This is a genomic window from Paenibacillus sp. FSL K6-0108, assembly GCF_045040695.1.
In the GTDB taxonomy this organism is placed as follows: domain Bacteria; phylum Bacillota; class Bacilli; order Paenibacillales; family Paenibacillaceae; genus Paenibacillus; species Paenibacillus pabuli_B.
This window is the reverse complement of the sequence record NZ_CP150288.1, coordinates 346,028-461,370: the sequence shown is the minus strand read 5'-3', so window position 1 is coordinate 461,370 and position 115,343 is coordinate 346,028. Positions and strand designations below refer to the sequence as shown.

The window sequence follows — 115,343 nt, the reverse complement described above, 5'->3', positions numbered from 1 at the left end:
AATATTGTAGGACCACTGATTAGCAGCCTTTGCAATGTAAACAAAAGCTGTCAAGATCTCTTTGGGATTAGCATCCAAAAAATTTAGATAAGCACCTAAAACTTCGATATTACCCAACATTAAATTATATAAGTAGCGGTTACCTTCAGCCCAGCCCTTGAATCGCTCTATCAATTCTTGTTCTTCTCGAGTTGGATTTTGAAATTCATTCATAATATTCTCATAAACATCTGTGTACTCTAAAGCTTCTCTATATTGCTTACGCTTTTCAGACACAGATGCTTTTAATAGATTTGCATAAGCCTCATAACTAAATATCGGATAAAGTGCTATCCTCATTTTATTTTTCCGCCTATTGGTTCGAAAATTAAGCTGAAAGTCTACTGTCTTTTCTAGTTCTTCAGCTAACTCCCAAACTTTATCCCACATATGTAATGTGCTGTACAAATTAGCTAAATCTTTAATGGCATCTATCTGTACTTCCTCATTCAATTTATCAATATAGGGTTCAAACTTTATTGCCGCTTTAAGATTATCAAATTTATTCAGCGTTTTATGAAGCAAAAAAATGCGATACTGACATAAGGCCAATCGCTCCGAGTGTTGATATTTCTCACTGTCTGCCACACATTCATACAAAATAAGAGCTGCTTCTTTTAGTCCTTTAGCAAAAAAGTCTTCAGCCACTTCAAATAACTGTTCTATATAGGATCGATCGTCCGTCACATGAGTGATAACTTGTTGTATACAATCCAATTTACCAAGTTCAGCACACTCGTATAGGTATGGTTCCAAACGTCTCCAGTGGGGCGCGGATTCAATGAAAGATTCCACCCCATAACTCTCATAAAAATACCCTTTTTCTAATCCCATTGCAGAAGTGATCTGATTCAGTTGGTTCATAGACATTGGTCTGCTACCCTTAAGAATAGCACTTAATGTCCCAACATTAATTCCTATAATATCGGAAAAATGCTGCAACTTGAGATTTTGTTCTCTCATATATTTCTCAATATGTGCTCTTATTTTAGGTACCATTTCCATTATCACACCTCCATCATCTAATCACTTATAATTCAATAACATATAATAAATGTTATTTTAATCCTGTATTTTACATCGGTCAATCTATGAAAACATAAAAAGGCTTACTTCCGCATTCGGAAATAAACCAATAAAGTATCCATAGATAATATCTCTTATACCTTATCTTACAATACTCCAGCACCATGTCCTGATGGTGTGTATATCTGATTTTGCACATCAGACTGACTTATAGGGTAATTACTAATAATCACAACACTAAACAAGAGTATAGCCATGATTTTTTTTATTTTCATAATAGCCGTAAACCTCCTCCATTAGTTTGCGATAGTTATTTTCCACTTCTTTAGATGCAAAAGACCTATACCTCTCAAAGAGAGCAACACATTGTATTATGTCATTAGAATTATTAATTCTAATAGCTGAACTCAGACAAGTGACAAGCTTTTTCATTCCTTCTGCGTACCGCCCTCTGTTAAAAAGATACATTGCCAGTTCAAATAAAAGTTTAGAGTATTGATCATTCTTCATTTGCTCATTGTACCCTTCAGTTAAGGTTTTATCACTCAGCATTAAATTAAAGGAATTATCAAATTTCAGTAAAATATAATCTATATCCATTTCAAAATTATTTGCTGCTTCAATTATTTTAACAAGAGCAGTAAGAGTTTCTCCTTCATTTTGTTCAACCCAAGCTAGATATACCGGAAGAACCTCTTTCTTCCCCATCATCAGATTATATAAGTAGGTGTTGGCCTCAGTCCATCTATTAAACATATCGATATAAACTTTATCTTCGTCGCTAGAATTCAAAACACTAGCTAATTCAGCATTTTTTCTTGTATATAACAGTGCCTCAGTGTACTCACCTTTCCACTCGCATGCAGTGGCTTTAAGCAAGTTTGAATATGCCTGGTACACAAATAAAGGGTAGGCTGTTACCCTATTCTCTTTGCTTATTTCTTTCTTAGTATAGGATTGGATAATTTCCGCTTTCCGTCCCAGATCATCAGCAAGTGAAAATGACTTGTCCCAATATCTCAAAGCCAAGTATGTATTCGCCAGATCCTTGATCGCATCCAGCTGCCGCTCTTCATCCAGCCTATTAATATATGGCTCAAAATGAACTGCCGCCCTGAGATTTTCATGCTGATCCTGACCTAGAGATAGTGTGAAAATACGATACTGGCACAACGCGAGACGTTCCGAGTGCTGGTACTTCTCACACTCCGCAACGCATTCATATAACATGCGGGCCGCTTTCTTTTGTCCTCGTTCAAGCATGCCCTCTGCCATCTCAAACAATTCGGAAATATAGGAGCGGTCATCCGTCACTTGCTGGACTATCCTCTGAATACATTCGAGCTTGTCCAACTCGGCGCAACGTTGCAGGAAAGGCTCCAGCCTTCTCCAATGTGGTGCAGACTCCACAAAACACTCAGCGCCGTAAATTTCGTAGAAATGCCCCTCTTCCAGCTTCATGCCTTCGGTAATCAGATCCAGTTGAGCCATGGCGATTGGCCGCGTCCCTTTGATGATCGCACTTAACGTTCCGGCGTTTACACCCGATATATCGGCAAAGTATTGCAGGGTATAGCCCTGTTTCCTGATGTAGTCCTCAATAAAGGAGCGTATCGTAGTTGTAGGTTCCATGTCTCCCACCTCCACAATGAAAATCCATAAATTTGAATTTCTATGATATGTACAATTTTAATCCTAAATTTTACAGCGGTCAATAAAAATCGTGGCAATTTCCTGCCCATATGTCAAGGGATGAGCCACTTTAACCCGCCTTATAGAAAAAATCCATTAGAAGAATACATGGCAACATGGTAAAGTTAGCTTTAGCTTGAATATCCTACTATTTCCATAGGATTAGACAACACAGGTGCTTTTCCAATCCAATCCGAGGGGATGGTTAGATGAAATTTGCCCTATTTAGTCTCATGATGAATCTTCCAAATGCCGTAACCGGTGAATCACTAACAACACAACAGAAGTTCCACAATATTCTGGAACAAGCCAAACTGGCTGAACGGCTGGGGTTCGATGCATATGGAATCGGTGAGCGGCATGGCGCTCCTTTTCTGTCTTCCTCACCTCCCGTCGTGCTGACCGCCGTCGCTGCTGCGACTTCACGTATCCGGTTGCTAACAACGGTTACTGTTCTCAGTATACTTGATCCGGTACGGGTTGCCGAGGATTATGCCACCTTGGATCAATTATCGGGTGGACGGCTGGAGATGATCATCGGGAAAGGCAATGATCCTCGGCACTATCCCCTGTTTGGCATTAGCGAAGAGGAACAATGGGATTCACTCGGTGAACGCTACGAACTGCTGAAACGGCTGTGGACTGAAGAGAATGTAACCTGGCAGGGAACGTATCGCCCTCCCCTTCATGAGGTTACCACTCAGCCGAGACCGCTCCAGCAATCCATTCCGATCTGGCATGGCAGCGCATCGAGCACCCGCTCTACCGAACTTGCAGCCAAGTATGGCGAACCGATATTTAGCTCGAACTCCTTCCACCCTCAGGCCAAATATAAAGCGTTAATTGACCATTACCGGGAGCGTCTCGATTATTATGGTCATGATGCGAATCGAGCGGTGGTTGGCTCCGGGGCAGGCAGTCTGTACCTCGCGAATACACGCGAAGAGGCAATTCGTCGTTATACGCCTTATTATGAAGCATTCCATGCTACGGCCGCTGCACAGCACAACCAATCGCCTTTTAAGGACCTGGAGGATAACATTGCGCACGGACCTGTACTGATTGGTAGTCCAGAGCAGGTCATTGAGAAGATCCTCAATTACCATGCCGCCTATGGACATCAGGTACTGAGCATCAGCGTGGATGGTCTCAGTCATGCGGAGCAGCTGGAGCAGGTAGAACGCTTTGCCCAGGATGTAGCACCCGTGTTACGACGCGAAATCCCCAGTTTCATATGGAACGAATCTCCGATCTTGAACCAGTCACTTCCCTCTTCCACTTCGCCTTCTCCCGATTCATGGCCCCCAGCCATCTCACCGATCTTCCAGGTATAGTGCTCAGTTCCTCACGCACTCCCCATTCATCCACAAACCTTTTGCATTCAGGGTGATTCTTGCGAATCGCCCTATCCCTCCCTCAAGATGTCTTTCTCTATGATCAAGATTTAATGCCTTCAAACAATGAAATCAACGAACGCTGCACGAATTCAGTATCTAACGGTTCGCCAGTCACCAACATGCGATAGAACATCGCTCCATAGACGAGGTCTATACACAGTCCGATGTCACAATCCTTTTTCAACTGTCCCCGTTCCACACCTTTTTCAAAAATTCCCCACGCTTCGCGCCGACGAGGCTGAATGTATCTGGTTCGGTATTCTTTTGCAAGTTCTGGATCAGACTGTCCCTCTCCGACAATCTGTGTAATCACTTTTCCTTCCCTGCTAATCAAAAAATCGACCAGATTGCTCGCATGAATGCGCACATCTTCAAATACCGATCCTGTATCCGGTACGGGCAATCGTGCCGTTGCCGCAGACATGTACCCATCCATAATGACAGCACCTTTACTAGGCCACCATTTATATATCGTTGCTTTGCTCACCTTAGCACGTTCAGCAATTTTTTCGATCGTAACGGCTCCGAAGCCGTGTTCCAGTAATAAATCATAGGAAGCTGCAAGAATCGCATTCTGGGTTTCCACATTGCGGGGACGCCCTCTTTTGGCAGTCATCATAAGCCCTCCTTGTATAACTAACAAAACCATCTGTAATTCATAAAAACGATACGTTCATTATACTAAATCACCGATACATTAAACAATTTCAAGCTCACTTTACTTCGATAATAGAAAAATTACCCACGCCTATTTACAATACTAAACGTTTAGTTTATTATATGTCTATAATTAGTAAACGCATCGTTTAGTAATTAACATCTCAATATACGAGTACATTAATGAAAATGAATTTGAGAACATGTGGAGGATGATGATTATGCATATGCAAAACGTAGTAAAGGCTAACCCGGTTCCAAGCTGGTTGATTTTACTTTTGGCTGCGGCGTGTGGGCTGATTGCGGCAAACCTGTATTATGCCCAGACGGTTATTGGACCGATCAGCGCTACAACAGGGCTTTCCTCTGCTGCTGCTGGACTGATTGTGACGTTAACACAGATTGGTTATGTTATTGGCCTGCTGTTTATTGTTCCGCTCAGTGACATTGTGGAGAATAAAAGGCTGGTCACTTTTTTCCTTGTCATTCTGGTCGTTGCACTGATTGCCGCCGCCTTTTCTTCCCATGCTGTATTATTTCTGACGGCTTCCCTCGTTATCGGGATCGGTTCCGTCGTTGCGCAAATTCTGGTCCCTTATGCCACCTACCTCACTTCGGAGGAGCAGCGCGGACGGGTCGTTGGGAATGTGATGAGTGGTCTGCTGCTGGGCATCATGCTGGCTCGGCCTGTCGCAAGTTTTATTACGAGTATGCTCAGCTGGCAAGCGGTCTTTGTCTTCTCTGCAATCATGACCGTACTGCTAGCACTGCTTCTGTTACGCGCACTTCCTGCACGTCAGCCACAACCTGCAATGAATTACGGACAATTGATCCTCTCATTGGGTTCCCTGCTCAAAACATTTCCAATGCTCCGCCGCCGAGCCCTCTATCAAGCCAGTCTGTTTGGCGCGTTCAGCTTGTTCTGGACTACAGTTCCCTTGCAGCTCGCCAATGAATATGGCATGTCCCAGCAGGGAATTGCCTGGTTTGCACTGGCTGGTGTCGGAGGTGCTATCGCAGCACCTATTGCCGGAAGATGGGCGGATAAAGGGTTTACCCGCATATTAACCGGACTCGCCATGGTCATTGCGGCTGCATCTTTTGGGCTTGCCTATGTGTTTCAGGGCCACTCTACCGCTACCCTTATTCTGCTTGTGGTCGTTGCTATCACGCTGGATATGGCAGTCTCGGGCAATCTGGTGCTGGGACAGCGCATCATCTATTCGCTGAGTGAAGCAAGAGGACGGGTAAATGGAATCTTCATGTCGATCTTTTTTGTAGGAGGGGCGATTGGATCATCTCTTGGCAGCTGGTCCTATGCACACGGGGGTTGGAGTCTCACCACATTGATTGGTCTGGTCATGCCTCTGCTGGCACTCGTATACTACTTAACGGAGAAGAAAGTTACCGTCGTAAGTAACCCATAACCATCCTTCCATACGCAAATAAAGGGCAGAGTGATCTTTAGGATCAGCTCCTGCCCTTTTCTTTCTACATTTACACCAAAACAGAAAGATGTTTGTTCGCATCGTATTCGACCAACTGCTGCCCCGTACGCCATTTATGCACCAGATCGGGATTAGCGATAAATGGTCTGCCGAACGCTGCCAGATCAATGCTCCCATTTTGTACAGCCTGCTCTGCGATTTCTGCCTCAAGATCCCCTACGCCAATGATGATTCCATCCCACTGCTCGCGAATCACTTCATGGAAATTTTGCTCCCCATCCCACACTCTGGTGTACCGATCTGTTGAAGGATGCAGGATTGTAATGCCTGTCTCGCGGAACAGATTCAGATAGGCGTTCAGCACGCCAGCCTTGTCTGACCAGACATAGGAAGGGTCATCATCTTTTTTCTCGGAAAATCGTACCGATATGCGATCCACGCTGATTTCTTTTTGGACTGCAATAATGATCTCCTTCAGAAAACGCAATCGTCCCTGGATGTCGCCTCCGTATTCATCCGTTCTGTGGTTCGTCTTCTCATTAATAAACTGATCGATCAGATAACCATGGGCTGCATGCAGCTCAATTCCGTCGAATCCAGCCCGTACCGCGTTGCGGGCGGCCGTTTGAAATTGTTGAATGGTATCGTGGATATCCTGCACATTCATAGCTTGAGGTATTTGATATGGTTTATGCAATTTATGAACTCTTCCTTGAGCAGGAATCTCCGAAGGTGCCAGCGGCAGGGTACCGATTAGATCGGAGTGAGACAGTCTGCCCACATGCCACAGCTGAGCGATAATGGTCCCGCCGTGTTTATGGACGGCATTCGTCACTCTCTTCCATGAGTTGGTCTGTTCAGCCGTATATAATCCGGGGATGCCATAGGTTCCTTTGCCTGCCAGCGAGGGGTTAATGCCCTCTGTAATGATTAGCCCCACACCATCCCGGGCACGTCGCTCATAATAAGCCACCATCTCTTCCGTCGCAGTCCCATCCTGATCATTGGCAAACCCTCGGGTAAGAGGTGCCATCACCAATCTGTTTCTCAAATGCCATTCGTTAATCTTCACCGGGCTCAGTAATGTAGACATATTCAGCACAACTCCTTCTCCATTGTCAGCATTTGGCATGATTCCATTGCTCTGTAAAAGCTGTTGATAACGATATTGTAAGCCGGCATATATATATCGTAAAATGATTGAAATATATAGATGTATCTCTCATAGAGATACCTAACATCCCATTTCATTACAACTCAGGAGGCCAGAGTCATGGAACTCTCGGATATCGATATTATTCTCGCGGTGGCACGGTCCGGCAAAATCTCACAGGCCGCCAAAGAATTGAATTACGCTCAATCCAACGTCACCACACGCATCAAAAAGCTGGAGCAGGAATATCAGGTGCAGCTGTTCAACCGTTTCCCCAAAGGGGTAGTACTGACTTCCAAAGGAGAACAGTTTGTCCAATATGCGACACGCATTCGTGACCTGTTAAACGATCTGGAGCAGGATATGACTGATCCCGGTGAGCCTTCAGGCACATTAAAAATCGGGATTGTGGAGACGGCAGCATCCAGCCGGTTCATGGAAATTCTCAATGAATACCAGGTGACCTATCCCGAGGTTTCCATCTCACTTGTTAATGCTACTTCACCCAAAGTGCTGCGCAAGAAAATACAGGAGTATGAGATTGATGGTGCCTTTATTAGTGGAGCGTGTGTAAAAGAGGGGCTGAAAGTGGAATATGAAATGCAGGACACGGTGCATATCATCTCCAAACGGATGGACGTTCCACCCGAAAGCCTGTGTCAGGTTTCGTGGGTCGTTTTCCCAAAAGGCTGCCCATACCGTGAAATGACGGAGGAATATTTGCAGGAAGAAGGTTTGTCTGCTCGCAATATGATTGAGGTCAGCACGATGGATAACCTGCTTAGCTGTGTGGAGTCGGGGATTGCTTTTACCATTATGCCTTGCAGCGTTATTCACAAGAAACCGGATGAGTTCTCGGTATACGATCTGGCTGAACGATTCACACATACCACAACGACCTTTGTCCGTGGCGAAGATCGATACGTCAGCAGCGCGCTGGATCGATTTGTGAAGCTGCTGAACCAGAAGTGTATTACATTTTGAAATAAAAAAAGAGAGATGCGATCTTTAACATCTCTCTTTTTGTTTGATAATGCCTCCGGCTCTCAGAATGTTACAGCGCTAACCGCGTTTACTCATACACCAAATTCTGAAGCTCCTTGATGTTGTAGGTGTCATCCTGTATGAGCCACTGATTATTTTCCTGAAGGAACGTAATGTCCCCTTCGAGCGGAATGTTACGAGTTTCCTTGCCGTTCTTATCGGTGAGGATTAGATTTAACGTATAGGTAATCAGGAGCGAATCTCCTCTATTTTCCTTCACACTGAAATTCATATCTTCCGGGTGCAGTGTAACGCTCTCCTTGTTCGCAACCTGAAGCGGCAGTGCAATATTGCGATCAGCCATCTTCGCAACAAAATATTTGGAAGTCAGGAACGGCTTCAGAATCTCTCCTTTGGCCTCCAATGCCTCTCGAGTCATTGTGTGCTCTTCATCATATTTGTCCACTGTGAATTCAGCCTTTTTGTATAGATCAGCGGTTGTAAGCATTGCTTTCTCATCACTCTCCGAAGCAGGTGGGACCTCCGTTGTTCCCTCAGTCGTGCTTCCTCCTCCATTGCCGGATGAATCTTCCTGCCCGGATGGTATATTCACGCCCGGTTCAGTCGTCCCTTCATCCGCAGTAGAATTACTACAGCCTGTAATCAATATAAATGCGAGTACCATCGCACCTGCTAACCATGAATATCTGCGCATCATACTCCTCCTTTTAGTTAAGTTAAATCAAAATTTCATATATTCACCTTACCACTTATGGTTTAATAATCCAATTAATGAAATGGTAATATTTTTAAGTACGTTATTATCTATAGAAGCTTTTTCCCACTTTTCACTAAGATGAACAGCAGAGATAGAAAAAATAAAAACTCTGACATGTTAACCAACAATCTCATGCCTTCCCCTAAATCCTTTAATCCAAACAAAATATGGATCAGCGAAATCATTCCCGTAATTACAGTCACCACTACAGCCAAAACCAGCATGTATGTATTCCCCTCAAAATATATTTTAAATTTCATTAATACCATACTATTCCTTTTAATTACAAATAATGATAGATTAAGAGGGTGAAATATGGATATACATTCCAAAGGAGGGTATTAATGTTGAGGAAATCTATTGTTCTACGTTGCGTCTTAACCTGTCTGTTCTTCCTTAGTTCGTTATCTTTGATGTCCATCCCTGCCGGTGCGGAGCAATCAGCGGCTGCCAATGGGCGCAATCCCATTGTACTTGTACACGGTATTGGAGGCGCAGGATTTAACTTTGCCAGTATCGAAAGAGCGCTAATAAACGAAGGTTATTCCCGAAGTGACCTGTACGCCATCGATTTCCTGGACAAGTCGGGAAACAATATCACCAATTCACGTCAGTTATCCACCTATATTGATGATGTCCTGCGGAAGACCGGCGCCAGCCAGGTCGATATCATTGCTCATAGCATGGGCGGAGCCAACACCCTGTATTATATCAACAACCTCGGTGGTGGGAAAAATATAGGCAAAGTGATCACACTTGGCTCTCCCAACCGGCTTGTGGCCCGATCGGCACCAAACGGCATTGCATATACTTCCATCTACAGTACGTCGGACTTAATTGTGAACAATACGTTATCCCCACTGAACGGGGCGAACAATATTCGCATTTTCGGGGTGACCCATATCGGCCTGTTAATTGATCGTGGTGTTCAAAGCCACATCATGAACGCCTTGAAGTAAAACAAATGATAAAGAAGGCGGGCATCCATACAGACGCCCGCCTTTTATCTGTACAATCGTTAGGAACAGCAGACGCTTTAATCCATGAATAACAAGTCTCAGGTTCATTATCGCTCCAGCCACGTTAAAGGCCCACTTCAGCTCTCAGACAGAGGTTTCATGACACACTCTAATCCATTTCAATGCATCCTTAAAATTTACCCGCGCAATCTGCGGGAACTCAGCGCGTGATGACCGTTTTGCAGGAACGTGCTGCGTGTATTCTTCATGCGTTCAATCCGGCGTTCAGCCAGACGATCCGCCGCAATATATGTTGCGATGCCTTCAGTCCGCGACGTGTCAAAGATTTTCTCCAGATTATTGTAGATCTCCCCAACCTTACTCCAGGCTCGATCCGCATTATAGCCGTTCAGCTCATCCGCAATATTAATTACGCCACCTGCATTGATTACATAATCTGGTGCGTATACGATTCCCATCTCATGCAGCTTGTCACCATGACGCGGCTCCAACAGCTGGTTGTTGGCGCAGCCTGCCACAACCTTGGCCTTGAGCTGTTTCAACGTATCGTCATTAATTGTACCCCCCAATGCACATGGAGCATAAATATCACAATCCACTCCGGTAATGTCGGCAGGGTCTACCGCTTTTGCACCGAATTGATCCACAGCCTGTTTCACGGAATCCTTATGGATATCGGTAACGATAAGATGCGCGCCTTCTTCGTACAAATATTTGCAAAGACGCATCGCCACATTGCCCACGCCCTGTACAGCCACGGTTTTGCCTTCCAGCAGATCCGTGCCGAATGCTTGCTTCGCCGCGGCCTTCATGCCTCGATATACTCCCCAGGCTGTTGCCGGGGATGGATTACCGGAGGAGCCGTAGCTTGGCGATATACCTGTGACATAGTCGGTTTCCTGATAGATCAGATTCATATCTTCTTCTGTGGTTCCCACGTCCTCTGCGGTGACATATCGTCCGTTCAGTCCCTGAATGTAACGGCCAAAGGCCCGGAACATCGCTTCATTTTTGTCACGGCGCGGATCCCCGATAATTACGGCTTTGCCTCCGCCCAGATTCAATCCGGATACAGCATGTTTATATGTCATTCCCCGCGCAAGGCGTAAGGCATCTTCAATGGCCGCTTCCTCAGAAGCATAAGTCCACATCCGTGTGCCTCCCAGCGCAGGACCGAGTGTTGTATCGTGAATAGCAATAATTGCTTTTAAACCAGAGGCTCTATCCTGGCACAGTACCAGTTCCTCATAATCGTGATGTTCCATTGCTTCAAACCAGCTCATGTGTAACCGTCTCCTCCAACCATTTTTGCGATCCAAATCGCCTTCATCCGTTTCGTCTTCCACCCTCTATTGTACCCATGATGATCTAGTTTGTGCAAAATCACATTACGATGTAACAAAAAGACCTTTCTCTCTTCACAGGGAAAAAGGTTCGTTATTCCAGCATGGAATCGGTAAAAAATTATAGCGACGAGTGATCATGGCAAGGTTTCAACCACGTTGATGGGATGCAGATCCCCACCCACGGCGAATGAAGCTTGACCAGTCTCCTCCGAGACCACAAGCACAACCGCATCCGTCAGTTCACTCAATCCGAGAGCAGCCCTATGCCGTGTGCCAATCTTCCGTTCACGCGTAATGGCCTGTGACAGAGGCAGGACATTACCCGCAGATACAATCTGATTGCCTCGAATCAGTACAGCCCCATCATGCAGAGGTGCACCCGGTATAAACAGCGATTCCAGCAATGCATGAGTGACTCTCGCATCGACTGCAACCCCTGAATGGATAATCGGTTCAAGCGGCACTTCCCGTTCAATTACAATGAGCGCACCATATCGGCGATCCGACAAATGCTGTACACTGGCAGTCAATTCTGCAAATTTCTCCGTGAAGGGAGACAGATAACAATCCAGATAAAAGGAAGAGGCCAGCACCTCAATATGCTTGATCTCGGCCCGAATCTCCGCAAATTGGCCCAGCAGACACACACTGTCATGATCAAAGGTGGATAACGTCTGGTTCATTCGATCTGCCACACGATGAAGGTCTGCTTTGAGTTTCTGCCTCATTGTTGAACTGTCGCAGTCTGCTTGCCGATTCATCATTGTCCTCCTCCTCCTCCTCACCTTGGCATCTCGCTCATCATTCATAATTACCCATACGTTTCCCTCTACTCCGGGCATTTATGCACAATAAAGCCTGTCCGCAATCACTGCGGACAGGCCGATTCTCCATACATCTACCTTCCTGCTTGTCTTACTGCGCTTTGCCGTACGAACCAGCTTTAAACGTTGTAGGATCGTACCATTTATAGCCTGCAGCCGGTACTGCCCATGGCTCGGTTTGCGGCTCAGTCGATGAAGCCGGAGCTTCAATCGCAAGCAGACTTGTCGGCGTATCCAATGTCAGTCCAGACACCTGAGACAGACTGGTATAGCTTTCTTTCACTGCAAGCCATTTCACGGTATTCACAAGGAATACACCGTCGTTTACTTCTTTGAAGCCATCATACGTTGTTTTGGCAGCGCCTGTTTCTTCACGTAGATATTTTGGAGTGGCATCCTCTACAGGTGAGGAGTCACCGATAAATGCTGCTTTACCTGCACCGACCTTGGCAATTGCTGCGTACGCGCCTTCAGCCCGTCCGCCGCCATTGTATACGCCCTGATCTACCGCGTTGCCCCATTTAGATACACCGCTCGGAACATACACCAGACCTTTGGCTTTGTTCGGATCAATAATGGCAAGTGTGGAACCTGCATGCATGGCTACTGCGCTCACACCGGTTGTAATGCCGAACGACTGGGAAGGTGCGACAATATCTGTTGCATTAACATCACCCAGTGCGTTGTAGCGGAAACGAATACCGAAGTTGGATGCCAACCAGTCGGAACTGGTCACGCCTTGCATGGCTGGAGATTCAGCTTCTGCTGACGACATGCCTTTGGCTGGATTCAAGAATGCACCCCGCCGATAGCCATTGAATACCTCAGAGGAATCCCAGCGGTTTTTGTTCCTGTCTGCGTTATAGTGGTCAGCAATGAAGAAGACACTGCCACCATTCTGTACATATTGCAGCAGCGCAGCCTGCTCAGTCGCTTTGAAAGGCACGTTCGCTTCGCCGATAACGAAGACATCATAGTCTTTCAATTTATTAAAGGTGATGGCTTGCTCGCCGAAGGTATACGGGATGCTGCGTTCAAGCTGATCCACGGTAAAGCCTGCGTTTCGCAAACCATTCGCAAAGTCCGAAAATGCACCATCAATAACCCAGTCCGCGGCCCCGGCTGTCTGAGCGTGCGTGTTGTCGAACAATACTTTTTTCCCTGTACCATCCGGCAGCGTTGTGACCGGATCAGGATCAGGATTGGTTGTTCCAGAGGAGAGTGCGATGGAGGTAGGATTCTTGACCCCTGCATAGCTGTTGTAGGCACCAAGTGTTCCAGTCACAATAACTTTCTGACCCACAAGATTCGGGTTGGAAGCTAGTCCATATTGTGAGCGGTACGACGCTGGAATCTGCACGTCGAGCAGTTTCGCGTTGGTCTTCTCTGTCGCTGAATCTGCAATCAGGAAGTTAAAATCATTGGCATAAGGAGATGTAAATTTGGCTGTCAGCGATCCGGTAGCATGTCCAACAATATATCCTTCTACCGTTGCCGTTCCTCCGCCACTCTGGGCAGCGATGGCCTGCGATACCGTAAGTGGTGCTGCAGCGGCCTGCACCGGACTTTGTGAACCAGGTTGAAGCAATGCCGTTGCCATCATGATGAAGACCAGGAACGCCCCGATCCAATGCTGCCATATCGCCTTCTTCATACTTGCCTTCTCCTCCTCGTCATTACCTGATAATGGGTTATCCTCCTTTAATTTAATTGTTCATATGATGAATTCCTCTTTCTTTTTGTAAAATGTTTGAAAAAACTTTTGGAACTTACATCAGTTGCCCATACTGGTTAACAAAAGTATCCCAAAGGAGACCTGTACGATGAAGTTTCTATTTCTTCTGCTCCTGCTGATTGTTCCACTTATTATGGTTTTTGTTGCGTTTCGCTCCCAGATGGTGACCCGTGTTTTCCATGTACTTGCCCTGCTCTGCTTCTATAGTGCGGCCACTGTCATTGCAGGCGATGTGTATGCTACGAATGCCCATATGACGACGTTCACCACCGAAATTCACCATTTCCTGTTGAATGGATGGTTCCTGTATCCGTCTGCATATCTGGGTGTGTACATTCCCTATCTGCTGTGGATGAGCCTATTTTCGAAAAAAAGTTAAGATTATTCGAGCCTTGGCATTGCATTTTGCCATCGTTCATTGCATAATAAACATATAGCTGTGATAATGATTATCATTCTTGAGCTTGTCTCAAGTCTTCTGTCTACTTTACATGACTTAACGATTTTATAGATAAAGGGGAACGAACATCGAATGAATACAACTCTGCAAAAGGCTGATCTGCAGCTTGACGATTATTTGGATCTTCTGAACCTGGCAACCAACCTGGGTGACACCAAATGGCAAAAGGAAATTATCCGCAAGCTGGCTTATACTTATCCCGCAGTTGAATATAAACAACCACAATAGCATGCCTATATGTAGATAGTCCAATAACCCATTCTTTACACGAATCGGTTAATGGGCTATTTTTGTTTTACTAGGAGGGGAATAGCGATGCAATTGGAGACCGAACGACTCATCATCCGGGATATTGTGGAGACAGACTGGAAAAGTATACATAGCTACACATCCATGACAGAAGTTACTCAACACACGGCATGGGGACCGAATACGGAAGAAGATACGCAGGCTTATGTGGAATTTGTGCTGAATTTACAGCAAACACAACCACGTGAGGGCTTCGAACTGGCGATATGCTTGAAAAATGAGGGCATCCTGATCGGCGGTGTTGGCCTTCACATCGAAAAGACGAACGCAGAGATCGGTTATGTGCTCAATCCCGTTTACCAGGGAAAAGGATATGCTGCTGAAGCAGCCCGAGCGATGCTTGGCTTTGGCTTCAATACACTTGGCGTACATCGTATCTATGCGAAATGCCGCCCAAACAACGTGGCCTCAGAGAAGGTTATGCTGAAGATTGGCATGCAGCGTGAAGGTCTGATGCGAGAACATTGGTTTTACAAAGGGAAATATCATGATTCGTGTCTATATTCGATTCTTGCAAAGGAATATGCAGGTGCAAACGTTGGACGCTAATCGTGCCTACAACAAAAAAACATATAACTACGCCAAAAAAGCTGACCCCGAGTAAATCGGACATCAGCTTTTTTCTCCGTAACGACCCCAATCGCCATCGAAGGTGTATCCCTGCTAAACTTGCTTACCCCGCTATAATCGGCACAGCTCTACCGGGCAGCTTGGAAATGTGGGACATCCGCACATGCAGCGCAAGGCTGACAGATCCCGAATCATCAGCTTTCCATCCACGGTGTCCAGCGTCCCCTGTTCTTTCCAGGCTCCCAGCATACGTGTTACACTCTCCCGCGTGGCACCAATCATCTCCGATAACTCGGTATGATTCAGCTTCATGTCCAGCACGATGCCATCCGGCGTAATTCTGCCATACGAATTGCTGGCGCGAATCAATGTCGATGCGAGCGCACCTGCCTTACCATAGAGCAACAGGTCACGGAAACGCGATTGGGTGATACGCTGGGCGAGCGCCATCCATTGCAGGAATTTCAAGGCAAGATCACCATGTTTGCTAAGCACGCTTTCCAAATCACTGAGCGATACAATTCCCAGTTCCCCTTTGCCAGTCATCTCTGCACTATAGCTATGAGTTAATCCGCCGATCCCGCCGAACTCCCCAATCAGATCACCAGTTTGCTGAATCGATAAAATGATTTCTTTCCCATCCTCAGTCGACTTGGTCAGCTTCACTCTTCCGGAACGAATGTAGTATAGATATCCGGCTTCATCGCCTTCCAGAAAGAGACTGTACCCCGACTTTACCCGTTTAGGCTGCATCTTCGCTTCGATCAAGCCCCATTGTTCAGCTGTCACGAACGAAAGGATTCCACCTGTCTCACGTGTCATCTTGCTCGCCTCCGTCTGTTCTTGTTGTGCCGCCTGGGTTGCTCTTTCTGTGAATACCGTACCCATTACCATCGTCCCCCTTGGTGTTTCCTTATGTATCCATCATACCGCGAATACAGCGCAAGGGTTATCGGGGGATTACCTGAACCTCTCCGGGAAACTCCCTGAATTTGCTGTGAGATAAGTCACACTTATAAGGCACCTTTACGACTATGCAAGTTAAAAAAACCTTGTCGTTACTGGCCTTGATGACTGTCCATATACAGGATCAGCAATTTGCAGAACGGAAATAGGGGTTTTCCCTGAATTACAATACGGAAGAAAGGGGCTACAATAGAAGCAGCAGCGAAATACCCTTATTTTAAGATGTCCCTGACCACAGGATAACGATATGAATAATGATTACACCGTAACGAACGGTATGATTCCAAAAAAGGAAGTGTCCTCTCATGCATGATGAACTGCCATCTGGCATTCAGGAGATGATCGACGGCCTGCGCCTGAATACCTCCAGCGATTTTTGCGGACTGGCCTGTCTGTCCGGGACGATGCTGCGCTGGAAGTATACCTCCGGCGCCAGCAACGAACGGGTGAAACGCATGGAGATGCGTCCCGGACAAGACCTGGTTGGCACAGCGCTTCGGACTGGACGCACTGCGCTATCTGATGCACAATCCACCGGGGAGCATTCACCCGGCCATTGCCCGTTAATGCTTGCAGAGCGATTGGTGTGTGCCATAGCAGTGCCTGTGTTCCAGAAAGGAAGTGTTCCTGGCGCCGTGCTGCTCCTTGGCAGCAGATTACCCTGCATGTTCTCACCGGAGATGGTCCGTCAGACCGAACAGGTCGCTATACAGCTGCAGCCCAAAGTGTATGGATAAAGAAATCCGTTTCGACTGCACAGGGTCATTTTGCAAATTCTCATTTTAAGACGTCACTCCGAAAGCCATTCAGAGATTAACCTCTGAATGGCTTTCTTTTTTGGTATGATAAAGACAGAACTGTGGAACCGGACAGGAGGAAAATGATGTGATTCAATTATTAGTGGTTGACGACCATGTTGTCGTACGCTCCGGGCTGATCGCCCTGCTCGACGGAAAGAATGACATACATATTGTTGGAGACGCGGCTGATGGCGACGAAGCTATTGCCAAGGCACAAAAGCTGAAGCCCGATGTCGTATTAATGGATTTTAGCATGCCGCCAGGTAAAGACGGTCTGACCGCTACCGCTGAATTGAAGAAATTAATGCCAGATGTCTCGATTCTGATACTGACCATGCATGACGATGAAGAATATCTGTTCCGCGCCATCCACGCGGGAGCATCCGGATATATTCTCAAAAGCGCGCCGCATGAAGAATTGCTCGCCGCTATTCGTTCCGTAGCTGAGGGTAGCGCCTATCTGTACCCAAGTGCGACCAAGCGGCTGATGAGCGAATATCTGGATAAAGCCAAGCAGGAGAACACCGGACCGTATGACACGTTATCGGAGCGGGAGAAGGAAATCTTGTCCTGGATTGCCAAAGGTTATGCCAACAAGGAAATTGCTGAACATCTGGTGATCAGTGTCAAAACGGTCGAATCTCACAAAAGCAATCTGATGGAGAAGCTTGGCCTTCGAACCAGACCGGAACTGGTGAAGTTTGCGATGAAAAAGGGGTTGCTGAACTTTGAGTAGCACACGTAAAAACAGACTTAGCGGATTTGCCGACCAACCTGTGCGTCAGTTATTAGAGGAAATCGACAGTCACATTACAGATAATGAATTCCGCAGCAGACTGAAAGGCTCCCTGCATCAGCTCAGTGATCTGAAGTTTGCCCTGGATGAGTCGTCCATTGTAGCCCTCACGGACCGCAAAGGAAAAATCCAGTATGTAAACGATAAGTTCTGCGAAATTTCACAATATAATCGGGAAGAATTGATCGGTCAGGATCATCGGATCATTAATTCGGGTTATCACGGCAAGAACTTTATGAAAAACCTGTGGGAAACGATCTCTTCCGGACGAGTGTGGAACGGAGAGATTCGTAACCGTGCCAGAGATGGCAGCCATTATTGGGTGAATACAACCATTGTGCCTTTTCTCGATAACGATGGTGAGCCCTATCAATATTTGGCTGTTCGTAGTGAGGTAACCAAGTTGAAGCGGGTCGAAGCCGAGTTACAGACAATGATGACTCAGGTCATGAATATTCAGGAAGAGGAACGGCGTCGGATCTCCCGTGAACTGCATGACGGCATTGGACAGAGTCTGTTCTCCCTTGTCATTCAGATGGATCGTCTGCTGGCAGACCAACCTCAATCTGGTGTTGAAGCACTCCGAAAACAGGTTACGGGTATTATGGAGGATGTACGCGGCATGGCGTGGGAGCTGAGACCCTCCGTACTGGATGATCTTGGTGTCGTTCCTGCCATTCGTACTTATATTGAGAACTATACCCGCCACTACGGGATTGAAGTGGAACTGGAATGCAATCTGCGAAGACGACTTGAGATGAACCGGGAGATTGCCATGTACCGCATTATTCAGGAGGCGTTAACCAATGTGGCGAAGTACGCCGATGTGTCAGAGGCACATGTGATGGTGGAAGATTTGGAAGAGGCAACCGTTGTGAAAATTGTGGACCGAGGCGCAGGGTTCAACGGCACAACAGCTGGTAACGGCGTTGGTCTGTTTAGCATGGAGGAGCGAGCCCGTGGAGCTGGAGGTACTTTATCGGTATCTTCCGAGCCTGGAGAAGGAACAATCGTCACCCTTTGCCTACCCAAAACTATTCAATAACTCAATCCAATCTATACTTTAGATAGAAGACTGTTTACGGATGAGTTCCGTGGACAGTCTTTTTTTCGATATAGGGCTGCATTCTGCTCTTTTCATCACCTACGATTGGTAAAAATGACAAAATGAAAGCTCTGAATCGTATACATTCAACATTTACAATAAATATATTGACTCCCATTACGATTCGTCATTAGAATATGAATGCTACATACAAATTGTACGTATCTCTACTCGTAATACTTCATTCCATATAGTGAAAGAAAAGGATGGTTAACCATGTCAGAGAAACGCTCCTCCAAGGGAGGAGAAATCCCGCAAATGCACAATCTGGATGCAATGGATCGTAAAATCATTGCCGCTCTTCACCAAAATAGTCGGATATCCTACACCGATCTGGGTGCACAGATCGGTTTGTCCCGCGTGGCCGTTCAGGCCCGCATTAATGCTTTATCCGAAAAGGGAATCATCGAACGCTTTACCGTGGTCATCAATCCGGGCAAAGTCGGACTTCAGGTATCTGCCTTTTTCAATGTCGATGTAGAACCGTTATTTCTGGATGAAGTGGCTGCGAAACTGGACGAAGAACCCGCAGTAACCAGCCTCTATCATATGACAGGCCCGAGTACCCTGCACATGCATGGTATTTTTGCAGATATGGAAGAGATGGAGCAGTTCCTGCTGGAGAAGCTCTACAAGATGCCGGGCATCGTCAAGGTAGAATCACAGCTGTTGTTAAAACGATATAAAAGCCGAATGGGCATGAGACTCTAGGAGGAAATCAGCATGAGTTGGAAAGATTACAACGGTCTCGTCATGGGGATGGTACGAACCGGAATTTTGGGATATGGCGGCGGCCCCTCGGTTATTCCGCTGATCCGTTATGAAGCCGTTACTCGCTATAAATGGGTCAGCGATGATGAATTTGGCGAGATTTTGGCCATTGCCAACGCTCTGCCTGGTCCCATTGCCACCAAGATGGCCGCGTATCTCGGGTACAAAACCAAGGGCGTGCTGGGCGCGATTGTGTCCGTCCTGGCCCACATTTTGCCGACGAGCATCGCCATCATTGCGCTGCTTGGTTCCATGTACGCGCTGCGCGAATCGAAAATCGTAGCAGGCATGGTCGCAGCTGTTCGCCCGGTTATTTTTGTCATGCTCGGCATGATGGCATACGAATTCGCCAAGAAAGCATGGAAGGGACTCGGTACAACCTTTGCCGCCCTGTTCGGTGTCCTTGCCTTTGTACTGCTGCAGCTGCTCAATATTCACCCCGGTATTGTGATTGCCGTCTTCCTCGGCTATGGCGTCTTCCATCTGGATGTCGTCCAACGTTTCAAATCCAAACGTAATTCCGACAAGGGGGTGTCCTAAGCGATGCTTCAGACATGGTGGGAATTGTTTTGGGGATTTTTTGTAGCCAATATCTTGGGATACGGGGGCGGCCCCGCCTCCATTCCGTTAATGCAGGAAGAAGTGGTCAATCACTATAAGTGGATGACTACAGAACAATTCGGGGATGTACTTGCCATCGGTAATGCGCTTCCGGGTCCGATTGCTACCAAAATTGCCGCATTTGTCGGTTATCAGGTAGCTGGCTGGTTTGGCGCATTCATCGCCAGTTTTGCCACGGTTGTTCCTTCGGCTGTCGCGTTAATTTTGCTGCTTCGCTTACTGAACAAGCATCGTACTTCTCCAAAAGTGAAAGGCATGACCTTGCTTGTACAACCGGTTATCGCTGTACTTATGATCCTGCTTACATGGGAATTCGGTCAGGTATCCACCAATTCCATCGGCATTTGGCAGACATTGATCATTGCAGGGATCTCGCTCTGGGTCATGACAAGGACCAAGCTGCATCCAGCCATCCTCATCGTCATTGCGTTTGCATACGGTGCACTGGTTCTGTCTCATACGATGTAATACATTCATGATTCAGATTCGAGAAACGTCTTGGAACAAAGTGTTTTTCATATCCAGTATGGGTATTAACACAAGTTTCAGGGCGTTTTTTTCGTATTACCCTATTTCAAGACTTCAACTCATAAGCAGTTCAGCAGCATCTTGTATTTAGCCCATAAAAAAACGGTGATGTCAGCATTTAAGCTGTCATCACCGTTTATGGAATCGCGAGTGTTATATTCGCAATCTAAAATTATTTTGCCTCTACAACTACAGTTACCTTGGTCTTCACACCTGCATAAGTCACGGTAATGGTTGCTTTACCCTTGCCATTGGCCTGAATAATGCCATCCTTCACCGATGCTGTCGCAATACGGGAAGATTTCCAAAGTGCCGGCTTGGATACGTTCGCTTCGCTGCCATCGAGATACGTTGCTGTAGCAACCAGGGTTACTTTGTCACCAGGCTTCATGGTCAGGGTTACTTTATCGGTTTGCAAATATTTCAGTGTATCCACATCGACTGCAATGGTTACTGTTTTGCTGCCGTACTTGGCTGTAATTTTTGCTTTACCTGAACCTGTTGCTTTTACTTTACCTTTGGTTACCTGAGCTACTTTGTAGCTGTTGGTTTTCCATTCCGCTTTGTCCGTAACATCACGCTCACTGCCATCGCTCAGATAAGCAGTAACCGTAAGATCAGCGGAATCACCGGTTTTCAGGGAAAGAGCCGGTTCGGAAGCTTCAATACGTGAGATAACGTCTACTTCAACCTGAATGGTCACTTTTTTGGACCCATATTCAGCCGTGATATTGGCTTTACCGCTGCTGTTCGCAGTGATAACCCCTTTTTTCACATCGGCTACACGGGAATTGCTTGATTTCCATGTGGCATCGGTTGACACGTCCTTGGTCAAACCATCTTCATCCGTAGCTGTGAGTACGATTTGCTGTGTTTCCTTGGAGGACAACACGACAAAGTTCACATCTGCCTCCAGCCCACTAGCCATGCCTACTTCAACAGGCAGCGTCAACGTTTTGCCTTCAATTTTGGCTGTGATGGTTACTTTACCTGTTGCAATACCCGTCACGACACCTTTGCTGTCCACTTCAGCAAGTTTCTCACTGCTGCTGCTCCAATCGGCATCCTCGGACACGTCTTTGGATGTATCACCGTATACAGCCAATACTTTCACAGACAATGTACCACCAACGGCTACAGAACCTTTTTTCTTGTCCATTTCATACTTGTCTGGAACGTCTACATTCACTGTAAATTTAACGGTTTTGCCGCCGTATGCCGCAGTGATGGTCGCTGTACCCGATTTATAGGCGATCAGCTCGCCGCCAGATACATAGACAACATCCGCATTGCTGGACGTCCAAGTTGCTTTGGAAGTTACGTCTTCTGTACTTGCATCAATATATTCTGCATTGGCTGCCAGTTTCTTGGTTTTGTTATCACCTGTAACGCTCATAGCCAGTTTATCTTCGACACCCGCAATATCCAGATATCTTGCCGTATCAACGTCCACAGTGATTTCCACTGTTTTGCCGCTATACGTTGCTTTGATTGTCGTAGAACCCGCACCAATCGCGGTAACTTGTCCCTTGAATACCGTCGCTACCTTCTCGTTGCTGGATGTCCATGTTGCTTGATCCGTTACATTCACATCAGCACTATTCGGGTAAGAGGCAGTCAATACGACATTTGCCGTTTTATCGGATCCGCTCAGACGGAAGAAAATGCTCTGCTTCTCCACACTCAGTTTGCTTGTCAGATCGACATCCACATCTACCGATACGGATTTCGTGCCGTATTTGGCTGTGATCTTAGCAGAACCTGCGGAGTATCCTGTGATTTCCCCTTTTAACACGTCTGCTACTTTCTCATTACTTGATGTCCACTCTGCCAGATCCGTTACATCTTTGGTTGTGCCATCTGGATAGGTGGCTGTCAATTTTACAGTTTCACTTTTGTTCAGCAGCAAGTTGACCTGCTTCTTGTCCACATCCACACGTTTAACAACCTCAACGTTAACATCCACAGTCACACTTTGACTGCCAACTTTACCTGTGATAACAGCTGTACCGGCGCTTTGTCCAGTCACTTTACCATTCACAACCGTTGCCACTTTCTCGTCATCGGATGACCACTCAGCTACTTTGGACGCATCTGCATTCGTCGTATTATCACTGTAAGTTGCCGTCAAAATAATGTCTTTGCTATCCCCTGTGCGCAAGTCCAGCGACTGCACGTTTTTGGAAAGGGCTTTAACCTTTTTGGTTACATTCACCTGAACCGTTTGACTCTGAGTCAGATACGAAGTTGTAATGGTTGCCGTACCTTCCTTTTTGGCAGTAATGGCACCATTATATACAGTCGCAATTGAAGTATCACTGCTACTCCAGGAAGAACTAATGGTCACGTTAGCCGATGTATTATCGGTATATACTCCTGTCACCGTGACCGAACTGGAATCACCCACCTCGAGCGACAGCTCATTTTTGGAAACTACAATTTTGGACAGTTCTTTATCTGCCGCAGCGGCCAAGCCTACGTTGGAAATACTCAGCACCAATACCAGCATCATCACCATGTACTTGGTCAATCTTGGCTTTAACATCATTTCCCCCCGATTCTTATCATTTTGTTCCTTAGGTTTAATGTCGGCAAGTTCTTTCCAGATGTTTAGACTTTCAGGGAATTTTCAGGCGATGTAATGGGAATTCATTCTTCCGACCTATCTCATTTCGAAGGGTACATACCCGAAATTATTACGCATAACTTATGTATTGTCGCCCTTTTTGGGATTTCATTTTTCATTTGATTGGGGGAGTAGTATGAGTCAGCCTTTTGACTACAAAGGATATTGGGAACAAACGTATAGCTCAGGCGAGACATCCGGAAGGGGTTCGTACGGCGTACTGGCTGAATTCAAGGCAGAGGTGGTAAATGAACTGATTCAGCGTGAGGGTATATCCAGCGTCATTGAATTTGGATGCGGGGATGGCAATCAACTGTAATATATGAATTACGACACGTATCTGGGTGTTGATGTAGCAGGTTCTTTGGTACGGCTCTGTGCCTCCAAGTTTGCCAACGATACCTCCAAAAGCTTCATGTTATACACGCCAGGTTTATGGATTAACCGCGGTTTCATGCAAGCGGACCTCACCGTCTGTCTTGATGTACTCTATCACATTACGGATGAAACGGATTTCCGCAACACACTCTACGACATCCTGCACTCTTCGACAGAGTGGGTCGTGCTGTATACTCGATTGAAACAAAACGGGAGTCCAGGGGTTAGCACCATTCAGGGCCGAAATATTTTTGATTATCTGTTCGAGTATCCCGAATTCAAAGTACATGAAATTATTCCTCAGCGATATCCCGACCTGTCCTCGGCCGACTTTATCATCTTAAAACGCACACCTGCAATGAAAAATAAAACCGTCTGAGATCACGGATTAACCAAGCGAATAATCCACATCCCTCATCAGTCAATCTAACAAAAGCAGATTAGCCGGGCGACACGACGGTTACACCGCTCCGTACGGTTTCTTCTCAGGTGTGCTCTGCCTCCTGGTCACGTATATCATTTCCCGCCAGGAGACAGGCTCACTCGAGCAGTTATACGGTGAGTCGTATACTCTCACCCTCACGTATACCTGCTGTTCGACGTGTGATGTCCTACTCCTTTTCTCTAAAATAAACCTGGACGGCCACGCAGCTTCGCCAGCGCCTCCATATAGAAATAATCGCCGTATATAATCGGCACATTCAAACCTCGACCTTCGGGATAATGCACGGTGCCCTGCATGATCAGACCTTCTTCCGCTGCCGTCTCACCGGAGCTGTAGTGCTCATGCAGCCCGCGGAGGATACGCTCTGCCGCGGCTGCATATTCCTCGCCGCGCGGCGACAGCTTCGATAGCTCCAACAATCCGCTTGCGGCAATCGCCGAAGCGGACGAGTCCCACGCCACCTGATGCTCGGCAGGTGCGCGGAAATCCCACACCGGCACGATCTCTTCGCCAAGCATGGCGAGGAAGAAATCGGCCGCCCGCTCCGCTGTCTCCAGATAGCGGGCTTCGCCCGTATACCGGAAAGACAGCGCAAACCCGTGCAGCGCCCAGGCGGTACCCCGCGCCCAGGCGGAACCTGGCGCATGGCCCTGCCCGCCATGCTCCTGCAGCTTCTGCCCCGTGAGTGGATCGAACTCCACCACGTGGCAGATGGACCCGTCAGCGCGGACGAACTCGCGCGCCACGGTGTCCGCATGCGCTTCCGCCAGGCTGCGGAAGCGCGGGTCGCCGCTCTGCTCGGATGCCCAGTAGAGCAGCGGCAGGTTCATCATGCTGTCAATGATGGCTACGCCGCGCGTATCCATCGTTGACGAGCTAAAGTTCCAGGCGCGGATGAATTCACCGCGCACGTTAAAGCGGGCAGCGAGCAGATTGGCGGCGAGCATACCTCGCCGCCGTCCATCTGCGCTGCCGGTCTGGCGGTAGTTGGCTACGCCACTAAGCAGCCAGATGAACCCGAGATCGTGATCCACCGATTCGGGATCACGCAGACAACCCTCCAATTGCCGCTCACAGCTTTCGGCAATTCGAGATAACGGAGCTGCAGCTTCATTTTCCGGCGACTCGCCATAGACAAGCCATAACAACCCCGGCCAGAAGCCGGCGGTCCACCATTCAGGATCATTCCGGTCATATGTGCCCTGCGGGGCGGTGTGCGGAAATGTATCCTTGATGCGCTGCGCGTTGCGAATCGTTTTGGCCGCTCCTTGCCGCCATGCTTCCTCCAGCCATTTCACGGATGTTGATGTATTCATAAATATATCCCTCCTCTAATCGATTCCCAACCTAATCGTAAACGTTATACTTCGCCCACCGATTACTTCCATCCGCGCTTCCTTCAGCAATCCGTTGCGGGACGCCACGGGCTGTTCCTTGAGATGAATGGTGGCTCCTTCGTCCAACACGTTGGATTCCACATAAGCACCCCGGTACTCGCTGCGCACAGCCTGGTTGGAATGAGTAATGACAGCTTGCTCGCGACCATCATTGAACATCAATGGAATGAGTGCCCCGACAGCCTCAAGCTCTCCGTCAAATTCATATGTCACGGTCAGCAAATCCGCCTGCTGTAAATAATGGGTGCGGATTGAATTGATCCCGGTTAGCGGGCCAAGCCAAGTTACTGTGAAGGCATTGGCCTGGTCCTGATGCTTTCCGTCATCTCCCTCTGAGGAGACTGAATCATCTCGGACCACTTGATCCACCAATTCAAGCAAAATTGAACCCCCGCCATCGGCAGGATTAATCCCGGCATCACGGTCATAGTCAACACCTGACGGAATGCCCCCGGCTAGACTGTACCAGTTCCCATCTGGTGTCTTCCAGGCTGGACAGTAGCTCAGCGGACCAATCTCCCCTTCAGCAAACTCCGTGAATCCGGATTGCACATGTCCAGCAGCGGAGGGACCGATCAGCCCTGGCAATCCTGCCTGTTGTATCCGCACAAGACCGGGAACCGTGTATGGATCATTCATGGCCGTATGCAGGATCATTTGTTGACCTGGTACAGAGGCAATAATCGTTTCAAACCATCCATCGGCCTTTAACACCCGACTGCCTATCTCGGAAGGAAGGAACATGCCTGTTACTTCGTCACCAGAATTGCTGAGACAGGCATGGGCCAGCGCCGCGGCCGTCCACAGGTTGTAGGCGGTATGATTCGTGTAGATTTCGTACCCGTGACGTGCCTCAGGCTGATACTCGTTACGGACAATTTTCAGACGCCCATCATCCATCTTCCAACGCTCCACCGCTTCAAAACACCGATTGGCCGCTCGGGTGAACGCTCCAGCCATCACCCAGTCTCCAGCCTGTAAGGCCTGTGCTGCATGGGCAGAACATACGTAGGCTGCTGCCGCTTCATTCCATTGATGTTGAGAGCTGCGTCCACGCGGAAGAATCTCTCCGAGGGGCGACAGCGTAAGCAGCGTACTGAACGCACCATGACGTAATTGTTCCTTCAACTCACCAGCGCATGCCCCGCCATATCCCGCTTCAAGCATGACATCCAGATGATAGCGCGTCGCAATATCATAGGAAAATGGACAATTTGGACGGTCCAGCGGCCCATCCTGATATAGTCCAAGCGGCGTAAATCGTGGCAGATGATACAGATTCAGATATCGGTCCATCCAATCCGTACCCTCACTGGCAAGCTGTTCCCTTGATCGCAGATATTCTCCAGAGATCATGATGGCGTTCCAGTTGATCATCCGATTGGGGTTGTTCATTTTGCTCATTGTAAAGACGTAATCTTGTTCAGGCCGAATCTTCTTAAGGGCATCTTCCCACATTTTTGCCTGCTCAGGCATATGCGGCTTCAACAGGATGTATGCTCTCATCATTAACACCGGGAAAAAATCCGGGTGATGATCCGGTGCACATCCCCTCACGACAACATCAATGCTGTGTGACAGGGCCGATGCAGCCGATGTGAGCAGGTCCATATGGCCCGCTTGAACCAAAACCGACGCAGCCATGGCATAGGCTGGTGTGGAGTAATATCGCTCCACCTTCGAGAATGGATCAATAATGGCGCCTTCACTATCCTGATAGGGTGTGTAAGCCCGAACAACACTCTCCACAAGGGACAATTTGCGAGCCTGATTCCAACCATCAGAAGGAGCAGGCCCCGCCTGTTCTGCCAGTGTACGGTAATTTTCGAGTGCATCTCTCCATGGATACGTTGAAGCGGCTGTATACTTACTCACGTATGCTCACCTCCATCTTTCACTTTGGGTCCAATCATGAACTTCAGCTCACACATCGTCTCAAGCAGGTCGGTCTCAACACTTCCTGCACCGGAATTATCCAACTGCGCTCGCCATTCAAGTGATGTCCGATAGAATGTAACTGGCACATTGTCATGATCCACCGTATTAATGATTTCTATATCAGCATGCCATTGGGCTGCATCATACACCATACATACTGTCGCTTGTTCGCCATGCCATTGAATCTGCCCGTCATGTACCTTCTCAGGTATCTTTCCGCTCATAAACCGCTCCGTCACACTTGGCCATTGCAGTTCTCCCGACGAATAAAATGTACCCGATGAAACAGTTCTTTTTTTCCATTGAAATCGATCCATCAGACGTAGTTCTGCCACACTCCCGGCATCATTAGCTGAACCAATCCAATGAAACTGGCGCGTATAACGAGCAAGCGATGCCGCTTCCGGATAAGCAGCTGTCAGATCCAAGTGGGCATCCAGTGTACAGCCATCGTCCGAAACATCCGCCTCAAGGACCTGAGCTTGTGCTTCGCGTCCCGAGCTCTGTTCCTTCCCCTCAATCCGGGGCACGCTGTGCCCAGACGAGCTTATGTGGAACAACTGATCTCTCCCCGGAGCGAAATAGGCTTTTGTATACAGCCCCGCTCCCGGATCACATAGAATGTTTTCGCCACCACAATGGATCATAAATTGCCCGAGATCATTATGGTTATGGGGTTCATCGTTATGCCCGGCCTTAACGGAAAAAGCAACAGCGAGAGGTTCATTCCCGGTAACATCTGCGCTCGAAGAATCAAGTGCCCCCTTCCCAATCATCCAGCCCAAATCATGCAAAATGATCCCTCGTTCTGCCGCAGACCCCGCATCTTGAAGGACCATTGCCGGACTGCTCCACATCACGTTGCGCAGCAGATGAGCCCAACGATGACAGGGATCATCGGTAAACAAAGGAATATGGAATGGCAGATCCACCTGTATACCGAAACGGGATGCCAGAAGTGAAAGCAAACCCGAAGGGATCTCTTGCTTCTCCGCACTATCCGAATAATTCACGAAGGTTCCTCCCGAGAGATGAACCCGCATTGGGAAGGCTGCGATTGCCGCTATTTTCGAACCATTTAGCAGGTCCAACTCACCTTCACTGTATTCGCGCAGCATGTCGGCATAATAGACAAAATAGCCGAATCCATACACCCAGTAACCAATCCCTTCTGCACAGCCGCCATCCATGCCATATCCGCTCAGAAATGCCTGCATGGAGCGAATCGTCTGACCAACCGATTCCGTCAGAATCGCTTCTTCCTCCAGCAGTAATAATCCAGCCATGCCACAACATCCGCTGCACACAGCAGACCAGTTATGCTTTGCATCTTGCCAGTGATAAGTACGTTGTTCCCGATAGAGCGGTGTGAAGATGCGCTGCTCGGCCTCAGCCCTAATCCGCTGGATGATGCGTGTATCGAGTCGATCCGCGTGAATCGTCACAATTTCGGCCAGCATATGTACCGTCTCCGCGGCAAACAGATCAATATTACCGTTGACCTGTTCCACTCCCCCCGAACCCAAATGTGCAGGCAAACACCATGTATACTCACCACATACATCCCACAACATATCTTCCAATGTCTCTATCCATTTCGGCGCATTCGAATCCACAGCAAGCAGCGCCATTGCCGCCAGACGTCCCCTGCGTTCAAAGTACGCATCCTCATACAACTTTCGTTCCCCTGTATCCCCAAACTTCCGGAATAGACCAAATGATAGCGAAGGCAAGCTATCGTTTAGGGCACGTTCACCATAGTTGCTCAGATCTGTGTAAAAAGAAGCAAGCTCCGGTTGCAATAATGCCTTTCCAATGGCATCGATAGAGCAGATTGAGGGTGCTGCTGAGGTAGTCAGAACCTGCTGGCCCCTCTTCTTTTTGTCTTTCACCATCCGATGCACTGCCTGCTGAATGGCTGTAGAATCCGGCATCGAGATGGAGCTGACACTACTTTGGTTGGTGTTTTCCATTGAATTCACCCTAATCTATATGGAATGCAAAACCTTCATTATATGTAACCGATTTCATTTTACCGGATAATGCTGGACATTTGAAGAGTTATCGATCAGATTCAACCAATTTAACCACATAACACCTGTACCAAAATATAAAAAAACGAAGAACCCGCCCGGGTTCCTCGTTGCATACAGCTTTTTAGCACAGAATTGATATATTCAATGTGTCTCTTAACCAATCGCAAGTGGAGAATTCTGTACAACCAACAACCACTGACGTGCGATCAGCTCATGACCCGCTGGGGTTGGATGCACACCATCCCACAGCCAGTAGGCAGCATCCGCCTGTTCGAGAGCATCGTTGAACGTTTGCTGCAAAGGTACCCAGACGGCTCCGAATTCACTGGCGAGCTCACGGACCAGATTTTGATAATGCCCGATACGCTCCTGCCAAGTGTCCCAACGCTCCACTGTAGCTCCCGTTTTAAGAATGAATGGCTCCATTAAAACCAGTCCCGTACGTGGCAGCACTTCCCGCGTTTCCTCCAGCAAATGGCGATATGCACGTCCAAGACGATCCGTCACTCCACTAGGTTCGCCATTCACGGTGCGCCAGGCATCGTTAACACCAATTAGAATGCTGATTAGATCCGGCTTCAGACTAAAGGTATCCTCGTTCCAGCGTGCGTACAGATCGGAAGCACGATCCCCGCTAATTCCTCTGTTATAGAACGTCGGCTGTTTGGCTGCCAGTTCCACACCCAGTTTGCTTGAGATCAGATACGCATAGCCATGCCCGAGAAAATGATTCGGATCATCATTGCGCGATCTTCCCCCGTCTGTAATGGAGTCTCCCTGAAAAAGTATAACGGATGGATGTGTACTCATAATCGAAACCGTTCCTTCCTGTATCTAAAATGAAAACCTCTACCTTCAGTCTTCATTTTATCCCTTTCGGACGCAATAGAAAATAGCGTTTTCAGGACGATACTTTTCAGTTAACGCTCCGCGCTGTACTTCCTACAAAGTCACCCGCAGTTCTCTAAGGTCTGCGAGACGTTTCAGATTTTTAAGATTCCAGGGTTTCAGGATTTCGGGTCCTTCGCAACATATCCTCCTCCCTGATATTCCGTCTCATCCTGCTTATCCGGCGCCCCCTTGCGTTTCGCCTCTTCCCATAGCTCTGCTGCATCATCCATCGGGCGGTACCCAATCTTCTGTTCCAAATATCCAATATCATAATAATTATCCGTATTCGCTGATGTTCCATATAGATTAACATACTTCATGCCCGAATCCGCCTCAATGCAGCACTCGGCAAGCTGGACCATATCTCTCGGAGAGATCCAGATGTGTGCGGAACGTTCAGAGTGTGGATGTGAATCGCCCGAGAAGTTGCCTATTCGAATGTTGAATGACGACAGGTCATATTTGTCCACATAATAACGTCCAAGCAGTTCGATATAACATTTGCTGAGTCCATAGAAACTGTCTGGCCGATAAGGATCATCCACTTCGATATCCTCTCCTGTTGGATAAAACCCTGTCGCATGATTTGAACTCGCAAAAATAACCCGCTGTACACCGTTCAACCGTGCAGCTTCATACACATGATAGGCCCCTGTTACGTTGATTGGCAGAACTCTGCCCAGAAAATCTTCTTCATCCTTGGCCCATGCAATGTGCAGCACCGTCTGCACACCCTGCATCAGCTCTTTCAGTCGTTCTCCGTCGGTCACATCCATCGCTACAATGCCTGATTGAAGATCATCATGAAGATCAGCAGCCACGATGTCATACTTGCCCGTTTCTCTCAGCCCATCCAGCAGACTGCGACCAACGACTCCCGCTGCTCCCGTAATCAATATTCTGTGCTTCGAGTTGCTCATGGATTTAGCTCCCTTCGCTCTATTACGATCCTATAGGACATTATTAACCGTTAGAGCGAAGGATTTACCTGATTCAATAAAGGCCCCGTATATTAACCCATCAAGTACCGCAAAATCATCATCGCAACAATACCGACTAGTACGGTTCCAAGCAAGCTCCGGGTCCAGATTGCCACGGCAATGGTAGGCAGTGCTGCCCATAGGGCTGCATTATGCGTAATCGGCACCATCTGGTTATCTGCCATAAACAGTTCCTGACCAATCAGTGCCGCCATGACCGCTACAGGTACATATTCAAGCCAGCGTAACAGCCACATCGGAATCTGTATTTTACTGAACAGCATAAGCGGCAATACACGCGGGATGAACGTTAACAAAGCCGACCCCATAATAATCCAGAATACATCCCATCTTACTTCCATCGTTCCATCACTACTCCCATCGTTGCCGCAATGACCGCAGCCACAATGACACTCATGCTGCCAAGCGAAGCCATGCTGGCGAAGATTACACAGACAACGGCGATGATCGCCACATTGATGTGTAATTTTTTATTTTTGCGCTGCATTAACTGAAGCACAACCAGACCAATAAACATGGCAGGCAGGGCAAAATCAAGCCCAAGCCGCTCGGGATTGGTTATCCAGCGTCCAAAGTAAGCCCCCGCCATATTCGCCACAAACCAATTCAGATATGCTGTAATGTTCAGACCGTGCATCCAGCGCTCACTGAGCGTTTTCCGGCCAATCGCTCGCGTCATCGCCACGCCAAAAGACTCGTCGGTAAGCAGCGAGCCGATCCACATATTTTTAAGTGGTGTCAGATGACGAAAATATGGTGATACGGCTGCACTCAGCAGCAGATGGCGCAGATTCACAAAAAATATGGTGAAAATGATGGCTGTCGCTGAACCATTTGATGCTAACATGCCAGCAGCAATAAACTGGGCCGATCCAGCGTATAGAATCAGACTGAGCAGAGCCGTTTCTGCCAAACTGAGACCTGCCGTCATTTCAATCACACCCGCTGCAAAACCAATACTTAGATACCCAAGCAGTGTTGGTATACAATCCTTAACTCCTTGCATAAATGTAGCTTTATCCTGTACCTCTTCCGTGCCCGCGGGTTCGGATGTCAGTGGTATTGATTTATCCAAATCCGGTGCATCCCCTCTCCATTTCATTCCGATCTGGCGGAACCAAATTCATTCTTCATTCTGTATGAATGCAACATGCCCATGTACATGCGTGTTCGTTACATTAATTTAGAAATATACCACAAGATGAGATATCCGTGGAGAGACAGATTTCCTTTTACAGAACAGATCTGCTCCGAATCTTCATGAATCGTTGATTAACGAATAACCCCAACGAGAAAAAGACTGCAGGTTACAACCCCACAGTCTCCTTCGAGAAATGCTATTGAACTATAACTTGAATTTCTCAATCATGCTTTGCAGATCTTCAGCCATACGGGACAATGCCGCAGAAGAAGCTGCAACCTCTTCCATTGTAGCGAGCTGCTCCTGTGCAGCAGCCGAACCATCTTCGGTTCCGGAAGCAATTTGATTGGATAACTCAATGGTGCCATTCACTTCCTTGGACACATGGCTCATGCCTCCATCAATCTGACGGGAAGCTGCCGACACTTCTCCAGCTTGAGCAGCAACCAACTGCACGGCACTGCGGATACTTTTGAAGGCTTCTCCCGCCTCCGTGATCATTTGCGTACCTTTAATCATGCCTTCTCCTGTAAGGGCAAAGGTAGACTGTACCGCATTTGTTTTCTCTTGCATCTCACGCATAAGTTCATTAATACGTTCGGCAGCACTGCCCGAATTGTTGGCTAGCGATTTTACTTCATTGGCCACGACAGCAAAGCCTCGACCTTGTTCTCCTGCTCTTGAAGCTTCAATGGATGCGTTCAAGGCAAGGATATTGGTCTGTTTGGCGATGTTGGTAATCTCGGCCACAATCTCAACAATCTCTTCATTTTTCGCTCGAAGATCCTGAATGACAGCAGCCATGGCCTCACTCTCATTATTCACCTTCTGAATATGAGCAACTGCCTCTTCCACCGTAACCATACCCGCTTCGGACTTGGAAGATGCTTCTACAGCTATGCGAGCAGTGTCTTCAGCACTCGATGAGATTTCTTTGACTCCTATAGACATTTCACTGACGAGTTGACCCGTTGCGGCAAGACTGGCGTTTTGTTTATTCGTTCCTGACGCTGCATCCTGCATCAGTTCAGCAACCTGTTCGGTCGCCCTGGATGTCTGCTCAGAACTTGCCATCAGCTCCTCAGAGGATGCCGCCAGCTGGCTCGATGTATCATGCACCTCTCCAAGAACGTTACGTAGCGATGAGGTCATGGTATCGAAGCTTGCCCCGAGTTGTCCAAACTCGTCACGGCGCTGTAAACCTACACGAACTGTCAGATCACCCGCGCTTACTTTGGATGCTGCTTGTGTTAGTTGCAGCAATGGACGGTGAATACTGCGAATAATGAACACAAGCAAAATAATACCAATGATCAACGAGCTCCCTACCAGAGTGTAGGCACGAATCAAGATCGGTCTTACCGCATCTGCTGCTTCAGAAGGAACCATCTCACCGACAATTTTCCAGCCTGTTTCGGGATTCGTATAGAATACAGCTTCCAATTCTTGTCCATCATACGTGTACTTTACAGTTCCTTGTTCTTTTTTATACATCTCATTAATGTAGCTCTCATTGGACTGCGCACCGGATTCGATATTGTAATGGAACAGGAACTTCCCGCCGTTATCCAGCATGTACAGTTTTCCCTTTTCACCAATATGTATCTTATCAACCGATTCTTTCAAATGATTGAGACTTACATTGGCTCCAATTACCCCTTTCCCATCGGCCAATTTGGCAGCTGCGGTGACAACCCATTCACCCGTGGTTACCGACTGGAACGTATCCGAGATAATGGGTTCATCCTGTGACATGCCCATCGTATACCAGCTGCGTTCCCTTGGATCATAAATCTGCTGTCCCGGATCAGGGGATTTCATCCAGCTGCCATCTTCAGCACCTGCTGTTATTACACCCAATTCTTTGTGCGCCTTGGACATACGATCCATTTGTCTCTGAACAGCTGGTGATTTATTGATAATATCCGTTGAAGTAATACCCGCTGCAAACTGTGCTGCGTTATCCTTCTCCATATCCAGCATTTGAGTAATTTGCAGACTGAGCATTTCGGTTTTGGCCTGTGCAGAATGAATGATTTCTTCCCTCACCTGGTCTGCTGCTTTTAAATAAGACAACCATCCCACGCTAATACTCGGCACAATCAGGAACAGGAGCAACGCAGCGATCAGACGTTTCTTAACCGTTAATGTAAACCAATTGCGAATCCTTTTCTTCATTTAAATATCCCCCATCATCATCTTCACCCCTTTTTTATCGGACAAACGTAGTGAAAATATTATGTATGGATACTAAAATGAATCGAAATTACATTATTTTTGTTAGGATAATAGAAAACGATGATCATTCTCCGTTTTGACCCCATCTTCGAGATCGTTTACAATATCTCATAAGCTGGTTATCCATGAAACGACTGGAAGGAGAGGATTCGAATCTTACGCAAGTCACATGTGCAGCAACCTGTTACCAGATTATATTCATCTCTGTTCCGTATTCTGTTAGCCCTCATTCTTTGTGCAGGCCCCATTATGGGACAAGCCAGTTTCACGGCATCTGCAGCACAAGAGGCGCAAACAGTTCATATTGAAGTAAATGGTCAAGAGCAATCGTGGAAAAATTCCCCCCTTATATTCAAAGGAACAACGTATGTTCCATTGCGAGATGTGGTTACCTCTGTAAATGGCACCTTGAAGTGGGAGGCTCGAACCAAAACGGCTACCATTACCGTTGGTCGAGACAAGCTGGTTCACAAGGCTGGCAGTGACTTCATTCAAGTGAATAAGGTTCGCCTGTCCTCCGGTGTGCAATCCCGTACCATTAACGGCACCCTGATGTTACCTGTCCGCGCACTCGCCAATGCACTCAAAGCAGATATTAAAGTACAACGCACAGCGTCAGGACAGATGAGTGTTAATATTGAAACGGACAAAGTAAGCCTATTAAATAGTCAAGTCGCCAGTGTAGACAGCTATTTACGCGAAATTAATTTTCCGGGTATGGCTCTGATTGCTCGCAATGGAAAAGTCCTTCTTCGCCAAGGCTACGGATTGGCGGATGAACAGACGCTGAATCGTCCGGATCAGAAGACCAGAATCGCCTCTCTGAGTAAATCCTTTACCGCAGCCTCCATTCTGAGCTTGATGGAACAAGGGAAGCTGGATGTACAAGATCCGATATCCAAGTACATCTCCGGTATACCGAAGGGAGATCAGATTACGCTTCATATGCTGTTATCCCAGACTTCAGGTCTTCCATCCGCCTTTGGTCGGGGTGAAGGCACCCCATTGGAAGAAACGGTGGAGGAAATTCGGCACAAAACATTGAAATTTGAACCGGGTAGTGCCTATTTGTACAGTAACAGTGGTTATGTTCTGCTGGCCTATGTTATTGAGCAGGTTTCCGGCATGAGTTATGCCGATTATGTACAACAGACCATTCTGAAGCCGCTCGGCATGGAGAACTCCGGAGAAGCTACAAGAAAGGTCCATACGAATAGTGGCTTCGTTGCGGAGAATAAGCAATGGGTGCCCGCTCCTTATTATGTTTCACAATCAGGTTCAGGGACGATCTACTCTACCGTGGACGATTTGCTGAAGTGGGATCGGGCACTGTACACGGACAAAATTCTGAGGCAGGATACGATTGAACAGATGTATGAACCGTATTCGGATAAAAACTATGGTTATGCCTGGATCCTCAAGGAAAACGATCAGAATCAGAATCGCACCGTCTTCCATAACGGCAGCGGCGGTGGTTTTTCCACAGCCTTCTCACGTAATTTAACAGATGATGTTACGATTATTCTGCTCGGTAATCATGCAGGTATGGATATGACTTCGCTTATGGATGAAGTCGAGGCTAAGACAGCTAAGGCACTGAATTTGAAATAATTTTGCAATAATTTATTCAATATAGCAGAAGGGACGGTCCATTATAGGATCGTCCCTTCTGCTATATCGGTCCTTATAATCCGGATCATACTTTCGCTCGTGTGTCATTTAACGCCTGTCTACTTTATGGATACAGGAAGCTTCCCGGCAAAAGGAATATGCCCCATCAGCGCCCGAGCGGCGCTATCCATGGTAAGCGGCCTGCTCTCATACGCAGCCACATAGACCTGAACCTCCGGGATCGCCAGCAGATCATAGGGACTGCGGAGCGCTACAACAGCGACCGGCTTGCCTAATTGCTGCAGCCAGTCAATCAACCTACACTGCGGATCACCAGAGGCAATGCCTGCATTATAAGTCCCCACTACAATCTGGCGAATGTCTTCCTCTTCCGCAGCTTGAAGCAGACGGGCAGAACGAATGGCAACTTCCTCAGGCGTGACGGTTACATCGATCACATCCAGACCGCAGTCTGACAAAGCCGAGCCTAAGGTTACCACCTGGGTCAGCTGTTCGTCGGCAATCGTTGTCACAGATGTGGCTACCGTTATTACCAGTGTACGCTCCGGCTTCAAAGGCAGCATGTTCAATTGGTCACGCACCAACGTGATACTGTTCTCACTGATTCGTCGGGCCACCTCTTGGTGTAACGAATGGTTACGCTCTTGGTGCCTGATTGAAGCTGGATCAGTTAGTGCCTCAGCGAAGAGCGAAGTCGCTACCTCATCATGCAATTCATCATTACCTGCGCCCATTCCATTCTCCAGCAGACCTCGTTTCGCCTTGTACTTCAGCAAACGAGTTACGGATTCGTCGATGCGAGTCTCACTAATTCGCCCACTCTGCACGGCTGCCAGCAGCGCTTCAAACGCCCCAGCCTGAAGATGAGTTGTATGGCTGATCAACACCAGATCTGCGCCGGCCTCCACCGCCATCACAGCTGCATCGACAGTGCCATAGTTGGCAGCAATCGCGTCCATCTCCATACAATCCGTTACAATCATGCCGTCATACCCTAGTTCCTGACGAAGCAATCCACTTAATACAGCTCGCGATAGTGTTACAGGTAGACGCTCGGGTTCCAGCGCCGGAAAATAAATATGTGCCGACATCATCGCATCGACACCTGCCGCTATGGCGGCCCGGAACGGAATCAGTTCCACACGCTCTACCCGTTCCCGATTATGGGTGATGACGGGGAGATCCAGATGCGAATCGGTATCCGTATCCCCGTGTCCCGGGAAATGTTTGGCTGTCGCGGAGATGCCAGCATCTTGTAATCCCGTAATGCTTCTGGCCCCATACGCTGCCACGGACTGAGGTGATTCCCCAAATGAGCGGACACCAATTACCGGATTGTTGGCGTTGTTATTTACATCGAGAACCGGGGCAAAGTTCATGTTAATTCCCATCGATCTCAGCTCCACCCCGCTGATATAGGCTGCCTGGTATGCATCCTCGATAGAACCTGCTGCGGCAATCGCCATCTGTCCCGGCATCAGGGCGATCCCATCGGTAATCCGGGCCACCATGCCGCCCTCCTGATCAATGGATATCCAGAGCGGTACATTACCGCTATCAACAGCAATCCGTTGCAGCCCCGACGATAACCGCTCTACCTGCTCCGGCGACTCGACATTGCGCGCAAAATAGATTACGCCGCCAATGGGATACTTTCGCAGAAAAGCATCCACATCACCGGCAGCCTCGGTGCCATGAAAGCCGCAAAGCAGCATTTGTCCAATTTTCTCACGCAGGGTCATCTGTTTCAGCTTCAACGCGTATATCTCTTTTGGCTTACTCATTCCATGCTCCTTCCCATGACAAACCTCATCCGTACATTACGCGACATCCTAATGATGAATTTCACTATTTAGGGGTATAGCAAAAACGGCCTCCGCCGTCCCTTCCACTCCTCAGCCTCTGCATTCCAATCTTCGATCAAGCGTACTAATTCTTCACGGTCATGAATGACATCCCTGACTTTCCTGCTTCCGGTCAACAGATCAATAAAGTAACGGGAACCCGACTGTGGCGGCTCCAACCAGCGAAATTGCTCCGGATAGAGCGATACCAGTTCATGCAAAAGCACCAGACCTGTATCTACCGCCCGGAATGCCCTGCTGTCTGTTACGAAAATCCTCACACCTCCGCATAGCTCACCCGCATGCTTGGAAAAGGTTGGTGACATATACACCGGATGCACATGCACACCCTCCAGTTTGTGTTCACGAAAGCGTTCCGCCAGTCGTTCACCCTCAATCCAGGGTGCTCCAATCCACTCGAATGGGCGGGTCGTGCCTCTGCCCTCCGACACATTGGTGCCCTCAAACAGGCACGTACCTGCATACACCCGTACACTGTCCAGCGTGGGCATATTGGGAGAAGGCAGCATCCAGGGAAGCTGACAATCCGAAAACTCCATGGAGCGCTGCCATCCTTCCATTGCGATCACATCCAGTTCACAGGGCATCTCCATCTCACTGTTTACCAGCAGGGCCAGCTCACCGACCGTCAATCCGGTGCGGACAGGCACACGCCAGGCACCAACGAGTGATTCATATCCCTCGCTCAGCACGCCGCCTTCCACATCATCCCCGCCCAGCGGATTGGGACGGTCCAGCACGAGCAGACGTTTGCCTGCCTCGGCACAGGCCTCCATCATGTGGAACAAGGTTGATGCATAGGTGTAATAACGGACGCCCACATCCTGGATGTCATACAATACGGCATCCACCCCAGCCAGCATTGCAGGCGTGGGTTTCTTATGTTTTCCATAAAGGCTGAACACCGGAATACCCAAGGTTGGATGCAGTCTGTCCCCGAATCGGACACCAGCCTGAAGCTCACCATCCAGCCCGTGCTCACAAGCATAGAGCGCCGTAAGCTGGGTATTTGCCAACCCGGCACAAACTTGCACGGTAGAGACAAAGTTGGCCGTAATACCCGTCGGGTTCGTGATTAGACCGATTCGAGCATCTGTTAACCATGGATGCGACAGCCCTCTGGACAGAAGATCAGCTCCCGTTTTTACAGCCGGGATCTGCTCAGCCCCATACACCCGCCCCATCACACGTTCCCCTGGCTTAACCATCCTGAATGCTGGTGGTCATTGCCGCCAGATGTGGCTGGTTCCTCTTCGGGCTCCAGTACATTAAAGGCGACCTTATGCTGATAGACAGCATACATGCCCGCGAACAGCGCTCCATATCCAACAACCGTCAGCATTAGCAGAGCCGTCATACACACCGCCTGAAAACAGGCTCCCATCGTGTACCCCGGATGACGGAAGAACAGCTTCACACTTTCCCCCATTGCCTGAATGATGCCCATGTTCTTTTGCAACACGAGCTGCCAGGTATAGAACTGCGACATCAGCGCCATGAGGACAAAGAACGTTTGGAACATGCTCACCGCTGTGCCTGTAATTCCACCCTGTCCGCCGTAATACCACCAGGTCGACCAGAGTATGAAGGCAAGCACGGCGAAGAGCACACCTACTGCCCCTCCCGGAATGAATCCCTTCATTGTTCCGTTCCACATATCCTTAAGCCCATTGCGGCGCTCCTTGCGTTCCAGTCTGTGATGCACGGCATAACTGACGCCGAACAAAATTGGCATATAAATCACGGCCAAAAGCAGCACCGCGATTGGCAGCGGAGCAAACATTAGAATGGGCACCATTACGATGGAACTGACAACGCTATACAGGGCCACCGGAATAATATCCCGATAGATTTCTGCCCCAGACTTGACCAACACTTGACTTAGCTTACGCATTTTTATTCTCCCTTCTATCATAAGTTGGCTCGGCTGCACCGCCAATCACCAAACTTGAAACATGCTAACGAATCGACCGCACCTTAAACGACGGATTTTTGAGGCATGGAAATTTTAACGAACCTCAGTGCCGTTATTTTGGTACAAACAAGGCGTCAAAGCCTAAAAAGCAACGTCATCGAATAAATAACGCCTCTGTGATTCGTTACATTTCAAACCGGTGCAAATTAGAGCGAATAACGTGCGTGAGATTCTTTAAAACAAAATTATAACGAGCAAAGAAGCGTCCACCTTCACGCTCATTGCTTATAGGACAGTCCCGCTTCGGAAGCAAATGCATTTTTCGCAAATTTCCCCTTTCCTCTTTGTATACGGGATTCAATAAATCATAGCTTATTCCCGTCCAATTGCCATCTCCGTCTCCGGGTCAAAAAAGTGCGCCTTACGCAGGTCCAATACAAAATTTTTGTCCATGCCTACATAAGCATGTGTTTCCGGGTGAACCTTGGCCGTAACGGTACGGGCACCCGAATGGAAATACACCAGATTCTCGGAGCCCAGATGCTCTACTACCTGAACCCGCGCCTGCAGCATATGGTCTGTCGGGATATTCGGAGCTACATCTTCACCAAAAATATGCTCTGGACGCAGACCCATAATCACCGGCTTGCCCTGATATCTATGAAGACGAGCAAGTACATCCTCTGGCAAGGTGAATGATGCTCCCTCCACGACAACCTGCGTGCCTTCAATCCGGGCATCAATGAAGTTCATCGCCGGGGAACCGATAAATCCGGCAACAAACATATTGCGCGGACTCGCATACAATTCTTTCGGTGAAGCCACCTGCTGAATATCTCCATGGTTCATGACCACAATGCGCTCCCCCAGTGTCATGGCCTCTACCTGATCATGTGTGACGTATACAATGGTGGCACCGAGCCGTTTGTGCAGCTCACCCAATTCCACACGCATCTGTACACGCAGCTTGGCATCCAGATTGGAGAGCGGCTCATCAAACAGGAATACCTGCGGATCACGGACGATTGCACGGCCTACCGCCACACGCTGGCGCTGACCACCGGACAGCTCGCGCGGTTTACGCTCCAGCATCGCTTCCAACCCCAGAATGGAGGCAGCATTCTGCACCTGTTCATCGATATAGGACTTTGGCTTCTTGAGATTTTTCAGGCCAAAGGACAGATTTTCACGGATCGTCATATGCGGATAAAGTGCATAATCCTGAAATACCATCGCGATATCGCGATCCTTCGGATGCAGGTCGTTCACGATCCGTTCCCCAATGACAATGTCGCCACTCGTCTGTTTTTCCAGTCCCGCAATCATCCGCAGCGACGTCGTCTTGCCACAGCCCGAAGGGCCCACAAAAACCACGAATTCCTTATCTTCTATAACAAAGTCCGAGCCGGCCACAGCCGTGAACGTTCCTTTATGATCGTCTTTGAATTCTTTGCGCACTTGGCGAAACTCCACGCGTGCCATAGGTAGATCCCCCTTTACGTTGTCGCTTGTCTTTAACTAACCGCTCACCTTAACCTTTTACTGCACCGATCGTAATGCCCTGTAGGAAATAACGCTGCAGCGAGAAAAACAGAATGATCATCGGCAGTGCACCAATTGTTGCCCCCGCCATCATCGCGCCGAAATCGGTTGATTCGGCAAATACGAACGAAGCCAAACCCACCTGAACGGTGCGCATCTCGTTGGAATTAGTGATCAGGAATGGCCAGAAAAATTCGTTCCACGAAGCCACAAACGTGAAAATCGCCAGTACCGCGATCCCCGGCTTCGCCATCGGCAGAATCACCTTCCAGAAGATGCCGAACTCGCTGCATGCATCAATACGTGCCGCATGAATCAGCGATGTAGGCAGTGTGGACATGAACTGTTTCATCAAGAAAATATTGCCCACACTGACGGCAGCAGGCAGAATAATGGCTGTATACGTATCCCCCAGGTCAAATACGTTGACCATCAGAATGTACAGAGGAATCAGCGTTACCTGTGCCGGAATCATCATCGTACCCAGCAGAGTCCAGAATACAGCCTGACTCCCCGGAAACTTTAATTTGGCGAACGCATATCCCGCCAGGGAAGCGAAGAACACATTCGTCACGGTCAGAATGACCGCGATCAGCAGTGAGTTATATAGCCAGCGCCACGCATCGGTTTTGGCAAAAAAGCGCTCATATGGTGATAATGACAGCTGCTCCGGAATCATCTGTGGTCTAAATGAAGCCGACATCGCACTATCCTGCACCGAACCGACCAGCATCCAGTACATCGGAATGACCGTCACCAGTGCCCAAATCACCAGCAGAATGGATGCAACGACAAGCAGTGTCTTTTTCTGAGTTGATTTCATGGATTTCATTCACCCCCGGATGCTTAATGCAACGTGCTTTAATAGTAAGTGCAGACTTTTTGAACTACCTCTAATACTCAATATCGCTGGAGAAATATTTGAACTGTATGACGGAGATGACAATGATGATAATCGCCAGTACGAACGACTGTGCAGAAGCCAATCCGAACTCATAAAACTTGAATGCCGTCTCGTAGATCAGGTAAGCAATCGTTGTGGTCGCAAAGTTCGGTCCACCCTGTGTCATCAGATATACCGAGATAAACACCTGGAAAGACGTGATCACACCTGTCACGAGCAGATACAGCGTCGTTGGTTTGAGTAGCGGCCATGTAATCTTGCTGAACTGGGTCCAGCCGCTGGCATGATCAATATCCGCCGCTTCGTACAGCGATTTCGGAATACCGCCCATGGCTGCCAGATACAGAATAATGCCCGCTCCGTGCGATCCGAGCCAGTTCATCAGAATGAGTGAAAAGAGCGCCGTTCCCGACTGGCCCAGCCAGATCACCGGATCAAGGCCGAACAGGCCGAGGAAGCGGTTCAGCAGTCCCGAATCGGTTGGATCAAAGATTGCCAGCCATACAATGGAGATGGTTACCCCCGATGCTACCGCAGGCAGATACAATGTTGCTTTGAAGAACGTCTGCCACTTGCTTTTCATCTGGAAGATGAAATAGGACAGTACAAAGGTAATGAGAATGTTGACAGGTACCGTACCTACTGTAAAGATGAGTGTATTTTTAATCGACTTCCAGAACGTCTCATCCTTCACCAGCCGCTCGTAGTTATCCAATCCAACCCACGTGGAATTCATAATGTTGTATTTCTGGAAGCTCATCACGAGAGCCGTAAGTACGGGATACAGTGTGAAAATGAGAAACAGCAGGACAGGCGCCAAAATGAACAAATACGCCCACCCGTAGTCTCGCCAAAACCGGGCAGCCCGGGAAGTCCGGGGCACAGACGGTTTTGGCGCAAGGGCGGTCTGCATGGCGAATCCTCCTCTCCTAATCAGTGTGGTTTTGCGTTATGTTTTATGGTCCGAGTTATTGTCCAAACATCTGCTGGCCTTTGTTCTTGAAGTCTTCTGCGATCTGCTCCGGTGTTTTCTCACCCGAGAACAGCGCCTGAATGTTAGGCTTCACCACTTGTTCCTTGAATTGTTTTTGCTGTGAGGCTTTATCGATATCCAGCTCCAGTACAACCGGCATAGCGATATTCTCTGCCATTACTTTCGCAGCAGCCAGATTATCCGGTTGACCAAGTTCTTTTCCTTTAAACAGATCCACCTGGGATTGTCTTACGAATGGGAGCGCCAGTTCATTGGCCGAGTTCCCTGCTTTGGCACCACTGAGCGCCTCCATCACCAGGAACGTATTTTTGGCATGCTGCTCGCCTTTGTCCTTCTTTTGTTTGAAGGCTACATACCCTTCGCCGCCCATCGTTGTTGCCGCTGGCTGATCATCATTATGCGGTACAGGCAGCAGGACAAAATCAATTTTCTCCCCCTGTACTTTGCCGTCATCAATATCCTTGTTGCGGTTTTGAATCATCACATCATAATAAGGAATCGCTTTGGAGATGATCGCTGTTTCACCCGCGTAGAACATATCCGTCCGTTTGGCTGGAGCAAGAGCAGCCGTTTCTTTTGGCATATAGCCTTGATCCATCAGGTTTTTGATAAAAGAGAGAGTGTCCAGAATACGGCCATCATTCCATTGGAACGTGCCGTCTTTGTCGAGAACGTCAATCATGCCGTTGTTCCGGGACAGCATTTCAATGAAATCAAGCGAGGTTCCGTCGGTAACCAGTGCATATTGTTTAGCCCCGCCATCCATTGTTTTGGTAAGCTTGGCTGCGGCAGCGTTGAATTCGGACCAGGTCCAGCCGTTTTGCTGAATGGATTTCCAGTCCATGCCCGCTTCCTCCAGAATGCGTTTGTTGCCACCCCATGCCCATTGGAATTGATACAATGGAAGTCCGTACTGTTTTCCCTGAATCTGGCCCAATTCAAGCGTACCCGGCAGGTAATCATCCTTGATCTCAGGTGTCAGGTAGCTATCCAGCTCAAGTGCCAATCCCGTATTTACATACGTACCGTCCACACTGTGGAAGTATAGATCCGGCGGATTCCCTGCATTCAGAGCGACATCGAATTTTTTGGGCCCTTCTGCCCAGGAGAGCATTTCCGTCTTCACGGTAATGTTCGGGTGTTCTTTATTGAAATCAACGATCAGATCCTTCAGTTCATCTTCATATGTTCCATGCACAGGATAAGTCCATACCGTTACCGTATCTTCCGCATTGGGATCATCTGATGCAGCGCCTCCGCTATTCCCGCAGGCAGTAACCATGACCATCATCAACAACATTGCCCACACTAGACCCTTCTTTTTCATCCCATCATCTCCTTCGCGTGTCGTCTTCCGATAATTGCATTGCCTAACCATGCTACCCCTTTTGAAATCATCCATCCTTAAAAGGCTTAACAGACTATTGAGCGTGGCAGTAAGGAAAATGCACCTCCCTTATGGATTAGACCTGAACGTACGCAGGATTAATCTCTTAAATGCAATATTAACGTCAACTTAGTTGACATTAACAGTATTAATTCCTTCCAAAATTGTAGATTGAGTTCATTATATGAGCTATGAAATAAAAATTCAACATTATTTTTTATTATAAAATTTAATTTTACTTTTTCATTTTATGCCTCTATACTATGTAAAAAGAAAACTCAAGCAATCGAGGTGAGCCACTTTGCGAGTATATGTTGGCGTAGATGGAGGCGGTACCAATACTGATGCAGCAATGATTTCTGAATCTGGCGAAATTCTCGCCAGGCTCAGCGGCGGTCCCACGAATCCTCACAGCGTACCCCTGGAACAGGCCCTTTCTGAACTGCAACGAGTGCTGGAACAGCTATTCAATCTAAACAGCGATTTATCGACAAATTGTGAAGGTATATGCCTCGGCATGTCAGGTGTAGACACAGTTCAAGAACGGCAACTTATATCCGACGCCGTAAATAACTATATGAAGAGTCGTAATCGACAGGGATCAGAAGCCTGTCCGGTCTGGGTTGTATCCGAAGGAGAGATCGCCCTGATGGCCTCTCTAGGACATACTCACGGTGTATTGTGCATCTCTGGAACAGGGTCCATCGTGTACGGATTTACGTCGGAAGGAGAACGGTATCGTGCAGGAGGCTGGGGTCATCTGCTTGGAGATGAGGGTAGTGGCTATCGTATTGGACAACGCGCACTTCAAGCGGTCATGCAGAGCTATGACGGTGTTCTTCCTCCAACCCGTTTAACGCCGCTTCTTCTAAGGAAACTGAATCTCCGGGGTATATCAGAGCTAAAGTCGTTGGTGTACCAGACGGATTGGGGCAAAAGCGACACAGCTTCCATCGCCCGCCTTGCTATAGAAGCAATTGAATCCGGGGATGAGCTCGCCCGGGCAATGATTATCGATGAAGCCGCACAACTGGCGGATACCGCCAAGGCACTGATTGCTCGTCATCCCGAGTTTGCATCCACGCAGGTTGTCCTGTCCGGATCATTGTTTCGATACGCTGCGCTTTTCCGAAATACATTTATCGAGAAGCTGTCGGGATATTATGGAGAGTTGGACTTTGTATATCGTGAAGATGCCCCTGCTCCAGCGGTAGGTGCAGCACTACTGGCAAGAAAACGCCGTTCCCTGAATGAATCATTTTAAAAGAGAGAAGGAGGCCATACGGATGAATCACATGCTGAACTCATTATTAACGGAACAACCCAATCCACTAACGGATCATATCGATGAATTGCCTTCGGCAGAAATCATGGAACTGATCAATAAGGAAGATCAACGGATTGCGGAGCTGATTCACCCCCTGATCCCGGTTATTGCCCAAGCGGCGGACCTGATCCTGAAGGCTTTTCAGGCTGGGGGCAGGCTGTTCTATGTAGGTGCAGGCACCAGTGGACGATTGGGAATCCTTGACGCTTCCGAATGCCCGCCTACCTACGGAACCCCGCCCTCCATGGTGCAGGGTATTATTGCAGGGGGATTCCGGGCAGTGAAGGACCCGGTTGAGGGTGCTGAAGATAGTGAGGACTTGGGAGCTGCGGACCTTGATGAACATGGATTAGACGAAAACGATGTCGTGGTCGGCATTGCAGCCAGTGGACGAACACCGTATGTGCTGGGTGCGATGAGACGCGCCAAGGAGATCGGAGCTACGGTAATCAGCCTGAGTAACAACGCAGGTACACCGATGACCCTTTTGGCTGATGTCAGTATCGAGGCGGTTATGGGGCCAGAGGTTGTCATGGGTTCCACACGCATGAAGGCAGGTAGCGCCCAGAAAATGATTCTGAACATGCTCACCACGACCGCCATGATTCGTCTGGGCAAGGTTTACCGCAATTTCATGGTCGATCTGAACCCCTCAAACGAAAAGCTTGTCCACCGGGCCAAACGCATGATCCATCTGGCAACCGGAGCAAACGAAGCGGACATTGAACAGGCTTTTGCCGGCGCTGACGGTCATGTGAAAACGGCAATCGTCATGCTGATGGCAGACGTGGACGCCGTGGAAGCTCAGCGCAGACTGGATCTGGCTGACGGATTTGTCCGCGCCGCCATTGTGGGGCCTTCCTGAGTCGTACAGGCGGTATTTCTAGAGGTTGAAAGAGCCCAACATTAGTCTGGGCTCTTTTTTTGACTTTTTTATACTAAAAGCGGATATATTCCGTCAAAAAATCCCCTCCTGTGTATACAGAAAGGGATTCATATGGTTCTACTCTACTTATGCTCTAGAATAGCCTGCCGGCTCTTCTCCAAATATTCCACCGACTGGTTGTAGTCGCGGCTGGCAATCGCCAGATACAGGATGTCAATCACATTCAGCTGTGCGATGCGTGAGGAAGTTGCTCCGCTCCGGATATCGCTTTCGGTGGAAGTAATCATCAGGGGCACATCCGCCAGACTGCTGAGCGTATTGCTGCCCCACTTGGTAATGCTAATCGTTGCAGCGCCGCCTTCACGGGCATGCATCAGACAGGAGATCACGTTCGAAGTCTCCCCTGAATACGAGATACATACCACTGCATCATCTTCGCGAAGCGTCGTTGCGGACGAAATCTGCATATGCGGATCGGTGAACGAAAAGCTTGTGCGATTGATTCGCATAAACTTGTAGTGTGCATCCAGCGCAATCAGGTTGGAGGCCCCCACCCCATAGAAAAAGATCCGTTTCGCCTGATGAAGTACATCCACTGCCTGTTCCACTAGACGTGGGTCCAAAATATGAACGGTATCCTTCACTGATTGAATATTGTTTGCGGACACATGCTGAATAATGCTTTCCATGGAGTCCTGGGGACGAATCTCCGTATATTGATATTGCTCACCTGTCTGCAAATCTCCGGCAATCTTCAGCTTCAATTCCTGAAAACCCGTTACACCCAGTGATTTGCAGAGACGGATAATAGCAGCCGGGCTTCCACCGCTCCGTTCAGACAGCTGTGCCACCGAGGACTGAACCGTCTCTTGGGGATGATCGAGAATGTAAGCTCCGATCTTCCGTTCCGACGGAGTCAAGTCATCCATTAATGCGCGTAAACGTACAAGTCCACCTTTCATGCCTTCCATCCGCTCCTCCTTTCCGTACTGCCTTCATGTACAAGCATTTTATCCTATAATTCCAATAGAGTCTAATTGATTAAATGCCATTGCATATCCAACTCATTCAAAAGCCTTGCTGCACTACAGGGTCAGGTGGCCCGATATTACGGCGTGTTTCGCACCGGTTACTGCCGGGAGTGTGTTGGTTCTGCCCATAAGTGCCTCATGGCCCAGGAGGGCAAATCCAATCGCTTCGCGGGCATCATCCGGTATACCATAGTCCGCTGTTCGCTCCAAACGGATGCCTTCCGGGAGTCGCTGACGGATCATCTCCATTAACGTGGCATTGGAAGTACCGCCACCGCAGGCGAGCATGGCCGATATGTGCACCTTGGGCAGGATAAAATCCTTCACTGCCCGCACGATCGTCTCCGCGGTCAAACAAGTGGCAGTAGCCAGCGTATCTTCCAGGGATAGGGAACGCACAGCGGCCATCTCCATCAGGCGTGCTGCATATGCCTCACCGTACATTTCACGTCCCGTGCTCTTGGGAGGAAGTCTTTTGAAATAGTCATCGTCCAAACATAGCTCCACCAGTTCTTGATCCAACTTCCCCTGTGCGGCCATGCTTCCATTCGGATCATAATGCTGCCGCCCACCTGTCGCCTCGCGTACAATCGCGTCCATCACCATATTGCCGGGTCCCGTATCAAATGCCGATATGCCTTCTTTAGAAGACGCTGATGGCAGCACCGTAACGTTGCCAATACCGCCGATATTTTGCACCAGCCGTCCTTCCTCCGGACTGCAGAACATCAACGCATCGGCATAAGGAGTAAGGGGCGCTCCCTCCCCGCCAGCCGCCATATCGCGTGCCCGCAAATTTCCGATCACTGGCAGGCCCGTTCGTTCACGTACAACGGCGCATTCGCCAATCTGTAGCGTAGACACCACCGGGAGACTCTCGCCTACTGGCCCTGGAAATGCCGAGGCTACAGGTGCGTGCCATACGGTCTGTCCGTGCATGCTGATTGCATCCACCTGCCCGGATGAGATTCCCGAGGATCGAATAAGCTCTCTGACACTGTGTGCATACCATTCCGATACGCCAAAATGTGCAGCCGTCAGCTCATCCACGCGTGCCGTCTCCGGTGAGCATAGTCGAATCAGTACTTCTCTCAATTCATTGGAGTAAGGTACGCAGACGAAGTCAACCAGATCGGTCTTTTGCAATGCTCCGCTGTCATCTGTCAAAATGCGCACCAATGCGGCATCCGTCCCATCGAGGGACGTACCTGACATCAGTCCAATGATGTAATGCTCCCGTTTCAAGCGATATTGCTCCCACATCGGATAGCTGCCTGTATCCATCCATTCACAACCTCCCGCCAGACCCGATGAATACGTCATCCAGCCATAATTCCACCCAGTATATGATATAAAATTTCACAAGTCAAACATTTTATGAAATTTAATTACACCCCTCCAACCATAGCTAGTTTTTGCTCAAACTGGAATGCTCACAAGAGGTTTTCTGTGAATCAAAATAGATAAATAACGATCAAAAAGAAACATTTTTACAATTTTACCGTTTATATAATGAAGGTATATTTTGGATTCTACATATTGAGGGTTATAAACTGTCACCAGCGGAAGGAGATATAAGGATGAATAATGCTGCTATTTGGCTTTCAACTTTGTTATTACTGGGGGTATTGACGACTACAACATCATCCGTTGTTGGTGCCAAGCCAGCCACACCAGAACGAATTTCACAACATTCCGTTGATGCGACTTCTGTAACTCCTTCCATCTATTCAAGCATCAAACCGTTTAAACGAAACAACAGTACCAACAAAATCATCTGGAAAGGAGAAAATATTACTTTAACCGCCACTACAGTGAAGTTGGAGGGTAAGCCTACATTTGAAGAAACCGTAATTCAATCCATTGTCGTCACCAAGGGGAGCCAGAAACGTACGATTGAAACGAGTGATTTGGAGGACAATTGGCTCGATATCACAAGTGTTGTTGCCTCCAACTCCAATACATGGCTGGCTATAAACGCAAAACGTAGCGCAGGAAACACGCTGATGCTGCTTAACCTTCAAACAGGCGAAGTGACGGAATTAAATGATCGATTGAAAAAAGCAGGTAAGAAAAACGTAGAAACCATTGCTGCCTATAACTGGGCACCCAACGAAGATCAGATAGCCCTCTCTTATGGAGATCCCGCCAAAAGCTCAATAGCCATCTACGATGTTCAGAATGAGAGCTTTATATACCTGCCCAGGGCAACCAATTATATTAGTACCAATCTGATTCTGTGGCAAAAAAACGGAAAAATACTAGATTACATCAGTGAGTACCCGTCTGATCAAATGATACTTTATAGGTATAGCATAAAGAATAACAAGGTGAAGCCTGTTAAGAAAATCAGCCGTAATGAGTTTGCCGAATGGTTCAAGTTAGATAAGTATCCAATACATTAACGATCTAAATAGTAGAGGTGCATAATGAAGAAAACGATTGTACTCCTGTTTCTGAGTCTGTTCTTTCTGGTTGTACTCCCTAATCAGGGAAATGCCGCTGCAAACACGTCGAAAATCTTCTTGGACGGCGAGGAATTAATCCTGCCAAGTGACGTTCAAGTGACCATCGTAAATAAGAATGTGATGATTCCGATTCGTGTCGTGGCCGAAAACTTGAAATTCAAAGTGGATTGGAATCAAAATGCACGTAATGTAAAGATCCAGCAAAATGACAAGATGATTTCTTTAACTGTCGATCAAAAGCAAGCCATGGTTGCTGACAAGCAAATTACCTTGAACACAGCCCCACTCATTTTAAATAACACCATGGTGGTACCCATTCGATTTGTCAGTGAACAGATGGGACTCAACGTAAAATGGAACAACAAGGAGAAGATTGTATACTTAATCAATACCGACATCAGTAAAGAGCCCAACGTTGAACCGGGCAAGGGCTCAGGAAATGGCAGCCCAACATCGCTAACTCAAGTTACCGATATCCAATTTGCCAACAATCAGCTCGTCGTGTCTATGGATGGTGAATCCAAACCCGTAATGACGACTTTGAAAAATCCCGACCGTCTGGTTGTGGATCTGCCCGGAGCAGTGTTTGGTGATCTGCCACAGCCTTTGAATCAAAACATGAATGGCAAACTGGATGTGGACGCATACCCCAATATAACGGAAGTCAGATATTCTCTTTTTAAACAAGATCCTGGGCAAGTCCGAATTGTCGTTGAATTGAATAATGTAAAGGATGTCCAATACAGCCAGAACATCATTGCCGATAAACTGATTATCGATCTGAATGTTTCCGGAGATAACGTTACACCCGTCCCTGTAACTCCTGTAGGCGATTCAGGACGCAAAGTCGTTGTCATCGACCCAGGCCATGGGGGTAAAGATCCAGGTTCAACCAGCATCACCAACAAACCCGAGAAAGAATATAATCTGGCTTTGGCTCTCAAAGTACAAGCACTGCTTCTTAATGAGCCGGATATCGAATTGGTGATGACTCGTGACGGTGATACTTATCCCACCCGCCCGGAGCGAGTTCAGCTCGCCAATCAATTAAACGCGGATGTATTTGTATCCATCCATGGCAATAATGTGGAGTCCTCACCCCAGGCGACAGGTACAGAGACGTTCTACTATCAACGCAGCAGCAGCAAGGAACTAGCCAATATCATTCACCAACGTTTGGTTAAAGCCATGGGGCTCAAAGATCGTGGTGTGAAAAATGGAAACTTGGAAGTGATCAGAGACACCACTATGGCTGCAGTACTTTTAGAAGTGGGATTCCTGAGTAATGTTATGGATGAAGAGCTGATGTCTTCCGATGTCGTTCAGATGAAAGCCGCTCAAGCGATAGCAGATGGGATCAAGGAATATCTAGGTATAAATTAAATGTTAAAACATAATGTAAATTTACTGAAGGATGTGATCTATTGAAAACGAAATTGGGATGTGTACTCGTCTTATCCTTTTTAATGATTGTTGGTATGGGTTGTGCTCAGAAGCCAGTCACTGAATCCGGATCGGCCGAACCTGCTGTTCAGGGAGGACCGTCACCAAACCCATCCGAGACCCATGTGGACCTGGGCACAATGAACACACAAGCGATTGATGTGTATTTCGCAGACGCCCAGGTACTGGAACTTGAGAAAAAAGAGCAGGAAATTGAATACAAGGACGATTCCGAGAAATATAACAAGACATTTGAAGCTTTACAAAACAATACCGATTTGGCGCTCGTATCCCTCTGGGAAAAAGTCGAATTGCTCTCCCTACAGTACAGCGAGGGCAAAGTCACTTTGGATGTTCATATTCCGGATGAGGCCAAATTGGGAACCAGTGGCGAGCTGCTTGCTTTGGATGCACTGACCCAGACGATGTTTCAATACGATGAAGTAAAAAGTATCGATATACTCGTCGACGGGGAAGCGCTGGATAGCTTAATGGGTCATTCAGAGCTGGAGCACCCTATTCAACGCGAGCCCTAATCTAACTTTAAAAGGCACAAAATGATCTCCATGAATCATCTCCCATGTGGCTGTCTCAAATGTGCATCCCATTTGGGCAGGCTTGGCCGCATGGCTGGTCAGCATGATTCGCCACACGTGAAAGACGCTAACGAACCTACCGCACGCTAAGCGGCGGAATTTCAAGGCATGCCCCGTTTAACGAACTTCAGTGACGTTATTTCGGTGGAAAACAGGAATAGGGTCCAAAAATCAACCTAATGGATGAAATAACGTCGCTGTGATTCGTTAGATTTCAGAACCGTGCAAATGGGAGCGAATAACGTGTGTCAGGTTCGTTAGCCAAAATAACACTGAAGAAGGGGCGTCCAACGTCAGGTTCATGACGTATGGGACAGCCCCATTTTCTATAAAAAAATCACATGTAAAAAGACGTCCCCAGGGACGCCTTACATAGTCCAATCCTTTATAGATCCAGTCCTTATAAAATTCCACCTACAGATACAGCTCATCTCCAGGAGATAGCGAGTGCAGTATTCCCTTCTCCGAGACCCATTTTTCCCTAAGCAAGCCTTCTCTCAGCTTATCCGTCTCTGCCCGATCCGCATGCACAAGCACTGTATGCCTTGCAGGAACCTGATGCAGCATTCTCTCAACATCCTTCCAACCCTGATGCACCTTATAACGAATTTTCCGTACCTCACAGGCTCCGTGTTTTGCAGGATTCTGCAAGAGCCTGTAAGCAAAGGTGCCCGCAGAGACATGCCCAGTGAGCAGCACCCTATTATTTTCATCATCTGCAAACTGGCTGTAGTACCAGCGAGCAAGAGAGGACTGCATCATCCCGTCCGGAATGAACCACAAAGAGGCAGCATGTTGATGCAGCAGCCGCTCTCGCTCTTCATTTGTCAAAGGCAGCTCCCATCCTTGACCACTCAGAAAACGCCCAATCGCATCCTTCACAGGCCCCGGTATGTGTCCTTCCTCTTCCTTTAACCAGTATGGAGCACGTAAAAGCTGCTTCAGACCGTCCACCAAGCCTTGTTCCACTACAATCGGAACGTGCGGGAACTGCTGCTGTGCCCACAGCATGATTTCCTGACCACGACCCACCGAGGGCATAGGCATGAGCACCTTCCCCCCCCGAGTAATCGTCTCATGAATAGCCTGTTCCAGTTGGTCCAGCTTATGGGCTTGTGTATCACGATCTGTACCATATGCGGCATCCATAATCACCAAATCCAGCAGGCCGATTGAAGATGCTTTGTTCACTTCCGCTTCCTTCGCTGTGGAATAGGCAAGCTGTTGCTCCACAGGCCATCCTGCTAGTACGGATGATCGTAACACCCCTTCGGATGAAGCAGAGGCCAAGGATTGTGATGCGGATGGCTCTCCTGTCATGACATGCCCACCATTCACGGCGGTTCGTATATCCGATATCCAATGTGGACTAACTGGAGCATCCAGGCCCCGCCTATTTCGTGGTAAGCTTGCCTGCCAGAACACATCTGCTGGACAATCCTCCTGCAAAAGCATGGACTCCGACGTGTAGTCGCCAGAATAAAATATCCGCTTATCTTCCATTTCCAGCCCGAACCATACCGATCCCGCAAGGTGTCCACTGCGCCCCCATACCACCGAGACGCCAGGAATTATTTCAAACCAGGTTCCACCCTCGGCTTCGTCCTCCAGAAATCGGTAGCGAATTAATTGTTCATCGCCTTCTTCGTATGGAAGGGCGTGTCCTGCCCTCTCCATATTTCTTCGCCAAGCTCTGAAGTAGGTGTGCAATTGTTCCCTGGTTTCCCGTGTCGTCCATACTTCACCCTGATACCCCATCTTATAAAGCAATGGAATAGCGACAGAATGATCCTCATGGGCGTGAGACAGCAGCACCACATCCAGTTCTTTAACGATCTCCGGTTCAATCAGCGGGTACTCGCCGGCTCCTTCTTTTTTCACGCCACAATCCAGCAAAAGTTGAACCCGGCTCCCACTCAGCAGATAGGCGGAACGTCCATGTTCCCCTGCACCGCCCCATACCTTCAGTTTGATCATGATGCATTCCACTTTCTCTTTGAATTCAGAACTTCAATGCCAAGCAGCATCAGTATCGTCATACCAACAGTAACCACGGCCATCGCCATCCCCAATGACACCTGACCTTGTTCAAATTGAGCAAAGATATACGTAGCCGATGTCTGCATCGATGGAGGCAAAATTAACAGTGAACCTACCAACTCCCGGGTGGCAATGGTGAATGTCATCATCCACCCGGCCAACATGCCGGGAATGATCAGTGGTAGAAGAATGCGCCGCAGAATATACAACGGCTTTCCGCCAAAGACCTGGCCCGCCTGGAACAACGTACCGTCTATCTGGGTGAAGCTTGATTTGACATACTGCACCGTGTACGGCAAGAAGAGCACCACATATGTCAGAACAACCATTCCGTACGAGTTGTACAGCGTGAACGGCATCCATGGTGAATTCCAGAACAGGATGAGACCGACCACCATAACAATGCCCGGTACCGTATTCGGAAGCAGACTGAACAGATCAATCACACGTTGCATAAGAGACGACGACTTACCAATCGTCAGTGCAAGACCTGTACCGATCATAACCGCCACCGTCGAAGCTGCCAGTGACAGTCCCAGACTGTTGCCGATCGCTTTCATACTGATCGACCCCCAGGACAGCAATTCCCGGTAATGATCCAGCGTCAGATTGTCAAAGGACAGCCCCGCCCCGCGCAGCTTCATCGTCGACGCTGCAATAATGGAGAAATACGGAATGCCCACCGACAGAATCAGCAGCAACGCGAGATACAATCCGCACAACCAACCCGCTCCGCCGCTTAGGGAGTATCGTTTGGAGCGCTGCCCCTTGCCCCCTACCAGACGATACGTGAACTTTCGACTCATGGCCGATTGCATGTACCACATCACCAGACAGACCGACAGCAGCACCGATGCGAGCGAGGTTGCCTTGCCAAAATCAATCGGCCAACTGGAGATATACTTGTGGATCTCAGAGGTCATGACATAATAACCAATCTTGCGTCCAAAGGTTGCTGGTGTTCCGAATTCCGCAATCGTTTTGACAAAGACTAGCATGATCCCCATGCCATAGGAAGACAACAGCAAGGGTAAAATAATGCGTCTGAATCGGTATCCCGCACGTCCCCCGTGCACCGCGCCCGCTTCTTCCAGATTGCCACCAATACGAATGATTGCATCCCGAAGCAACAGGTACAGGAAAGGGAACAGATGCAGGCTCATAATGAGCACCATGCCCCAGAAGCTGAAGAACAACTCACTCCAGCTCGCAGCAGAGGGCACCCATTGCTGCAGGTATCCCCCTTTTTGCATAAACAGAATCCAGCCCATGGAGCCGATATACGGCGGGGTCATGAACGGGATCATCAGGATTACGTCCACCCAGCGGTGCTGACCCATACGAGTCTTCGCCATCATCCAGGCCAGCGGCAATGCCAGCAGCGTTGTTACAGCGACCACGCAGATCCCCAGCCAGACTGAATTCAGCAGCACCCCCGATAAATGATGACCTGTAATGGTCTGAATCGGGGCCATCCAATCCCATTGCCCATCCGGATACACACTTTGCCAGAAAATCAGCAAAAGCGGCACACCAATGCTGATCGTCAGCAGAAAGAGGGCCAGAATCACGCCCACTCTCCGAAAAATACGGTTGTTGTCTGCTACAACAGGTTTCACTACGATTTCACCTCACATGACTTCCACAAGACACTCTCTATGCTGCTTATTTTCCATTACTCTTCAATATCCAGTCGTTATATCAAATTACAAGCTGCACGGGAAGAATACATAATCTTATTTAAAAGTCTCGGAGAAACGTGCTGCTGTCTCATCTCCGTGTTCACTCATCCAGTTCCAATCCACTTTAAGCTGTGGGATATCCTTCAGATTCGCCCGGTTGGTCGCTTCGATGTCTTCACGTCCCGGAATCAAGTAAGCATCTGCAACGAGCTTCTGTGCCTCATCGGACAACAGGTAGTCGATAAACGCCTTGGCATTCTCCACATTCTGACTCGATTTCAGAATCGCCGCCGGTCTTGGACTGATGACAGTCCCTTCCTCCGGATATACGATGTCCAGGGGTTCACCTTTGGCTTTGGAGGAATACGCCATGTAATCCACACCAGCTGCTACGATACTTTTCGCTCCGGTAATGACCGGGTCAAGTGCTTCCTGATTCGCTCCTGCCATCGCTACACCATTTGCTTTGTAGCTGTCCAGCAATTCCCAGCCTTTATCTCCATTCACACTCAGGTAACCCGTAATGAAGTCCAGTGCGGAACCGGAAAGTGTAGGGTCAGGGATGTTGACTGCGTCCTTCCAGGCAGGTGTTGCCAGCTCAGCCCAACTGGTTGGTGGCGTGGACACCAGCTTCGTATTGTAGACAATCCCGAGCGCCGAAGCACTGGAGCTAAAATAGTTTCCTTCGGCATCCGACCAGTCCTTGTTCAGCTTGTCTGCATTCTCGGCATCCGGATATGGGAGTGTCAGACCATCCGCTTTCAGCGCTTGTGCCGAAGGCAGGGAGGCCAGGATAACAACATCCGCTACCGGATTGGATTTCTCAGCTTCCATGCGAGCCAGAATTTTACCTGTCGTACCCTGAAACATCTCCACTTCAATGCCCGTCTTGGCTGTAAATCCGCCGATGATGTTATCTGCCAACTTCTGCGGTCCAGCACTGTATAATACCAGCTTCCCACCGGCTGGTTTTGTCGTTTCCGCCGATGCAGTAGCTGTACTGCCTTCCCCAGCAGCTTGCCCCGCATTCCCGGTGGTTGAATTACCTGTGCTGCATCCGAACAAACTGATACTCATGACCGCTGATAATAACAGCATTGCACTTCTTTTCCGTGTTTTCATACCCAACATCTCATTCCATCTCCCTTGGTTTCTGATTATATTCGTATTCAAGTTTCTGCAAACTCACGCTGATTACGCTGTTTACGACGTTCCCGCTATGGTTTTTATAGTCGCTATTCTCGCTACTTCCGCCAACTTGTACCATTCCTTGGTTGAACAGAGCAATGTTGCTTTCCACAGCGACCCATTATTCCATAATCCTGTTCATGATTCGGTTGATGTTGCCGTTCACTATTTCATTCATAGGCGAGAATCCCTGTTCCTCAGATCACGTACTATCATGATCAGTTGGCTGCTGCGATGAACTCTCTCGGCTTCACATTCGGAGTGTCTTGCCCGTTCATTCGGCAGATCCGCTCCGGGGCTACATAGAGTTGAACCTTCTCCCCAACGCGTACTCTTCGATCCAGATAGGCAGTCCATACCCCCAGGCCTTCCATCTGTACCCGAATTTCATAACGCTCGCCTACATAACTGACGCTGAGCACTACCGCCTGATAACACAGATCGTCATGGCCTGTTTTGCTCCAGGAGACATGTTCCGGTCTCACCATGGACTGATTAGGCGTAAGCCAGTTGGACTTTCCGATAAACGAAGCAACATAAGGATCGCTTGGCGATCCGTAGATCGTTTCCGGGGTTCCTTTTTGCAATATCCGCCCCTTCTCCATCACCACAATCTCATCTGACATCGACATCGCCTCGACCTGATCATGGGTGACGTATAGCGCGGTAAGTCCCATATCCCGTACCAATGACATCATCTCAATTCGCATCTCTTCCCGCAGCACAGCATCCAGTGCACTTAGCGGCTCATCGAACAGGATAATCCCCGGTCTTACTGCTACCGCTCTAGCAAAAGCAACCCGCTGCTGCTGTCCTCCCGACAGCTGATGAGGATAACGATCCTCCATGCCTTGCAGGCGAACCATGCCAAGTGCTTCAGTCACCTTTTGGCGCAGATCAGACTTCTGCTTTCCGGCCTTCAGGCCGAATGCCACATTTTCGTAGACGGTCATATGCGGCCATAATGCAAAATCCTGAAACACCATGCCCAGATTACGCTTATGTGTTGGTACATCTATCCGCTTCGTCGCCGAGTAGAAACTCTTGCCATCCGCGACGATTTCTCCTGCATCCGGCTGCTCCAGCCCCGCCAGCATGCGCAGCAACGTCGTTTTGCCGCAGCCGGATGGGCCGAGCAGCGTCGTAAACTGTCCATGTTGAAGCGTTAAATCCGTGGGCAGCAAAGCGGGAGTGCGATTGAATGATTTTTGAATCCCCCTAATTTCCATTTTCATAAGCATCCCTGCCTGTCTTTTTGTACTGTTCTCAGTCTAACGTCCGCTTTCGCGAGTTGTATGTTGGAAATGTAAAATTGGAATTAACTTTTTAGATGAATTCTGTTGATGTTCATAGATTAAATCTATATAAGGTGATTCAAGTTACCGAGAGGAGTGTTGAGTTCGTTGAACCTGATTAAACTGCAAATTGTTGAACTCATTGATAAACATCATCATATGACCCGTGTGGCCGAACTTCTGGGCATCAAGCAGCCTACCGTTACCTTTCATATGAAGTCTCTGGAGGAAGAGATGGGGGTGCGATTATTCGAATCGCGTAGTGGAAAGACATTTCTCACCGAGGCTGGACAAGCCCTTTTACATTATTCCGTCAAAATCAATGCCCTGACCCAGGAAGCGCGCCGGGTGGTACAGGAATATGACAGCCTCTATCGGGGCACCCTGCACATTGGAGCGAGCTATGTACCTGCAACGTATCTGCTGCCGCCTATTTTGAAACCATTTTCTCAGGAATTCCCCGGTATTCGAATGATGTTATCCGTTAAACCTTCACCCGTTATCCGCGAAATGTTGATCCGCCACCAGATTGATCTGGGTGTGATTTCTTCCGAACCATTTGTGGGTCCGGTATTGCAAGCAGAAACGCTGTGTGAAGACGATCTGGTATTAATCTGCTCTCCACAGCATGTCTTGGCTCAAAGGGAAGTATTGAAACCCGAGCATATGGCACAGGTTCCTTTTGCACTGCATGGGGATGAATCCAGCACTCGTCGTTTAACCAACCAATGGCTGGAGCAACATGATATTCGTCTGCGGAGCACCGTGGAGATGGATTCTCTGGAAGCAATCAAGCAGTTGGTTCTACTCGGCGGTCATATCTCGTTCATGTCACGAATGGCCGTACAGTGGGAAGAGCAGCATGGACTGATCAAGGTCCTACCCATTCCGGGTGAGCAGGCTCCGCGGCATATTTACATCGTGCACAACAAGGATCGCCATCCATCAGTACAGGTCAACCGCTTCAAAGAAGTGTTGCGGGACATGAGCCACAGCCTCTCTTTTTTCAATTGATACTCCCGCTACCCCATATAAACTATCGCTTGGCATTCATCAAATCTATGCAGGGTTAACGCAACGAGCCCTTCCATTTAATCGCTTTCATATACTCGGACGATAAAGTGGGTCTGTACGTTAATCCAGCCTAGGGAGTGATTGGTTTTGAAAAAATGGAAAAAGGTAACCGCCTCATTCATGTTGAGCATCGTGACATTGGGAAGTGGACTGACGTTTCTGGAAGCACCACAGGCTTCAGCAGCAGCCAATGCCGTTCCTGCCTATGAAGTGAAGTTCTTGGCCAAGCCGGAGCTGGTATTGAACACCAATGGGACACCGCGCAGTGAAGTCATCCAGACGCTTGGTTTAAACTCCACTGCAAGAAACATTAGCGCAGAGTATTTTGATACCAACGCGCTCAATCTCGATCAACAAGGATGGAACGTCCGTTTTCGGAAGAAAGATGACAAGAACAATTATGAACTGACTTATAAAAAGCGCTATCCTGTTATCAATGGTGATGTTAATGCGGCTTTGACTTTGGCCAACCAAGAGGGATTTGATGCGTCAGACGATAATTATGAAGCTGAAATTGATTGGGGATATGGCAAACAAACATTGAGCTTCTCCAACACTAAAAAGGTGGATACCAAAGCTACAGGCGTACAACTTCCATCACAGCAGGAAGCCTTGAGCATGTTGTTGGACAAGCTGCCTGGCAAATTAAAAAACTGGTCCTCCTCCAATTGGGGTAAACAACAACTCACGGCATCCCGTGCCTACGGCCCAGTAACATTCCAACGTTATGAAGGCACATGGAATGGACAGGAACTCACCCTTGAAGTATGGCCGATTCGTAACGCAGCAGGCACAGGTGTAGAGAATATCGTAGAGATTTCGTTCAAAACAGCAGATTCTACAGCTGTTTCGGGACTGCGTACCCAACTCATGCAAGTGCTGGAAAACAAAAACTGGCTCATTCCTGCCGATGGCCTGAAAACTCAGCTGATTTTGGAAAGATACTAAAGCCTAAATCCCATTGCATCCAAAACAAAAGGAGATCAGCAGAAACATTCTGCTGATCTCCTTTATATTCACTATTCCCTACAGTTAGTATATTTTAAAGTTCTGGGCTGTTTCGATCCCAAGTGCACTCTGGATAAACGTATTGGCGACCCGCTCCACAGGCACCGGATTAAATCCGATAAACACACCTTTATATTTCTCTGCGGATTCAACAAACAAGTTAGGACTAACGGAATTCAGACGGATACCTCGAGGCAACTCATATGCCGCTGCTTTGGCAAACGAATCAATTGCACCATTGACCATGGCGCTGGATGCGCCTTTCAGAATGGGATGGTCCTGTATAATGCCACTGACCAGCGTAAAACTTCCCTTATCGTTGATGTAGTGCTGCCCAATCAAGACGATATTCACCTGACCAAGTAATTTCCCCTGCACACTAATCATGTTGTTCTCAGGGGTTAGCTCCTCCAACTTCGCATAATGGGTCTGACCTGCTGCAACAATGACATAATCAATATTAGTCACCGTTTCAAAGAGTGATGTAATACTCTCTGTCGAGGTCATATCCACCTGGTAGTCCCCGGATTGCCTGCCGGCTGTAATGACCTCAACGGAATATTCCTGAAGCTTCGCAACAACAGCCTTGCCTAAAGTTCCATTTCCTCCAATAACCAGAGCCCTTTTCATCATACGCCTCCTTTTGTCAGTGAAAGCAAGAATGGTATACTAGTTGATCTCTTCATTTAAACAAAGATTAATGACATAATCAAACCTGCGACAGCAGAAGTATTACCCCATCTCTCACTACGACTTCAAACCAGGATATAGTTACTTCACAATTAAGCCTAATAGTCCAACAAATGAGGCTGCCTGAGCATCTGAGATGATGCATCCGTCCAGATCCTCAATATCTACATGTAAACTGTCAAAATTACAGTCACTAAGGTCCATTCCCTTAAGCTTTACACCCGATAGAAGAGCTTGGTCTATATTGCATTCAGTGAACTCCAGTTTTTGGGGTGTGGCTTGAAAGAAGTCGCCACTCACCAGAGAACATTCCATGTACTTTACCTGTTTAAACTTGGAGAATCGGAATAAAGAAAGATCCGCTACACAGCCCTGAAAACTTACATTTTGGAGCCTGCTATTCGAAAGGTTGGTACCAAGCAACTTACAATTTTTAAATTCTGTCCGGTGGAGGAAAGAGCCGTTAAAGTCCATATTGGACAAATCACATTTATCAAAAATTACATCGGTAAGCTCGATTTCCGGTAGAGAGGACTGGCTGAAAATCACGTTCTCAAAGACCACTTTATCGAAAGAAACCCTGCTGGCGCTCTGATTCTCAATAGAGATATTACTGAATCGCCCATGCTTGATTTCTTCTTTACTCTCCCATGTTTCTAAAGCTAACGATAAGTCTTCGAGCTCCAGGGGAATCTTTGGCGTTTCTATTTTATTTTTCATATGTCCTCCCACTATTTTCTTAATTAAGATTACTATATCAAAAAGAGCCCTTGCAATAAGCAAGAGCTCTCTCTGATGTTACCATGAAGCGGGTGATGGGAATCGAACCCACGCTATTAGCTTGGAAGGCTAAAGTTCTACCATTGAACTACACCCGCAAATAAAAATCGGGATGACACGATTTGAACATGCGACCCCCTGGTCCCAAACCAGGTGCTCTACCAAGCTGAGCTACATCCCGATACTTATGGAAATAATGGCGCGCCCTGAGAGATTCGAACTCCCGGCCTTTTGATTCGTAGTCAAACGCTCTATCCAGCTGAGCTAAGGGCGCAAATATTGGAGCGGAAGACGGGAATCGAACCCGCGACCCTCGCCTTGGCAAGGCGATGCTCTACCGCTGAGCCACTTCCGCAAAATATATGGTGCGGTCGAGAGGACTCGAACCTCCACGGGGGTTAGCCCACACGGACCTGAACCGTGCGCGTCTGCCAATTCCGCCACGACCGCAAAATATAATGGTGAGTCATGAAGGGCTCGAACCTTCGACACCCTGATTAAAAGTCAGGTGCTCTACCAACTGAGCTAATGACTCATGCTAAAACTAAAATGGCTGGGGATATAGGATTTGAACCTATGCATGACGGAGTCAAAGTCCGTTGCCTTACCGCTTGGCTAATCCCCATTAAGAAAACATGGGGCGATCGAGGGGAATTGAACCCCCGAATGCCGGATCCACAAACCGGTGCGTTAACCACTTCGCCACGATCGCCATAAACTATCCCTTGCATTTCACTGAGAGTATCTCAGTATTCCCATCTGTAACTATAATATACATTCTATTATAAATTCAGAGGTGAATGCAATAAATGGTGCCGGCGAGAGGACTTGAACCCCCAACCTACTGATTACAAGTCAGTTGCTCTACCAGTTGAGCTACACCGGCACGGTGTAAAATATCATTTTAAAAAATGGCGGAACCGACGGGATTCGAACCCGCGATCTCCTGCGTGACAGGCAGGCATGTTAGGCCAACTACACCACGGTTCCAGGTTGCTTTCTTGAAAGAAAGGTTAATTGCGGGGGCAGGATTTGAACCTGCGGCCTTCGGGTTATGAGCCCGACGAGCTACCGGGCTGCTCCACCCCGCGTCGTTATTAAAAGTTTATATGGTGGAGGCTGAGGGGATCGAACCCCCGACCCTCTGCTTGTAAGGCAGATGCTCTCCCAGCTGAGCTAAGCCTCCATAAATGACCCGTAGGGGATACTCTCACTTCGTTCGAGACTGCGAAGCCATTGCTAACGAAGCTTATCCTCCGACGAACCTTTGGGATTCTCATCCCCTAAAAATAAAACAATGACCCGTAGGGGATTCGAACCCCTGTTACCTCCGTGAAAGGGAGGTGTCTTAACCCCTTGACCAACGGGCCTCACTAAAAAATTATCTGGCGGAGAGAGAGGGATTCGAACCCTCGAGACGCTTGTGACGCCTACACGATTTCCAATCGTGCTCCTTCGGCCAGCTCGGACACCTCTCCATATGGCTCCCCGAACAGGGCTCGAACCTGTGACAACTCGATTAACAGTCGAGTGCTCTACCAACTGAGCTATCAGGGAATGGTGGAGCCAAGCGGGATCGAACCGCTGACCTCCTGCTTGCAAGGCAGGCGCTCTCCCAGCTGAGCTATGGCCCCATATACTTTTAGTATATCTGGTATTACTATGGGCCCTGGTGGACTCGAACCACCGGCCTCACCCTTATCAGAGGTGCGCTCTAACCAACTGAGCTAAGGGCCCATATCGAAAAAAAATACCCCAAAGGGGTTTCGCTTGGCGGCGTCCTACTCTCCCAGGACCCTGCGGTCCAAGTACCATCGGCGCTAGAGGGCTTAACGGTCGTGTTCGGGATGGGTACGTGTGGAACCCCTCCGCCATCGCCACCAAACGCGATTTGTCGAAGCATAGCTTCTTGAAATCAAAGTTAGAACTGAAAATCATATACACCTTCCGTGATGTACCGATTTTCGTTTCAGAGTTTATTCTCTGAAAACTAGATCCGAAACGAAATCTGCGATTTACAACTTGCATATTGGATAAGCCCTCGACCGATTAGTACTGGTCAGCTCCATGCATTGCTGCACTTCCACCCCCAGCCTATCTACCTCGTCGTCTTCAAGGGGTCTTACATACTGGGAAATCTCATCTTGAGGGGGGCTTCACGCTTAGATGCTTTCAGCGCTTATCCCGTCCGTACATAGCTACCCAGCGGTGCTCCTGGCGGAACAACTGGTACACCAGCGGTACGTCCATCCCGGTCCTCTCGTACTAAGGACAGCTCCTCTCAAATTTCCTACGCCCACGACAGATAGGGACCGAACTGTCTCACGACGTTCTGAACCCAGCTCGCGTACCGCTTTAATGGGCGAACAGCCCAACCCTTGGGACCTACTTCAGCCCCAGGATGCGATGAGCCGACATCGAGGTGCCAAACCTCCCCGTCGATGTGGACTCTTGGGGGAGATAAGCCTGTTATCCCCAGGGTAGCTTTTATCCGTTGAGCGATGGCCCTTCCATGCGGTACCACCGGATCACTAAGCCCGACTTTCGTCCCTGCTCGACTTGTAGGTCTCGCAGTCAAGCTCCCTTATGCCTTTGCACTCTTCGAATGATTTCCAACCATTCTGAGGGAACCTTTGGGCGCCTCCGTTACTCTTTAGGAGGCGACCGCCCCAGTCAAACTGCCCACCTGACACTGTCCCCGCACCGGATTACGGTACCAGGTTAGAACCTAGATACGATCAGGGTGGTATCCCAACGGTGCCTCCACCGAAGCTGGCGCTCCGGCTTCAAAGGCTCCCACCTATCCTGTACAGATCGTACCCAAATTCAATATCAAGCTGCAGTAAAGCTCCATGGGGTCTTTCCGTCTTGTCGCGGGTAACCTGCATCTTCACAGGTATTAAAATTTCACCGGATCTCTCGTTGAGACAGCGCCCAAGTCGTTACGCCATTCGTGCGGGTCAGAATTTACCTGACAAGGAATTTCGCTACCTTAGGACCGTTATAGTTACGGCCGCCGTTTACTGGGGCTTCGGTTCACAGCTTCGGGATTACTCCCTAACCGCTCCCCTTAACCTTCCAGCACCGGGCAGGCGTCAGCCCGTATACTTCGCCTTACGGCTTCGCACAGACCTGTGTTTTTGCTAAACAGTCGCTTGGGCCTTTTCACTGCGGCCCCCTCGTGCTATTCACACTACCGGGGCACCCCTTCTCCCGAAGTTACGGGGTCATTTTGCCGAGTTCCTTAACGAGAGTTCTTCCGCGCGCCTTAGAATTCTCTTCTCGCCTACCTGTGTCGGTTTGCGGTACGGGCACCATCACCTGGCTAGAGGCTTTTCTTGGCAGTGTGAGATCATGACCTTCGCTACTATAATTTTCGCTCCCCATCACAGCCCAGCCTTACGATGTGCGGATTTGCCTACACATCAGCCTCACTGCTTAGACGGACATCCATCAGTCCGCGTCACTACCCTGCTGCGTCCCCCCATTGCTCATAACGGCTTACGGTGGTACAGGAATTTCGACCTGTTGTCCTTCGACTACGCCTTTCGGCCTCGCCTTAGGTCCCGACTTACCCTGAGCGGACGAGCCTTCCTCAGGAACCCTTAGGCTTTCGGCGGATCAGATTCTCACTGATCTTTTCGTTACTCATACCGGCATTCTCACTTGTATAATGTCCAGCGCTCCTTACGGTACACCTTCAACCCTTATACAACGCTCCCCTACCCCTGATGCAAAGCATCAAGCCATAGCTTCGGTGGTGTGTTTAGCCCCGTTACATTTTCGGCGCAGAGTCACTCGACCAGTGAGCTATTACGCACTCTTTCAATGGTGGCTGCTTCTAAGCCAACATCCTGGTTGTCTGTGCAACTCCACATCCTTTCCCACTTAACACACACTTGGGGACCTTAGCTGATGGTCTGGGCTGTTTCCCTTTTGACAATGGATCTTAGCACTCACTGTCTGACTCCCGGAAGTAAGTCTATGGCATTCGGAGTTTGACTGAGCTTGGTAACCCTTGCGGGCCCCGCACCCAATCAGTGCTCTACCTCCACGACTCTGTTTTCCGAGGCTAGCCCTAAAGCTATTTCGGGGAGAACCAGCTATCTCCGAGTTCGATTGGAATTTCTCCGCTACCCCCACCTCATCCCCGCACTTTTCAACGTGCGTGGGTTCGGGCCTCCAGTGCGTGTTACCGCACCTTCACCCTGGACAGGGGTAGATCACCCGGTTTCGGGTCTACGTCCACGTACTCATTCGCCCTATTCAGACTCGCTTTCGCTGCGGCTCCGGCTCTTCACCTTAACCTTGCACGGGAACGTAACTCGCCGGTTCATTCTACAAAAGGCACGCCATCACCCCTAAAACGGGCTCTGACTTTTTGTAAGCACACGGTTTCAGGTTCTATTTCACTCCCCTTCCGGGGTGCTTTTCACCTTTCCCTCACGGTACTGCTTCACTATCGGTCGCTAGGAAGTATTTAGCCTTGGCAGATGGTCCTGCCGGATTCATACGGGGTTTCACGTGCCCCGCACTACTCGGGATCCGTCTCGGAGAGAGCCAACTTTCAACTACAGGGCTTTTACCTTCTTTGGCGGGCCTTTCCAGACCTCTTCGTTTAACCGGCTCCTTTGTAACTCCATGTGAGACGTCCCACAACCCCAGAGAGCAAGCTCTCTGGTTTGGGCTTCTCCGCGTTCGCTCGCCGCTACTGACGGAATCACTATTGTTTTCTCTTCCTCAGGGTACTTAGATGTTTCAGTTCCCCTGGTATGCCTCTACGTAACCTATGTATTCAGTTACGAGTAACTGGAAATTACCCCAGCTGGGTTTCCCCATTCGGACACCCCCGGATCAAAGCTTGCTTACAGCTCCCCGAGGCAGTTTCGTTGTTCGCCACGTCCTTCATCGGCTCCTAGCGCCTAGGCATCCTCCGTGTGCTCTTAGTAGCTTAACCATATTGCTCCGGTTTTGACTGCTCGCTTCCCTTGTTTTGCTTGCGCAAAGCCAAAAGTCGCTCCCATTCAATACCATCGCAAAAGCAATTAAGTACCAATTTATTAAACTTGTTCAACACAAGTTCAGCTAAAAAGGAATGTTCTAATTCGCATTTTTCGTTTCGATATCTAGTTTTCAAAGAACAAGCTCCACGCAAAAGCAAGCTGTTTGAGAGTTTGAGCTCTCAAAACTGAGCAACGAGTGAGTTAAAAGCTTTACGAAGTAAAGCTCGCTTCGGAAGCATGCTTCCTGAAGACTTCATTTGAATGTTTCCGCTACGGGAAACGATTCTCCATAGAAAGGAGGTGATCCAGCCGCACCTTCCGATACGGCTACCTTGTTACGACTTCACCCCAATCATCTATCCCACCTTCGGCGGCTGGCTCCTTGCGGTTACCCCACCGACTTCGGGTGTTATAAACTCTCGTGGTGTGACGGGCGGTGTGTACAAGACCCGGGAACGTATTCACCGCGGCATGCTGATCCGCGATTACTAGCAATTCCGACTTCATGCAGGCGAGTTGCAGCCTGCAATCCGAACTGAGACCGGCTTTTTAGGATTAGCTCCACCTCGCGGCTTCGCAGCCCGTTGTACCGGCCATTGTAGTACGTGTGTAGCCCAGGTCATAAGGGGCATGATGATTTGACGTCATCCCCACCTTCCTCCGGTTTGTCACCGGCAGTCACCTTAGAGTGCCCATCCGAAATGCTGGCAACTAAGATCAAGGGTTGCGCTCGTTGCGGGACTTAACCCAACATCTCACGACACGAGCTGACGACAACCATGCACCACCTGTCTCCTCTGTCCCGAAGGAAAGGTACATCTCTGTACCGGTCAGAGGGATGTCAAGACCTGGTAAGGTTCTTCGCGTTGCTTCGAATTAAACCACATACTCCACTGCTTGTGCGGGTCCCCGTCAATTCCTTTGAGTTTCAGTCTTGCGACCGTACTCCCCAGGCGGAGTGCTTAATGTGTTAACTTCGGCACCAAGGGTATCGAAACCCCTAACACCTAGCACTCATCGTTTACGGCGTGGACTACCAGGGTATCTAATCCTGTTTGCTCCCCACGCTTTCGCGCCTCAGCGTCAGTTACAGCCCAGAGAGTCGCCTTCGCCACTGGTGTTCCTCCACATATCTACGCATTTCACCGCTACACGTGGAATTCCACTCTCCTCTTCTGCACTCAAGTCACCCAGTTTCCAGTGCGATCCGGGGTTGAGCCCCGGGATTAAACACCAGACTTAAATGACCGCCTGCGCGCGCTTTACGCCCAATAATTCCGGACAACGCTTGCCCCCTACGTATTACCGCGGCTGCTGGCACGTAGTTAGCCGGGGCTTTCTTCTCAGGTACCGTCACCTTGAGAGCAGTTACTCTCTCAAGCGTTCTTCCCTGGCAACAGAGCTTTACGATCCGAAAACCTTCATCACTCACGCGGCATTGCTCCGTCAGGCTTTCGCCCATTGCGGAAGATTCCCTACTGCTGCCTCCCGTAGGAGTCTGGGCCGTGTCTCAGTCCCAGTGTGGCCGATCACCCTCTCAGGTCGGCTACGCATCGTCGCCTTGGTGAGCCGTTACCCCACCAACTAGCTAATGCGCCGCAGGCCCATCCCCAAGTGACAGATTGCTCCGTCTTTCCAGTTTCCTTCAGGCGAAGAAAACAACTATTCGGTATTAGCTACCGTTTCCGGTAGTTGTCCCAAACTTGAGGGCAGGTTGCCTACGTGTTACTCACCCGTCCGCCGCTAACTATCAGAGAAGCAAGCTTCTCTTCAAGTCCGCTCGACTTGCATGTATTAGGCATGCCGCCAGCGTTCGTCCTGAGCCAGGATCAAACTCTCCAATAAAGTATTGAAAAGAGCGATAAGCTCATTTTGAATCTGACGAGATTAAAAATCTCATTTATGTTCCAGTTTTCATACAGCCAAATGGCATGTACCAAAAACTTTCACGTTCATCCTGCAAGCAGGACGATTACTCACTCGTTGTTCAGTTTTCAAAGATCAAACTTGTTTCGCCGCTCAGTGTTGTTCACCGCAGCAACTTTTATATCTTATCACATCCGAACCAACTTTGCAAGCTCTTTTTTTAAGTTTCTTTCGAAGCTTATTTGTTTTGCTTGCCGCACCTTGTTTCTCTTGTTTTCTTGGCCGGAATTAGAATATACCATGTACAGATATCGAATGCAAGCTTTATTTTCAAAAAGCTTTATATCCAGACATACCAATAGATAATCATTAATTTGTTTCTACTATAGTAGAGGCCCGTACATACACCCCACCCTAACTAAACAATCAGGAATTCCTACACAACCATACAACATTTCATAAAACCAACTTTATTCTCTCATCCGCTCAACAGCCAAACACTTCGTTCAATAACTATAGCCAGGGAAGCACTCATCCCCATCTTCATCCAGTTGAAGATCGTATGGCTGAGTTTGACCCTGGCCTTATATATGACTATGGTTTATAGGATTCAACCTTACCTTCTTTAAGCCTATATAATTTCCACAAAAAAAGCTGGTCGATCGTTATAAAATCCGTTTACCCAGCAATGAAGCAATCAACTCCACTCCAAGGCGGGCCGTATGCCTATTCTGATCATATAGCGGGTTAACCTCCACCAGATCCATGGACGTGACTTGGTTGGTGGAAGCGAGCAGCTCCAGCGCGAAATGAGCTTCACGGTAATTCAATCCCCCTGGTACGGGCGTACCCACACCCGGAGCCTCACGCGGATCAAGACAATCCATATCAAAGCTAATATGAATACCATCTGTTCCTTCCCCAACTACAGCCAAAGCCTGTTCAACAACCTGTTGTATACCTATCCGGTCAATATCATGCATTGTAAAGCTTTTGATGCCAAGGGCTCGGATCTGTTCCTTCTCATATACATCCAGATCACGCAAGCCAATGTAGACCAGATTGGAAGGATTAACGAACGGTCCCGCACCCGGAATATGAGACAAGTTAAAGGCAGAATGTCCTAAAGCAGCAGCAACACTCATCCCATGCATATTTCCAGACAGACTACGCTCTTCTGTGTTCAAATCCGCATGGGCATCAAACCAGATCATACCCAGATTGGAATAATGCGCAGACAACCCGGCAAGCGAACCTATAGCTACACTGTGATCCCCACCCAGAACAAGTGGAAAAGAACCTCCTGCTATCGCGCCAGACACTTCATTGCATACTCGCTCACTTACCTGTCTAACCTCGGATAAATATTTCACACGGTTGCGTTCGATTGGAGCAACAGACTCTGAGGGACAATCTACACGGATCTCTTTGGACACATTCAATCCAAGGCTTGCTATTTCACGTTTCAATCCCGCTGTAATCAGTTCATCCGGACCTAGCTCAGCACCACCTCGGGCCCCGCCTAATCCAAAAGGAACCTTAATGATGGCAACGTCATGATGACGCAAAGGCAATTGGCTTGTTTCATTAGAATCATTCAACGGTCCTGCCGAATCCATATCATTTTTTACCATGTAGATCAGCTCCTTCGCCGCTTAATATGAAGTAATCAAGGAATGAAAGGTTTATTCAGTCACCCAGCACCTGAGCAATTCGTTCCAACGCCCAGTCGATCTCAGCATCGGTAATGGTCAGTGGCGGCGCAAAACGGATCGTTGTCTCATGGGTTTCTTTACAGAGCAGTCCAACGGACATTAATTTCTCACAATACGAACGTGCAGGTACATGCAGATCAACACCGATGAACAATCCTCTGCCTCGAATCTCACGCACAGCAGAACTGCGAATTTTCTGAAGCTGTTTCATAAAATATTCCCCCAGACGCTCTGAACGCTCCGCAAGCTTCTCCTCTTCCAGAACTTCCAGTGCTGCGACTGCGACAGCACAAGCGAGTGGGTTCCCCCCGAATGTGGACCCATGAGAACCTGGCTCAAACAAATCCAGAATCTCTTCATTTGCAGCAATAGCCGAGATGGGCATCACTCCCCCGCCCAGCGCTTTACCCATAATCCAGATATCCGGCTCAATCCCCTCCCAGTCAGAGGCAAAACGTCGTCCCGTTCGTCCGAATCCAGTCTGTATCTCATCCGCCACGGTCAATACACGATGCTGTTTGCACAGCGCAAAGGCTTCAGCAAGATATCCTTCAGGCGGGATGACAATACCGGCCTCCCCCTGAATGGGTTCCACAAGGAAAGCGGCTGTATTCGGTGTGATCGCAAGCTTAAGTGCTTCAATGTCACCATAAGGAATGATTTTGAATCCGGGTGTAAAAGGTCCAAAGTCTTTTTTGTACTCTTCTGAAGATGAGAAAGAGGTGACCGTCAGTGTTCTTCCATGAAAATTTCCTGAGCATACGATGATTTCGGCTTTATTTTCCGGTACACCCTTGCAGCGATATGCCCATCTTCGCACTGCTTTCACGGCCGTTTCAACCGCTTCGGCTCCTGTGTTCATGGCCAGAATTTTGGCTTTGCCCGTAAATCGCGAGAGCTTCTGATAAAAAAGTGCTGCCGCACTGCTGTGAAATGCCCGTGATGTTAATGTTACCCGATCAGCCTGATCTTTCAGCGCTTGAATGATTGCTGGATGCCTGTGCCCATGATTTAGTGCCGAATACGCACTTAACATATCCATATAACGGCGGCCTTCCGGATCTTCGACCCATACCCCTTCCGCATGTTCAATGACGATCGGGAGCGGATGGTAATTAGGTGCAGCATAACGTTCCGACCAATCCATTAACAATTTCGAATCTGACATATACCCCCAGCACCTCTCGTGGATTATATTGTATACAAAATACAATATCAATGTATGCTTCGCCACGACCATTTACAACTCCTGCTCACTTTTTCCGCAATCACCTAATTCCACACATTCGTAGAGTCCGTATTACCGTTATCGCGATATGGAAAGCCTGCGTTCCAGCCAGGTGAGTAGATTGGCCAACGTAAATGTAATTACAAAATAGAGGGCAGCAGCAACAAGGAGTGGGGCGAGCGGTTGGAAGGTAACCCCCTGAATGGCTCTGGCTGTATATATAATCTCAGCAATCCCGATCATGGAAACAAGGGAGGAATCTTTAATGATAATAATGAATTCATTGCCGATCGCTGGAAGCATGTTACGAAAGGCCTGCGGCAGTATAATGTGGCGAAGCGTCATGCCATGAGACATCCCAAGAGAACGCGAAACTTCAGTCTGTCCTTTATCGATTACTTGAATCCCTGCCCTGAAAACCTCAGCCATGTATGCCGAGCTGTTCATGGTCAATGCCACCACCCCCGACATAAATGCGGTGAGGTTCACACCAATTACGGTCAGACCATAATGAATAATGAGTATTTGCACCAACATCGGCGTACCGCGAATGAGTTCGATATACGCGGATGCTGCGAATTTGATAGGCCACACTCGTGATATACGCAGCAGTGCCACCATAACCCCCAGCATAGTACCAAACAACACCCCAAAGAAGGAAAGCTCCAACGTTACACACGCACTACGCGCATAATCCTGCCAATGTTCGGATAGAAAGGAGAAATCTAAATTCACGGCATATCCCTCACTCGCCCGGTTTATTCGCCTAACATCTCATTCGCTTCAACAACGAAGCGTTCGATTTCTCCGCCCGTTTTAAGCTTCTCCAGCGTACTGTTGATCTGATCAACGAGCTCCTTGTTGCCTTTTTTCACGGCGATTGCCGATCCCCCTTCATCCTCTGCCTGTTCAATCTTCACATTTGCAACAACCAGCCCCTGCTGGTTCTTTACATACTGCTGCGCAACCGGCTTCTCCAGAATAAGCGCTTCTACCCGTCCAGTCTGCAATTCAAGAATCAACTCGGGAATTTTGGCAAGAGAAGTAAGTTTGGCTCCATGAATATCCTGAGCAATGCCTTCCTGAATGGAGCTTTTCTGCACACCTACCTGCTTACCCGACAAATCATCCAGTGAGGAAATCAAGTCGCCTTCGTCAGCTCTAACGAGCACAGCCTGTTCTGCATAATAGTAGATATCCGTAAAATCAACGTTCTTCTTTCGCTCTTCTGTAGGTGTTAAGCCTGATATGACAAAATCGACCTTGTCCGTGCGCAGCGCCATAAGCAAGCCATCAAAATCCATATCCTCAATCTTCAGCTCAGCTCCCATGTCCGCAGCAATCGCCTTGGCAATCTCAATATCAAAACCAACAATAGTGTCTTTGCCATTAATGCTTTTGTGAAATTCATAAGGTGCGTAGTCTGCACTGGTGCCAAGTACGATTACTTTCTTCTCTGCGGCACCACTCTCCGAGGATGGAGAAGGTTCCGACCCGGCCCCCGTCGTTTGTTCCTGCCCACAAGCTGACATGATTACCACCATTAACAACAGCATCATTGGCAAAAGCACTCTTTTCACTCAACATACCCCTGTTCTGTTTTGGAATGATAAAGACATATAACTTGTATACAATATACACAAGACAATATATGGACTTTAATGTAAGTAATACTAACAAATAATCTATTGTATGACAATGAATTTAACACATTTATACGCTTTAATTCCATAATACGTAATTTATTTAACATGAAACTTACATTGATTTAGATCATTAAGATTGCTTGCCCAACTCCCCCCTCGGTGTTAAGATGATAAAAACTTGAAACTCCCGAACGGCGCACCATTACAGGGCTTGTACCCTCACACATCCAATCATCACTATATACAGAAGGGGGGATTCGGTATGGAGGCACCCAAATACCGGTCCTTGAAAGATCACGTTTACGATTATATCGCACAGAAAATTCAGGACGGGACACTGCTGCCCAATCAGAAGATTAATGAAGCGGAGATATGCAAAAAGCTGGACATCAGCCGTACACCTACTCGAGAGGCCTTATTTCAGCTCACTTCTGATAATCTTCTGCAATATATCCCACGCAGGGGATTTATCGTGGCTCCTTTTGATGCTGGCAAAAAACTCGAGTTCTCACAGGCCATCGGTGCGCTTGAGGCGCTCGCTGCTACACTTGCAGCGGACCATCTCAAACCGTCTGAACTCCTGGAGATGGAGGCCCTTGTTGCACGGATGGATGAAGATATCACCCAGCTCGATCTGGCTGCCTACAGCAAAAATCAATATCAATTTCATAATCTGTACATCACGCGCTGCGGCAACGCCACTGTCATCGAGATGTTAAACACGTTAAAAAACAGCTTTATTCGCCAGTCGTATGTCAGCGACAACAAAGCGAAGCTATCCAGTGTACTTAATGAAGTAAATGAAGAACATCGCCAGATCGTAAGTGCTTTTCGCGCCAAAGATAAACCACAATTGGAGGCTCTGTTGAAGCACCACTGGCGCATCATTGACAACGATATGCTGTAAGCTTTCAAGCAGCATCTTGAGTGAACCATCTTCATCACTCACTGGATTGAATTTAAAGTCCGGGACCAAAGGAAAGGCAACCCATATATAACGGGTTGCCTTTATAAATATGGCTTTAGCATCATCATTAATCACTTTTTACATTCGATAATAAAGTACCCTCTAATCCTACTCTTTCTGTTTATTATGACTATCCGTTGAATTCTTTGCTTCAAAAACGGCATAACCCAGCCTTTTCCCGTATCTTGCAAGCAAACGATCATTGGTGCGCCCCATACGCTGAACTTGCTCATCCTCAAACAGGCTCATATCCATCTCCCGATGAGGATCATGATCCACGCCCCATTTTCCCATGGAACGAGATTGTTCCTTGACCAAAACTTCAGTAAAACCACTCTGTCTGAGACGTTTCTTCCACGTGGTCAGGGTTGCCAGTGTCCTTATGCCGTAAAATTGTTTTAGCCTACGGCTCATCACCTCTGTCTTCGTTCCCGATAACACCATCTCCCGATCGATAAAATGACCACCCGGCTTTAATACTCTCCTATATTCCGCAAGGGAACTTCGCCACTGAGTGAAGATGGTGACAGACTCTACGAATACCACATCAAAATAACGATCCGGAAAAGGCAGGGATTTCGCATCCGCCTGAATAAAACGTATATCCAGGCGTTCCCGCCTTGCGCGCCGCACTGCTTTCTCCAACATCTGCCGGTTAAGATCAACCGCAGTTACCCGATAACCATTTCGAGCGAGATAACAAGCGGTCCTCCCTGTACCACATCCCACCTCAAGCACCTTGCTATGCGCAGGCAGAGACAGTGTATCCAACAGTTGCATCGTTGCTGTGAATCCCCCCGGATGGGCACTCCCTTCACCAAGCCGGGCCAGCAAATCATGATAATCCATGATATCCCCTCCCTTTTACTCCCTCCAGTGTATGGATCAGATACAAAAACGGCTCCTCCCCATCTCATTTCCGGGTACTCGTCCATACCAATCGGCATTCTTTTTACTATGATATACAAACCGTTGAATTCAAGCGGCAACCGCACCTTATGAGGAGGATTTGCATGTACAGAATTAATCCGGTATGTGAAGAGACGGTTTCTCCACACGTTGGACGTTCCGTTTGTCTCGTTATGAACGACGGTAAGCATATGTATGGTACGCTTGGTCAATGTCGTGATGGCAAAATCTATTTGAACGGATGTTTCGAGGGGCCACGTCTGTGTTCAGTCAAATCCAAACAGCAGCTTGTAAAAAGCAGCAAGAAAAACGCAGTTACAGCAAAAAAAGTTAAATCTTCTGCCTACGGTCCATATGGTTATGGAGGATATGGTGGAGGGTACGGTGGTTACGGCTATGGAACAGGGATCGAGTTGGCCTTGGTAGCAACACTGTTTCTGCTGCCATTCCTGTTTATCTAAACTCTTTATAGAAACGTATGGTAAAGTACAGGCATAACAAAAAAAGCAAAGGACCTACTCGTTTTGGACTGACCCCATAACGTGAGACAAATCAAAACACCTTCAAGAGAATGAAACCTTGTCGTAAGATAAGGAGACCATCTTGGAGGTGTTTTTGTAATGGCAACAAGAGTGAGTTATCCCGTGGAATTAAAGATGAAAGCCATAGAAATGAGATTGGCAGAGATACCCGTGAAAGAAGTTATGGATCAGCTTGGAATACGAAATAAGACACAGATAGAAACGTGGATGAGATGGTATCGAAAAGGAGAATTAAATCGCTTAGAGCAACCGGTTGGTAAGCAATATAGCTATGGAAGAGGTCCAGAACACACGACAGAACTGGAAAAAGTGAAGGCAGAAAACCGATTCTTAAAGCAACAACTCGATCTACTAAAAAAGTACAAGGAACTGGAAAAGAGGTGGAAGCAGAAGTCGTCATCGCTTGGGTCGAGTCCATTCGTAAAGAAGTGACCATATCTGAAGCTTGTGCATGGCTTGGAATTGCTCGAGCGACCTACTATCGCTGGAAGACAACCTGTGAGAGCAAGCATCCAGATCCGATGGTCGAGAAAGTAGCTCAGCTTTGTACTCAGCACAAGTTCCGGTATGGATATCGAAAAATTACTGCCTTGCTTCGGATTGAAGGTCCCATAAATCATAAACGAGTACAGCGTATTATGCAGTGCGAGGATTTACAATGCCGAGTGAGAATGAAAAAACGAAAGAACACGGGGCAACCTGCAAAACCTGCAGAACATCTACTCAAGCGCAAATTTTATGCAGAAGCTCCTTTTCAAAAACTGGTGACCGACATTACTTATTTGCCTTTCGGTAATAAAATGTTATACCTTTCAAGCATTTTGGATCTGTACAACGGAGAGATTGTCGCTTACAGTATAGCGGACAAGCAGGACACATCCTTGGTTTTGGATACGCTAGACCAACTTCCAGAGCGGACAAATATGCTGCTCCACAGCGACCAGGGTAGCGTGTATACTTCTCAAGTTTACCAAACCGTAATAAAGGGAAAAGGCATTACCATGAGCATGTCCCGTAAAGGAACGCCCGCTGATAATGCCCCCATTGAGTCGTTTCATTCCACACTAAAGTCTGAAACGTTTTACCTCGAAGATCTCAGGTGCACAACGACAGCCATCGTTGAACAGACCGTTCGAGACTACATCACCTACTATAACTTAATTCGGATTCAAGCGAAACTAAATAACCAGTCTCCGATAAATTTCCGAAGACTGGCTGCTTAAACTTGCAAGGTGTTTTGATCTCTGTCTCATAAAAGGGGTGCAGTCCCTTTTATGCGATGAGGTTCTTTGCTTTTTGGACTTACATAAATAAAACCATTCGAAAACTCGTAAGAAATGAATCCAAAGTAACGCTGCATAAAACTTAGAACGCTCTCACTCCCTAGGCTCAGAATACAGATAGAGTAACAGATGCGCACTTGAACAAACAGAATTATTTCGATTGATCTTCAGAAATTATATTAAACTCAACTTCTCCAGTATTATTTTTGGCATCCATGTATGAAAATCCTAAGTACTTGCCTGTATTAAAAATCTTTGATGTTGAGAGTCGCGGTATAGAAAGCTGCTCTGTTTTTCCAGTTAATAAGTCTGCATCGAATATTTGGTACATTGAGAACCGATAGTAAAGATGATCGTTCATAATAAATGGAGAATCAATAGTGAGATCTTTATCTTTTGCCTCAAATTCATATTTGATCTCACCAGTCTTTCTATCCGCAATACTGATTTTGCCTATTTCACTCCAAACAAACCATTCCTGATCAGCTGTGAAATCAACTATCCCTTGGTTACTTTCCAGCAATGTAATTGGATTTGTTTGATCATATGGATAAAACACTATTTCATACGATTTGTCTGACGCAGTTTTGAATACAGATTGTTGCACAAGAAGACCATTAACAATTGGTCGTTGAAGTGCCATAAAAGTTCCTTTTCGCTGATTGCCACGTTCATCTAACTCAGTTGTAGCCAATCTAATTAACTCATTTGTAATTGGTTTATATAGGATCGCAGTGCTATATACAATATGTTCTTTGATCTTTTTTTCTATCCAGCTAACTTGATTTTCAAAAACCCTCAATACAGGCGGTTCTATATGATCACTACTTATTCCGCTATATAAAATCTTTTCCTGATTATTTTTCAGGTCAAGTGATTTGATTGCCCATTTTGTATCCTTTTCCTGATTCCTACCGTACTCCACCCAAAACAGCTTATCTTCAACACCTACCAGTGAATTTATAATTTCTTTATTGGGTGTTTGATAGATATTTTTTACTACCTTATTTTCACGTGAAAATGTATCAATATAACTCGTAGATTTTTCGCTATCATCTCTTTCAAAGGCAACTAAAGTATCGTTAATATAACTCGGAGCGACAAACGTGGAGATAAGACTTTTATCCTTTAGTTTATAGGGTTGAACCGAATTCGGGAGCGCTGCTCTAATCGGCTCATTTAAAGTCAAATTCGTTTCATTAGATATGGGCTGCTGAATGGATGAAGGCTTAAGATTTCTATTTATAAGACTCAACGAAACAATTCCTACAGAAATAATAGCTACAGAGACTAAGATCAATGTGTACTTTGCTTTATTAGTCCGCATAGTTCCCCCTACTCTGACAATTAGAGGGGATTGCTCCCCTCCTATTCGAATCGTATTAGCCCTACCAAAGAATGGCTTTACGGAAGTGAGCTTGGTTTGCACCCCACACACCGTCAAATGGATGCCATACATTACCGAGCGTAACGCCACGCCCTCCTTCGTCAAACGGATCTGTCAACCTGAGTTTCTTATCATTTTCACTGATTACATTATACCCGGACGTATTTAAAATGTGTCCTTCGACAGTTCTTGGATAAAGTGGCATGTTGGCAGACGTGATTTTTAAATCAAGAACCGCCGGATTCCCCCAGTCAATCGAAAGTATCATAGCTGATTTCCAGGTAAGGTAATCTGACGAGGTAAAACTTTGGTATATATACGTATTCTTCGTTTGATATTTGTTAATGACATCATCGACAAGAGAGAAGTCAGTACCATCTGTAGTGGTACCAAGCTCTTTAGCATAAGTGGTTTGGGAGCTTGATGATCCATTAAAAAATCCGAGTACCTGTTTAGTCGTAGCAGGGCCGCACCAATAACTTTTTTCTTGCTGATAGCTTGGCACAGCGATTGTTTTGGATTCTCCCAGTGCAAACATGGAAATTCCACTGGCCAATTGTTCTGCCTTTTGAAGAGCAAGTTGACTTTTTTGAGCTTTTGCAGTTTGCTGTGCAGCTGTAGGAATGTCGGAAGTAAATGTCGGATTATCGCCAGTACCTGCGGCAAAAATAGTTGTCGGGGACACTAAAGTAAGTATAAGTGTAGCAGCTGAGATCAGTTTTACAATTGGCTTCATATTCAAATTACCCTCCCTGAGCTTTTTTATTATTGAAAGCCGGCCGGCACCTCTATCATACCAATCAATTTAAAAAAAGTAAATGTTTTACATATGGTAGAACACTTAAAGATTGATACAGGCTGCACTTGGACAAATATGTTTTTTGAAGTAATTCTTTTCTTGATCCAGCAAAAATATAATGTGAAAATTTATTTGTTCGCTACCTATGTAGACACGCAATGAGATTGTACACATACAACGTAGCCACCGTCGTTTGGAGGGTCTGGAACTGTGAGCTGTCAAGGCGGTGATGACTTATTATCCGGCATACTAAAAAAGACACAAAAAAAGGCATTCGCCAAAACGAATGCCGGGAACTTCATATTTAATACCCATACCTTTAAACAAGATGTCATATTCAACTTAAAAAAAAACACCTCGTTAGAGGCGGGTAAGCTATGTTAAATCCGATTTCCTTTAGGCATCGTTTTCAGATTGCTATTCGAATTTTCAAGCAATGGCAGCATCCTGGTCGTGCTAACCATCTCAGAAGCACATATCGGACAAGTAGGCACGCTATCAAACGCAAAATTGTCCCGCATCCATCCTTTGCACGTATCACTCGTACATTCCCAGATTGCCGCATCCGCTTGTGGAATCTCTTCCAACGGTTTTTTGCGATTATACATGACTTCTACCCCCTTTGTTATGGAAAAACATCTAACCGACGTTATTTCACAGAAGCCACTACTTAGCGGAAGTTCTGTCCCGTTCGGACTTCTGTCTAGACAACTATTGGGCCGACTTTCATTATGGCTGCTCAAAAAAAAGAAGCTGCCTTTACCATTATAACATGTTAAAGGCAGCTATGCTTTAATTACAGTTTTACAACTTCTTCTGCTTGAGGACCACGGTTTCCTTGTACAATTTTAAATTGCACGCGTTGACCTTCGTCCAGCGTTTTGAAGCCTTCGCCTGTAATAGCGCTGAAGTGTACGAATACATCTTCTCCGCCTTCAACTTCGATGAAACCGAAGCCTTTATCAGCGTTGAACCATTTTACTGTTCCGTTTTGCATGTGAATTACACCTCCAAATAAAGATTAACATGTTCCTTTGTTCTTTGCAGCAAGCAAATAAAAATTCACACATTGAAAAAGGTACCAGTCATAACCTATAAGTGATCGCCCTTTACAATATGTGAATTAGGTTTTCCACTCTCTACAACTTGTTCTCATTATAACTCCGTTTCCACCAAAAAGCAAATCTTTGTATTTTCTTTTCAAACAGCTTTGGAAATACATGTTATTCGCACGTACTGGGACAGGTTTTGTCACTTGCCCTGCAGCTCGTTGCGGTCTTATGAAAGGATATGCAGATCCGAACCAACTTATACATTTTTTATAAAATATTTTGACATGCATATCCAACACATCCATGAAAGTTCAGCTGATTCTGGATAACACACTAGGTCCATGCCCACATAAAGGCATCACGATCCCATGCAATCTGCCCACGGTGTAGCTTGCGGAACGCTTTCTTCACTTCTTTTGACAAAGAAGCATTTCCATTCTCATTTACAAATACGAATTCTTCCCCAAAATTGGCTTTTACATATTCAATTGCAGCCTCCTGATGAAGCGTACCGGTAAATTTAATCTCCTGTACCATCCATTCCGCAATTGCCTGTGCTGTCTTTTCCATTATATCACCTATTATCTATCCCATTGTACAGATGGACAAGGCCTTCAATTGCTGTTGAACAAGCCTGTCATACCGCCAGACTGAAGTATACCACGATCCCATGGCTGGCGGTAAACAGAGTTATGCTGGGACTGATTCAGACCCATTTAATGAACTACTGAACCCCCCGGCGGACTACTCTTCTTAGAAGATAACTTCGTTCGAAGGCTAACTGTTAGCCATACGCAATAAACAACCAATACAACTAATATAAAGAGATCGTAAGGAAGTGTTCCCGTATCTTGCCGGTCATTGCCGAGAAACTGAATTAAATTATGTATGAAATGAAACAGGATTAACGGTACGATATTTCCGTTTTTCAGCATTAACAGCGCGAGCACTGCTCCAAGCAGCAATGCATACACCAGCTGAAGCATCGTATCTGCCATACTCTGGCCTGATAAAGCATTCATGATATGTGTTATTGAAAATAAAATACTTGAGGTTACAACTGCCGCAATCGCACTCTTACGCAATAATGTTTTGAATATAAGTCCACGATAAATGGTTTCCTCTACAAAGGCTACAAGCAAGGTGAACATAATAAAAAAGGCTACCTTGGATACGGTTAATTCTGTAAATCCCTTCAGAGCAAGAGTACCCAGTACAAGGAGTAGCGGAATATAATACTTTGCATGACTTGCCGGAATGGCCGCTAAAGACTGAAATCCAGTCTCTCTCCATTTGTGACGCAGGGTAAGGTAAATAATAAGCACGAGGGCAATTGGAGTGAACGACATCAAAACTGGTGATGTGTAGTCCAACTGCTTCACAGTTGCAACTGCCCCTGCCGCGAAAACCGCCAACAATAAAAGCAGTTCAATAATGACTACTGTTAGTACAGGTCTGCGCACGGAAAAGGTTTGTTTTTGCATGGATTGCGGGTTTTTCATAGATTGTACCTTCCTCATTTCAACTTTAGTAGTTGTCACATGAACTCATATGACAATATAGTTGTATCACATCTACTGAATATTGGGATATCTTTTTCTGGATAAAATTATAAAAGTAACAAAAAAGAGAATTCCTCTTACAGCTTTTACCTTACAATCAGGTATGGCTCAAGTGCTAAAATGTCTATTATAGTAGAAATAAAATGAAGCGCTGCAGGGGTATGATACTTCTGAAACGTCATATATAGAGAAAGTTAAGATATGCTTCGAAATGAAGAACGATCAGGAGGATATGATGAAAGCATTATTTATGCGCTGGGGACATTTGCTGGCAATTTTATGTATACCGCTTCAAGGTTCCATTTATGTTTTGCTCGGCAGTAACACCGGAAGTGATGTCTTCTACAATTATGCCTGGATTGATACACAGATTCCTTATATCAAAGAATTTATTTATCCTTATGTCAGCTGGATGCCGATTCTGTATCTTGGATTTCTCTATTTGGGTCTGACGAACAAATCGTTATTCTGGCGTATGATAATTACCTATAACGTAGGTGTAATTGCAGCCAATATCGTTTTTGCGGTATTCCCTACTTACGTGCCGCGACCAGAAGCTATTGGAACAGGTCTAAGCAGTGCGCTTGTACAATTTATCTATACCAATGATGCTCCATTTAACTGTTTTCCAAGCATCCACTGTCTCACAAGTTATTTGCTCTTCATTATTATCAACCGCCACTTGAACTTCAAACCGCTGGCGCGGATCTCCTGGTCTGTATGGCTGTGGCTGATTATCGCTTCGACGGTGTTTGTGAAGCAGCATTCGCTGCTGGATGTGGCAGGCGGAATTCTGTTCGCGGAGGCAGCGTATTGGGTTGTGCATGTGGTTGCGGTTCGCGTTGGTCTGACAAGCAAAAAAACAAAGCAGCAGCTTACGGCTACAAATACAAGCAGCAACGCTTAGTATAATTTATATTGCAAAGGCAGGAGAAATTCGACTGTCATGAAACCAAAAAGAGGGCCGTGGCCCTCTTTTTTTTGCGTGATTACGTTGATGCTTATAATGAAAGTAATTTTCAAGACGCCACCATGGCGACCCTATGGGTTCATACAATGGGTGGACGTTCATGGAGCAAATCAGATGGAGGACTCCCCATTAAACGCTTGAATATCCGGTAGAAATAAGACAGGTCACGGTAACCGAGAAATTCTGCAATTTCCTGAATGGAGAGCTGTGACTCTGTAAGCAGGTATACTGCCCTTTTCATCCGTTGATCATGAACATATTGGCTGATCGTTTGATTGGTCATGCTTTTAAATAACGCGGCTGCATAATTGGGAGTTTTACCAATCTCGTCCCCCAGCTCTTCTTTCGTGACTTTCTCCCGGTAATGCCGCTCAATGTATCGCTTCATTCGCTCTGCATGCACATGTCTCTCCGGTGGAATAACCCCTCGATCCAGTTCTCTGTTTATATAAATTAGCACTTCCATCAATAAGGCTTGGCTCATCATGACATAATAAGACGGACGCTCCTGCCATTGTTGTTGGATAGCTTTCATACGTTCATGAACCAGTTCATAACATCCGGGCTTATATCGCAAGGCCTCGCTATGTTCCAGTAAGGGCAAACCTTGTGCTTGATCCCCCTGTAATTGAACAACAATTTGCGTGTGAGTTACGGTAGGAATGCTTTTGCCGTAATACGGAATGCCAGCGGGAATTAGCAGCAGCTCACCCTTCTCCATGATCTGCTTCTCTCCGTTCACCCAATATACACATTTTCCATAAGTAACCAAGCTTAACCGCCAAGTTGCCTGTGACTGCACCGCTTCTTCATACCAACCGACACCATTGATGTGTCGTACTTCTAATGGAGTGACCATAACACACCTCAATACTGGACTATATTCTATTCATTGTACTATAGTTCATACCCTGATTCGACAGAAAACGCTACAATACACATATAAGCAAACATATGAGGAGGAAAACAGCATGTTGAAAACAAAAATTATTTGTACGATGGGACCTGCTTGTGACTCAATCGAATTGTTAAAAGTAATGATCCAGGAAGGAATGACTGTTGCCCGTCTGAACATGGCTCATGGTGAGCTGGAAGATCACGTGGCACGTATTAACAATATCCGCAAAGCGGCTTCCGAATTGAATACCTATGTACCGATCATGATGGATATCAAGGGACCGGAAGTTCGTATTGGCAAACTGAAAGAAGCATCCTGCCATCTGCAAGCGGGTAAAGAGCTTATCCTGACTACTGAAGAAATTCTTGGGGACGCTGAGCGCATTTCGGTAAACTATCCGGAATTGAACCTCGTTGTAAAACCTGGAGATCGCATCCTCATCGATGATGGCTTGGTAGATCTGACTGTACTGTCTGTAGAAGGTTCAGATATTCACTGTAAAATCATCAGCGGCGGCATTCTGAAACCACGCAAAGGTGTTAACTTGCCAGGAATCAAAACGACTTTGCCAGGTGTAACGGAACGTGACGTGATGCACATCGGATTTGGGATCGAAAACGGTATCGAAATCATCGCTGCTTCCTTTGTTCGTAAAGGCGACGACATTCGTGAAATTCGCAGCATCCTGAAAGAACGCGGTGTAGATCATGTACAAATCATCTCCAAAATCGAAAACCAGGAAGGCATGACCAACCTGGACGATATCATTGAAGCATCTGACGGTATCATGGTAGCGCGTGGAGATCTCGGGGTTGAAGTACCAATCGAAGACGTACCTATGATGCAAAAAGAAATGATCGATAAATGTAACCGCGCAGGTAAACCGGTTATCGTCGCAACACACATGTTGGAATCGATGCAAGTGAATCCGCGTCCAACTCGTTCCGAGGTGAGTGACGTTGCTAACGCTGTTCTTCAAGGGGCAGACGTTGTGATGTTGTCTGGTGAATCGGCAGCAGGTAAATATCCGGTACAATCCGTGCGCACGATGGCAGCTGTTGCTCGCCGTGCTGAAACGATGATTGATTACAAAGAACAATTCGGACAAAAATCCGCTCAACAAGTAGCTGACATTACCGAAGTTATTAGTCAGGGAGCAGTTAGTTCCTCCCTCGTTCTGAATGCCAAAGCGATCATCACTTCTACCGAGAGTGGATTTACGGCACGTATGATCTCCAAATATCGTCCAAAAGCACCGATCATCGCGGTTACACAGCATGAAGAAGTACTTGCGAAAATCTGCCTGCTCTCCGGTGTCATTCCGGTGATGGGCGACAAAGTAACAACAACCGATGAAATGTTCGAGTCCGCTACACGCAATGCAATCAAAACCGGTTATATCGAAAAAGGGGACATCATCGTATTGTCCGCTGGCGTACCGATTGGTCAATCCGGTAACACCAACTTGATCAAAGTTCAACAAGTATAATTCAACCTATGAATTGGCCGACATAGCTCTAAACAAATAAACCATCGTGAGCAAGTACTTGCCACGATGGTTTTTTCTTTTAAAGAAGATTTTTCCACCTAAAAGTGATTAGAATAACACCTTACCACCAGTGCCTGATCTTACAAGTTCCGTGAATAGTCCACCAAATCCTGCGACATTATATTGATCTCATCCATTGAGGCGTTTACCTGCTGTGTGAGGGCAGCCTGATTCTGCGTCAGTGTGGACATGTTGCCAATGTGGTCCAGAATCTGGTCAATAAACGTCTTCATTGCCTGCATACTGTCTTCAATATTAATTGTAGCCTGTGAGCTGTGGTCAGCCAATTTCCGCACTTCTCCGGCAACAACTCCGAAACCAAGACCAAGCTCTCCCGCTCTGGCTGCTTCAATGGCTGCATTCAGACCAAGCAAATTGGTTTGGCTAGCAATTTCCCTTATAAACGCTGTAATGTTCTTGGTGTCATCTGCACTGCTCTTCACCTGAATGGCCGCGTCCGCGGATAACTCTTGTGCAGTAACCAGTTCCTGAGCCTGATCGGTAATTGAGTTGATTCCACGTACCATCTCACCGATGGATTCGGATAAAAGCTTCGTTTTCTGATTCATCGCTTCGACGATCTGTTCCTTATTCTTCTCATGTGTCACGTCACGAATGGTTCCCGCTACACGGAGTGGTACTCCGTTGCTGTCCCGAATCGTCTCACCACCTGCATGATACCAGCGATATTCCCCATTCTTACGTTGCAAACGGTAATCGAGGTCGTATGGTGTCCGCCCGCTGTAATCGTTCATGTGTTTGGCGAATTCATTAATTGTACGGTCATGATCTTCCGGGTGAAGTCGGCTGCTCCAACTGCTGAACACATTCGGGAAATCCTGCTCATCGGTAAATCCAAGCTCCCGGCGAAACTGTGGTGACCACCAGAATTCATTGTTGGGGTTAACTACATCTCCGGCAACAACGGTCATATCCCATGGCGCTTCTACCAATGCGCGATTTACCAAGTCATATCGGGTAACGAGTGCTTCCAACTCGTCGGATTTACTTTTCTCATCATGAATATCAAACATGATACCCAAAAGTTTAACCGGAACGCCATCATCATTTCTGACCACTTGTCCAAGACAGCGAAACCAGCGTACTTCTCCACTCTTCGTTACCATTCGGCTTGTTACATTGTATGCGGCCTTATCAGAAGAATCATTAACATTTTTCATAATTTCCTGAACCAGCTGAGGTCTATCATCAGGATGGATTGATTTGGCCCAGCTTGCGAAGGCATCGGGGTAATCCCTCGTATTGCTGAAGCCTAACATTTGACGAAATTCATTGGAAAAAACAATGATATTATTGTCATCCAGAGGGTCTCCTGCAACAATTTCGGATTCCCAGAGTCCGATATTCAATGCCTGATTTAGCATTCTGAGGCGCATATCCGATGCTTCATTTTGCTTCTTCAGCATATGTAACGCTTTATTGATATTATGTGCAATTTCACCAGCTTCCTGAGAATCATTGATTAATTCCATCTCACTGGTATATATCCCTTGCTCTGCGTCTTTAACCAGTTTACGACTATATTCCAATAATTGTTGAATCGAGCTCACAGGGGCTTGCTTGATCGTTTGGGCACGTTTACGAAACATCTCAATTTCTCCTCTAATGTCATTTCTATATATTTCGACATAATAAGACATTAAATGTAGAGGGTTTTCACCCATTTGAGCGAAAATGAAATAAAAAAAACGCTTTAACAGCGCTTTTTTCATAAGAGTATGATGTTATATTTATATTTCCTCTCGCTATCGACATCTTTACCAACCAAAATCCAGCGTTTTGCCTGTCTCTATCCATGTCTTGATACTGCTCAATATCATCCACCAGCTATTCTGTGCGTTCGCGAAAGATGGATGGTTGTCCGTAAATTGGTCATTGATTAGTGTTAGCTTTGTACATTCCCCTACCTTCTCCAGTTGAAACACCACTCTGGATTGGAGCTCGGCATGATTGGCATGATAGGAGGGCCCGGGATGTTCAAGGTAGCTTAATAGGGATAAAGGTTCGAATTCCAAAATATCGCCGTACACATGAACCGTCTCTGCCCCGTCATTTCCAGGTCCTACATAGGCGAAAGGCTGACCCGGCTGGAAATTGGAACGAAGTTCACTGCCAAAAAAACTGCTCCGTGTACCCTCAGGCGAGATTAGGGCATTCCACACTTCTTCCTGCCCGGCATTAATATAGAACTCATATTTTAATTCCATGAATTCACTTCCTTTATGTGTTGTATTGAAGGTACAACTGACACTTGCTTGCAATACTATCCTATCGTTATACCCCAACAGCGTATTGTAAAAACGCGACAACAACGAAAATATAATATAAATAGAGAAAACCGTATTTGACGTTGAAACCGACCTATTCATATGTAAAACCAGAAAGAGGACACCATGCGAATTTTCTAGAAATTATGCTAACCTGAAATTCAACAAATATAGTGCTTTGCCCGGAGATCAGATATACTAAATTGGAATGAAATAACAGAAACCGTATACAATTCAGGACGGATGGTTAGTATCCAGAAAGGAACCTAAACATGAATCATACAACGAATATTATGGGGATCCCTTTCCCCAATATAACTATGGAACAGACGGTTACGATTCTTGATGATGTTGTCGATCAGAAACAAGCTGAACTGTTCCATGTCATCACGGGCAATCCGGAAATCATCATGTCCTGCCAGAAGGATCAGGCGCTTCGTTCAGTTGTGGATCAGGCAGGTATTGTGACCGCTGACGGCGCAGGCATTGTTATGGTATCCCGCTTTCGGGGTGGACAATTGACCGAACGGGTGACAGGTTGTGATCTGCTTTTTCGTTTGCTGGAGGCAGGAAGCCGGAAGCATTGGTCCTTTTATATACTGGGGGCAGAAGAAAGTGTCAGTAAGCGGGCGGTAGAAGTTATTGCGCAGAACTACCCTGGAGTCGTTGTTCGTGGCAGACAACACGGATTTTTCACTATGGATGAGGAGCAAAGGATTGTAGAAGAGATTCATGAGGCACAGCCTGATTTTCTTATCGTGGCCCTAGGAGCACCTACTGCCGAACGCTGGATCAACAAATATCGCCATCAACTAAATGCTCGTGTAGCCATCGGAGTTGGAGGAAGCCTGGATATTCTGGCCGGCAAAACCAAACGGGCTCCTGCAATATGGCAGAAGCTTAACCTGGAATGGCTATATCGACTGCTCAGCCAGCCTTCCAGATGGCGCAGACAACTTATTTTGCCACGTTTCGCTGTTCGTGCGTTGCTGTTCAGGGAACAAAGGTAAGTCCATGATCAAACTCAGGCCAAACAAAATACATATTATCGGCTCCGTCGGTAGCGGCAAATCTACACTGGCCCGCCATTTATCCGCAAGGCTGGACCTTCCTCATTATGAGCTCGACAACATCGTGTGGCAACGAGTCCCTCAAGGAGAGGATATTCGCAATAGTCCAGAAACGCGGGAAACACTCCTGAATAACGCCGTACATTCCAATCAGTGGATTATTGAAGGTGTACACTATACATGGGTGGCAAAAAGTTTCGAACAGGCTGATCTTATCGTTTATTTGAATACCCCCGTGTGGAAAAGGAATGTGCGTATTCTCAAACGCTTCACAGTACAGAAGCTCGGGCTGGAACAAGGAAATTACAGACAGACTTTCACCATGCTCTGGCGGATGTATAAATGGAGCTATCAACACGACCGTAAGGAAAAAGCGCTAATCATGGCGTTTTTGCAGCCTCATCAACATAAATTGTGCATTGTTCGTAACGAAGAAGAATTGACGGGATATCTGGAGGAGTCCACATAAATGAAACGTACTAATCATGCTGCGAAACCTAGTATGGGTCTTCTAAATCTGGATGAGGGTGATAAACGATATTGCCTAAACCGTTATGCCCCTTCCGAAGCACTGAGTTCTTTGGTAAGGCATTTCTGGATTGTCTCATGGGATCTTACCGGACATGATCCTTACCCTCAGCATGTGGTTCCAAATCCATGTGTCAATCTGGTAGTCGAGCGGGGAAACACCTTTTTCTTCGGCCCATCCGGACAGAAATTCTCCTATCTCGTCCGCGGAAAAGGAAGCGTGTTTGGGGTGAAATTTAAGCCTGGCGGCTTCTATCCATTCATTCGCACTCCTGTTTCCGCATTGTATGAAAACCCCTTGGAAGTCTCTGGTGTGCTTGATGTGGATGCTCCGCAGCTCGAAGAACGATTGCTTGGGGACGGAAGTGATGCAGACAAAGTCAGCTACATGGATCAACTACTCTGTGAACACCTCCCGCCTCCCGACGGACAAGCCCTTCTGGTCAGCCAGATTGTACTGCAGATTGAGCAGCAACGGGATATGTTGCGAGTCGATGATTTATCTGCCTCTTGGAATATACACACAAGAAAGCTCCAGCGCCTGTTCCATCAGTATGTGGGCATCAGCCCCAAAATGGTGATCAAACTCTACCGACTACAAAATGCTGCTGAACTGATGGAGCGGGGTGGGGATTGCGATCTGGTTAAGCTGTCCCAGGACCTTGGATATCATGATCAATCACACTTTATCAAAGATTTCAAGTCCATCATCGGCAGCACCCCTGAAGATTACGTCAATTCCAGAAGATAACGGAGTGTGATTATTAAATTACACAATTAATTTGTGTAAAATTAATTTTATACTTTCAGTTCGGATGGCAAACATTTATACTGAGTAGGACAAGTAAATAAATGACATATAAGAAAGCAAGGTGTTTCTTTTGATCAGTATCATTTTCGTCGCTATAGTAGCCATCGAGCACTTCTACATCATGGTGATGGAGATGTTCCTGTGGACGCGTCCACGCACCATGAAAACGTTCGGTCTTACTCCTGAACTGGCCCAATCCACCAAGTCCTTGGCTGCAAATCAGGGGCTGTACAACGGATTTCTGGCCGCCGGGTTAATTTGGGGACTCGTCTATCCGGATGAATCGGTCGGACAACACATTCAGATCTTCTTCCTGGCATGTGTCATTATTGCCGCCCTTTACGGAGGCGTAACCGCTACTCGGTCCATCATTATCAAACAAGGGCTGCCTGCGATTATTGCATTGCTTCTGGTTCTTTTCCTCTGATCGCCTGTTGACCATACCCTTCTGGATTCATTCCGAACTCCAATGTGGTAAGGTAAGGTTATAGAGGCATTGGATGATGCCCGATCACTGTGATTGGTCTGGAAAGGAGCACGCTTCATGGGACTGTTTGACAAGCTTCGGCGTCGCAAAAAGGAAGCTGCGCCCGCAGCCGGAGCCGTAAATACTGCTCCATATAGTGAAACCATCGTTGGATTTGTTTTGCTGGAAAACGAAGATTGTAATTTTGAGCAATTCATCACCACGATGAAAAATGAGTGGGATATTGAGATTGAGGAACGTCCGGAGGAAGGCAATCTTTTTTTCGAAGTGGATGGAATGCAGGTGGTGTGTGCACATATTAATGCTCCTGTACCTGACCGCGAAGTAGAGGAGAATGCCAAATTAAATGTGCTGTGGCGGGATGCGGTACAAGTCACCTCACGGCATCAATCTCAGATTATTGTCTCAGTTCTAAATGCAACCGACGCCATTCAGGCACATATTCTGTTCACCCAAACATCGAGTGCCCTGCTCCAGCTTGATCATGCGCTGGCTATATATATGGCGCCACTCGTGGTGGAAGCAGGACAGTACGTGGACATCAGTCGTGGAATCAAGGATCAAGAGCTGCCCGTATCCCTCTGGATCTTCATCGGATTATTTCAAAGTCCTGAAAACGGTGCATCGGCCTATACTTATGGGTTACGCAATTTCGGGAAAGAGGAGATGGAAATCACTCAATCCGCAAAGCCCTTAAGTGAAGTATTTGAAATGATGTATATGACTGCAACTTATGTTGTCGAAAATGATGTGAATTTGCATGACGGCGAGACACTTGGATTCTCCGCAGAACAGAAGCTGCCCATCACCCGTTCGGAAGGAATAGCTACGGAAGGCAACAGCTTGAAGATTGGTTTTTAAACATCGTTAAGAGCCGCCCACCAGATTGCTCGTACTGGGCGGCTTTCTTATGCTTTATGTACCGGATCTCCAAGGAATCACAGCATCAGACCGAATTCCAGTGGAAATCTATGATGAGGCTTTGGCATTTTTATTAAAATAGTCAAAAGGAACTGCCCTGTGAGCGCGAAGAAAATACATTGCGAGGAACACGCAGTCATATTTAAAGGCGCTTCCCTGAACCTGAGGGAGCGCCTTTTGTAGTTTCACACTCTTCATCTGAATAGGTTTGATATGTATGCAACAGACCATGATCACGGGTTCAAAGCACAAACCATCGTTACAGATGTACCACACATGCCTTTCTCAACGAACCCGAAACGCCGATAAAGCCGAATGGCTTCATTAGCCGGGTCAACACTAAGCGAAACGGCGTCAATTCCCCGCTTCCGAGCCTCATCTAACGCCGCCTGAATGAGACGGCTGCCTATTCCTTTGCCACGCGCCGTCTCGATCACGGCCATTCCCATCTCGGGTATAGCCGCATTAACATAACCATATCCCGCATTCTGATCATTAAAAAACCGCAACGTCACCGATCCGATACGCTTGCACTGAGAATCCACGGCTATAAATCCGAAATCCCCGTCTCTCCCCCAACCTTCAACGTACTTGGACATGCCGGAGCTATGTATGATCTCAGGTTCAAAAGGTTCTTCGCCCTCCCGCTTAAATAGGGATGCATACAACATCTCCCACAGAAAAGGAATATCCTGCTGCTCGATCGGACGCAATTGATACTCTGTCATTCTTTCCCCTCCTTCAAATTGGTAAAGAGGCGTTCCATCTCGTTAAAATTAATCGCGTTGGTAATTTCATAATCTTCGTGCTTGTCTCTCGTTTTGTACTCGCTGTATATTGAGACAGCATGTTCATTATAAAACGTAATTCCAAACCCTTCTGTAAATCGATCTTCTTTCTTAATCAAAAGCCGCCATTCATAGTAATATGAATTTCGCTCCGAGATATCCATTTTTCTCACTCTTCTAAGTTCGATATCTTTCGCAAGCTTCAGCATCTCTTTAATTTCCTGTGGATCTCTAATGATCACTTCTTCCTCATTGTTTGGATCGGAGGTCTGTATTTTTCTAATAGTTAGGAGCTCCAATGTATCCAACATGTCCATATGATCAATGACCTCGGCCCGAAAGGTACTGTATTGCTTGGACATGTACATGGGTATTGCAATAGCTGCAACAACGATTACAATCACTACACCAAGAATGATTTTTGTTCTTTTCCCCATCGAGATCTCCTCTCATTGTTAGGTGAATTAAAACATGAATGATTTTAATTAAGTATACCATCTTATCCAAAAATTGTTCCGTTTCAATAAAATAGTATTATACATCTTACCGATCATATCAAAGATGTAAATGCAATAAGCCACGTTTCTCCGTAGAGGCACATGGCTTGTGTCACTTTTTTTAATATTGACCTGGAACATTACCCGTCGACTCTCTAACTACCAATTCAGGCTTCAGGACAACTCTCTGCGTTAATTGGCTTTCATCTTTTAACTCATCAATTAATAAATCAACGGCACGACGCCCCAGTTCCTCAATAGGTTGGGCAATCGTTGTCAGAGGCGGACTGGTTACCGAAGCCAGAATCGTATTATCGAATCCAATAATAGATACATCCTCAGGCACACGCAGGCCAAGCTCTTTGGCAGCCTGAAGAGCACCAATCGCCTGCATGTCGTTACAGCAGAAAATGCCTGTAGTCCGATTCTTTTCCATGAGCAGCACGATCGCTTCTTTCTTGGCTGAACCCAGATCGGCGGATGACTCTCTCACCTGGACTGCTTCAAGAGAAAGCCCCGCCTTCTCCAAGGCTTCACGAAATCCGCGTACGCGTTCCTGACTGCTGCTTACTTTAAACGGTTCGGACAGCACCGCTACATGAGTATGACCCAATTCGAGCAGATGCTGTGCGGCCAAGGCACCTCCAAGCCTGTCATCAATGGCAACGGTATGAACCGACAATGACGGAATATGACGCGCAATCAGAGCAACAGGTATCGACTGTTGCAGGAGTGGGGACAGAATCTCGGCGTTATCGATACCTGTTCCGATCATCATGCCATCGACCCTTTTTTGCTGAAGCAGGTTCAGATACCGCTCTACCCGCTCGTCCTTATTGTCGGTACTGCAAATTACAACACTATAGCCCAGCTGCCGACTGCGATCCTCTACCGCTCTGGCCAGCTCGGCAAAATACGGATTGGAGATATCAGGCACAAGCAGTCCGAGCGTATACGTCTGTTTACCCGTAAGTGCAGCAGCAATAGCGCTCGGCTGATAGTGAAGACGCTCCATAATCTCCATGATTTCGGTGCGCCGCTTCTCGCTAATTTTACCTTTGCCGTTAATGACTTGTGAGACGGTTGCAATGGACACCCCCGCCTCGCGTGCTATATCATATATGGTTGCTTTCATTGTTATTTCCCCATTTGTGCTATATATAAATTCCCTTATATATAGGTAATCGTTTTCTTCTCATTATGCAGGGGGAAGTCCGCATACGCAACTTGAAGCCGATACTATTTCTTATTCATTAGCCAATCATGGTCTGGATCGTTATGGAACTTCCAGGTTCGGGTTGGCCCTGCCATCACATTGAGATAATAAACCTCGTATCCCGGAGGAGCACCAACTGGATGGTATCCACACGGAACCAGCACGACTTCACCGTTGTTCACTGCAAGCGTCTCATCCACAGACCGATCATCCGTATAGATCCGTTGAATGGCAAACCCCTGCTCAGGCTGCACTCGGAAATAGTACGTTTCCTCCAGCAATGACTCGTCAGGCAGGGCATCCCGATCATGTTTGTGCGGAGGATAGCTCGACCAATGTCCATCTGGCGTGAACACCTCAACGACGAGCAGACTGTCTGCTTCTTTTTGTTCCGGTAAAATGTTGTGAATCTGTCGTTCCAGATTGCCGTAACCACGCGTCTCAACACCTACATCTTCCGGGGCAATCAGACGAGCTGGATACGTGCCTTTACCTGGTGCCGCACATATGGCAATCTCCAATGCGGTAAGAGCCGTTAACTCTACTCGATCTGAACTGGATACGTAAATCGAATACGGAGGAATTTTCTCAAAAACACTCATTCTTTTCCCGATATTCTCCCACTTATATTCACGAGTACTTACATTTGCCAAGCCGCTGAGAAGCACAAGACAGAGTTCCTGATCCCCGCTCTCACGAGTTAACATCTGTCCCTCCGCAAGCTGCACGACCTGAAAACCAACATATTCCCAGCCTGCAGACTCGGGTGTTACCGTTAAAAGCGTTCCATCTGCTTTCGGCTTCATTACCGGTTTTACTACGCGTTCTGACATGCTTCCTTCCACCCCTTCCGGTATTTATCCTTCAACCTGATGGCTGTCTATTCGTTGAACTTATACAGTTATGAAAATGGTCCTACGGAGCTACCTTCTGCGATTCTACCGAAGTACCCTGGACTTCCCGCAGCTTCACAGGTCTGCCTTGTTCCATGGACATGCGCGCAGCAAATGCGATGCGTTCTGCCTGAACGGCATCATTCCCGTTCACGATGACAGGTGTATCGTTCCGGATCGCGTCGATGAACAGAGCTGTCTCCTGCACATACGCTTCATTGTATCGCTCCAGGAAAAAGTGCAGCGGCTTGTCGCGCATCAATCCGGTCGCTGTACTAATTTCTGCCGTATTCGGATGATCGTTCGCAGCTGCGGCGCTGCCCAAAGAGCCAAACACCTCAACACGCTGATCGTATCCATATACCGCTTGGCGGCTGTTATCAATGACGCCGATGGCTCCATTTTCAAAACTCATCGTCACAATGGCCGTATCCACATCGCCGTGTTCTGCAAAAACAGGGTGGATCAGCACATTGCCCTGGGCATAGACTTCCTCCACTTCACTCCCGGACAGATACCGGGCCATGTCGAAATCATGGATCATCATATCCATGAAGATCCCGCCAGACACCCGAATATACTCTGCTGGCGGCGGACTCGGGTCACGAGATGTGATTTTGATAATATGCGGATCACCAATCGTTCCCTCCTGCACATGTGCACGTACCCGCTTGAAGTTATGGTCAAAGCGACGATTAAATCCGATTTGCAGCTTTACCCCAGCCTTCTGCACGGCTGCAACAGCTGCCTGAGTCTGATGAAGGTCCATACTGACCGGCTTCTCGCAAAAAATGTGTTTGCCCGCCTGGGCTGCCTGTTCAATCAGGGGTACATGCGTATCTGTTGAGGAACAGATCAGCACTGCATCCACATTTGGCATGGCAATCAGCTGGCTGCTATCAGTCGTTACCACTGGAATGCCACGGCTGGAGGCCCATTCCTCCAGCTCGGGTCCTGCAAACAAATCACTGATGCCAATAATTTCGGCATGCGGGTTGCGCAGGAGATTGTCTGCATGAATCTTACCGATACGCCCAGCGCCGATGATGCCAATTCTCACTTTATCCTTGCCCATTCCGTTATCCTCCCTGTATGTGTCCATGTGGACTCAACGTTCTTCCATTGGCCTGGGTATGCCCTGAGAGACTACCAGCGGGCAGTAACCATCTTTTTGCGCGTATAAAATTCAACGCCGTCTGTACCATTGGCATGCAAATCACCGTAGAACGATTTCTTCCAGCCGGAAAAAGGGAAAAAGGCCATTGGCGCAGGTACGCCCAGGTTAATGCCCAGCATGCCTGCGTCAATCGTTTCACGGAATTGGCGCATGCTTGCTCCACTGCGGGTGAACAGGCAAGCTCCGTTGGCAAAATCGGAACGGTTGGCCAGTTCCACTGCTTCCTCCAGCGTATCGACCCTCGCCACCGAGAGCACCGGTGCAAATATCTCGTCCTTCCAGATCTTCATGGTACTCTGCACCTCATCAAATACCGTCGGACCAACGAAATAACCGGATTTGCCTGTTGCCTCATCTTTGCGACCGTCCCGGATCAGAGCAGCCCCTTCCTGTTCTCCGGATTCAATGTAGCTGAGTGTACGTTCCTTATGTGGACCACGAATGACAGGACCCAGGAATACTCCTTCATCCATGCCATTACCAATGGTGATGCGATCAGCAGCTTCCACCAGTTTTTGTACCAGTGTATCAGCGACATCACCCACCGCAACGACAACGGAGCAGGCCATACAACGTTCCCCGGCGGAGCCGAAGGCCGCGCTGGTGATTTCTTTCACCGTCAGGTCTAGATCGGCATCTGGCATAACGATCGAATGGTTTTTGGCACCGGCCAGCGCCTGTACTCGTTTGCCATGTGCGGATGCGGTGGTATAGACATATTCAGCCACGGGCTGTGAGCCAACAAAAGAGATCGCTTGAACATCCTTATGTTCAAGCAGCCCGTTCACGACGTCATGCGCACCGTGAACGATATTGAGCACGCCGTCCGGAAGCCCTGCTTCCTTGAACAGCTCGGCCAGACGGCCGGCCAGCAGCGGTGTGCGCTCGGACGGCTTCAGGACAAAGGTGTTGCCGCATGCAATCGCCAGCGGGAACATCCAGCACGGTACCATCATCGGGAAGTTGAAGGGGGTTATTCCCCCAATGACACCGATCGGGTACCGATACATGCCCGACTCCAGCCCGGTGGCAATGTCGGGCAGCTGTTTGCCCATCATCAGGTTCGGGGCACCTGCGGCGAATTCGACGCATTCAATGCCACGCTGCACTTCGCCGTAGGCTTCCGCGTAGCTTTTACCGTTCTCCAGCGTAACCAGCCGGGCGAGTTCTTCCCAGTGTTCTACCAGCAGCTGCTGGTAGCGGAACAGAATCCGTGCACGGCGGGGAACCGGTGTGCCGCTCCAGGACGGAAACGCCTCCCGTGCCGTCTGGACAGCCAAATCCACGTCCGCCTGTTCAGACAGCGGCACGTGTGCAATGACCTCTTCCGTAGCCGGATTCACGACCGGCTCCGTTCGGGTTGCCGCCGGGGTCACCCAGGCACCCCCGATCCAGTTTTGAACCATTGTCGCTGTTGCTGACGCTTCCGATATCCCTTTTCCCATAGCCCTGTCTCCCTTCGCTTATATGTGCTTTGCGTCAATTACTCCATCCACTCCAAGTACTTCAACACGCTTCAAGACACCGTAATTTCGCCCCGATTGCAGCGTTCGATATAGTCATTCACTTGTTCCACCGTTGGCATCGCATCCGAGCAGCTATGGCTGGAGATGACGATACTTGCTGCCGCACTGCCAAACGCCATGCTGCGTTCAATCGTCCAGCCCTGCATCAATCCATACAGAAATCCCGCCGCGTAGGAATCACCTGCTCCAAAGGTCTTCACCACACGCGCTGGGTAGCTGTCGGCTTGATGAGATAGCCCTTCACCTGTATAGGCAATGGAGCCTTCCTTGCCATGTTTGATGACGACAATTTTAGCTGAAAAGTCGAACCATTTCTGTGCGGTCACCTGATCGCTATGATCTGGATTATGGTCAAACGTCTCCATCATGTCGAACTCTTCACGAGTGCCCAGGATGATATCGCACTTCTCAGCCGCGAGGTTATAATAGACCGCCGTCTCTTCGGCTGATGTCCATGTGTAAGGACGATAGTCCAAATCAAACACAATGACTGTGCCATGCTTTTTCGCATATGTCAGGGCCTGGAATACCGCTTCACGCGAGGGACTTTGGGCGAGGGCTGTGCCTGAGATCAGCAGCATTTTGGAGTCGGAAATCAGCTGTTCCTGCACCTCTCTCGACTGCAATAGCAGATCAGCTACATTGTCGCGATACATCAGAATGCTGCAGTCGGTTGGACTTTTGATCTCGGTAAAAGCAAGCCCTGTCACCGCTCCGGTATCGTCCGTTACGACATTTGACGTATCAATCCCGTTCCGCTCCAGATAACTGTTGATGAACCTGCCCATCTGGTCGTTCGCGATTTTGCCGATAAACGCCGTTTCCATCCCGAGCCTGGACATGCCAATTGTAATATTGGCCGGAGAGCCGCCCACATATTTCGTAAAGGTCATCGTCTCTTCCATCGGGCGATTGATCTCATTGGCATTCAAGTCGATGCACAGACGCCCAATTGCGGTGAAATCCACCTTCCTAGAAGCAGGAAAGGATACGTAAGTCATTGTAGTTGAACCCCTTTCTGTGATGGGATTTTGGAGATTCATATCAAATTTTATTGAGAATTGCAGGTATAAATATTCAAGTTTTGTTTTGTTCCCGTTCCTTTGTTAGATCCAAATATGTGAAATGGTAACTCATGGGGTATCCGCAACTCATACATCAATCAAACTCATATATTCATCATCCGGTTTACCCCATGGTATGGTTATCTCGCCGTTGCCATGCTTTTTCAGCTTTGCTGGTATAAGGACTCCATGTATTTCAAGGATCGCCGCGCATAATCATACGGATTATGAATTGCAGGATCCTGTTCCCCTTCAAGCATCGCCCAGCCGTCATATCCTCGAGTGATCAATTCCTGCAGAATGGGAGCAAAATCAATACAACCATCTCCGGGAACCGTGAATACCCCTTTACGAATGCACCCTACAAAATCGGACTGTTCCGCCCGTGCTTCGTCCAGCACTTGAGGCCGGATATCCTTCAGATGAATATAGGCAATCCGGTCATAATGCTTGCGCAGGAGAGCTAACGGGTCCGCTCCACCATAGTAGGCATGGCCTGTGTCATAGAGCAAATAAACAAGAGATGGGTCTGTCAGTTCCATCAATTTATCGATCTCATCAGGCTGTTCAACAACAGTGCCGCCATGGTGATGATACGTCAGCTTCAACCCGTGCCCACGGGCGATGGCACCTGCTTCGTTCAGCCCCTCAGCAAGGATGTGCCATTCCGATTCACCGAGTCTCAGCACTTCTTTTTCATGTGGTGACCGCCTAGGATCAAAATGCAGCGAACCCCCTACTTCCGCTGTGCTAATCACCGTGCTTCCCATCGATTGCAGAAACTCAGCGTGTCTGCGATAGCTTTCCAGCTCAGACTGACGATACGCCGGATCGGAGAACAATACCGATTTCCACTGGGAAACAAGGCGTATGTTGCGTTTGCCTAATTCCTCTCTCAATGTGTCTGGATCCGTGGGATATTTGCGTCCCATCTCCGTACCTGTCAGGCCAAGTCGCTGGATGTCATCCAGAATTTGTTCACACGTTGTTGCATCCCCATGCTCCTTTACATCCTCTCCAACCCAGTTGATCGGATGAATTCCGAGCTGAAATGGCAGCTTGTTCATGGCTCCACGTCTCCTTTTGTGGTTCAACATTTTCGCTACTTCATTGCACCGTGATAATAGATGCATTTTGCATCATTCGATTAGACATTACTATTAGGTTCAATATATTTAGAGGAAAAAGCACCCTGATCCATTGCTCCATATAACGTATGGACGATGGGAATCAATCGGATCTGCATCTACTTTTTTCTGGATAGAAGTATACTCTTTGGATTGATGCGCATGCTCACTTAAATGAGTTTAGCTTTGGCCCGGTTTGCCTGCATCGCGAGGTGAGCCGTTACTACCTTTTCCTCGTTGGATACTTCTGGCACGCCAACATTCCACCAGGACTCATATCCGCCTGCATTGGTTCCAGGCACGACCGGAATTTCAATCAATGTAGTTACGGTCTCATTCCGTGCATCCCTTAGCGCCTGCTCCAATTGTTCACTCGTCTCTGCCGTATAGGCTTTGGCTCCAAGGCTGCGGGCATGTGCTGCAAAATCCATAGGCATGTAATCCCCAGTCAGTCGCCCGCTCTCCGATTCCCGATAGCGAAACTCATTGCCGAACCCGTCACTTCCGTGCTCCCGCTGCAAATTGTGAATACACTGGAATCCGTTGTTGTTGAATAGTAAAATGGTCATCTTCTTCTGTTCCTGCAAGCTTGTCACCAGTTCAGAATGCAGCATCAGGTAACTGCCGTCACCCACCATGGCATACACTTCACGATCCGGCTCAGCAAGGGCTGCTCCGAATGCCCCGCTCACCTCATACCCCATACAGGAGAAGCCGTACTCCATGTGGTATGTTTTTGGTGCAGATGCACGCCACAGACGGTGCAAATCTCCGGGTAAACTTCCCGCAGCACACACGATGACAGAGGAAGGATCAATGGTCCGATTAATGACACCGACCGCAGTGGTCTGGGCCAGCCCAGCCTCGTGTTGCAGTCCATACAGCCGATCCACTTCGTTGTTCCATTCATCCCGCAGTTCGGCGATCTCGGATGTTCCATATTCACTGTGATAATGCCGTCCCTGTAAAGCCGTTTGCAAAGCTTGCAAACCTTCCTGTGCATCAGCCAAAATCGCTTCCCCACCCAGCTTGGCAGCATCCATGCCGTTCAGGTTTATATTGATGAAAGTCGCTTCGGGATGTTGAAAAGCAGACCGGGACGCCGTCGTAAAATCCGAAAACCGGGTGCCGACGCCAATTACAACATCCGCTTCCCTGGCAAGCCTGTTGGCAGCCAGTGAGCCAGTAACACCGATGGCCCCCACATTAAGTGGGTGGTCCCAAGGTAAGGCACTCTTGCCCGCCTGCGTCTCGGCGACCGGAATGCCAAATACCTCGGCAAATTCAGCCAGCTGCGCGGATGCCTCGGCATACAACACACCGCCGCCGGCTATGATCAGCGGCTTCCTGCCACGGGCAATCTGCTGCGCTGCCCGTTCAATTGCTGCCTGGACCGGGGGACGACGGTCCAGGTAATGCACCTTGCGGGCGAAGAACGATTCAGGGTAATCGTACGCCTCTGCCTGCACATCCTGCGGCAGCGCTAGTGTTACCGCGCCCGTCTCTGCCGGGTCCATCAGCACGCGCATCGCCTGCGTGGCAGCAATCATCAGCTGTTCGGGACGCACGATGCGATCCCAGTATTTGCTGACCGCTTTGAACGGATCAGTAGCTGATATCGTATAATCGCTGCTTACCTCCAGCTGCTGCAGCACGGGATCTGGCTCACGCGTGGCAAAGTTGTCACCCGGAAGCAGTAAAACGGGAATCCGATTGACCGTCGCGGTTGCCGCTGCGGTAATCATGTTCAGTGCACCTGGGCCAATGGATGTCGTACACGCATAAATCTGTCTTCGGTTCTTCTGCTTGGCATAAGCAGCGGCTGTATGTACCATGCCCTGTTCATTTTTACCCTGCATATACGTCAGACTTCCCGGACTGCGCTCCAGTGCCTCTCCAATACCAGTTACGTTGCCATGTCCAAAGATGCCGATGACACCCTTCACAAATTTGGTTTCTACCCCATCAACCGAAATATATTGCTGATCCAGGTATCGCAGCAACGCCTGAGCCATCGTCAATCTAATGGTTGCCATGAAATGATCATCTCCCTTCCCTTTACGGGTTAAGCGCTTAATCTAAGTTAAGTTTAAGCGCCTTACCCCTAAAGGTTAAGCGCTTAATTGATATAGTATTACAGGCTGAGCGTTTAGGCAAGATATTTTTGTAAGCGTTTTATATAGATTAAATAGTATTCATATCTGAGGTTCAATACTTCACTGTCTATAAAGTAGTAGTCTCCATTTTTACTTCAAAACTTGTCATGCAGCACAAAACGACGAGGTTACGCCAATGAATGAGTACGCGAACGAGCAAAAAAAGCTGACATTCCTCATACGAGAAATGTCAGCCGCACCAGCTCTCTATGTCAATAACTCTGAAAAAGACGTTGCCCGAAGAAGCACTGAATCCTGTTCAAATATGGCCAACTGAAGCTACATAACATCTCTAAACAGCGATGATACAGTTCAGTTATTTTGAGGTATTAAATATTAATTTTTAAAACATAATTAATGATTTCTTGATTTATACGACTTGCCTGTTCATGATTTATACCATGTCCTGCATTTGCGATTATCTTATAAGAAATCTGGTTCCTATCTAACGCATCAATAGCTGCAGGGTAATTGCTCAAACGATCATGCTCACCTATAAAATAAATTGCCTTCTTTTTTAAAATCGAAAGTTCATTCACAGTAAATTTTCTATATCTATGAAACATCATAGACCTGTTGTTAAAATATTTCAGCAAAAAAGTCCAATGAGACATAATTTCTTTATTATTTTCAAATACAAATGAAGTATTGGGCGCACATAACTTTCTGAGTAATTTTCTTGTTGTTTTCTCGGATGATGGAAGCAATGCTTCTGGTAGAAAAAGCATCATCATCTTAATCATATTCACCTTGACTCCACCAGCCAGCCCTACCATCTTATTGACCTTAGCAGGATTTTTGATGGTGTAATAACTTGCCAAATAGGCACCATTGGAGACCCCCGCGATATTGATTGTGTCCAACCTTAGGTGCTGAAGTACTTGGTCGATCCATAGGGCCTGGTCAAAACTTTTGTTATAATTGTTATTCGGTTCGCTTTTACCGGGTCCCCCTATCGTATCAACAGCAATAACATAAAAGTGCTTTGACAAATCAGAGATATTATAAATCCACATTAACGCAGAGTTATCCCCTACTCCATGAAACAGCATCAAAGGAGGATTGGTGGATTCTCCCGCAATAATGAGGTGTGTTGAACCATATGCCGTACCGACATCCTCTTCTTGAACAGGTATTCCCCACTGGTCGAGCAGTCTCTGATAGGATGCGTAAATCTGTGCTTTACCTTCACTTTTTTTAAACGGGTTCACTGCCATACTTTCATCATCCTTTTCCAGATGTATTCTCATTAATGGAGAAGAAATGACCCTATTCTATTAATTCCTCATTACTGAACAGCTCATAGACTGGTCGATATCCGTATGAGGCCTTGATGTAATTTTCTTCTGAAATCAAAAAATACTATCTAGCTTGACATGCTCTTGTTTAAATCTTTTTCATTTTGGTAGGTTAACAAACGTTACACTAAAAGATTCTCATTAAGTATAACGTTCCTCACTACAATTTCAAATGTAAAACTTCACACTAATTAGAGCAGCTTTGAGATTGCATAACACAAAAAAGAGCAGGTTATCTTTTCGATATCCTGCTCTTTTTTTCAGTTCTATAAAGCGGGTGATGGGAATCGAACCCACGCTATTAGCTTGGAAGGCTGATTCTCACCCTATTCCGCAGTAGTCAGTTTCAGTCAAAAGATTGATGATAGAACATTTTTAAATATAAGGGGTGGTCATGAGCAGCGTGTACAATCTTTGAATACACGATTAACTGCCCCATGATTGCCCCTTATTATATAGAAGAAAAAAAATCCGCCAGGTATTTTCCCTAACGGATTTTAACTTCATATAGAAGCAGCAGTAATCTCTTCAATCCTGATCCAGCTGTAATCCTCTTCGCCTCTGACAAGCTTGATTCTTCTGCTTGGCTTATCAATCGCAGCGACGACGCCTCTTATCTCCTCGTCATCAAAAGGATTAAAAACCGTCAGAGCAACAGAGCAGCACTCCTGATATGATTCGAGGATCGCTCCCTCAATGAGTTGCATCTCCTGTTCATCCAGAACCGGCTTGCCTCGTCTCTCCTGTTCACTCATAGCTATCAGATACGCTTCTCGATGTTCTGGAAGGATTATACGAGATCCTTCGAAAACGCCATTATCCGTTAATTTGCTTGCCACATTTCATCCCTCCTTAATACTGGGTCCAGTAATCCGTATTGTTGGGGTTAGCTGATGGAGCTGTATTGAGAACCTTCGGCTTCTCAGAATCCCGCTCCCAGCCCTCCAGGATCACTATGTTAGCTGTATCCGACTTGTCTTCCCAATGTATGTACTCCGCTTTAATTAGACCGTTCAGAGCAGCCATAACATCGGACTTGCCCTTACCCGTTTTGACCGTCAATTCATGAACTGTGGGCATTCGTCGACGTCCACTTTTATAGTTGTATAGAATCCGAAGCACCTTGCGTTGATAATCCGTCAGCATATAATCACCTCAGTAGATATTATATGCGAACATATGTTCTTTATACAACAGAAAAATATTCCATAATAAGACTTGATTAATTAGTACTATATATGGTACTATATATGTAGGAGGTGAGACATGGCTAGGATAGAAAAATTGGTCCAAAAAATGAAAGACCGCCCCAGTGGAATCCAATATGATGAAGTTGCCAAGGTACTCCGGCATCACGGTTATGGGTTAGTGAGAAGCAACGGCTCGCACTTCCATTTCCGAAACCAAGCAGGAGACTTGATAACTATCAAAAAGGAGCAACCACTAAAGGCGGCATACGTCAAAGACGTACTGGACCGGATCGGGGAGTAGCACCTCCCCTTTCCTTAATTCTCATCATATCCTAGCCGATTATTAATGGCAAATCATAGCCAAAAGAAGGATTTAGCGTACTACATGGCCCTCCCGTATACGATACAAATCAGACCCGTGAAGGACGAGAGCGGTGACTATTTCTTCGCAACTGTTGCGGAATTAGATGGGTGCCAGAGCAATGGGAATACCTTTGCTGAAGCATACGAGAGTGTTCGGGAAGCTATGGAGGGACACCTGGCGGTAAAGTTGGAATATGGCGACGACATTTCTGAGCCGATCGGTGAGGATGAGTACAGTGGGAAGTTTAATCTTCGGGTACCTCGGAGTCTGCACCGGCATTTGGTGGAACGCGCAGCTGCTGAAAGTGTTTCGTTGAATCAATACTGCCTATTCAAATTAAGTAAGTAAAACCAGAAGAACCCTGTTAACCTTTAATGGTCGGCAGGGCTCTTCTGGTTTTACTTTTTTTTGATCTTTTCAAAAGATACAATTTTTAAATTAATATATAACTCCATGATCTATGATTAAGGTAACAATATTTGCAAGGATACGTTTGGGATAGGTTGAGCAAACTTAATATCGTAAATTAAATAAAAAATAATGGAGGATTTTCAATGCAGAGATACACAAGTACGACACCTGACTTCACCAAAGTATTTAATGGAAGTTTTACCGAGAATGTTGCATTACTCAACCCAAGCAGATTCCCTGTAAATACTGGAACAACCTCTACACCACCAACTGTTACAGCCCCCAATGCTATTGATCAAAACCCAGCATCTCCATGGGTTATGCCTGGTCCTTTGTGTGACCTATATTTAGATTTCCCGTATACAATTACAGTTCAGAAGCTTTATTTCCAAACCGCAACTTTAGTTGGTGTCCCTGGTATTTTATCATCTACGATTGAAGGTCAAATGAATGACGGAACTTGGGGAAACATAGGCTCACTAAGCCCCCAACCTATTGGCCCTGGCCTTCCAATGCCACTTTCGCCAATTGATGTAGTACCGGGGGATTATAAAGCAATAAAGTTTTCTGTTAACTGCAATGTTCCCGCAGGAATATTTGACATCAAATACTCCTAAATTGAATTGTACAAAAAAAGGGCACTACCGGCGAAATGCCAGCAGTGCCCTTTTACCGATTCTTTCGGATTCAATTTAAATTTACCATAATTATACTTTTTAGTCAACATAGCGCAACATCCGGCTAACCACGGCTCCAAGCTCCTCACGAGTAACGTTCGCCCCTGGACGCGTACCATCGAAGAAACCCTTCTCCGTTACTTCCTTCCAGACTGTCTCCGCCCACTTACTTGGCACGTTAATGTCTCTTTCCTGTGTCACTGGCTTGTCCTCCTTTACCGTTTTGCTGTATTTGGCTTTCAGTTCTGCAACCGTTCCGTCAAACTCATTCAGATCTACATTACCGCTGATCCCATCAACCTTCCGGTTACCCCGTGGCAGATATCCACCAGCCGTCCCATCGCTGTACTGCCAGAAGTCCCATCGTGTCCAGCCGGATGCATCAGCAGGCGTTTGGCTGCTGTATCGGGCAATCCACAACGGGTATCCGCTCAGGCCGCTAAAATTGCCGATGAACGCCGGGTATGTATACACCAGCGGTTTAATTCCGGTCAGCTTGTGGATCTCCGAAAGAAACGTTGTGGCTACAGCCGTAATCGTTGCTTTGCTATGACCGTTTTTGTTGGACTCATAATCCATGACGGGAGGCAAGTCAAATGTGCCAATCCCGCCAGCATCCTGGATAGCCCTGTAGAAATTCTGTGCTTCCGCCTTGGCTGCTTCAACGCTGCCAGCAGAGTCATCCACGTAATGGTATACACCGATCAGAAGACCAGCTGCTTTGGCGTCTCGGACAAACTGTAGAAACTTTGAGGACCGGAAGGACTTACCCTGTGTGGCTTTGATGAAGACGAACGAAATTCCATCAGCAGCCACCTTTTTAAAATCGATATTACCGTTGTGATGGGATACGTCAATCCCCTGAGCATTGCCTGTTTTACGCGCTTGCATCTGCATCATCCCCTTTACTTACTTCTGGCAATCCTGCCAAACTGGTGAGCAAACTAGTGATTACTGATAAAACAACCGTACCGCCCACTACACGCCAATCGACCTCAGAATATAGAGTAGTTGCACCAATAACACCAATTGCCACCTGGGCCCCTGTTTTAATAGCTCTGACTCCTGCTGCTTGCCACCAATTCTTATTCACAATTACATACCCCCTAATTTGATTCCGGCCCATACAGCCGCAATAAGTAGTCCAGTCAATCCAGTTAACGCAGATCCATATACCGTGCGTTTCAGCCATTTCTGATCCTCATCATGCTTATCCAACCTAGACAATGCTTCTTCAGCATTGCGTTTCGCGTCATGTGCAACGTCCGCTGTCTTCTTCAATTCCGCTTCCAGCTCCACAAGTTTTGTGGCCGTCTGCTGAGCCGTCTGTAATGCCTCTTTGGAAACGTCTCTTACCTCGGCAACAGCTGGTACCAATGCGGCCAGCGGCTTGATCCCCTCTTCAATCCTGACCAGCTGCAACTGCAGAGTGACGAGTGTGTTCATATTTTCCTGAAACTGCACCTGCATGTCCTTCACACCTCCTGGATTAGAATCCATCTGATTTCCCCCTTCTCTATGAAAAAACACGCCCAGGAGATGAGCGTGTTGGTCTATTTTTGAAGCTTCATAGCCTCTCTCGAAATCTCATTTCTCTGGGCAAGCAGCGGCTCAATCTGATCGCGCTTCTGTTTGGCCGATAAACTCGCATCGCCCTCTATCGTACGGATCTGCTTATTGATCTTGCTCATTTTATCGGTTGCCCTGTCCAGTACCTTCAACTCAAGTGCTTTGGACTTATCAAACGGAACACCGTTTAATTTCGCTGAATCCTTCTCGTTGGACAATTCCGTCTTGCGGGTATACAGCTTGTCTGTACCCTTCGTGGACTGAAGTGGATCCACGAGGAACGCCTTGAAGAAAGGCTTCTGCTCCAGGCGCTTCTCTGGACTCGCGGGCCGGTCTACTGCACCTATCCCTTTCAGAATGGAGTCCATTGCTGATGTGGCGTAGGTACCGAGTCCGGCCGTCAAGCCCTGAATGGTGTTATCCATGATCCGCGGCGAACTAAAGTTCTTTAGCATCCCTTTTTCGCCTGTCGCTTTGGACATAATCCCAGCCAGCAGCTTGGCCACCTCAGTCGTCCGGGTTGGATCATATTGATCTTTATACTCCAGTCCTTGTTCACGCTGCGGGATGATCGCACCTTCACGGAAGAATGAGTAATTGGCCATCCCCTCAATGAAAGGCCAGAGACCTGTGATCTGCACGGGCAGCGCGGCATCACTCATGGTACGGCGCATGAAACCGTCGAACGCATCCGGATCCTTATCCAGGACAAACTGTGCAGCTCGTTCCGGAAGATTCGCAAAGATCGGTGCGATATCAAAGGGCTTCGGGATCCGCGCTACCATATCGGTACCAGGAATCGCCATCAGCCAAAAGGTATCGCGCATCCAATCCGGAGCGTCCGCAATGGTCTGCTTCTGAGTCTCATTGGCAAATTGCCGGTTGGCCGCAATGATAGCCAGCGTGGGCAGTGTAGCTGCTGCAAACATCCGGGTTGTTGTGCCTACCGGGTTATCCCTGATCGACCGGATCAGCTTACTCTTACCCTGAATATTTGCATTGAGGAACGCAATAATCTTGTTCGCCTGGCGAACACTTAAACCAGCACGGGCAAAGTCCATCAGGTCCCGTGATCGATAGGCTGCTTCCTGTTTACTGACGCCCTGACGCAATGCCGCCCGATATTCACCCACTTTGGTTGCGGACTCTGTGGTATCTGTGATGGCACGAAGAACGTTGATGAACGATTTACCTGTAATGATATTCACGAATTTCTTGCCTGGCTTCTCTCGTAAGACGCTTTCCAGAGCCTTCTTGTGCACCTCACGGTCCATGGATAGAACGTTACCGTAAGAGCCTAGATTTTCAATCCACTCCTGGTACAGTGGACCTTTCTTAATGGACTGGATGAGCCCCACAGTGAAGTCCGTGATCGGATTAAACTTGCTGTTACTGGTCACATAAGCCTGAAGAATATCCCGCATCGGGTTCCGCAGTGAAAATTCAGGAGTCAAGGTTGCACCTGCACGAAGCAAGGAGGCAGGCTTGGACAGAATATTAATGAGCATGTTGGAGGATTCCTGGTCCAGATTCAGCATGGCACGGTATACCTCTGGCTCCACTTCATATTTAACGTTGTCACCGTTCACCCGGACATTGACCACATTCTTCCGTCCCACTTGCTCGTCCGGACCAAGTTTACGAATGAAGTTTTCCTCCACATCGATGTCAGCAAGGCGTTTCAGCTGCGTGGCCACTTTATTCCGCTCAGCTGCGTTCGTAGACTGGAAGATATTCCGCACCATATTGATTAGCGGATCATCCACTTTACGCTCGGATCCCTTCAAAGCCTTGATCGGACTGGCTACGTTTGCGAGTGCTTGGGAGACACTACCGCCAAATCCTTCCGCGGAATCTTCAAACGCACGAAACATCGGGATGTAGTTCTGCCACCGATCAGCAAGCACATCGGATAGTTCCTGGCTGACTACGCCGTTTTCCACTAACTCTTTCATCATATCTCGGTTGAGCTGCACCAAACCTTGCCTTGCTGCTTCCAATTCGGTGTTGCCATATTTCTGGATAATCGCATCGATCTCCGCATTGGTGAATCCCGATTTAATCCCTGCAGCATTAATATCCCGAGCGTGTACAGCAACTGCATAGTTCCCCAGCTCGTCGGCTGAATAACCGGCATCTTCGATTTGATTAATCAGAGGAGCCAAACGCTCCTTGACCACCTGGTTCGCTTTCTCTGGCGTTCCTTTGAAAAGTCTGGCCATCTTATAAATGCTGTTCTCTGCGCTGGCCACTTTTCCGGTTACCCGTTTTTCCAATCCTTCTAGCGCGGCCACTTCATCAACGAACTGCGTCCGTACACGCTCCCATTTCTTCTCAAATGAAGTTGTCGATTTCTTAACGCTGCCTCTGCGCACTTTGTCGGCAAACGTTTCAGCTGTACCTGCGCCGCTCTCGTTAAACGCCTTGGTAGCCTGACCTTCCTTCGTGGCCAGTCTCTCCTGTTTGCGCAGCTCTTCTTTCGCCATTTGATATACTTTCTCAGCGCTCGGGCGGAATTGTTCACCAAGCTCCTGAACCATTTCCTCCGTCCAGTCTGAGAACTTAATCGTCCCTTTACCCAGTTTGGCTGCTCCGATAATCGCGTAGTCGCCCCACTCAGGTAACGGGTTAGAGTTGATATTCCCCCGCCGCTTTGCAATGCGTTCACGAGCAGCCTGCTCAGCCGAGTCCAAGAAATCATACACCCGATCCCGAACACGAGAGTTCTGAACGGTGTCCACAACCTGGGCGGCTTCCTGTTCCACGCGTGTAGAAAGCTTTGGTGCTTGCTCAGCGGCCTGGACCGGTCTACCTGGACGACTGAACAGAAAATCATCTGAAGCAGGTTTAGGTGCCGATGGGATGGACTGTTCTGCTTGATATTTCCGGACAGCTTCAGTTCTAGGGTTAGCCACTTGCGAGCTCGGGCTGGTATTCGTTGCCATGTCCACCTGACTCAAGGTCTGCTGCTGAGGTATCACCGCATCAGGGACATCCGATTGTGGCCGCACGGTTGGAGTCGGTGAAACGTCAGTTTGTGCTGGCACTGTTTCAGGCAATCTTTGCGCAGGGTTTGCAGTCGGATTGGTTATGTCCGCAGCTTGGCTAACCGTTGGAGGCAGCGTGTCTGGTAGAGCCGCCCCTGCTCCCTTGGACTTGGCCAGCAAAGACCGAATCCCTGCACCAGCTCCGGCAATCAGCAGGTCACCACCTGCCCCTAGGCCAGCGCCCAATGAGGCATTTTTCAGAATATCGCTATTGCTATGCTGCCCCTGAATCAGTCCCATATTGGTATTACTGATCGCTCCTGTAGCTGCACCACGAATAGCCGTCTCAGCTACCCTTCCTGCTGTCGTTGGACTCAAGCGTGGAAGGATCTTGTTAATGCCGCCGCCAACTAAATTCGTCAGACTGTTCCCGGCACGGGTAGCCATCACACCATTTGCCGCTTTCCACGGAGCGGTGATGAGGTTGCCCCCTCCTGCAGGGTTAAACCCGGCACCCAGGATCCCACCAGCAATACCTGTTATGTCGGCCACTCTGTCCGCGGTGGCATTACCTGTCGAACCGGGAGCCATGGACGGGCCGCCGAGAAGCATACCGCCTCCTGTACCTACCGCACGCGTGACAAAAGAACCTACGGGGTTACCGTAGGTCAGATCGTTCATCAAATTGGAAAATGGCGAAACAAAGTCAGCAAATTTGCTCTTAGCAGCACTGTCAGCTATTTTCTGTTTGTTTATCTCGTATTGACTCGGCTGAGGCGGTGCTGGTGTTAGGTCAAATCCGGTAGCTTGTTTATATGACTGAATTGCTTGCGGATCTCCGGCCATAGATCTACCCAGGGTTGAATTCATATAGATGTCAGATCCAGGCTGAGTCAGCGCAGGCGGCAAGGCTGATTTCAGCTCATTCATCGACTTTTGATTTGCAATATAGTTCTGTACCGCCTGTGTACGCGGATTAATAGGCGTTTTCGGTTGCTGTAAATTAAGAGTACCATTCAGCGCAGATTCACGTATCTCCATCGCCTTCTTGCGCTGTTCTTCTGAAAACTGTTCAAGCCTTGTCGCCATACGCTTTTTCCTCCTATAGCATGCTAAGTGCGTCCTGAAGCTCTTTCTTAAATCGATTTGCTACCGCTGATTGCACTTTAGCTGAAGACGACTTGAAGTATTTGGCGCCGTTATTTGCTCCGCGCTCTGCATACAATCGTTCGAGAATTTGTTTATCAGACATCATAGGTGTGATGCCAGCATTCTTCACGACCTTGGCAGCTCCCCCGGCTCCATGCTGTACAGAGGTAGACCAAAGCGCAGCTTGAACAGCTGGAGACCTTTTGTTAACGTCCAATCCTGTACTTTTCAGGACGGACTTGGCTACAGGATCGTAGAACACCTTTTTAGCGTAGTCATGCTGATATTGACCAAAGTTCTTATTTGATGCAGCAACCTGTTTCCATGCATTATCAAACGCTAAACTTCCAACGGGGTGGGAGACTAGGGTTTTATAAGCAGATGGGTCCGTATTTTTCAGGGACTGGACAAAGCCTTTTGCTGATCCCTGGTTGGTTGTAAATTGATATATCCCATAACTGGCTCCGCCAATGTCACCGCTTGTACGGGCAACCGTGCCAGTGTTACCACTTGATTCATATTTGGAGGACAATGCTCCTAAAGCTGCTGCTGAAGCTCCGGTGGCGGATCCAGAGCTAGTCAGTTTCCCGGGTTGTTACCGTATTTTTTGTCAAACTCCTGGATCTCCTTCTGCGTTAGACCCATGGACAACATGACTTGGTCGTCTTGGCCAATTGGTAGGCCATAGCTTGCGATCTGCTGATAAAGCCGTTCTTTAGTTGCTGAATCTTTAGGTGGGGCATATTTCTCAGTTGTTGGGTCAATGTATTGCGACTGCAACGCGCTCAATACCTGTCCAGGTGTCATACCGCTATACTCAGCTGCGGGTGCGTTCTGCAGACCAAGCCATGCGCGGGAATTTTCATCGTTGCTAATGGCCAGCATGGCATTCCGATATGCACTGTCATCCTGTTGTTGCAACTGCTGGAGCGCATAATTGAGACCAAACTGAGTAGCGTTCTGCTCAAACTGTGCCGACCATTGGCTATCTGCAACAGCATCTCGCGCTTTCTGGTACGCAAACTGGTCTGCTCGGAATTGATTGTCAATACCAACCTGTTGCTGATTGAATGCTTGATTTTGCCCAGCGAGTGTAAGTTGGCCGTTCGGATTCGCTGCCTGACGTACCAGACCGCCCCAATCTGACTGAGGTGTGATCAGCTTGCCGGATGCATCCATATACATGCCCGCTGCTGCCAGATTCGCCTGTTTATTGCCCAGATCTATCTGCTGGCCTGCGAGTGTCCGAATACCAGGGTTAACCTTAGCAGCATTTGCGCTGCTGACATTAGCTCCGTACTGACTGGCATCGATGCCCATGGACGTCAGCTGGCTACGAATGAAGTCCGCTTGCTTACTGAGTGTTGCCCGATCCTCTGCCGTGATGCCTTTTGTTTCAGCCTGTTGCTTCAGGCTAAGTAAGTTATTGATTGCGTCCCGCGCTTCTGTAGGAAGGTAATTGCCCGTAACCTGTGCCTCCTGCAACGGATTCTGGAAGTACTCCTGGTTCTGCAGGCCGTAGAGATTGCCGAGGTTCCCAATTGCATCCTGGCCAACTCCATAGTTCATTTGCTGAACCTGCAGATCCCGATTAGCATCATCACTGTAACGCTGATACGCTTGCGCCATGAGCTGAGGAACCAGGTTGTTAGCGATACTCTCCATAGCATTCGTTCCGATCTGATTGGCCACCGTTTCACTCCAGGAGGACTTACCTTGACCCGTCGCACGTAAGCCCGCATTCGTATCTGCTTGCTGTGTGGCCACATTCCGTTTGGCTTCTGCGAGTTGAGCCTGATACGCTGGATCAGTGTTCTGATCATAGACAAACGCGTCCGGCTTCGTGAACTGGAATCCGGACTGTTTATTAATGAAATCATCGATTCGGCCCAGTGTTGCCTCTGTGCGACTACCTGGTATCGCAAAGTTATTCTGTGCTGCAGGCGCTGCCTGTACGTTGGAGGCCGCCTGAGCCATCGGGGCTTGATAGCCCAAGTTTGTGTTCAGATACTTCTGTTGTGCCGAAATATCCAAACCCTGGTTCTGCCGGTTCGTGATCGTGGCTAGTGTCCGGGCAATTTCACTTTGCCGATACGCATCATCGTTCTTGATCTGCGCCTGGTTGGACACAATGCTTTGGCGCCCTGGTACATTTGCGGATGCGTAGTTAATCCCGCCGTTACCGAGTGTTGGCGAATTAGCCGCGCCAGTTACCGTAGGAGTTTTGTTGGTGATCGGATCTTTCTTTTCTACCACTGTTCCAGTTGTTACATAGACCATTGCGCACCTCCTTGTTGCAAAATAAAAAGACTCTCGGATGAGAGCCTTTCAAATGTACTAATCATTATTCAATTTCTCGACCCATTGACCAGAATGAGCATTAAAGATGAGAATCTCTCCGGTAAATCTGTTCTCCTTTATAGGAAACTTTGTACCACTCGCATTTGTGAATTCATAGTATTTATATGAAGTCGGATATATCAGTAAACTGAAAACAAATAGTAAAATTAAGGTTGAGGCTAAAATACCAAAGATGCGCTTCATCTTATTTCGCCAGTGCAGACAGTTGGGATTCAAGATCCGCGAGTACGGTCTGTTGTTCTGTTAATCTGTCTTTGTAATTTTTAATAAATACCTTTTCGCCCTTATCAACATAACCAGGCTTCTCAGTTTCTTCTACCATTCCCTTTAACATCAACTCGGTTTCAGCAATGCGTTCTTTCTGATTAGCTATCCGTTCATTCAGTTTTGCAACTTGATCCTTCACGCTTTGCCCCTTTCCCGGAATTGTCGCAGTCGGGGATGACTTTTCGTTCAGGACGATCCTTTTGTCCTGCATGCTCACATCGTAGCCAGCAGCCTCTCCGATTACACGAACAGGTGCATAGCTTTTGCCATCAATGATAATAGCAGTATCCAAAGCCTGTCCGTTCAATTCCACGACTGCTTC

General features: G+C 47.6%; 103 protein-coding genes, 17 tRNA genes and 3 rRNA genes (2 of these 123 running past the window's edge). 36 read left to right on the top strand and 87 right to left on the bottom strand.

Annotation, left to right across the window (positions count from 1 at the left end; translation table 11 throughout):
• Positions 1-1,044 carry the 5' portion of a helix-turn-helix domain-containing protein gene (locus tag MHB49_RS02290; protein ID WP_405154864.1) on the bottom strand. Its footprint begins 330 nt before the window's first position, so the window shows 1,044 of its 1,374 coding nt (coding positions 1-1,044); its start codon is at positions 1,042-1,044; its stop codon lies beyond the left edge, outside the window.
• A 258-nt stretch (positions 1,045-1,302) separates the two neighbouring features.
• Complete coding sequence (locus tag MHB49_RS02285; protein WP_405154863.1) at positions 1,303-2,697, bottom strand: transcriptional regulator; 1,395 nt, start codon at positions 2,695-2,697, stop codon at positions 1,303-1,305.
• Between the two features lie 269 nt (positions 2,698-2,966).
• Between MHB49_RS02285 and MHB49_RS02280 the strand changes: the two genes are divergently transcribed.
• Complete coding sequence (locus tag MHB49_RS02280; RefSeq protein ID WP_192262559.1) at positions 2,967-4,091, top strand: LLM class flavin-dependent oxidoreductase; 1,125 nt, start codon at positions 2,967-2,969, stop codon at positions 4,089-4,091.
• 103 nt (positions 4,092-4,194) lie between these two features.
• Here MHB49_RS02280 and MHB49_RS02275 read toward each other — a convergent pair whose 3' ends face one another.
• The gene (locus tag MHB49_RS02275; RefSeq protein WP_247902994.1) at positions 4,195-4,770 is read right to left on the bottom strand and encodes a TetR/AcrR family transcriptional regulator; all 576 of its coding nucleotides are present in this window, start codon (positions 4,768-4,770) and stop codon (positions 4,195-4,197) included.
• Between the two features lie 262 nt (positions 4,771-5,032).
• Here MHB49_RS02275 and MHB49_RS02270 point away from each other — a divergent pair, with 262 nt between their 5' ends.
• Positions 5,033-6,238 carry an MFS transporter gene (locus MHB49_RS02270; RefSeq protein ID WP_405154862.1) on the top strand — a complete coding sequence of 402 codons (1,206 nt, stop codon included), beginning with the start codon at positions 5,033-5,035 and terminating at the stop codon, positions 6,236-6,238.
• Between the two features lie 70 nt (positions 6,239-6,308).
• On the opposite strand, the gene MHB49_RS02265 is transcribed toward MHB49_RS02270, so the two are convergent.
• The gene (locus tag MHB49_RS02265) at positions 6,309-7,352 is read right to left on the bottom strand and encodes an alkene reductase (protein ID WP_405154861.1); all 1,044 of its coding nucleotides are present in this window, start codon (positions 7,350-7,352) and stop codon (positions 6,309-6,311) included.
• Between the two features lie 180 nt (positions 7,353-7,532).
• On the opposite strand from MHB49_RS02265, the gene MHB49_RS02260 reads away from it, so the two are divergent.
• The gene (locus MHB49_RS02260; protein ID WP_405154860.1) at positions 7,533-8,396 is read left to right on the top strand and encodes a LysR family transcriptional regulator; all 864 of its coding nucleotides are present in this window, start codon (positions 7,533-7,535) and stop codon (positions 8,394-8,396) included.
• Positions 8,397-8,484: 88 nt separating this feature from the next.
• On the opposite strand, the gene MHB49_RS02255 is transcribed toward MHB49_RS02260, so the two are convergent.
• Both MHB49_RS02255 and MHB49_RS02250 read right to left on the bottom strand, forming a co-directional pair.
• A complete protein-coding gene (locus MHB49_RS02255; RefSeq protein WP_405154859.1) occupies positions 8,485-9,114 on the bottom strand; it encodes a hypothetical protein in 630 nt (209 codons plus the stop codon).
• A 107-nt stretch (positions 9,115-9,221) separates the two neighbouring features.
• Positions 9,222-9,398 carry a hypothetical protein gene (locus MHB49_RS02250; protein WP_405154858.1) on the bottom strand — a complete coding sequence of 59 codons (177 nt, stop codon included), beginning with the start codon at positions 9,396-9,398 and terminating at the stop codon, positions 9,222-9,224.
• Between the two features lie 120 nt (positions 9,399-9,518).
• Between MHB49_RS02250 and MHB49_RS02245 the strand changes: the two genes are divergently transcribed.
• Positions 9,519-10,133 carry an esterase/lipase family protein gene (locus tag MHB49_RS02245; protein WP_405154857.1) on the top strand — a complete coding sequence of 205 codons (615 nt, stop codon included), beginning with the start codon at positions 9,519-9,521 and terminating at the stop codon, positions 10,131-10,133.
• 197 nt (positions 10,134-10,330) lie between these two features.
• On the opposite strand, the gene MHB49_RS02240 is transcribed toward MHB49_RS02245, so the two are convergent.
• The 3 genes from MHB49_RS02240 to MHB49_RS02230 form a co-directional block, all read right to left on the bottom strand.
• Entirely contained in the window at positions 10,331-11,437 is a 1,107-nt protein-coding gene (locus MHB49_RS02240) for a Glu/Leu/Phe/Val dehydrogenase (RefSeq protein WP_405154856.1), read from the bottom strand.
• Positions 11,438-11,634: 197 nt separating this feature from the next.
• On the bottom strand, positions 11,635-12,264 hold the full coding sequence (gene cdaS, locus MHB49_RS02235) for a sporulation-specific diadenylate cyclase CdaS (RefSeq protein WP_109999333.1): 630 nt from the start codon (positions 12,262-12,264) through the stop codon (positions 11,635-11,637).
• A gap of 151 nt (positions 12,265-12,415) precedes the next feature.
• Positions 12,416-13,927 (bottom strand): DUF6359 domain-containing protein, encoded by a 1,512-nt coding sequence (locus MHB49_RS02230; RefSeq protein ID WP_405157021.1) that lies wholly within the window; start codon positions 13,925-13,927, stop codon positions 12,416-12,418.
• 220 nt (positions 13,928-14,147) lie between these two features.
• Between MHB49_RS02230 and MHB49_RS02225 the strand changes: the two genes are divergently transcribed.
• The 3 genes from MHB49_RS02225 to MHB49_RS02215 all read left to right on the top strand — a co-directional run bounded on the left by MHB49_RS02225 (position 14,148) and on the right by MHB49_RS02215 (position 15,377).
• On the top strand, positions 14,148-14,438 hold the full coding sequence (locus tag MHB49_RS02225; protein ID WP_405154855.1) for a hypothetical protein: 291 nt from the start codon (positions 14,148-14,150) through the stop codon (positions 14,436-14,438).
• 153 nt (positions 14,439-14,591) lie between these two features.
• Positions 14,592-14,747 (top strand): hypothetical protein, encoded by a 156-nt coding sequence (locus MHB49_RS02220; protein ID WP_247900382.1) that lies wholly within the window; start codon positions 14,592-14,594, stop codon positions 14,745-14,747.
• Between the two features lie 87 nt (positions 14,748-14,834).
• Positions 14,835-15,377, top strand: coding sequence for a GNAT family N-acetyltransferase (locus MHB49_RS02215; RefSeq protein WP_405154854.1), 543 nt, complete (start codon positions 14,835-14,837; stop codon positions 15,375-15,377).
• 132 nt (positions 15,378-15,509) lie between these two features.
• Here MHB49_RS02215 and MHB49_RS02210 read toward each other — a convergent pair whose 3' ends face one another.
• Positions 15,510-16,286, bottom strand: coding sequence for a Crp/Fnr family transcriptional regulator (locus tag MHB49_RS02210; RefSeq protein ID WP_405154853.1), 777 nt, complete (start codon positions 16,284-16,286; stop codon positions 15,510-15,512).
• 383 nt (positions 16,287-16,669) lie between these two features.
• Here MHB49_RS02210 and MHB49_RS02205 point away from each other — a divergent pair, with 383 nt between their 5' ends.
• The 6 genes from MHB49_RS02205 to MHB49_RS02180 all read left to right on the top strand — a co-directional run bounded on the left by MHB49_RS02205 (position 16,670) and on the right by MHB49_RS02180 (position 20,925).
• Positions 16,670-17,101, top strand: coding sequence for a GAF domain-containing protein (locus MHB49_RS02205; protein WP_405154852.1), 432 nt, complete (start codon positions 16,670-16,672; stop codon positions 17,099-17,101).
• Positions 17,102-17,249: 148 nt separating this feature from the next.
• Positions 17,250-17,900 (top strand): response regulator, encoded by a 651-nt coding sequence (locus MHB49_RS02200; protein WP_405154851.1) that lies wholly within the window; start codon positions 17,250-17,252, stop codon positions 17,898-17,900.
• Positions 17,893-19,005, top strand: coding sequence for a PAS domain S-box protein (locus tag MHB49_RS02195; RefSeq protein ID WP_405154850.1), 1,113 nt, complete (start codon positions 17,893-17,895; stop codon positions 19,003-19,005). The genes MHB49_RS02200 and MHB49_RS02195 overlap by 8 nt, the downstream gene beginning before the upstream one ends.
• A 276-nt stretch (positions 19,006-19,281) precedes the next feature.
• Positions 19,282-19,776 carry an Lrp/AsnC family transcriptional regulator gene (locus MHB49_RS02190; RefSeq protein ID WP_247900377.1) on the top strand — a complete coding sequence of 165 codons (495 nt, stop codon included), beginning with the start codon at positions 19,282-19,284 and terminating at the stop codon, positions 19,774-19,776.
• Positions 19,777-19,788: 12 nt separating this feature from the next.
• Positions 19,789-20,376, top strand: coding sequence for a chromate transporter (locus MHB49_RS02185; RefSeq protein ID WP_247900376.1), 588 nt, complete (start codon positions 19,789-19,791; stop codon positions 20,374-20,376).
• 3 nt (positions 20,377-20,379) lie between these two features.
• Positions 20,380-20,925, top strand: a complete 546-nt coding sequence (locus tag MHB49_RS02180) for a chromate transporter (protein ID WP_405154849.1) — start codon at positions 20,380-20,382, stop codon at positions 20,923-20,925.
• A gap of 232 nt (positions 20,926-21,157) precedes the next feature.
• On the opposite strand, the gene MHB49_RS02175 is transcribed toward MHB49_RS02180, so the two are convergent.
• Positions 21,158-23,503, bottom strand: a complete 2,346-nt coding sequence (locus MHB49_RS02175; protein WP_405154848.1) for an Ig domain-containing protein — start codon at positions 23,501-23,503, stop codon at positions 21,158-21,160.
• A 244-nt stretch (positions 23,504-23,747) separates the two neighbouring features.
• On the opposite strand from MHB49_RS02175, the gene MHB49_RS02170 reads away from it, so the two are divergent.
• Positions 23,748-23,930 (top strand): hypothetical protein, encoded by a 183-nt coding sequence (locus MHB49_RS02170; RefSeq protein ID WP_405154847.1) that lies wholly within the window; start codon positions 23,748-23,750, stop codon positions 23,928-23,930.
• A gap of 3 nt (positions 23,931-23,933) precedes the next feature.
• Positions 23,934-24,368 carry a hypothetical protein gene (locus tag MHB49_RS02165; protein WP_405154846.1) on the top strand — a complete coding sequence of 145 codons (435 nt, stop codon included), beginning with the start codon at positions 23,934-23,936 and terminating at the stop codon, positions 24,366-24,368.
• A 245-nt stretch (positions 24,369-24,613) separates the two neighbouring features.
• On the opposite strand, the gene MHB49_RS02160 is transcribed toward MHB49_RS02165, so the two are convergent.
• The 8 genes from MHB49_RS02160 to MHB49_RS02125 form a co-directional block, all read right to left on the bottom strand.
• Positions 24,614-25,750 carry a glycoside hydrolase family 88 protein gene (locus MHB49_RS02160; protein ID WP_405154845.1) on the bottom strand — a complete coding sequence of 379 codons (1,137 nt, stop codon included), beginning with the start codon at positions 25,748-25,750 and terminating at the stop codon, positions 24,614-24,616.
• 15 nt (positions 25,751-25,765) lie between these two features.
• A complete protein-coding gene (locus MHB49_RS02155) occupies positions 25,766-27,706 on the bottom strand; it encodes a glycosyl hydrolase (protein ID WP_405154844.1) in 1,941 nt (646 codons plus the stop codon).
• Complete coding sequence (locus MHB49_RS02150) at positions 27,703-29,751, bottom strand: hypothetical protein (RefSeq protein ID WP_405154843.1); 2,049 nt, start codon at positions 29,749-29,751, stop codon at positions 27,703-27,705. The genes MHB49_RS02155 and MHB49_RS02150 overlap by 4 nt, the downstream gene beginning before the upstream one ends.
• Positions 29,752-29,958: 207 nt before the next feature.
• Complete coding sequence (locus MHB49_RS02145) at positions 29,959-30,615, bottom strand: SGNH/GDSL hydrolase family protein (protein ID WP_405154842.1); 657 nt, start codon at positions 30,613-30,615, stop codon at positions 29,959-29,961.
• 197 nt (positions 30,616-30,812) lie between these two features.
• Positions 30,813-31,616 carry an NAD(P)-dependent oxidoreductase gene (locus MHB49_RS02140; protein ID WP_247900369.1) on the bottom strand — a complete coding sequence of 268 codons (804 nt, stop codon included), beginning with the start codon at positions 31,614-31,616 and terminating at the stop codon, positions 30,813-30,815.
• A 92-nt stretch (positions 31,617-31,708) separates the two neighbouring features.
• Positions 31,709-32,038, bottom strand: coding sequence for an AzlD domain-containing protein (locus MHB49_RS02135; RefSeq protein ID WP_405154841.1), 330 nt, complete (start codon positions 32,036-32,038; stop codon positions 31,709-31,711).
• A complete protein-coding gene (locus MHB49_RS02130; protein ID WP_053780112.1) occupies positions 32,029-32,703 on the bottom strand; it encodes an AzlC family ABC transporter permease in 675 nt (224 codons plus the stop codon). Before MHB49_RS02130 ends, MHB49_RS02135 begins: the two co-directional genes overlap by 10 nt.
• Positions 32,704-33,042: 339 nt before the next feature.
• Positions 33,043-35,016: a methyl-accepting chemotaxis protein gene (locus tag MHB49_RS02125; RefSeq protein ID WP_247900368.1), complete on the bottom strand. Its 1,974-nt coding sequence runs from the start codon at positions 35,014-35,016 to the stop codon at positions 33,043-33,045.
• A gap of 309 nt (positions 35,017-35,325) precedes the next feature.
• On the opposite strand from MHB49_RS02125, the gene MHB49_RS02120 reads away from it, so the two are divergent.
• Positions 35,326-36,687 (top strand): serine hydrolase, encoded by a 1,362-nt coding sequence (locus MHB49_RS02120; protein WP_405154840.1) that lies wholly within the window; start codon positions 35,326-35,328, stop codon positions 36,685-36,687.
• 119 nt (positions 36,688-36,806) lie between these two features.
• On the opposite strand, the gene nagZ is transcribed toward MHB49_RS02120, so the two are convergent.
• The 7 genes from nagZ to MHB49_RS02085 form a co-directional block, all read right to left on the bottom strand.
• Positions 36,807-38,492 (bottom strand): beta-N-acetylhexosaminidase, encoded by a 1,686-nt coding sequence (gene nagZ / locus MHB49_RS02115; protein WP_405154839.1) that lies wholly within the window; start codon positions 38,490-38,492, stop codon positions 36,807-36,809.
• 68 nt (positions 38,493-38,560) lie between these two features.
• Positions 38,561-39,757, bottom strand: coding sequence for an exo-beta-N-acetylmuramidase NamZ domain-containing protein (locus tag MHB49_RS02110; protein ID WP_405154838.1), 1,197 nt, complete (start codon positions 39,755-39,757; stop codon positions 38,561-38,563).
• Positions 39,757-40,467 (bottom strand): hypothetical protein, encoded by a 711-nt coding sequence (locus MHB49_RS02105; protein WP_405154837.1) that lies wholly within the window; start codon positions 40,465-40,467, stop codon positions 39,757-39,759. The genes MHB49_RS02110 and MHB49_RS02105 overlap by 1 nt, the downstream gene beginning before the upstream one ends.
• 393 nt (positions 40,468-40,860) lie before the next feature.
• A complete protein-coding gene (locus MHB49_RS02100) occupies positions 40,861-41,970 on the bottom strand; it encodes an ABC transporter ATP-binding protein (RefSeq protein ID WP_405154836.1) in 1,110 nt (369 codons plus the stop codon).
• A gap of 49 nt (positions 41,971-42,019) precedes the next feature.
• Entirely contained in the window at positions 42,020-42,853 is an 834-nt protein-coding gene (locus MHB49_RS02095) for a carbohydrate ABC transporter permease (RefSeq protein WP_405154835.1), read from the bottom strand.
• A 70-nt stretch (positions 42,854-42,923) separates the two neighbouring features.
• Complete coding sequence (locus MHB49_RS02090) at positions 42,924-43,847, bottom strand: carbohydrate ABC transporter permease (protein ID WP_192262486.1); 924 nt, start codon at positions 43,845-43,847, stop codon at positions 42,924-42,926.
• Positions 43,848-43,902: 55 nt separating this feature from the next.
• On the bottom strand, positions 43,903-45,255 hold the full coding sequence (locus MHB49_RS02085; protein ID WP_405154834.1) for an ABC transporter substrate-binding protein: 1,353 nt from the start codon (positions 45,253-45,255) through the stop codon (positions 43,903-43,905).
• Positions 45,256-45,616: 361 nt separating this feature from the next.
• Between MHB49_RS02085 and MHB49_RS02080 the strand changes: the two genes are divergently transcribed.
• Positions 45,617-46,579 carry an N-acetylglucosamine kinase gene (locus MHB49_RS02080; protein ID WP_405154833.1) on the top strand — a complete coding sequence of 321 codons (963 nt, stop codon included), beginning with the start codon at positions 45,617-45,619 and terminating at the stop codon, positions 46,577-46,579.
• Between the two features lie 22 nt (positions 46,580-46,601).
• A complete protein-coding gene (murQ, locus tag MHB49_RS02075) occupies positions 46,602-47,507 on the top strand; it encodes an N-acetylmuramic acid 6-phosphate etherase (RefSeq protein ID WP_405154832.1) in 906 nt (301 codons plus the stop codon).
• 143 nt (positions 47,508-47,650) lie between these two features.
• On the opposite strand, the gene MHB49_RS02070 is transcribed toward murQ, so the two are convergent.
• Together MHB49_RS02070 and MHB49_RS02065 are read right to left on the bottom strand one after the other, a co-directional pair.
• Positions 47,651-48,490: a MurR/RpiR family transcriptional regulator gene (locus MHB49_RS02070; protein WP_405157020.1), complete on the bottom strand. Its 840-nt coding sequence runs from the start codon at positions 48,488-48,490 to the stop codon at positions 47,651-47,653.
• Positions 48,491-48,613: 123 nt separating this feature from the next.
• Positions 48,614-49,882 (bottom strand): anhydro-N-acetylmuramic acid kinase, encoded by a 1,269-nt coding sequence (locus MHB49_RS02065; protein WP_405154831.1) that lies wholly within the window; start codon positions 49,880-49,882, stop codon positions 48,614-48,616.
• Positions 49,883-50,139: 257 nt separating this feature from the next.
• On the opposite strand from MHB49_RS02065, the gene MHB49_RS02060 reads away from it, so the two are divergent.
• From MHB49_RS02060 to MHB49_RS02050, 3 genes are read left to right on the top strand one after another with little or no spacing between them, the layout of a single operon-like run.
• Complete coding sequence (locus MHB49_RS02060) at positions 50,140-50,964, top strand: hypothetical protein (protein WP_405154830.1); 825 nt, start codon at positions 50,140-50,142, stop codon at positions 50,962-50,964.
• Between the two features lie 24 nt (positions 50,965-50,988).
• Positions 50,989-52,410 (top strand): N-acetylmuramoyl-L-alanine amidase, encoded by a 1,422-nt coding sequence (locus MHB49_RS02055; RefSeq protein WP_405154829.1) that lies wholly within the window; start codon positions 50,989-50,991, stop codon positions 52,408-52,410.
• A 41-nt stretch (positions 52,411-52,451) separates the two neighbouring features.
• Positions 52,452-53,006 carry a GerMN domain-containing protein gene (locus MHB49_RS02050; RefSeq protein ID WP_405154828.1) on the top strand — a complete coding sequence of 185 codons (555 nt, stop codon included), beginning with the start codon at positions 52,452-52,454 and terminating at the stop codon, positions 53,004-53,006.
• 474 nt (positions 53,007-53,480) lie between these two features.
• Here MHB49_RS02050 and MHB49_RS02045 read toward each other — a convergent pair whose 3' ends face one another.
• From MHB49_RS02045 to MHB49_RS02030, 4 genes are all read right to left on the bottom strand, one after another.
• The gene (locus tag MHB49_RS02045) at positions 53,481-55,043 is read right to left on the bottom strand and encodes an MBL fold metallo-hydrolase (protein WP_405154827.1); all 1,563 of its coding nucleotides are present in this window, start codon (positions 55,041-55,043) and stop codon (positions 53,481-53,483) included.
• A complete protein-coding gene (locus MHB49_RS02040; RefSeq protein ID WP_405154826.1) occupies positions 55,040-56,725 on the bottom strand; it encodes an ABC transporter permease in 1,686 nt (561 codons plus the stop codon). The genes MHB49_RS02045 and MHB49_RS02040 overlap by 4 nt, the downstream gene beginning before the upstream one ends.
• A 117-nt stretch (positions 56,726-56,842) precedes the next feature.
• The gene (locus tag MHB49_RS02035; protein WP_247900351.1) at positions 56,843-57,919 is read right to left on the bottom strand and encodes an ABC transporter substrate-binding protein; all 1,077 of its coding nucleotides are present in this window, start codon (positions 57,917-57,919) and stop codon (positions 56,843-56,845) included.
• A 275-nt stretch (positions 57,920-58,194) separates the two neighbouring features.
• Positions 58,195-59,211 carry an ABC transporter ATP-binding protein gene (locus MHB49_RS02030; RefSeq protein ID WP_405154825.1) on the bottom strand — a complete coding sequence of 339 codons (1,017 nt, stop codon included), beginning with the start codon at positions 59,209-59,211 and terminating at the stop codon, positions 58,195-58,197.
• A gap of 168 nt (positions 59,212-59,379) precedes the next feature.
• On the opposite strand from MHB49_RS02030, the gene MHB49_RS02025 reads away from it, so the two are divergent.
• Positions 59,380-60,285 (top strand): LysR family transcriptional regulator, encoded by a 906-nt coding sequence (locus MHB49_RS02025; protein ID WP_405154824.1) that lies wholly within the window; start codon positions 59,380-59,382, stop codon positions 60,283-60,285.
• Positions 60,286-60,432: 147 nt separating this feature from the next.
• Positions 60,433-61,293 (top strand): CYTH domain-containing protein, encoded by an 861-nt coding sequence (locus MHB49_RS02020; protein ID WP_405154823.1) that lies wholly within the window; start codon positions 60,433-60,435, stop codon positions 61,291-61,293.
• 84 nt (positions 61,294-61,377) lie between these two features.
• On the opposite strand, the gene MHB49_RS02015 is transcribed toward MHB49_RS02020, so the two are convergent.
• The 26 genes from MHB49_RS02015 to MHB49_RS01890 form a co-directional block, all read right to left on the bottom strand.
• Positions 61,378-61,983, bottom strand: a complete 606-nt coding sequence (locus MHB49_RS02015; RefSeq protein ID WP_072734997.1) for a short chain dehydrogenase — start codon at positions 61,981-61,983, stop codon at positions 61,378-61,380.
• A 141-nt stretch (positions 61,984-62,124) separates the two neighbouring features.
• Positions 62,125-62,763 (bottom strand): pentapeptide repeat-containing protein, encoded by a 639-nt coding sequence (locus MHB49_RS02010; protein ID WP_247900346.1) that lies wholly within the window; start codon positions 62,761-62,763, stop codon positions 62,125-62,127.
• An 87-nt stretch (positions 62,764-62,850) separates the two neighbouring features.
• Positions 62,851-62,921: transfer RNA gene (locus tag MHB49_RS02005), tRNA-Gly, on the bottom strand.
• Between the two features lie 9 nt (positions 62,922-62,930).
• Positions 62,931-63,004, bottom strand: a tRNA-Pro gene (locus MHB49_RS02000).
• 16 nt (positions 63,005-63,020) lie between these two features.
• Positions 63,021-63,097: transfer RNA gene (locus MHB49_RS01995), tRNA-Arg, on the bottom strand.
• A gap of 6 nt (positions 63,098-63,103) precedes the next feature.
• A tRNA-Gly gene (locus tag MHB49_RS01990) sits at positions 63,104-63,178 on the bottom strand.
• A gap of 8 nt (positions 63,179-63,186) precedes the next feature.
• Positions 63,187-63,273 (bottom strand) — tRNA-Leu (locus MHB49_RS01985).
• 9 nt (positions 63,274-63,282) lie between these two features.
• Positions 63,283-63,358: transfer RNA gene (locus MHB49_RS01980), tRNA-Lys, on the bottom strand.
• Between the two features lie 15 nt (positions 63,359-63,373).
• Positions 63,374-63,448: transfer RNA gene (locus MHB49_RS01975), tRNA-Gln, on the bottom strand.
• A gap of 11 nt (positions 63,449-63,459) precedes the next feature.
• Positions 63,460-63,535, bottom strand: a tRNA-His gene (locus MHB49_RS01970).
• A gap of 98 nt (positions 63,536-63,633) precedes the next feature.
• Positions 63,634-63,709: transfer RNA gene (locus MHB49_RS01965), tRNA-Thr, on the bottom strand.
• A 26-nt stretch (positions 63,710-63,735) separates the two neighbouring features.
• A tRNA-Asp gene (locus MHB49_RS01960) sits at positions 63,736-63,813 on the bottom strand.
• Positions 63,814-63,840: 27 nt separating this feature from the next.
• Positions 63,841-63,914, bottom strand: a tRNA-Met gene (locus MHB49_RS01955).
• Between the two features lie 19 nt (positions 63,915-63,933).
• Positions 63,934-64,009 (bottom strand) — tRNA-Val (locus MHB49_RS01950).
• Positions 64,010-64,121: 112 nt separating this feature from the next.
• A tRNA-Glu gene (locus tag MHB49_RS01945) sits at positions 64,122-64,193 on the bottom strand.
• Between the two features lie 16 nt (positions 64,194-64,209).
• Positions 64,210-64,301, bottom strand: a tRNA-Ser gene (locus MHB49_RS01940).
• Positions 64,302-64,304: 3 nt separating this feature from the next.
• Positions 64,305-64,380, bottom strand: a tRNA-Asn gene (locus tag MHB49_RS01935).
• 1 nt (position 64,381) lies between these two features.
• Positions 64,382-64,457 (bottom strand) — tRNA-Ala (locus tag MHB49_RS01930).
• A gap of 29 nt (positions 64,458-64,486) precedes the next feature.
• Positions 64,487-64,560, bottom strand: a tRNA-Ile gene (locus tag MHB49_RS01925).
• Positions 64,561-64,591: 31 nt separating this feature from the next.
• Positions 64,592-64,708, bottom strand: a 5S ribosomal RNA gene (gene rrf / locus MHB49_RS01920).
• A 144-nt stretch (positions 64,709-64,852) separates the two neighbouring features.
• Positions 64,853-67,780 (bottom strand): 23S ribosomal RNA (locus MHB49_RS01915).
• A 339-nt stretch (positions 67,781-68,119) separates the two neighbouring features.
• Positions 68,120-69,671, bottom strand: a 16S ribosomal RNA gene (locus MHB49_RS01910).
• Together the 16S, 23S and 5S rRNA genes with 17 tRNA genes alongside form the textbook arrangement of a ribosomal RNA operon.
• 686 nt (positions 69,672-70,357) lie before the next feature.
• On the bottom strand, positions 70,358-71,326 hold the full coding sequence (rocF, locus tag MHB49_RS01905) for an arginase (protein ID WP_405154822.1): 969 nt from the start codon (positions 71,324-71,326) through the stop codon (positions 70,358-70,360).
• Between the two features lie 55 nt (positions 71,327-71,381).
• A complete protein-coding gene (locus tag MHB49_RS01900; protein WP_247900344.1) occupies positions 71,382-72,575 on the bottom strand; it encodes an ornithine--oxo-acid transaminase in 1,194 nt (397 codons plus the stop codon).
• Between the two features lie 138 nt (positions 72,576-72,713).
• On the bottom strand, positions 72,714-73,370 hold the full coding sequence (locus MHB49_RS01895) for an amino acid ABC transporter permease (RefSeq protein WP_405154821.1): 657 nt from the start codon (positions 73,368-73,370) through the stop codon (positions 72,714-72,716).
• A 23-nt stretch (positions 73,371-73,393) separates the two neighbouring features.
• The gene (locus MHB49_RS01890) at positions 73,394-74,215 is read right to left on the bottom strand and encodes an ABC transporter substrate-binding protein (protein WP_405154820.1); all 822 of its coding nucleotides are present in this window, start codon (positions 74,213-74,215) and stop codon (positions 73,394-73,396) included.
• A 328-nt stretch (positions 74,216-74,543) separates the two neighbouring features.
• Between MHB49_RS01890 and MHB49_RS01885 the strand changes: the two genes are divergently transcribed.
• Positions 74,544-75,188: a GntR family transcriptional regulator gene (locus tag MHB49_RS01885; protein WP_247900341.1), complete on the top strand. Its 645-nt coding sequence runs from the start codon at positions 74,544-74,546 to the stop codon at positions 75,186-75,188.
• Between the two features lie 168 nt (positions 75,189-75,356).
• Here MHB49_RS01885 and MHB49_RS01880 read toward each other — a convergent pair whose 3' ends face one another.
• Positions 75,357-76,097 carry a class I SAM-dependent methyltransferase gene (locus MHB49_RS01880; RefSeq protein WP_405154819.1) on the bottom strand — a complete coding sequence of 247 codons (741 nt, stop codon included), beginning with the start codon at positions 76,095-76,097 and terminating at the stop codon, positions 75,357-75,359.
• A gap of 164 nt (positions 76,098-76,261) precedes the next feature.
• Here MHB49_RS01880 and MHB49_RS01875 point away from each other — a divergent pair, with 164 nt between their 5' ends.
• Entirely contained in the window at positions 76,262-76,618 is a 357-nt protein-coding gene (locus tag MHB49_RS01875; RefSeq protein ID WP_405154818.1) for a hypothetical protein, read from the top strand.
• A gap of 159 nt (positions 76,619-76,777) precedes the next feature.
• Positions 76,778-77,922 (top strand): IS3 family transposase gene (locus MHB49_RS01870; RefSeq protein WP_111620854.1). Its coding sequence is split into 2 segments (ribosomal slippage): positions 76,778-77,051 and positions 77,051-77,922, totalling 1,146 coding nucleotides; the frame shifts between segments, so codons are not numbered across the junction.
• A gap of 211 nt (positions 77,923-78,133) precedes the next feature.
• On the opposite strand, the gene MHB49_RS01865 is transcribed toward MHB49_RS01870, so the two are convergent.
• The 6 genes from MHB49_RS01865 to MHB49_RS01840 all read right to left on the bottom strand — a co-directional run bounded on the left by MHB49_RS01865 (position 78,134) and on the right by MHB49_RS01840 (position 82,722).
• Positions 78,134-79,309: a hypothetical protein gene (locus tag MHB49_RS01865; protein WP_405154817.1), complete on the bottom strand. Its 1,176-nt coding sequence runs from the start codon at positions 79,307-79,309 to the stop codon at positions 78,134-78,136.
• A 61-nt stretch (positions 79,310-79,370) separates the two neighbouring features.
• Positions 79,371-80,105, bottom strand: a complete 735-nt coding sequence (locus tag MHB49_RS01860; protein ID WP_405154816.1) for a C39 family peptidase — start codon at positions 80,103-80,105, stop codon at positions 79,371-79,373.
• 443 nt (positions 80,106-80,548) lie between these two features.
• A complete protein-coding gene (locus MHB49_RS01855; RefSeq protein WP_024633773.1) occupies positions 80,549-80,776 on the bottom strand; it encodes a cold-shock protein in 228 nt (75 codons plus the stop codon).
• A gap of 188 nt (positions 80,777-80,964) precedes the next feature.
• Entirely contained in the window at positions 80,965-81,165 is a 201-nt protein-coding gene (locus MHB49_RS01850) for a cold-shock protein (protein WP_024633772.1), read from the bottom strand.
• 388 nt (positions 81,166-81,553) lie between these two features.
• On the bottom strand, positions 81,554-81,790 hold the full coding sequence (locus tag MHB49_RS01845; RefSeq protein WP_247900335.1) for a DUF6953 family protein: 237 nt from the start codon (positions 81,788-81,790) through the stop codon (positions 81,554-81,556).
• Positions 81,791-81,936: 146 nt separating this feature from the next.
• Positions 81,937-82,722 (bottom strand): CPBP family intramembrane glutamic endopeptidase, encoded by a 786-nt coding sequence (locus MHB49_RS01840; RefSeq protein ID WP_405154815.1) that lies wholly within the window; start codon positions 82,720-82,722, stop codon positions 81,937-81,939.
• Positions 82,723-83,014: 292 nt separating this feature from the next.
• Between MHB49_RS01840 and MHB49_RS01835 the strand changes: the two genes are divergently transcribed.
• Positions 83,015-83,689, top strand: a complete 675-nt coding sequence (locus tag MHB49_RS01835; protein ID WP_405154814.1) for a phosphatase PAP2 family protein — start codon at positions 83,015-83,017, stop codon at positions 83,687-83,689.
• Between the two features lie 142 nt (positions 83,690-83,831).
• On the opposite strand, the gene MHB49_RS01830 is transcribed toward MHB49_RS01835, so the two are convergent.
• Positions 83,832-84,611, bottom strand: a complete 780-nt coding sequence (locus tag MHB49_RS01830) for an AraC family transcriptional regulator (protein WP_405154813.1) — start codon at positions 84,609-84,611, stop codon at positions 83,832-83,834.
• A gap of 112 nt (positions 84,612-84,723) precedes the next feature.
• Between MHB49_RS01830 and pyk the strand changes: the two genes are divergently transcribed.
• Positions 84,724-86,139 carry a pyruvate kinase gene (gene pyk / locus MHB49_RS01825; RefSeq protein ID WP_247900331.1) on the top strand — a complete coding sequence of 472 codons (1,416 nt, stop codon included), beginning with the start codon at positions 84,724-84,726 and terminating at the stop codon, positions 86,137-86,139.
• Positions 86,140-86,279: 140 nt separating this feature from the next.
• Here pyk and MHB49_RS01820 read toward each other — a convergent pair whose 3' ends face one another.
• Positions 86,280-87,809 (bottom strand): PAS domain-containing protein, encoded by a 1,530-nt coding sequence (locus tag MHB49_RS01820; RefSeq protein ID WP_405154812.1) that lies wholly within the window; start codon positions 87,807-87,809, stop codon positions 86,280-86,282.
• Positions 87,810-87,977: 168 nt separating this feature from the next.
• The gene (locus MHB49_RS01815; RefSeq protein WP_247900329.1) at positions 87,978-88,427 is read right to left on the bottom strand and encodes an SRPBCC family protein; all 450 of its coding nucleotides are present in this window, start codon (positions 88,425-88,427) and stop codon (positions 87,978-87,980) included.
• Positions 88,428-88,759: 332 nt separating this feature from the next.
• On the opposite strand from MHB49_RS01815, the gene MHB49_RS01810 reads away from it, so the two are divergent.
• The 5 genes from MHB49_RS01810 (at position 88,760) to MHB49_RS01790 (ending at position 92,244) form a co-directional block, all read left to right on the top strand.
• The gene (locus MHB49_RS01810; RefSeq protein WP_405154811.1) at positions 88,760-89,497 is read left to right on the top strand and encodes a WecB/TagA/CpsF family glycosyltransferase; all 738 of its coding nucleotides are present in this window, start codon (positions 88,760-88,762) and stop codon (positions 89,495-89,497) included.
• A 4-nt stretch (positions 89,498-89,501) separates the two neighbouring features.
• On the top strand, positions 89,502-90,026 hold the full coding sequence (locus MHB49_RS01805) for an AAA family ATPase (RefSeq protein WP_405154810.1): 525 nt from the start codon (positions 89,502-89,504) through the stop codon (positions 90,024-90,026).
• Entirely contained in the window at positions 90,027-90,836 is an 810-nt protein-coding gene (locus MHB49_RS01800; RefSeq protein WP_405154809.1) for a DUF6597 domain-containing transcriptional factor, read from the top strand.
• Between the two features lie 130 nt (positions 90,837-90,966).
• Positions 90,967-91,323, top strand: a complete 357-nt coding sequence (locus MHB49_RS01795) for a DUF1304 domain-containing protein (RefSeq protein WP_405154808.1) — start codon at positions 90,967-90,969, stop codon at positions 91,321-91,323.
• A 117-nt stretch (positions 91,324-91,440) separates the two neighbouring features.
• Positions 91,441-92,244, top strand: a complete 804-nt coding sequence (locus MHB49_RS01790; protein WP_405154807.1) for a DUF4261 domain-containing protein — start codon at positions 91,441-91,443, stop codon at positions 92,242-92,244.
• A gap of 293 nt (positions 92,245-92,537) precedes the next feature.
• Here the strand turns inward: MHB49_RS01790 and MHB49_RS01785 are convergent, their stop codons facing one another.
• From MHB49_RS01785 to MHB49_RS01730, 12 genes are all read right to left on the bottom strand, one after another.
• Complete coding sequence (locus MHB49_RS01785) at positions 92,538-93,032, bottom strand: GNAT family N-acetyltransferase (RefSeq protein ID WP_405154806.1); 495 nt, start codon at positions 93,030-93,032, stop codon at positions 92,538-92,540.
• Positions 93,029-93,529 carry a hypothetical protein gene (locus MHB49_RS01780; protein WP_405154805.1) on the bottom strand — a complete coding sequence of 167 codons (501 nt, stop codon included), beginning with the start codon at positions 93,527-93,529 and terminating at the stop codon, positions 93,029-93,031. Before MHB49_RS01780 ends, MHB49_RS01785 begins: the two co-directional genes overlap by 4 nt.
• Before the next feature lie 181 nt (positions 93,530-93,710).
• Positions 93,711-94,724, bottom strand: a complete 1,014-nt coding sequence (locus MHB49_RS01775; RefSeq protein ID WP_405154804.1) for a LacI family DNA-binding transcriptional regulator — start codon at positions 94,722-94,724, stop codon at positions 93,711-93,713.
• Between the two features lie 104 nt (positions 94,725-94,828).
• On the bottom strand, positions 94,829-95,638 hold the full coding sequence (gene iolB, locus MHB49_RS01770) for a 5-deoxy-glucuronate isomerase (protein WP_405154803.1): 810 nt from the start codon (positions 95,636-95,638) through the stop codon (positions 94,829-94,831).
• Between the two features lie 82 nt (positions 95,639-95,720).
• On the bottom strand, positions 95,721-96,773 hold the full coding sequence (iolG, locus tag MHB49_RS01765) for an inositol 2-dehydrogenase (protein WP_405154802.1): 1,053 nt from the start codon (positions 96,771-96,773) through the stop codon (positions 95,721-95,723).
• Positions 96,774-96,844: 71 nt separating this feature from the next.
• Positions 96,845-98,320, bottom strand: a complete 1,476-nt coding sequence (locus MHB49_RS01760; protein ID WP_405154801.1) for a CoA-acylating methylmalonate-semialdehyde dehydrogenase — start codon at positions 98,318-98,320, stop codon at positions 96,845-96,847.
• A 71-nt stretch (positions 98,321-98,391) separates the two neighbouring features.
• Positions 98,392-99,402: a 5-dehydro-2-deoxygluconokinase gene (gene iolC, locus MHB49_RS01755; RefSeq protein ID WP_405154800.1), complete on the bottom strand. Its 1,011-nt coding sequence runs from the start codon at positions 99,400-99,402 to the stop codon at positions 98,392-98,394.
• A 227-nt stretch (positions 99,403-99,629) separates the two neighbouring features.
• Positions 99,630-100,532, bottom strand: coding sequence for a myo-inosose-2 dehydratase (gene iolE / locus MHB49_RS01750; protein WP_405154799.1), 903 nt, complete (start codon positions 100,530-100,532; stop codon positions 99,630-99,632).
• A gap of 230 nt (positions 100,533-100,762) precedes the next feature.
• The gene (gene iolD, locus MHB49_RS01745; RefSeq protein WP_405154798.1) at positions 100,763-102,628 is read right to left on the bottom strand and encodes a 3D-(3,5/4)-trihydroxycyclohexane-1,2-dione acylhydrolase (decyclizing); all 1,866 of its coding nucleotides are present in this window, start codon (positions 102,626-102,628) and stop codon (positions 100,763-100,765) included.
• Between the two features lie 449 nt (positions 102,629-103,077).
• Positions 103,078-103,965, bottom strand: a complete 888-nt coding sequence (locus tag MHB49_RS01740) for an alpha/beta fold hydrolase (RefSeq protein ID WP_405154797.1) — start codon at positions 103,963-103,965, stop codon at positions 103,078-103,080.
• A gap of 584 nt (positions 103,966-104,549) precedes the next feature.
• Complete coding sequence (locus MHB49_RS01735; RefSeq protein ID WP_405154796.1) at positions 104,550-104,885, bottom strand: YolD-like family protein; 336 nt, start codon at positions 104,883-104,885, stop codon at positions 104,550-104,552.
• Positions 104,886-104,898: 13 nt separating this feature from the next.
• Positions 104,899-105,192, bottom strand: coding sequence for a hypothetical protein (locus tag MHB49_RS01730; RefSeq protein WP_405154795.1), 294 nt, complete (start codon positions 105,190-105,192; stop codon positions 104,899-104,901).
• Between the two features lie 120 nt (positions 105,193-105,312).
• Between MHB49_RS01730 and MHB49_RS01725 the strand changes: the two genes are divergently transcribed.
• From MHB49_RS01725 to MHB49_RS01715, 3 genes are all read left to right on the top strand, one after another.
• A complete protein-coding gene (locus MHB49_RS01725; RefSeq protein ID WP_076328831.1) occupies positions 105,313-105,537 on the top strand; it encodes a type II toxin-antitoxin system HicA family toxin in 225 nt (74 codons plus the stop codon).
• A gap of 84 nt (positions 105,538-105,621) precedes the next feature.
• Positions 105,622-105,948 (top strand): toxin-antitoxin system HicB family antitoxin, encoded by a 327-nt coding sequence (locus MHB49_RS01720; protein WP_405154794.1) that lies wholly within the window; start codon positions 105,622-105,624, stop codon positions 105,946-105,948.
• A gap of 206 nt (positions 105,949-106,154) precedes the next feature.
• Positions 106,155-106,628: a hypothetical protein gene (locus MHB49_RS01715; RefSeq protein WP_405154793.1), complete on the top strand. Its 474-nt coding sequence runs from the start codon at positions 106,155-106,157 to the stop codon at positions 106,626-106,628.
• Between the two features lie 99 nt (positions 106,629-106,727).
• Here MHB49_RS01715 and MHB49_RS01710 read toward each other — a convergent pair whose 3' ends face one another.
• The 7 genes from MHB49_RS01710 to MHB49_RS01680 form a co-directional block, all read right to left on the bottom strand.
• On the bottom strand, positions 106,728-107,579 hold the full coding sequence (locus tag MHB49_RS01710) for a glycoside hydrolase family 25 protein (protein WP_405154792.1): 852 nt from the start codon (positions 107,577-107,579) through the stop codon (positions 106,728-106,730).
• Positions 107,566-107,781 carry a holin gene (locus MHB49_RS01705; RefSeq protein WP_405154791.1) on the bottom strand — a complete coding sequence of 72 codons (216 nt, stop codon included), beginning with the start codon at positions 107,779-107,781 and terminating at the stop codon, positions 107,566-107,568. Before MHB49_RS01705 ends, MHB49_RS01710 begins: the two co-directional genes overlap by 14 nt.
• Before the next feature lie 2 nt (positions 107,782-107,783).
• On the bottom strand, positions 107,784-108,188 hold the full coding sequence (locus MHB49_RS01700; RefSeq protein WP_347388549.1) for a hypothetical protein: 405 nt from the start codon (positions 108,186-108,188) through the stop codon (positions 107,784-107,786).
• Between the two features lie 53 nt (positions 108,189-108,241).
• The gene (locus tag MHB49_RS01695; protein ID WP_405154790.1) at positions 108,242-112,333 is read right to left on the bottom strand and encodes an LPD38 domain-containing protein; all 4,092 of its coding nucleotides are present in this window, start codon (positions 112,331-112,333) and stop codon (positions 108,242-108,244) included.
• Between the two features lie 13 nt (positions 112,334-112,346).
• On the bottom strand, positions 112,347-112,925 hold the full coding sequence (locus MHB49_RS01690) for a hypothetical protein (protein WP_405154789.1): 579 nt from the start codon (positions 112,923-112,925) through the stop codon (positions 112,347-112,349).
• 47 nt (positions 112,926-112,972) lie between these two features.
• Positions 112,973-114,673 (bottom strand): hypothetical protein, encoded by a 1,701-nt coding sequence (locus MHB49_RS01685; protein WP_405154788.1) that lies wholly within the window; start codon positions 114,671-114,673, stop codon positions 112,973-112,975.
• Positions 114,674-114,938: 265 nt separating this feature from the next.
• Positions 114,939-115,343 carry the 3' portion of a hypothetical protein gene (locus MHB49_RS01680; RefSeq protein ID WP_405154787.1) on the bottom strand. Its footprint extends 105 nt past the window's final position, so 405 of the gene's 510 nt are visible here — the last part of the coding sequence; its start codon lies off the right edge, out of view — the gene reads right to left on this strand; it ends in the stop codon at positions 114,939-114,941.

Bases quoted from the DNA above. Each gene is read 5' to 3' on its own strand.
- MHB49_RS01785 (WP_405154806.1), bottom strand. From the start codon at position 93,032: ATGACAGAGTATCAATTGCGTCCGATCGAGCAGCAGGATATTCCTTTT.
- cdaS (WP_109999333.1), bottom strand. From the start codon at position 12,264: ATGATGAATCGGCAAGCAGACTGCGACAGTTCAACAATGAGGCAGAAA.
- iolG (WP_405154802.1), bottom strand. From the start codon at position 96,773: ATGGGCAAGGATAAAGTGAGAATTGGCATCATCGGCGCTGGGCGTATC.
- MHB49_RS02230 (WP_405157021.1), bottom strand. From the start codon at position 13,927: ATGATGGCAACGGCATTGCTTCAACCTGGTTCACAAAGTCCGGTGCAG.
- MHB49_RS02205 (WP_405154852.1), top strand. From the start codon at position 16,670: ATGCATGATGAACTGCCATCTGGCATTCAGGAGATGATCGACGGCCTG.
- MHB49_RS02160 (WP_405154845.1), bottom strand. From the start codon at position 25,750: ATGAATACATCAACATCCGTGAAATGGCTGGAGGAAGCATGGCGGCAA.
- MHB49_RS01800 (WP_405154809.1), top strand. From the start codon at position 90,027: ATGAAACGTACTAATCATGCTGCGAAACCTAGTATGGGTCTTCTAAAT.
- MHB49_RS01760 (WP_405154801.1), bottom strand. From the start codon at position 98,320: ATGGGAAAAGGGATATCGGAAGCGTCAGCAACAGCGACAATGGTTCAA.
- MHB49_RS02285 (WP_405154863.1), bottom strand. From the start codon at position 2,697: ATGGAACCTACAACTACGATACGCTCCTTTATTGAGGACTACATCAGG.
- MHB49_RS02055 (WP_405154829.1), top strand. From the start codon at position 50,989: ATGAAGAAAACGATTGTACTCCTGTTTCTGAGTCTGTTCTTTCTGGTT.
- MHB49_RS02165 (WP_405154846.1), top strand. From the start codon at position 23,934: ATGAATTACGACACGTATCTGGGTGTTGATGTAGCAGGTTCTTTGGTA.
- MHB49_RS02030 (WP_405154825.1), bottom strand. From the start codon at position 59,211: ATGAAAATGGAAATTAGGGGGATTCAAAAATCATTCAATCGCACTCCC.
- MHB49_RS01710 (WP_405154792.1), bottom strand. From the start codon at position 107,579: ATGCAAGCGCGTAAAACAGGCAATGCTCAGGGGATTGACGTATCCCAT.
- MHB49_RS01695 (WP_405154790.1), bottom strand. From the start codon at position 112,333: ATGGCGACAAGGCTTGAACAGTTTTCAGAAGAACAGCGCAAGAAGGCG.
- MHB49_RS01730 (WP_405154795.1), bottom strand. From the start codon at position 105,192: ATGCTGACGGATTATCAACGCAAGGTGCTTCGGATTCTATACAACTAT.
- iolB (WP_405154803.1), bottom strand. From the start codon at position 95,638: ATGTCAGAACGCGTAGTAAAACCGGTAATGAAGCCGAAAGCAGATGGA.
- MHB49_RS01685 (WP_405154788.1), bottom strand. From the start codon at position 114,673: ATGGTCTATGTAACAACTGGAACAGTGGTAGAAAAGAAAGATCCGATC.
- MHB49_RS01715 (WP_405154793.1), top strand. From the start codon at position 106,155: ATGCAGAGATACACAAGTACGACACCTGACTTCACCAAAGTATTTAAT.
- MHB49_RS02225 (WP_405154855.1), top strand. From the start codon at position 14,148: ATGAAGTTTCTATTTCTTCTGCTCCTGCTGATTGTTCCACTTATTATG.
- MHB49_RS02260 (WP_405154860.1), top strand. From the start codon at position 7,533: ATGGAACTCTCGGATATCGATATTATTCTCGCGGTGGCACGGTCCGGC.
- MHB49_RS02065 (WP_405154831.1), bottom strand. From the start codon at position 49,882: ATGACGTATTCATCGGGTCTGGCGGGAGGTTGTGAATGGATGGATACA.
- murQ (WP_405154832.1), top strand. From the start codon at position 46,602: ATGAATCACATGCTGAACTCATTATTAACGGAACAACCCAATCCACTA.
- MHB49_RS02010 (WP_247900346.1), bottom strand. From the start codon at position 62,763: ATGAAAAATAAAATAGAAACGCCAAAGATTCCCCTGGAGCTCGAAGAC.
- MHB49_RS02095 (WP_405154835.1), bottom strand. From the start codon at position 42,853: ATGAAATCAACTCAGAAAAAGACACTGCTTGTCGTTGCATCCATTCTG.
- MHB49_RS02245 (WP_405154857.1), top strand. From the start codon at position 9,519: ATGTTGAGGAAATCTATTGTTCTACGTTGCGTCTTAACCTGTCTGTTC.
- MHB49_RS01805 (WP_405154810.1), top strand. From the start codon at position 89,502: ATGATCAAACTCAGGCCAAACAAAATACATATTATCGGCTCCGTCGGT.
- pyk (WP_247900331.1), top strand. From the start codon at position 84,724: ATGTTGAAAACAAAAATTATTTGTACGATGGGACCTGCTTGTGACTCA.
- MHB49_RS02060 (WP_405154830.1), top strand. From the start codon at position 50,140: ATGAATAATGCTGCTATTTGGCTTTCAACTTTGTTATTACTGGGGGTA.
- MHB49_RS01810 (WP_405154811.1), top strand. From the start codon at position 88,760: ATGAATCATACAACGAATATTATGGGGATCCCTTTCCCCAATATAACT.
- MHB49_RS01700 (WP_347388549.1), bottom strand. From the start codon at position 108,188: ATGGATTCTAATCCAGGAGGTGTGAAGGACATGCAGGTGCAGTTTCAG.
- MHB49_RS02035 (WP_247900351.1), bottom strand. From the start codon at position 57,919: ATGTTGGGTATGAAAACACGGAAAAGAAGTGCAATGCTGTTATTATCA.
- MHB49_RS02240 (WP_405154856.1), bottom strand. From the start codon at position 11,437: ATGAGCTGGTTTGAAGCAATGGAACATCACGATTATGAGGAACTGGTA.
- MHB49_RS02070 (WP_405157020.1), bottom strand. From the start codon at position 48,490: ATGAAAGGTGGACTTGTACGTTTACGCGCATTAATGGATGACTTGACT.
- MHB49_RS02265 (WP_405154861.1), bottom strand. From the start codon at position 7,352: ATGTCTACATTACTGAGCCCGGTGAAGATTAACGAATGGCATTTGAGA.
- MHB49_RS02255 (WP_405154859.1), bottom strand. From the start codon at position 9,114: ATGATGCGCAGATATTCATGGTTAGCAGGTGCGATGGTACTCGCATTT.
- MHB49_RS02110 (WP_405154838.1), bottom strand. From the start codon at position 39,757: ATGGGGCGGGTGTATGGGGCTGAGCAGATCCCGGCTGTAAAAACGGGA.
- MHB49_RS02125 (WP_247900368.1), bottom strand. From the start codon at position 35,016: ATGAAGAAAAGGATTCGCAATTGGTTTACATTAACGGTTAAGAAACGT.
- MHB49_RS02210 (WP_405154853.1), bottom strand. From the start codon at position 16,286: ATGGGTACGGTATTCACAGAAAGAGCAACCCAGGCGGCACAACAAGAA.
- MHB49_RS02180 (WP_405154849.1), top strand. From the start codon at position 20,380: ATGCTTCAGACATGGTGGGAATTGTTTTGGGGATTTTTTGTAGCCAAT.
- MHB49_RS01880 (WP_405154819.1), bottom strand. From the start codon at position 76,097: ATGGATTATCATGATTTGCTGGCCCGGCTTGGTGAAGGGAGTGCCCAT.
- MHB49_RS01790 (WP_405154807.1), top strand. From the start codon at position 91,441: ATGGGACTGTTTGACAAGCTTCGGCGTCGCAAAAAGGAAGCTGCGCCC.
- MHB49_RS01850 (WP_024633772.1), bottom strand. From the start codon at position 81,165: ATGCAAAACGGAACAGTAAAATGGTTCAACGCTGATAAAGGCTTCGGT.
- MHB49_RS02145 (WP_405154842.1), bottom strand. From the start codon at position 30,615: ATGAGTACACATCCATCCGTTATACTTTTTCAGGGAGACTCCATTACA.
- MHB49_RS01865 (WP_405154817.1), bottom strand. From the start codon at position 79,309: ATGCGGACTAATAAAGCAAAGTACACATTGATCTTAGTCTCTGTAGCT.
- MHB49_RS02280 (WP_192262559.1), top strand. From the start codon at position 2,967: ATGAAATTTGCCCTATTTAGTCTCATGATGAATCTTCCAAATGCCGTA.
- MHB49_RS02085 (WP_405154834.1), bottom strand. From the start codon at position 45,255: ATGAAAAAGAAGGGTCTAGTGTGGGCAATGTTGTTGATGATGGTCATG.
- nagZ (WP_405154839.1), bottom strand. From the start codon at position 38,492: ATGAGTAAGCCAAAAGAGATATACGCGTTGAAGCTGAAACAGATGACC.
- MHB49_RS01720 (WP_405154794.1), top strand. From the start codon at position 105,622: ATGGCCCTCCCGTATACGATACAAATCAGACCCGTGAAGGACGAGAGC.
- MHB49_RS02270 (WP_405154862.1), top strand. From the start codon at position 5,033: ATGCATATGCAAAACGTAGTAAAGGCTAACCCGGTTCCAAGCTGGTTG.
- MHB49_RS02250 (WP_405154858.1), bottom strand. From the start codon at position 9,398: ATGCTGGTTTTGGCTGTAGTGGTGACTGTAATTACGGGAATGATTTCG.
- MHB49_RS01740 (WP_405154797.1), bottom strand. From the start codon at position 103,965: ATGGCAGTGAACCCGTTTAAAAAAAGTGAAGGTAAAGCACAGATTTAC.
- MHB49_RS01875 (WP_405154818.1), top strand. From the start codon at position 76,262: ATGTACAGAATTAATCCGGTATGTGAAGAGACGGTTTCTCCACACGTT.
- MHB49_RS01860 (WP_405154816.1), bottom strand. From the start codon at position 80,105: ATGAAGCCAATTGTAAAACTGATCTCAGCTGCTACACTTATACTTACT.
- MHB49_RS01820 (WP_405154812.1), bottom strand. From the start codon at position 87,809: ATGTTTCGTAAACGTGCCCAAACGATCAAGCAAGCCCCTGTGAGCTCG.
- MHB49_RS02140 (WP_247900369.1), bottom strand. From the start codon at position 31,616: ATGAGCAACTCGAAGCACAGAATATTGATTACGGGAGCAGCGGGAGTC.
- MHB49_RS01835 (WP_405154814.1), top strand. From the start codon at position 83,015: ATGATGAAAGCATTATTTATGCGCTGGGGACATTTGCTGGCAATTTTA.
- MHB49_RS02090 (WP_192262486.1), bottom strand. From the start codon at position 43,847: ATGCAGACCGCCCTTGCGCCAAAACCGTCTGTGCCCCGGACTTCCCGG.
- MHB49_RS02170 (WP_405154847.1), top strand. From the start codon at position 23,748: ATGAGTCAGCCTTTTGACTACAAAGGATATTGGGAACAAACGTATAGC.
- MHB49_RS02175 (WP_405154848.1), bottom strand. From the start codon at position 23,503: ATGGTGATGATGCTGGTATTGGTGCTGAGTATTTCCAACGTAGGCTTG.
- MHB49_RS01900 (WP_247900344.1), bottom strand. From the start codon at position 72,575: ATGTCAGATTCGAAATTGTTAATGGATTGGTCGGAACGTTATGCTGCA.
- MHB49_RS01855 (WP_024633773.1), bottom strand. From the start codon at position 80,776: ATGTATAATCGCAAAAAACCGTTGGAAGAGATTCCACAAGCGGATGCG.
- MHB49_RS02120 (WP_405154840.1), top strand. From the start codon at position 35,326: ATGGGACAAGCCAGTTTCACGGCATCTGCAGCACAAGAGGCGCAAACA.
- MHB49_RS02015 (WP_072734997.1), bottom strand. From the start codon at position 61,983: ATGAAAAGGGCTCTGGTTATTGGAGGAAATGGAACTTTAGGCAAGGCT.
- MHB49_RS02045 (WP_405154827.1), bottom strand. From the start codon at position 55,043: ATGATCAAACTGAAGGTATGGGGCGGTGCAGGGGAACATGGACGTTCC.
- MHB49_RS01840 (WP_405154815.1), bottom strand. From the start codon at position 82,722: ATGAAAAACCCGCAATCCATGCAAAAACAAACCTTTTCCGTGCGCAGA.
- MHB49_RS01830 (WP_405154813.1), bottom strand. From the start codon at position 84,611: ATGGTCACTCCATTAGAAGTACGACACATCAATGGTGTCGGTTGGTAT.
- iolE (WP_405154799.1), bottom strand. From the start codon at position 100,532: ATGAACAAGCTGCCATTTCAGCTCGGAATTCATCCGATCAACTGGGTT.
- iolD (WP_405154798.1), bottom strand. From the start codon at position 102,628: ATGGCAACCATTAGATTGACGATGGCTCAGGCGTTGCTGCGATACCTG.
- MHB49_RS02185 (WP_247900376.1), top strand. From the start codon at position 19,789: ATGAGTTGGAAAGATTACAACGGTCTCGTCATGGGGATGGTACGAACC.
- MHB49_RS02220 (WP_247900382.1), top strand. From the start codon at position 14,592: ATGAATACAACTCTGCAAAAGGCTGATCTGCAGCTTGACGATTATTTG.
- MHB49_RS01775 (WP_405154804.1), bottom strand. From the start codon at position 94,724: ATGAAAGCAACCATATATGATATAGCACGCGAGGCGGGGGTGTCCATT.
- MHB49_RS02130 (WP_053780112.1), bottom strand. From the start codon at position 32,703: ATGCAAGGAGTTAAGGATTGTATACCAACACTGCTTGGGTATCTAAGT.
- iolC (WP_405154800.1), bottom strand. From the start codon at position 99,402: ATGACTTACGTATCCTTTCCTGCTTCTAGGAAGGTGGATTTCACCGCA.
- MHB49_RS01815 (WP_247900329.1), bottom strand. From the start codon at position 88,427: ATGGAATTAAAATATGAGTTCTATATTAATGCCGGGCAGGAAGAAGTG.
- MHB49_RS01885 (WP_247900341.1), top strand. From the start codon at position 74,544: ATGGAGGCACCCAAATACCGGTCCTTGAAAGATCACGTTTACGATTAT.
- MHB49_RS02275 (WP_247902994.1), bottom strand. From the start codon at position 4,770: ATGACTGCCAAAAGAGGGCGTCCCCGCAATGTGGAAACCCAGAATGCG.
- rocF (WP_405154822.1), bottom strand. From the start codon at position 71,326: ATGGTAAAAAATGATATGGATTCGGCAGGACCGTTGAATGATTCTAAT.
- MHB49_RS02190 (WP_247900377.1), top strand. From the start codon at position 19,282: ATGTCAGAGAAACGCTCCTCCAAGGGAGGAGAAATCCCGCAAATGCAC.
- MHB49_RS02105 (WP_405154837.1), bottom strand. From the start codon at position 40,467: ATGCGTAAGCTAAGTCAAGTGTTGGTCAAGTCTGGGGCAGAAATCTAT.
- MHB49_RS01845 (WP_247900335.1), bottom strand. From the start codon at position 81,790: ATGGAAAAGACAGCACAGGCAATTGCGGAATGGATGGTACAGGAGATT.
- MHB49_RS02215 (WP_405154854.1), top strand. From the start codon at position 14,835: ATGCAATTGGAGACCGAACGACTCATCATCCGGGATATTGTGGAGACA.
- MHB49_RS01780 (WP_405154805.1), bottom strand. From the start codon at position 93,529: ATGGGGAAAAGAACAAAAATCATTCTTGGTGTAGTGATTGTAATCGTT.
- MHB49_RS01725 (WP_076328831.1), top strand. From the start codon at position 105,313: ATGGCTAGGATAGAAAAATTGGTCCAAAAAATGAAAGACCGCCCCAGT.
- MHB49_RS02135 (WP_405154841.1), bottom strand. From the start codon at position 32,038: ATGGAAGTAAGATGGGATGTATTCTGGATTATTATGGGGTCGGCTTTG.
- MHB49_RS02100 (WP_405154836.1), bottom strand. From the start codon at position 41,970: ATGGCACGCGTGGAGTTTCGCCAAGTGCGCAAAGAATTCAAAGACGAT.